The organism is Enterococcus sp. AZ063 (genome assembly GCF_051715045.1).
GTDB lineage: Bacteria > Bacillota > Bacilli > Lactobacillales > Enterococcaceae > Enterococcus_D > Enterococcus_D casseliflavus.
Map to the genome: position 1 here is coordinate 288,358 of NZ_JBIOTA010000001.1, position 115,343 is coordinate 403,700.

General features: G+C 44.7%; 102 protein-coding genes, 1 riboswitch and 1 other annotated feature (2 of these 104 only partly in view). Of the genes, 82 read left to right on the plus strand and 20 right to left on the minus strand.

Annotation, left to right across the window (positions count from 1 at the left end; genetic code table 11):
* The 4 genes from IGK61_RS01390 to truA all read left to right on the plus strand — a co-directional run.
* Positions 1-138 carry the end of an energy-coupling factor ABC transporter ATP-binding protein gene (locus IGK61_RS01390; protein WP_005227109.1) on the plus strand. Its footprint begins 699 nt before the window's first position, so the window shows 138 of its 837 coding nt (coding positions 700-837); its start codon lies off the left edge, out of view; its stop codon occupies positions 136-138.
* Positions 114-980 carry an energy-coupling factor ABC transporter ATP-binding protein gene (locus IGK61_RS01395; protein WP_005232516.1) on the plus strand — a complete coding sequence of 289 codons (867 nt, stop codon included), beginning with the start codon at positions 114-116 and terminating at the stop codon, positions 978-980. Before IGK61_RS01390 ends, IGK61_RS01395 begins: the two co-directional genes overlap by 25 nt.
* Complete coding sequence (locus IGK61_RS01400) at positions 970-1,767, plus strand: energy-coupling factor transporter transmembrane component T family protein (protein ID WP_005227113.1); 798 nt, start codon at positions 970-972, stop codon at positions 1,765-1,767. The genes IGK61_RS01395 and IGK61_RS01400 overlap by 11 nt, the downstream gene beginning before the upstream one ends.
* Positions 1,768-1,922: 155 nt before the next feature.
* Entirely contained in the window at positions 1,923-2,669 is a 747-nt protein-coding gene (truA, locus tag IGK61_RS01405; protein ID WP_074535395.1) for a tRNA pseudouridine(38-40) synthase TruA, read from the plus strand.
* Between the two features lie 57 nt (positions 2,670-2,726).
* Here truA and IGK61_RS01410 read toward each other — a convergent pair whose 3' ends face one another.
* Positions 2,727-4,040 carry an MFS transporter gene (locus IGK61_RS01410; RefSeq protein WP_074535394.1) on the minus strand — a complete coding sequence of 438 codons (1,314 nt, stop codon included), beginning with the start codon at positions 4,038-4,040 and terminating at the stop codon, positions 2,727-2,729.
* Between the two features lie 302 nt (positions 4,041-4,342).
* Here IGK61_RS01410 and IGK61_RS01415 point away from each other — a divergent pair, with 302 nt between their 5' ends.
* Positions 4,343-5,329 (plus strand): Rgg/GadR/MutR family transcriptional regulator, encoded by a 987-nt coding sequence (locus IGK61_RS01415; protein WP_074535393.1) that lies wholly within the window; start codon positions 4,343-4,345, stop codon positions 5,327-5,329.
* A gap of 209 nt (positions 5,330-5,538) precedes the next feature.
* Here the strand turns inward: IGK61_RS01415 and IGK61_RS01420 are convergent, their stop codons facing one another.
* Together IGK61_RS01420 and rpmB are read right to left on the minus strand one after the other, a co-directional pair.
* Entirely contained in the window at positions 5,539-8,187 is a 2,649-nt protein-coding gene (locus IGK61_RS01420; RefSeq protein ID WP_074535392.1) for a YfhO family protein, read from the minus strand.
* A 162-nt stretch (positions 8,188-8,349) separates the two neighbouring features.
* On the minus strand, positions 8,350-8,538 hold the full coding sequence (rpmB, locus tag IGK61_RS01425) for a 50S ribosomal protein L28 (protein WP_005232504.1): 189 nt from the start codon (positions 8,536-8,538) through the stop codon (positions 8,350-8,352).
* Positions 8,539-8,804: 266 nt separating this feature from the next.
* Here rpmB and IGK61_RS01430 point away from each other — a divergent pair, with 266 nt between their 5' ends.
* From IGK61_RS01430 to ftsY, 14 genes are all read left to right on the plus strand, one after another.
* The gene (locus IGK61_RS01430; RefSeq protein ID WP_005227125.1) at positions 8,805-9,167 is read left to right on the plus strand and encodes an Asp23/Gls24 family envelope stress response protein; all 363 of its coding nucleotides are present in this window, start codon (positions 8,805-8,807) and stop codon (positions 9,165-9,167) included.
* Positions 9,168-9,213: 46 nt separating this feature from the next.
* The gene (locus IGK61_RS01435; RefSeq protein ID WP_167826626.1) at positions 9,214-10,896 is read left to right on the plus strand and encodes a DAK2 domain-containing protein; all 1,683 of its coding nucleotides are present in this window, start codon (positions 9,214-9,216) and stop codon (positions 10,894-10,896) included.
* A 111-nt stretch (positions 10,897-11,007) separates the two neighbouring features.
* The gene (recG, locus tag IGK61_RS01440; RefSeq protein WP_015508817.1) at positions 11,008-13,038 is read left to right on the plus strand and encodes an ATP-dependent DNA helicase RecG; all 2,031 of its coding nucleotides are present in this window, start codon (positions 11,008-11,010) and stop codon (positions 13,036-13,038) included.
* A 45-nt stretch (positions 13,039-13,083) separates the two neighbouring features.
* Positions 13,084-14,103, plus strand: a complete 1,020-nt coding sequence (gene plsX / locus IGK61_RS01445; RefSeq protein ID WP_016609182.1) for a phosphate acyltransferase PlsX — start codon at positions 13,084-13,086, stop codon at positions 14,101-14,103.
* 110 nt (positions 14,104-14,213) lie between these two features.
* Positions 14,214-14,456, plus strand: a complete 243-nt coding sequence (acpP, locus tag IGK61_RS01450; RefSeq protein WP_005227129.1) for an acyl carrier protein — start codon at positions 14,214-14,216, stop codon at positions 14,454-14,456.
* 324 nt (positions 14,457-14,780) lie between these two features.
* Entirely contained in the window at positions 14,781-15,788 is a 1,008-nt protein-coding gene (locus IGK61_RS01455) for an ABC transporter ATP-binding protein (RefSeq protein WP_005227130.1), read from the plus strand.
* Entirely contained in the window at positions 15,789-16,733 is a 945-nt protein-coding gene (locus IGK61_RS01460; RefSeq protein ID WP_074535389.1) for an ABC transporter ATP-binding protein, read from the plus strand. It abuts the gene before it with no gap.
* Positions 16,733-17,689: an oligopeptide ABC transporter permease gene (gene opp4B, locus IGK61_RS01465; RefSeq protein WP_005227132.1), complete on the plus strand. Its 957-nt coding sequence runs from the start codon at positions 16,733-16,735 to the stop codon at positions 17,687-17,689. The genes IGK61_RS01460 and opp4B overlap by 1 nt, the downstream gene beginning before the upstream one ends.
* 63 nt (positions 17,690-17,752) lie before the next feature.
* Positions 17,753-18,622: an ABC transporter permease gene (locus IGK61_RS01470; RefSeq protein WP_153883525.1), complete on the plus strand. Its 870-nt coding sequence runs from the start codon at positions 17,753-17,755 to the stop codon at positions 18,620-18,622.
* A 16-nt stretch (positions 18,623-18,638) separates the two neighbouring features.
* Positions 18,639-20,423, plus strand: coding sequence for an oligopeptide ABC transporter substrate-binding protein (locus tag IGK61_RS01475; RefSeq protein ID WP_074535388.1), 1,785 nt, complete (start codon positions 18,639-18,641; stop codon positions 20,421-20,423).
* Between the two features lie 213 nt (positions 20,424-20,636).
* Positions 20,637-21,329 carry a ribonuclease III gene (gene rnc / locus IGK61_RS01480; RefSeq protein WP_005227136.1) on the plus strand — a complete coding sequence of 231 codons (693 nt, stop codon included), beginning with the start codon at positions 20,637-20,639 and terminating at the stop codon, positions 21,327-21,329.
* 15 nt (positions 21,330-21,344) lie between these two features.
* Positions 21,345-24,923: a chromosome segregation protein SMC gene (gene smc, locus IGK61_RS01485; protein WP_015508819.1), complete on the plus strand. Its 3,579-nt coding sequence runs from the start codon at positions 21,345-21,347 to the stop codon at positions 24,921-24,923.
* Positions 24,924-24,935: 12 nt separating this feature from the next.
* Positions 24,936-25,754: a Cof-type HAD-IIB family hydrolase gene (locus IGK61_RS01490; protein ID WP_074535386.1), complete on the plus strand. Its 819-nt coding sequence runs from the start codon at positions 24,936-24,938 to the stop codon at positions 25,752-25,754.
* A 1-nt stretch (position 25,755) separates the two neighbouring features.
* Positions 25,756-27,048, plus strand: coding sequence for a signal recognition particle-docking protein FtsY (gene ftsY / locus IGK61_RS01495; RefSeq protein WP_074535385.1), 1,293 nt, complete (start codon positions 25,756-25,758; stop codon positions 27,046-27,048).
* Positions 27,049-27,330: 282 nt separating this feature from the next.
* Here the strand turns inward: ftsY and IGK61_RS01500 are convergent, their stop codons facing one another.
* The gene (locus tag IGK61_RS01500; protein WP_005227140.1) at positions 27,331-27,699 is read right to left on the minus strand and encodes a BlaI/MecI/CopY family transcriptional regulator; all 369 of its coding nucleotides are present in this window, start codon (positions 27,697-27,699) and stop codon (positions 27,331-27,333) included.
* Between the two features lie 246 nt (positions 27,700-27,945).
* Between IGK61_RS01500 and gshAB the strand changes: the two genes are divergently transcribed.
* A complete protein-coding gene (gene gshAB / locus IGK61_RS01505) occupies positions 27,946-30,210 on the plus strand; it encodes a bifunctional glutamate--cysteine ligase GshA/glutathione synthetase GshB (protein WP_074535384.1) in 2,265 nt (754 codons plus the stop codon).
* A 71-nt stretch (positions 30,211-30,281) separates the two neighbouring features.
* On the opposite strand, the gene IGK61_RS01510 is transcribed toward gshAB, so the two are convergent.
* Both IGK61_RS01510 and IGK61_RS01515 read right to left on the minus strand, forming a co-directional pair.
* Positions 30,282-30,701 carry a hypothetical protein gene (locus IGK61_RS01510; protein WP_005227142.1) on the minus strand — a complete coding sequence of 140 codons (420 nt, stop codon included), beginning with the start codon at positions 30,699-30,701 and terminating at the stop codon, positions 30,282-30,284.
* 14 nt (positions 30,702-30,715) lie between these two features.
* Entirely contained in the window at positions 30,716-31,168 is a 453-nt protein-coding gene (locus IGK61_RS01515; RefSeq protein ID WP_010748630.1) for a YueI family protein, read from the minus strand.
* A gap of 107 nt (positions 31,169-31,275) precedes the next feature.
* Here IGK61_RS01515 and IGK61_RS01520 point away from each other — a divergent pair, with 107 nt between their 5' ends.
* The 6 genes from IGK61_RS01520 (at position 31,276) to IGK61_RS01545 (ending at position 34,783) form a co-directional block, all read left to right on the plus strand.
* Positions 31,276-31,845 (plus strand): GNAT family N-acetyltransferase, encoded by a 570-nt coding sequence (locus IGK61_RS01520; RefSeq protein ID WP_005227144.1) that lies wholly within the window; start codon positions 31,276-31,278, stop codon positions 31,843-31,845.
* Positions 31,846-31,860: 15 nt separating this feature from the next.
* Entirely contained in the window at positions 31,861-32,238 is a 378-nt protein-coding gene (locus IGK61_RS01525; RefSeq protein WP_074535383.1) for an iron-sulfur cluster biosynthesis family protein, read from the plus strand.
* A 1-nt stretch (position 32,239) separates the two neighbouring features.
* Positions 32,240-33,133, plus strand: coding sequence for a metallophosphoesterase (locus tag IGK61_RS01530; RefSeq protein WP_074535382.1), 894 nt, complete (start codon positions 32,240-32,242; stop codon positions 33,131-33,133).
* Between the two features lie 85 nt (positions 33,134-33,218).
* Positions 33,219-33,440, plus strand: coding sequence for a DUF2829 domain-containing protein (locus IGK61_RS01535; protein ID WP_005227147.1), 222 nt, complete (start codon positions 33,219-33,221; stop codon positions 33,438-33,440).
* Positions 33,437-34,186 carry a 3-oxoacyl-ACP reductase gene (locus IGK61_RS01540; RefSeq protein WP_060792416.1) on the plus strand — a complete coding sequence of 250 codons (750 nt, stop codon included), beginning with the start codon at positions 33,437-33,439 and terminating at the stop codon, positions 34,184-34,186. The genes IGK61_RS01535 and IGK61_RS01540 overlap by 4 nt, the downstream gene beginning before the upstream one ends.
* Positions 34,187-34,216: 30 nt before the next feature.
* Positions 34,217-34,783 carry a nucleotidyltransferase family protein gene (locus tag IGK61_RS01545; protein ID WP_074535381.1) on the plus strand — a complete coding sequence of 189 codons (567 nt, stop codon included), beginning with the start codon at positions 34,217-34,219 and terminating at the stop codon, positions 34,781-34,783.
* 91 nt (positions 34,784-34,874) lie between these two features.
* Here the strand turns inward: IGK61_RS01545 and IGK61_RS01550 are convergent, their stop codons facing one another.
* The 4 genes from IGK61_RS01550 to acnA form a co-directional block, all read right to left on the minus strand.
* Complete coding sequence (locus IGK61_RS01550; RefSeq protein WP_005227150.1) at positions 34,875-35,414, minus strand: biotin transporter BioY; 540 nt, start codon at positions 35,412-35,414, stop codon at positions 34,875-34,877.
* A 105-nt stretch (positions 35,415-35,519) separates the two neighbouring features.
* Positions 35,520-36,374, minus strand: coding sequence for a helix-turn-helix domain-containing protein (locus tag IGK61_RS01555; RefSeq protein WP_074535380.1), 855 nt, complete (start codon positions 36,372-36,374; stop codon positions 35,520-35,522).
* A gap of 104 nt (positions 36,375-36,478) precedes the next feature.
* The gene (icd, locus tag IGK61_RS01560; protein WP_074535379.1) at positions 36,479-37,729 is read right to left on the minus strand and encodes an NADP-dependent isocitrate dehydrogenase; all 1,251 of its coding nucleotides are present in this window, start codon (positions 37,727-37,729) and stop codon (positions 36,479-36,481) included.
* The gene (gene acnA, locus IGK61_RS01565; protein ID WP_074535378.1) at positions 37,722-40,418 is read right to left on the minus strand and encodes an aconitate hydratase AcnA; all 2,697 of its coding nucleotides are present in this window, start codon (positions 40,416-40,418) and stop codon (positions 37,722-37,724) included. Before acnA ends, icd begins: the two co-directional genes overlap by 8 nt.
* 235 nt (positions 40,419-40,653) lie before the next feature.
* Between acnA and IGK61_RS01570 the strand changes: the two genes are divergently transcribed.
* The 4 genes from IGK61_RS01570 to spx all read left to right on the plus strand — a co-directional run bounded on the left by IGK61_RS01570 (position 40,654) and on the right by spx (position 44,882).
* Positions 40,654-42,015 (plus strand): citrate/2-methylcitrate synthase, encoded by a 1,362-nt coding sequence (locus tag IGK61_RS01570; protein WP_010748638.1) that lies wholly within the window; start codon positions 40,654-40,656, stop codon positions 42,013-42,015.
* 233 nt (positions 42,016-42,248) lie between these two features.
* Complete coding sequence (locus IGK61_RS01575) at positions 42,249-43,694, plus strand: peptidoglycan DD-metalloendopeptidase family protein (RefSeq protein WP_338108517.1); 1,446 nt, start codon at positions 42,249-42,251, stop codon at positions 43,692-43,694.
* A 286-nt stretch (positions 43,695-43,980) separates the two neighbouring features.
* Complete coding sequence (locus IGK61_RS01580) at positions 43,981-44,382, plus strand: Asp23/Gls24 family envelope stress response protein (RefSeq protein WP_005227156.1); 402 nt, start codon at positions 43,981-43,983, stop codon at positions 44,380-44,382.
* 50 nt (positions 44,383-44,432) lie between these two features.
* Positions 44,433-44,882 carry a transcriptional regulator Spx gene (gene spx / locus IGK61_RS01585; RefSeq protein ID WP_010748641.1) on the plus strand — a complete coding sequence of 150 codons (450 nt, stop codon included), beginning with the start codon at positions 44,433-44,435 and terminating at the stop codon, positions 44,880-44,882.
* Between the two features lie 147 nt (positions 44,883-45,029).
* Here spx and rpsD read toward each other — a convergent pair whose 3' ends face one another.
* Positions 45,030-45,641, minus strand: coding sequence for a 30S ribosomal protein S4 (rpsD, locus tag IGK61_RS01590; protein ID WP_005227158.1), 612 nt, complete (start codon positions 45,639-45,641; stop codon positions 45,030-45,032).
* 367 nt (positions 45,642-46,008) lie between these two features.
* Here rpsD and IGK61_RS01595 point away from each other — a divergent pair, with 367 nt between their 5' ends.
* The 34 genes from IGK61_RS01595 (at position 46,009) to IGK61_RS01760 (ending at position 85,502) form a co-directional block, all read left to right on the plus strand.
* Entirely contained in the window at positions 46,009-46,806 is a 798-nt protein-coding gene (locus IGK61_RS01595) for a formate/nitrite transporter family protein (RefSeq protein WP_005227159.1), read from the plus strand.
* Between the two features lie 217 nt (positions 46,807-47,023).
* Positions 47,024-47,800, plus strand: a complete 777-nt coding sequence (locus IGK61_RS01600) for a Cof-type HAD-IIB family hydrolase (RefSeq protein ID WP_005227160.1) — start codon at positions 47,024-47,026, stop codon at positions 47,798-47,800.
* A gap of 118 nt (positions 47,801-47,918) precedes the next feature.
* On the plus strand, positions 47,919-48,341 hold the full coding sequence (locus tag IGK61_RS01605; RefSeq protein ID WP_008376307.1) for a methylglyoxal synthase: 423 nt from the start codon (positions 47,919-47,921) through the stop codon (positions 48,339-48,341).
* Positions 48,342-48,378: 37 nt separating this feature from the next.
* The gene (pepT, locus tag IGK61_RS01610; protein WP_074535377.1) at positions 48,379-49,614 is read left to right on the plus strand and encodes a peptidase T; all 1,236 of its coding nucleotides are present in this window, start codon (positions 48,379-48,381) and stop codon (positions 49,612-49,614) included.
* 150 nt (positions 49,615-49,764) lie between these two features.
* Positions 49,765-50,562 (plus strand): TIGR00282 family metallophosphoesterase, encoded by a 798-nt coding sequence (locus tag IGK61_RS01615; RefSeq protein WP_074535376.1) that lies wholly within the window; start codon positions 49,765-49,767, stop codon positions 50,560-50,562.
* A gap of 7 nt (positions 50,563-50,569) precedes the next feature.
* Positions 50,570-50,959, plus strand: a complete 390-nt coding sequence (locus IGK61_RS01620; protein ID WP_074535375.1) for a YlbF family regulator — start codon at positions 50,570-50,572, stop codon at positions 50,957-50,959.
* Positions 50,943-53,495: a DNA mismatch repair protein MutS gene (gene mutS / locus IGK61_RS01625; protein WP_438844663.1), complete on the plus strand. Its 2,553-nt coding sequence runs from the start codon at positions 50,943-50,945 to the stop codon at positions 53,493-53,495. Before IGK61_RS01620 ends, mutS begins: the two co-directional genes overlap by 17 nt.
* 15 nt (positions 53,496-53,510) lie before the next feature.
* Entirely contained in the window at positions 53,511-55,619 is a 2,109-nt protein-coding gene (gene mutL, locus IGK61_RS01630; RefSeq protein WP_074535373.1) for a DNA mismatch repair endonuclease MutL, read from the plus strand.
* Positions 55,616-56,176, plus strand: a complete 561-nt coding sequence (locus IGK61_RS01635) for a Maf family protein (RefSeq protein ID WP_074535372.1) — start codon at positions 55,616-55,618, stop codon at positions 56,174-56,176. Before mutL ends, IGK61_RS01635 begins: the two co-directional genes overlap by 4 nt.
* A 2-nt stretch (positions 56,177-56,178) precedes the next feature.
* Positions 56,179-56,577 carry a GFA family protein gene (locus tag IGK61_RS01640; RefSeq protein ID WP_074535371.1) on the plus strand — a complete coding sequence of 133 codons (399 nt, stop codon included), beginning with the start codon at positions 56,179-56,181 and terminating at the stop codon, positions 56,575-56,577.
* Positions 56,578-56,665: 88 nt separating this feature from the next.
* The gene (gene msrB, locus IGK61_RS01645) at positions 56,666-57,097 is read left to right on the plus strand and encodes a peptide-methionine (R)-S-oxide reductase MsrB (protein ID WP_008376288.1); all 432 of its coding nucleotides are present in this window, start codon (positions 56,666-56,668) and stop codon (positions 57,095-57,097) included.
* Between the two features lie 181 nt (positions 57,098-57,278).
* Positions 57,279-57,869, plus strand: a complete 591-nt coding sequence (gene ruvA, locus IGK61_RS01650) for a Holliday junction branch migration protein RuvA (protein ID WP_005232405.1) — start codon at positions 57,279-57,281, stop codon at positions 57,867-57,869.
* Between the two features lie 14 nt (positions 57,870-57,883).
* Positions 57,884-58,885, plus strand: a complete 1,002-nt coding sequence (gene ruvB, locus IGK61_RS01655) for a Holliday junction branch migration DNA helicase RuvB (RefSeq protein WP_005227171.1) — start codon at positions 57,884-57,886, stop codon at positions 58,883-58,885.
* A gap of 352 nt (positions 58,886-59,237) precedes the next feature.
* Positions 59,238-60,149 carry an ABC transporter permease gene (locus IGK61_RS01660; protein ID WP_005232388.1) on the plus strand — a complete coding sequence of 304 codons (912 nt, stop codon included), beginning with the start codon at positions 59,238-59,240 and terminating at the stop codon, positions 60,147-60,149.
* Positions 60,150-60,160: 11 nt separating this feature from the next.
* Entirely contained in the window at positions 60,161-61,042 is an 882-nt protein-coding gene (locus IGK61_RS01665; protein ID WP_005227173.1) for a carbohydrate ABC transporter permease, read from the plus strand.
* Positions 61,043-61,056: 14 nt separating this feature from the next.
* Complete coding sequence (locus tag IGK61_RS01670) at positions 61,057-62,658, plus strand: sugar ABC transporter substrate-binding protein (protein WP_005227174.1); 1,602 nt, start codon at positions 61,057-61,059, stop codon at positions 62,656-62,658.
* 376 nt (positions 62,659-63,034) lie between these two features.
* Complete coding sequence (locus IGK61_RS01675; RefSeq protein WP_015508834.1) at positions 63,035-63,637, plus strand: DUF624 domain-containing protein; 603 nt, start codon at positions 63,035-63,037, stop codon at positions 63,635-63,637.
* Positions 63,630-64,550 carry an acetylxylan esterase gene (locus IGK61_RS01680; protein WP_016609538.1) on the plus strand — a complete coding sequence of 307 codons (921 nt, stop codon included), beginning with the start codon at positions 63,630-63,632 and terminating at the stop codon, positions 64,548-64,550. The genes IGK61_RS01675 and IGK61_RS01680 overlap by 8 nt, the downstream gene beginning before the upstream one ends.
* A complete protein-coding gene (locus tag IGK61_RS01685) occupies positions 64,541-65,320 on the plus strand; it encodes an endonuclease/exonuclease/phosphatase family protein (RefSeq protein WP_081343861.1) in 780 nt (259 codons plus the stop codon). Before IGK61_RS01680 ends, IGK61_RS01685 begins: the two co-directional genes overlap by 10 nt.
* 6 nt (positions 65,321-65,326) lie before the next feature.
* Positions 65,327-67,477, plus strand: coding sequence for a glycoside hydrolase family 3 N-terminal domain-containing protein (locus IGK61_RS01690; protein ID WP_074535369.1), 2,151 nt, complete (start codon positions 65,327-65,329; stop codon positions 67,475-67,477).
* Between the two features lie 15 nt (positions 67,478-67,492).
* Positions 67,493-70,783, plus strand: coding sequence for a GH36-type glycosyl hydrolase domain-containing protein (locus IGK61_RS01695; RefSeq protein WP_438844664.1), 3,291 nt, complete (start codon positions 67,493-67,495; stop codon positions 70,781-70,783).
* A 13-nt stretch (positions 70,784-70,796) separates the two neighbouring features.
* The gene (locus IGK61_RS01700) at positions 70,797-71,756 is read left to right on the plus strand and encodes a LacI family DNA-binding transcriptional regulator (RefSeq protein ID WP_074535367.1); all 960 of its coding nucleotides are present in this window, start codon (positions 70,797-70,799) and stop codon (positions 71,754-71,756) included.
* Between the two features lie 634 nt (positions 71,757-72,390).
* The gene (locus IGK61_RS01705; RefSeq protein WP_254777443.1) at positions 72,391-77,259 is read left to right on the plus strand and encodes a hypothetical protein; all 4,869 of its coding nucleotides are present in this window, start codon (positions 72,391-72,393) and stop codon (positions 77,257-77,259) included.
* Between the two features lie 14 nt (positions 77,260-77,273).
* The gene (locus tag IGK61_RS01710; RefSeq protein WP_015508840.1) at positions 77,274-77,642 is read left to right on the plus strand and encodes an LPXTG cell wall anchor domain-containing protein; all 369 of its coding nucleotides are present in this window, start codon (positions 77,274-77,276) and stop codon (positions 77,640-77,642) included.
* Positions 77,575-78,288, plus strand: a complete 714-nt coding sequence (locus IGK61_RS01715; RefSeq protein ID WP_016609549.1) for a WxL domain-containing protein — start codon at positions 77,575-77,577, stop codon at positions 78,286-78,288. The genes IGK61_RS01710 and IGK61_RS01715 overlap by 68 nt, the downstream gene beginning before the upstream one ends.
* Before the next feature lie 45 nt (positions 78,289-78,333).
* Entirely contained in the window at positions 78,334-79,134 is an 801-nt protein-coding gene (locus tag IGK61_RS01720) for a WxL domain-containing protein (RefSeq protein ID WP_015508841.1), read from the plus strand.
* Between the two features lie 11 nt (positions 79,135-79,145).
* On the plus strand, positions 79,146-79,886 hold the full coding sequence (locus IGK61_RS01725; protein ID WP_060792398.1) for a WxL domain-containing protein: 741 nt from the start codon (positions 79,146-79,148) through the stop codon (positions 79,884-79,886).
* 67 nt (positions 79,887-79,953) lie between these two features.
* A complete protein-coding gene (locus IGK61_RS01730; protein ID WP_016609552.1) occupies positions 79,954-81,036 on the plus strand; it encodes a DUF916 and DUF3324 domain-containing protein in 1,083 nt (360 codons plus the stop codon).
* Positions 81,026-81,826: a class A sortase gene (locus IGK61_RS01735; protein ID WP_074535400.1), complete on the plus strand. Its 801-nt coding sequence runs from the start codon at positions 81,026-81,028 to the stop codon at positions 81,824-81,826. The genes IGK61_RS01730 and IGK61_RS01735 overlap by 11 nt, the downstream gene beginning before the upstream one ends.
* Before the next feature lie 44 nt (positions 81,827-81,870).
* Complete coding sequence (locus tag IGK61_RS01740) at positions 81,871-82,362, plus strand: hypothetical protein (RefSeq protein WP_015508844.1); 492 nt, start codon at positions 81,871-81,873, stop codon at positions 82,360-82,362.
* Positions 82,340-83,800, plus strand: coding sequence for a helix-turn-helix domain-containing protein (locus IGK61_RS01745; protein WP_074535365.1), 1,461 nt, complete (start codon positions 82,340-82,342; stop codon positions 83,798-83,800). Before IGK61_RS01740 ends, IGK61_RS01745 begins: the two co-directional genes overlap by 23 nt.
* 208 nt (positions 83,801-84,008) lie before the next feature.
* Positions 84,009-84,578: a TetR/AcrR family transcriptional regulator gene (locus tag IGK61_RS01750; protein ID WP_005227190.1), complete on the plus strand. Its 570-nt coding sequence runs from the start codon at positions 84,009-84,011 to the stop codon at positions 84,576-84,578.
* 3 nt (positions 84,579-84,581) lie between these two features.
* Positions 84,582-85,040, plus strand: a complete 459-nt coding sequence (locus IGK61_RS01755) for a low molecular weight protein-tyrosine-phosphatase (RefSeq protein WP_074535364.1) — start codon at positions 84,582-84,584, stop codon at positions 85,038-85,040.
* 108 nt (positions 85,041-85,148) lie between these two features.
* Positions 85,149-85,502 carry a hypothetical protein gene (locus IGK61_RS01760; protein ID WP_005227192.1) on the plus strand — a complete coding sequence of 118 codons (354 nt, stop codon included), beginning with the start codon at positions 85,149-85,151 and terminating at the stop codon, positions 85,500-85,502.
* Between the two features lie 63 nt (positions 85,503-85,565).
* On the opposite strand, the gene IGK61_RS01765 is transcribed toward IGK61_RS01760, so the two are convergent.
* The 6 genes from IGK61_RS01765 to IGK61_RS01790 all read right to left on the minus strand — a co-directional run bounded on the left by IGK61_RS01765 (position 85,566) and on the right by IGK61_RS01790 (position 92,541).
* On the minus strand, positions 85,566-85,925 hold the full coding sequence (locus IGK61_RS01765; protein WP_074535363.1) for an iron chaperone: 360 nt from the start codon (positions 85,923-85,925) through the stop codon (positions 85,566-85,568).
* A gap of 360 nt (positions 85,926-86,285) precedes the next feature.
* Positions 86,286-87,791 (minus strand): helix-turn-helix domain-containing protein, encoded by a 1,506-nt coding sequence (locus tag IGK61_RS01770; RefSeq protein WP_005227194.1) that lies wholly within the window; start codon positions 87,789-87,791, stop codon positions 86,286-86,288.
* A gap of 118 nt (positions 87,792-87,909) precedes the next feature.
* Entirely contained in the window at positions 87,910-89,262 is a 1,353-nt protein-coding gene (gene brnQ / locus IGK61_RS01775) for a branched-chain amino acid transport system II carrier protein (protein ID WP_074535362.1), read from the minus strand.
* A gap of 204 nt (positions 89,263-89,466) precedes the next feature.
* Entirely contained in the window at positions 89,467-90,201 is a 735-nt protein-coding gene (locus IGK61_RS01780) for an amino acid ABC transporter ATP-binding protein (protein ID WP_005227196.1), read from the minus strand.
* A gap of 11 nt (positions 90,202-90,212) precedes the next feature.
* Positions 90,213-91,802, minus strand: a complete 1,590-nt coding sequence (locus IGK61_RS01785; protein WP_005232337.1) for an ABC transporter permease subunit — start codon at positions 91,800-91,802, stop codon at positions 90,213-90,215.
* A gap of 115 nt (positions 91,803-91,917) precedes the next feature.
* A riboswitch (Lysine riboswitch) is annotated at positions 91,918-92,091 on the minus strand.
* Between the two features lie 147 nt (positions 92,092-92,238).
* The gene (locus IGK61_RS01790) at positions 92,239-92,541 is read right to left on the minus strand and encodes a hypothetical protein (protein WP_074535360.1); all 303 of its coding nucleotides are present in this window, start codon (positions 92,539-92,541) and stop codon (positions 92,239-92,241) included.
* 306 nt (positions 92,542-92,847) lie between these two features.
* Here IGK61_RS01790 and IGK61_RS01795 point away from each other — a divergent pair, with 306 nt between their 5' ends.
* Complete coding sequence (locus tag IGK61_RS01795) at positions 92,848-93,765, plus strand: ABC transporter ATP-binding protein (protein ID WP_008376231.1); 918 nt, start codon at positions 92,848-92,850, stop codon at positions 93,763-93,765.
* A 1-nt stretch (position 93,766) separates the two neighbouring features.
* On the plus strand, positions 93,767-94,528 hold the full coding sequence (locus IGK61_RS01800) for an ABC transporter permease (RefSeq protein WP_081343860.1): 762 nt from the start codon (positions 93,767-93,769) through the stop codon (positions 94,526-94,528).
* A gap of 73 nt (positions 94,529-94,601) precedes the next feature.
* On the opposite strand, the gene IGK61_RS01805 is transcribed toward IGK61_RS01800, so the two are convergent.
* A complete protein-coding gene (locus IGK61_RS01805) occupies positions 94,602-95,507 on the minus strand; it encodes a sensor histidine kinase (RefSeq protein ID WP_074535358.1) in 906 nt (301 codons plus the stop codon).
* A gap of 14 nt (positions 95,508-95,521) precedes the next feature.
* A complete protein-coding gene (locus IGK61_RS01810; RefSeq protein WP_074535357.1) occupies positions 95,522-96,190 on the minus strand; it encodes a response regulator transcription factor in 669 nt (222 codons plus the stop codon).
* Between the two features lie 157 nt (positions 96,191-96,347).
* Between IGK61_RS01810 and IGK61_RS01815 the strand changes: the two genes are divergently transcribed.
* The 8 genes from IGK61_RS01815 to IGK61_RS01850 all read left to right on the plus strand — a co-directional run bounded on the left by IGK61_RS01815 (position 96,348) and on the right by IGK61_RS01850 (position 103,522).
* On the plus strand, positions 96,348-97,040 hold the full coding sequence (locus IGK61_RS01815) for an NAD-dependent protein deacylase (RefSeq protein ID WP_015508851.1): 693 nt from the start codon (positions 96,348-96,350) through the stop codon (positions 97,038-97,040).
* 13 nt (positions 97,041-97,053) lie between these two features.
* Positions 97,054-97,902, plus strand: coding sequence for a chorismate mutase (locus IGK61_RS01820; protein WP_005227205.1), 849 nt, complete (start codon positions 97,054-97,056; stop codon positions 97,900-97,902).
* Positions 97,899-98,423 (plus strand): transcription repressor NadR, encoded by a 525-nt coding sequence (locus IGK61_RS01825; protein ID WP_005227206.1) that lies wholly within the window; start codon positions 97,899-97,901, stop codon positions 98,421-98,423. The genes IGK61_RS01820 and IGK61_RS01825 overlap by 4 nt, the downstream gene beginning before the upstream one ends.
* Before the next feature lie 11 nt (positions 98,424-98,434).
* Positions 98,435-98,953, plus strand: a complete 519-nt coding sequence (locus tag IGK61_RS01830; RefSeq protein ID WP_074535356.1) for a cysteine hydrolase family protein — start codon at positions 98,435-98,437, stop codon at positions 98,951-98,953.
* A gap of 53 nt (positions 98,954-99,006) precedes the next feature.
* Positions 99,007-99,245, plus strand: a binding site (T-box leader).
* Positions 99,246-99,604: 359 nt separating this feature from the next.
* The gene (locus IGK61_RS01835) at positions 99,605-100,681 is read left to right on the plus strand and encodes a methionine ABC transporter ATP-binding protein (RefSeq protein ID WP_010748679.1); all 1,077 of its coding nucleotides are present in this window, start codon (positions 99,605-99,607) and stop codon (positions 100,679-100,681) included.
* The gene (locus IGK61_RS01840) at positions 100,682-101,362 is read left to right on the plus strand and encodes a methionine ABC transporter permease (RefSeq protein ID WP_010748680.1); all 681 of its coding nucleotides are present in this window, start codon (positions 100,682-100,684) and stop codon (positions 101,360-101,362) included. It begins immediately after the preceding gene.
* A gap of 52 nt (positions 101,363-101,414) precedes the next feature.
* The gene (locus IGK61_RS01845) at positions 101,415-102,254 is read left to right on the plus strand and encodes a MetQ/NlpA family ABC transporter substrate-binding protein (RefSeq protein ID WP_074535355.1); all 840 of its coding nucleotides are present in this window, start codon (positions 101,415-101,417) and stop codon (positions 102,252-102,254) included.
* 59 nt (positions 102,255-102,313) lie between these two features.
* On the plus strand, positions 102,314-103,522 hold the full coding sequence (locus tag IGK61_RS01850) for a M20 family metallopeptidase (RefSeq protein WP_074535354.1): 1,209 nt from the start codon (positions 102,314-102,316) through the stop codon (positions 103,520-103,522).
* Between the two features lie 78 nt (positions 103,523-103,600).
* Here the strand turns inward: IGK61_RS01850 and def are convergent, their stop codons facing one another.
* A complete protein-coding gene (def, locus tag IGK61_RS01855) occupies positions 103,601-104,164 on the minus strand; it encodes a peptide deformylase (protein ID WP_005227211.1) in 564 nt (187 codons plus the stop codon).
* A 246-nt stretch (positions 104,165-104,410) separates the two neighbouring features.
* Between def and IGK61_RS01860 the strand changes: the two genes are divergently transcribed.
* The 8 genes from IGK61_RS01860 to IGK61_RS01895 form a co-directional block, all read left to right on the plus strand.
* Positions 104,411-105,475 (plus strand): DUF871 domain-containing protein, encoded by a 1,065-nt coding sequence (locus IGK61_RS01860; protein ID WP_074535353.1) that lies wholly within the window; start codon positions 104,411-104,413, stop codon positions 105,473-105,475.
* Entirely contained in the window at positions 105,468-106,376 is a 909-nt protein-coding gene (gene murQ / locus IGK61_RS01865) for an N-acetylmuramic acid 6-phosphate etherase (protein WP_005227213.1), read from the plus strand. Before IGK61_RS01860 ends, murQ begins: the two co-directional genes overlap by 8 nt.
* Positions 106,376-108,388, plus strand: coding sequence for a glucose PTS transporter subunit IIA (locus IGK61_RS01870; protein WP_074535352.1), 2,013 nt, complete (start codon positions 106,376-106,378; stop codon positions 108,386-108,388). The genes murQ and IGK61_RS01870 overlap by 1 nt, the downstream gene beginning before the upstream one ends.
* 128 nt (positions 108,389-108,516) lie before the next feature.
* Entirely contained in the window at positions 108,517-109,548 is a 1,032-nt protein-coding gene (locus IGK61_RS01875; RefSeq protein WP_074535351.1) for an LPXTG cell wall anchor domain-containing protein, read from the plus strand.
* 266 nt (positions 109,549-109,814) lie between these two features.
* Positions 109,815-110,483, plus strand: coding sequence for a TetR/AcrR family transcriptional regulator (locus tag IGK61_RS01880; RefSeq protein WP_005227217.1), 669 nt, complete (start codon positions 109,815-109,817; stop codon positions 110,481-110,483).
* Entirely contained in the window at positions 110,476-112,203 is a 1,728-nt protein-coding gene (locus IGK61_RS01885; RefSeq protein WP_074535350.1) for an ABC transporter ATP-binding protein, read from the plus strand. The genes IGK61_RS01880 and IGK61_RS01885 overlap by 8 nt, the downstream gene beginning before the upstream one ends.
* Positions 112,200-114,080 carry an ABC transporter ATP-binding protein gene (locus tag IGK61_RS01890; RefSeq protein ID WP_005227219.1) on the plus strand — a complete coding sequence of 627 codons (1,881 nt, stop codon included), beginning with the start codon at positions 112,200-112,202 and terminating at the stop codon, positions 114,078-114,080. The genes IGK61_RS01885 and IGK61_RS01890 overlap by 4 nt, the downstream gene beginning before the upstream one ends.
* A 203-nt stretch (positions 114,081-114,283) precedes the next feature.
* A protein-coding gene (locus IGK61_RS01895; RefSeq protein ID WP_074535349.1) for an acetylornithine transaminase crosses the window boundary here: on the plus strand, positions 114,284-115,343 show its 5' portion. Its footprint extends 86 nt past the window's final position; only the first 1,060 of its 1,146 coding nucleotides appear in the window; the start codon lies at positions 114,284-114,286; its stop codon lies beyond the right edge, outside the window.

Genomic DNA, 115,343 nt, shown 5'->3' on the forward strand with positions numbered 1-115,343 from the left:
ATTGAGCTCGGCTTAGATCTGCCGTTTCCTGAAAAATTAAAGGCGGCACTAAAACAGCGGGGCGTCACGGTACCGCAAGCGTACTTAACTGAAGAAGGGATGGTGGATTGGCTATGGACATCCGTTTTGAACAAGTAGGATTCACCTACCAACCGCATTCTCCGTTTGAACAGCGGGTTTTGTTCGATATCGATTTAGAGATCAAAGAAGGCTCTTATACCGCCTTAGTCGGTCATACAGGGAGCGGAAAATCTACGTTGTTGCAGCACTTGAATGCATTATTAAAACCAACGACTGGCACGGTCACGATCGGTGAGCGAGTCATCAAACCCGAGACAGACAACAAAAATCTAAAACCGTTACGTAAAAAAGTCGGGATCGTTTTTCAATTTCCTGAATCCCAATTATTTGAGGAAACCGTTGCGAGAGATATCGCTTTTGGACCGAAAAACTTTGGGGTCTCCGAAGAAGCAGCCAAAGGTTTAGCCCAAGAATACATTCAATTGGTAGGTTTAGATGAAAGTTTTCTGGAACGTTCACCATTTGACCTTTCAGGGGGCCAAATGCGCCGTGTAGCGATTGCTGGGGTCTTGGCTATGGAACCAGAAGTTTTGGTCTTAGACGAGCCGACAGCTGGCTTAGATCCACAAGGACGCAAAGAGATGATGGAAATGTTTGATCGCCTGCATCGGGAAAAGAACATGACGATCATTTTAGTGACCCACTTGATGGATGATGTGGCAAACTATGCTGATTATGTCTATGTGTTAGAAAAGGGACGTCTCGTCAAAGCCGGCACGCCGTCCGTTGTGTTTCAAGACACTGCTTGGCTGCAAGAAAAGCAGTTGGGGGTACCGACAGCAACCGCATTTGCGGAACAACTACAAGCCAGAGGACTGGCATTTGAGCAGTTACCACTAACAGCTGATGAGCTGGCAGATGTTTTAGTAGCAAAGGGGGCGACTGCCCATGATGAATAAACTGATTTTCGGTCGTTTTATTCCCGGAGACTCCTTGATCCACCGTTTAGATCCACGAGTCAAATTGATTGCTAGTTTTTATTTTATTGCGATTATCTTTTTGGCGAATAATTGGCAAAGCTATTTATTAGCGGGTGCTTTTACGCTCTTTTGTATCTCCTTTTCAAAAATCGATTTTGGCTTCTTTATTCGAGGCGTTCGACCGTTGATTTGGCTGATTTTGTTTACCGTGGCGTTACAGATTTTGTTTACTACCGGCGGTGACGTCTATTGGTCTTGGTGGATCTTTAACATCACAGAATTTGGTGTCCAAAACGGGATCTTTATTTTTTGTCGTTTTGTTTTGATCATTTTCATGTCGACGCTCTTGACGTTAACGACGCCCCCATTAGAGCTTTCAGATGCGATCGAATACATTTTGCGTCCTTTAAAAGCGATCCGTTTCCCTGTCCATGAAATCTCACTGATGCTGTCGATTGCGTTGCGCTTTGTGCCAACCTTGATGGATGAAACAGAAAAAATTATGAATGCTCAGCGTGCCCGCGGGGTCGATTTCGGCGAAGGGGGACTGTTGCAGAAGATGAAGGCGATCGTTCCTTTATTGATTCCTTTATTTGTCAGCAGCTTTAACCGTGCGGAAGATCTAGCTACCGCTATGGAAGCCAGAGGCTATCAAGGCGGCGAAGGGCGTACCAAGTATCGTATTTTGCACTGGCACCAACGGGACACATTGGTTGTCATCGTTTTTGCGCTCTTTACAGTAGCATTAGTGTTCTTAAGAGGATAAACGAAGACCTATGATTGAAGTCAACCCACGAAAGGTTCTTAACGAAGCAACGAGACTGCTGGCAATCCCAGCGGCTGGTTCGAAAAGGCCTGTCGATCGATCAGACTTTTCTCATAGGCCTTTTTTTGAAAAAATAGAAAGAAACAGGTGATTCAATGGTCCGCTATAAAGCGACGATCGCTTATGATGGTACGAATTTTCAAGGATTTCAGCGTCAACCCAATGGACGAACGGTTCAAGAAGAGATTGAAAAGACATTAACGAAGATGAACAATGGGCAACCGATCCAGATTCATGGCTCTGGCCGCACCGATGCGGGGGTCCATGCGCAAGGGCAAGTGATCCACTTCGATTTCCCTCAAAAGCGTCCACTGGAAAAAATGCGCTTTGGATTAGATACCCAAACGCCAGAAGATGTTGCGGTAAAATCGGTGGAGATCGTTGACGATACCTTCCATGCCCGCTACTTAGTCATTGAAAAAACCTACCAGTTTCGGGTAGACATTGGGAAGCCCCGCAGTCCTTTCCGCCGTCATTATGCAAGTTATTATCCGTATCCGCTAGATTTGGAAAAAATCCAACGGGCGTTGCCAGATTTTTTAGGCACCCATGACTTTACCAGTTTTTGTGCGACGGGCAGTTCAGTCGATGACAAGACGCGGACGATCCATGAGGCGTCCATGGCGGTCAATGACGCTGGAGATGAGTTGATTTTTACCTTTCGCGGCGATGGATTTTTGTACAAGATGATCCGGATCATGGTGGGCACATTGCTGAAAATCGGCAATGGACGGATCGCACCTGACAGCATTCCTGCAATCATTGCGCAAAAAGACCGAAATGCGGCAGGTCCCACGGCTCATCCAGAAGGATTGTATTTGGTTCATGTTGCTTATGGATAAGGAAAAACACAAGCTTCGCTGCTCTTACACAACAAGAGATAGCGAAAGCTTGTGTTTTTATTTTTTCTCAGGTAAAACAGAGGTGGTTTCTTGCCAATCTTCAGTCCTTTCCGCAGCGATTTTAGGCGCAGCAGTGGTGGGTGTTTTTTCCAAGGTACCGGCAGCGACTAAGGCGGCGATGGCTACCAAAAATGCGAAAAGCAAGTAAAGCAGCCAGCTCCAAGCAACGTGATAGCGATTGCCGATGCCTAAAAAGACCATTTGTCCGACAGGTCCCCCTAGCATCACAATGGTGGAAAAGATCCCGCTGCTGATGGCGAGATGTTCTTCATCAATCTCACGAATCAGATGTGCCGAAAAACGAGGATTGATTTTTCCAATCAGATAGCCTTCAGCAAAGAGCAGCGCAATCATGAGCCAACGGTTATGCAGGAAGAGAAAATTCAAGGTCAACAGACATAAAACGAAAGAGGTATACGCAATCAAGCGAACCAGACCGGTATTCTTGAACCAGTCGGCAGCAAACAAGGCGCCAGCGACCATACCGATCGAAGTAGCGATGCCTGCCATCGCAACGGTGTTGCCATAAGTGGCAAACCAAAGCGCAAGGTCATCCAACAGCTGGAGATTTAGTAGACCGCTCGTACTAGCAGCTAAGGTATTGATCAGTAAGGCAAAGAGGATCATCTTTTTAAGAAAAGCCGTACCAGTCAATAATTTAAAAGTATCCGAGAAATTCTGAAAGAGTGGTGTTGCTGCTTGATTGATTTTCCCTGGCACCGCATAGAAGAGCGAGCGGTTCAGGAAGATCACGATCGCGGCTAAGAAAAACGTCACGGCATTGATCAAACCAAAAGCCGCAAAGTTATTATTCAGTAAAATGATCCCCCAAGCACCGATGCCTTGAAAGACGATTTGAACGGTGGTTTGACACGCCATTTGAAAGCCCATGGCACTGTCTAAGGCATCAGCAGGCACAAGACGGCGAACATAGGGCAGCTGTAACCCAGAACAATAAGCGCCCAAACAATCAGATACAATGTTGATGCCTAGCAAAAGGAAGAAAGACCATAAACTAGGCGGCAGTTGGATCAAAAAAGCGAGTGCCACGAAAAGGACTCCTTGTAATAGTCGACTGCTGATCATCCATTGCACTTTGTTTTTGGTACGATCGGCTAGATAGCCGGTCAGGATCCGTAAGAGATCAGGGATCAGCAGTGCCATGGAGGCTAAGGAAACAGCAAGGGCATTAAAGGGTAAAGTACTGGCATAAACTACAAAGACGATATTAAATAAACTCATGCCGATACCGCTGAGTAAGGCGGCGTTGACTAAGGCACGATAGCCGTTGTTTTGTTGATATTCTTTCATCGAAATCATCCTTTCACGTTCTACGTTGTAAAATCAGTATAGGATGCTTTATACTAAGAGAAGAAAATAATCCACTATAGTGGAATTTAAATGTACCAGGAGCATACCAGAGGTTACTGTCACGAGTGATTAGCAGTTAAAAGAGTGGCATGTAAATAAGGTGCCGCAGATTTTGCTCCTCAACATTTTATAGGTTTGAATCTAAACTTGAATCTAGAACAGGAAAATTTAATTGCGGAGCTTCATTCGTGAAGTGGGATTGGTTTGGCGTTTGTAGACCGATCGTTGTGAGGAGGATGGTTATGGAAGAAGGAAAACTGTACCGACAATTGCGCAAAGAGCGCGGCTATACGATCGCTCAAGTGGCGGATGAACAAAACAGTCGCTCGTTTATCAGTAAATTTGAGCAAGGTGCTTCAAGTATCAGTATTCATCGATTGGAACGCTTATTAGAAAATATCCATGTCACAGTGGAGGAGTTTTATTATTTGCGTGCGCAGCAAAAGGGCGTAAAAGGGCACGACAACCTGATGAGCTTTCCCAGCTATATGACGAGCGAATTTATGGATTTACTGGATCGAATTTTAGGGATCAACAAAGAAGCTTATTTGAGTAACGCCCACGCCCAGAGAAGCAAAGAAGGGCTGGAGGAAATGCGTAGCGAACTGATCGCCGCTTCCAAACAGCATTCTTTTGTTTTTCTGTACCTTGAGATCACAAAGGAGATACATGAAATCAATCTCTCAGGTCCTAAACTCAATCACTCTTCTGGTGACTATATGGAAAAGCTACGCACCAAAACTCGCCCCGTCATTTCCTACCTTACGAAAGTAGACAACTGGGGCGTTTATGAGATTTTGCTTTTTCGTTATTTTCAATTCTTATTTCCTGTCGAAACCTCCTATCACTTACTGCAGATCGCTATCTCTCGCACAAAAAAAGAACAAGGTTTGTCCTTGATGCGAGAAATTCAAATGGATTTGATTTTTAGTTGTTTTACGACGTTTGTCAATTTTCGCCGCCTGGAGTGGGCAAAAGAGGTGTTGACCATTGCAGAGGAATTATTGGCAGATCGCGGAGACATGCTAAACAGTACGCATCTTCTTTGCTATCAAGGATGGTACTGGTATATTTATGGCGATCAAGAAAAAGGACTGTTGAAAATCGATCAAGGGCTTTCGATCTTTCGCGTCTTGAAACAAACCAAAATGGTTAACTTATGGGAGCGATCGTTGCACTCCATCAAGAAAAATGCGGAAGAACCTAACAGTTATCTTATGTTTCGCTAAACGCTCTAAGGGCTAACGGGCTAGGCATTTGGCCCCGCATCGAAGGGGATCTAGTCGGTAGTGGTGGCTAAGGCCACTAGAGCGAACAACTGCGGAACGCCAGCACAAAAAAAGAACCAAACTCACCGATCATTGAGCGACACCCATAAGTCAGCGTTTGCTCTAACTTATGGGGAGCGCCTCAAAAAGACGAGTTGGTTCTTTTTCGATTAGGTTTCTGGTGGTTGATCCATGAGTTGACGTTGGTCGTCTAAAACTTGCTTTTTGGCTACTTGTTTCTGGTAAAACCAATCAAACAGGATAAACAATGCGATGCAGCCGAAGAACAAGCAAACACCGATAACAAAGCCTTGCGGCAAGAAGGACAGTTCCAAGTGATGGGTGCCACTTGGGATCGTCACACTGATAAAGCCGTCTTGAAAGGCGGTGATTGGAACTTCTTTGCCGTCAAGCGTAGCAGTCCAGCCCTTGTCATAAGGGATGGTCGTTACAAGCTGCTGCTCTTTTTCAGTCGTGATATCGGCTTTGGCACTGCGTTTGCCGACCGTCATAGCGACCCCTCGATCTTGGATCGCATCAATTGCTTGTTGGTAAGCGTTGGTATCCAAGGTCACGACTTGCGGGTTTTGGAAGGAGATTTCAGGCGTTCCGTAGAAGCTGACGGTGAATTGAACCGTCGTATCGGTCTCATAGTGCCCTAAGTCGTAGTATTGACCGTTGATACTGATTTGCGTTTCTCGCTGCTGACCGTTGACTGTCACGGTGGCAGATGAGCTTTCCAATTCCCCAAAGTTGGCAGGGAAAAGACTCAAGTATGCTTGCGAGTTCGCTGGAACCTCCACTTGCCAAGTCACTTCTTTTGCGACATTGCTTTCTTGCTCGGTAAATTTCATATACATGCCGTCATTGGTGATATCTGTATTTTTACTATGGATCACCGTGATCGGCTGAAAGGCAAAATACTCTAAATTTAAATCGGCCAAGCCATTGAAAAGATTTTTCTGGCTCGTCAAGTTGTCATTTTGCGGCTGTTCAATCGATTCAATGGTTGGTTCAGCCAAGAAACCTAGCGGTAACGCATTTTGATTCTCATAAAGCTTGTATTCACCAGATTCCCCGACACGTTGAAAGCCGTATTTGGTGAGATTTGGCTTGGAGATATTGTATTTGATCCCTGTAAAAGCATCCATCAGCAAGGTATTATTCGGATAGCGGATATTTAAATTGGTGCCGCGGGACCGAAAGCCCAGCTTATCCAGGTAGCTTGAGGAATTGCGGTTACGGATCGAAGAAAACATGCTGACACCGCTGTAGCCATAATTGATACTGTCGTTGGAAGAAACAGGATCAAGGTTTTCTAATCGGAAAAAGGTATCATTGTCTTCGTTGGCTTGAGTGACTAGTTTTTTGATGTCCGGATAAGGTTCTGTATACAAACTACGAGAAGCATAGTTCCAATCATTCAAAATTCCGCGAACCATACCGCTCGTATTGACGGCCATTTCTCCGCAGACGAAGATCAGCATCAAGATCGTCACTCGTTTTTGTGTTAAAAGACCTAATTGCCCGAACCCAATACATAACAAGTAAAGAACAAAGAATACGATCGTTAGCGCAAAAGAAGTAGCGGAAACATATTCATAGGTTCCAGGTCCTTTCAATGCGTAGGAGAGGGCAAACACCACGATCGTAGAAAGACCAATAATGAGAAACAAGCCGCGATCTTTTTGCTGCAGCTGCTCCCACCCGTATCCCGCCAGCATGATCACTAAGAAGGAGAACAAATAGGCATAACGGAAAAGGAACATATTTGGGGCATGCATCCCGTGCCAAAAAAGATTCATCGGCACGATATAAAAACTGGCGATCAAAACAGCAAACATGCCAGCGTATAAGAATTTATCCTTCAAGCGGATTTTCTTCGAAACAAAATATAAAATACACAACAGCAACGGCAATAAACCGATATAGATGAAGGGAATGGAGCCGTATTTTGTCGTATCGTAAACACCGATCATGTTTTTCATCACGAGGTCAAAGACATCGGTGGCTTCGGTTTTAAAGGAAGAAATCGTTGTTAATTCTTCCCCGTTTGAGCGCAAATCCAATAAGGCAGGTAAGATGATCACCATTGAGGCGCCGCCAGCTAACAAGGAGGTGATGCCGTAAGGAATGATCGCCCCCCGAGCTTGCTTCCAGTTGCGCCCCAACTGAACCAAGAAATACATTACGGAAAAGAGACCGATCATAAAGCCCATGTAAAAACTGGATAAAAATAACAGCAGATAACTGATAAATAACACGACTGGTTTTTTCTTTTTCACTAAACGGTCAATACCTAAAATCACTAGCGGTAGATAGATCATGGCATCAAGCCACATGATCAGTTCCGAATGGGCGGTGATGAAGGACATCAAGGCATAACAGACGGCTAAGGTCACATGCTGCCAACGTTGGATCTTAAAGGTTTGGCTGGCATAAAACCAAAACGCCAAGCCCGCACTGCCGATCTTGATCAAGGTCAAGAAGTACAACGCATCTGGCATCAGCTGATTTGGGAAAAACAAGACCAGAGGAGTGAAGATCCCGCCTAAGTAATAGGAGATCAGTGCCAGATAATTCAAGCCTAAAGAGGCATTCCATGTATAAAAGATACTTTGCTTGCCTAAGAGCATATTGCGAAAGCTGGCATGAAAGTTTGAGAATTGCGAAAAGGCATCACTGGCTAAGACACTGCGGCTGCTGCCAGGGTAGATGCCGATGGTCAAATAGATCACTGCCATGATAAGAAACGGCAAGAAGAAACTAGCAAGCATATAAGGCCAATGTTGTTTGGCAAATGTTTTTATTTTCGTCACAAGAAGTCACCTGTTCTTTATCAATTTTTTCTTAGTTTACCACAGGTGAATCGATTAAAAAAACAAAGACCTGTTTTCTTTAATGAAAACCTAAGTGAAAGCGCACCAAAGAAAAAAGGGTACAAAAAAAGCCGTTCAAAACGAACGGCCGAAAAGGTCTAATTATACGCGCTCAACTTTTCCAGATTTCAAAGCACGAGTTGACACCCAAACTTTTTTAGGTTTTCCGTCAATCATAACGCGAACTTTTTGCAAGTTAGGTTTCACAGTACGTTTTGTCGCATTCATTGCGTGAGAACGATTGTTTCCACTTGCAGTTTTACGTCCAGTAAAGTAACAAACTTTAGCCATGTGGTTATTTCCTCCTTTGCCTTGATGTTGGAGCGCTATTTCAGCTCATACCATCTGAATTTATCACAGAAAGGTGAAAAAAGCAAGAGTAATTTTCAAGAAACATTGACTTTTCCCAGTAAACATTGTAAATTAAACAAGGTCGAAATGCAAGACGTTTGGTCAGAAAGCCCCTTTTCATATGTCTCATCCTTTTATTTGCGGTACAGCTATGATAAAATATGTAAGAAGAAAGATGGGTCATGCCCATTGAAGGAGGCTATAAAATGGCTGTAAAAATTCAAACCTCATCAGGTATTATTGAAATCAGCAATGAAGTCATTGCAACAGTGGTCGGAGGCGCAGCAACAGATGTGTTCGGCATTGTTGGTATGGCTAGCAAGAAACAAATCAAAGATAACATCAATGAAATTTTACGAAAAGAAAATTATTCTCGCGGTGTCGTTGTCCGCCAAGAAGAAAACGGCATTGCAGTGGATGTATACACGATTGTTAGCTATGGAACAAAAATTTCCGAAGTTTCCCGCAACGTGCAGGAAAAAGTGAAATACAACTTAGAAACGATGCTAGGTGTATCTGCGAACTCGGTAAATGTATTTGTTCAAGGCGTACGTGTACTGCCAGATTAGGCAAGGGATCCGTTCATGGCGGATGATTTTAAGGAGGACTATCTAAGTGAAGGTAACGAATATCAGCGCAAGTCAGTTTCAAGAAATGGTGCAGGCAGGCGCGGCTCGTCTACAAGTTAATGCAGAGTTTGTCAACTCATTGAATGTGTTTCCTGTTCCAGATGGAGACACCGGGACAAACATGAATCTATCCATGACCAGTGGAGCAAAAGCTGTCGCAGATGCGACTTCAGAAAACGTCGGCGATCTTGCCGCTACACTTTCAAAAGGACTATTGATGGGCGCACGTGGGAATTCCGGCGTCATTTTGTCTCAATTATTCCGCGGTTTTTCTAAAGCTATCCCGACCGCAGAAACACTCACTGCACCAGAATTGGCTCAAGCCTTTACTCATGGAGTAGAAACCGCCTATAAAGCAGTCATGAAGCCTGTGGAAGGAACCATCTTGACTGTGGCACGCATCTCAGCTGAATATGGCGAGAAAAAAGCACAAACTACCGATGATTGTATCGAAGTGATGAAAGCCGTGGTTCACGGCGCAAAACGTTCATTGGCGAAAACCCCTGATCTATTGCCCGTCTTAAAAGAAGTCGGCGTGGTAGATAGCGGCGGTCAAGGATTGTTGTTTATCTATGAAGGCTTCTTAAATGCATTGACTGGGGAATACCCAGCCGATGAAATCTTCGAACCTTCCCCAGCGGCTATGGACGAAATGGTCAATGCCGAACATCATCGCAGCGTTCAAGGGCACTTAGCGACAGAAGACATCACCTTTGGTTACTGTACAGAAATCATGGTGAAGATCGGTGAAGGTCCGACTGTAGATAGTGAATTTGATTATGAAACATTCCGTAATTACTTAAACGAGTTAGGGGATTCCTTATTAGTGGTCAACGACGATGAGATCATCAAAGTCCATGTCCATACGGAACATCCTGGCGAAGTCATGAATTATGGTCAAAAATTCGGCTCATTGGTGAAAATCAAAGTTGACAACATGCGTCTTCAGCATGAAACGATTTTGGAACACGACCAGCAAGGTGCAAAACCTGCACCAGTGAAACGTCCACGGACACCATTTGCGATCATCGCGATCGCGGCTGGCGAAGGCTTGAAAGAATTGTTCACTAGCCTGGGTGCTTCATATGTCATCAGTGGCGGCCAAACGATGAATCCAAGTACGGAAGACATTTTGTTGGCGATCAATGAAGTTAATGCCGACCAAGTGATCGTTCTACCAAATAACAAAAACATCTTTATGGCTGCACAGCAAGCAGCGGAAGTTTCCGAGATTCCAGTAGCGGTTGTTGAAACACGAACGATCTCACAAGGGATGACAGCGATGCTGGCATTCCACGAGCAATCCACACTAGCTGAAAATCAGCAAGCTATGACCGATGTCTTAGCAAGTGTTGTCAGCGGATCAGTGACTCATGCGATCCGTAATACATCAATTGATGGCATCGAAATCACAGAAGGCGACTTCTTAGGAATGGTCGACGGCAAAATCGTTGTTTCTGTTCCTGATCGTTTCTCTGCTTCCATGACTACCTTAGAAAAAATGATCACAGAAGATACTGAGATCGTCACCATCATTATCGGTGAAGAAGGCAAAGCCAAAGAAGCAGCGAAAATTGAAGAAGCGATCGTTGAGCTGCATCCTGAGATCGAAGTAGAGATCCATCAAGGCGATCAGCCAGTTTATCCGTATCTTTTCTCAGCAGAATAAACAAATTAGGCGGCGGGGGCAAAAATCGTAGATGATTTTTGGCTCCGTCTTTTTCTATGAATGCAGGAATCTCTGCAATAAACAAAATTACTTTGGAAAAGGAGGGTACCTATGCTGAATCAGCCACTTACGGTATTAAAGGGTGTCGGAGAAAAACGCGCCCAAGACTTGGCGAGTTTAGGGATCGAAACCATTGAAGACCTGCTGAAGTATTATCCGTTTCGTTATGAAGACATTCAAGAACGGCAATTAGCGGAGATTCAAGACCAAGAAAAAGTAACGATCAAGGGGATCGTCGTTTCCCCGCCGGTCGTCAATCGCTTTGGCTATAAGAAAAGTCGGTTGCAATTTCGCATGATGCAAGACCACGATGTCTTTAATGTCTCCTTTTTCAATCAGCCTTATTTGAAGGATAAAGTAGAGGTCTCAGAAGAGATCGCCGTCTATGGCAAATGGGACGCCAAACGCAAAGGACTGACGGGGATGAAAATTCTCGGCAGCAAGAGCGCAGAAGACTTTGCCCCCATTTATCATGTCAATAAAGCCGTGCGTCAAAGTGTGTTGATCGAACTGATCAAACAGGCATTCCTTGATTTTGGTGATCAGATCACAGAGATCTTGCCTTTGTCATTGATCGAAAAATATCGCTTGTTGGATCGGAAATCCGCGATGTTTGCGATGCACTTTCCAAAAGATCCGCAAGAGAGTCATCAAGCGAAGCGTCGGGTGATTTTTGAAGAGTTCTTTTTGTTCCAAATGCAGATCCAAGGACTGAAGAAAAGCGAAAAAGCCGAGAAAAACGGCTTGGCGATCGATTATGATGTGCAACGCTTGAAAGAGTTTACTCGTAAACTGCCCTTTGAATTGACGAATGCGCAAAAGCGCGTGACCAATGAAATCTGCCATGACCTGAAAAGTCCGCAGCACATGCAGCGACTCTTGCAAGGAGACGTAGGAAGCGGGAAAACAGTCGTGGCGGCGATCGCCCTCTATGCCACGATGACGGCTGGCTTTCAGGGCGCACTGATGGTGCCGACTGAGATTTTGGCTCAGCAGCACCTAGAAAGCTTGAATCAGCTCTTTGACCCCTTAGAAGTGACCACCGCTCTTTTGACAGGCTCGACCAAACCAAAAGAACGGCGGGTCATCTTAGAACAATTAGCAGCTGGGGAGATCGACATCATCGTTGGGACCCATGCGCTGATTCAAGAAGGGGTGGATTTTGCACATCTAGGCTTAGTCATCACCGATGAACAACACCGTTTTGGGGTCAATCAGCGAAAAGTCTTACGAGAAAAAGGCTATCTGCCTGATGTGCTCTTTATGACCGCCACACCGATCCCTCGTACGTTAGCGATCACGGCTTATGGCGAAATGGATGTTTCGGTGATCGATGAAATGCCAGCAGGACGGATTCCTGTAGAGACTCGCTGGGTCCGTCCGCCGCAGTTTGAATCGATCTTAGAGTGGGCGCAAAAAGAATTGGCACAAGGGCATCAGATGTATGTCATCTGTCCTTTGATCGAAGAATCCGAAATGCTGGATGTCAAGAATGCCACGGAGATTTATGAGCAGCTGCAAAGTTACTTTTCTCCTACTTATCAAGTGGGGATGCTGCATGGGAAAATGAAGAATCAAGAAAAAGACAGCATCATGGAAGCTTTCAAAGAAAATCAACTGCAGATCTTGGTTTCCACGACGGTCATCGAAGTAGGGGTCAATGTCCCCAATGCGACAGTGATGCTGATCATTGACGCCGATCGCTTCGGGTTAGCCCAGCTTCATCAATTGCGTGGACGGGTAGGGCGCGGTGCCGATGCTTCTTACTGTATATTGATCGCAAACCCGAAGAATGAAACAGGGGTCGAGCGAATGAAGATCATGACAGAAACCACCAACGGCTTTGTAGTCAGCGAAAAAGATTTGCAGTTGCGAGGACCAGGAGAAGTCTTCGGCAATCGACAATCGGGCTTGCCAGAGTTTGCGGCTGCCGATTTGGTCGCAGATGCCCATATTCTAGAAGTGGCACAAGTCGAAGCTGCCCAGCTTTGGCAAAAAAATGGCTGGCAGCTGTTGCCAGAATTTTCGGCATTGGCAAACTATTTAGCAGCAAAAAAAGCAGACAAACAATTTTTTGATTAAAGAATATGCTATACTGATTGGGAAAATGAAGGGAGTGGCAGCGAGATGCGGATTGCTGTTGATGCAATGGGCGGAGACAACGCCCCAAAAGCGATCGTAGAAGGAGTCATGCTGGCAAAAAAAGACTTTCCAGAGATTGAATTCCTCCTTTACGGAAAAGAAAATGAAATCAAAAAATACATGACGGATGATAAAAATGTCACCATTATCCACACGGATGAAAAAATCAATAGTGATGATGAGCCTGTCAAAGCGATCAGACGAAAAAAAACCGCCTCAATGGTCTTGGCAGCACAAGCGGTCAAAAATGGTGAGGCAGATGCGATTTTTTCAGCTGGAAATACTGGGGCCTTATTAGCGGCTGGTTTGTTTATCGTCGGTCGGATCAAAGGGATCGACCGTCCCGGATTGATGTCCACGATGCCAGTGATCGGCAAAGATGCTGGCTTTGATATGCTGGATCTAGGTGCCAATGCCGACAATAAACCAGAACATTTGGCAAACTATGCCGTCTTAGGGTCCTTTTATGCCCAAAAAGTTCGCGGGATCAATCGACCACGGGTCGGCTTGTTAAATAACGGAACGGAAGAAACCAAAGGCAGTGAATTAACGAAAAAAGCCTTTGAACTGCTTTCGCAAGACCCGACGATCCACTTTATCGGCAATGTCGAGGCTCGGGAATTATTGGATGGTGCAGCTGACGTCGTCGTGACAGATGGCTTTACTGGAAATGCTGTTTTGAAATCGATCGAAGGAACCGCCTTGAATTTGATGGCGCTGTTGAAACAATCGATTCTCGATTCTGGTGCCAAAGGGAAATTAGGCGCATTATTATTAAAAGATGCGTTGCGGAAAGTGAAAAATGAAATGGATTATGCGAAACACGGCGGTGCCGTATTGTTTGGTTTGAAAGCACCAGTCATCAAAACCCATGGTGCGACAGGACCAGAAGCGGTGGCGTACACCATCAAGCAGATCCATACGATGTTAGCGACAGATGTCGTGGCACAATTGGTCGCCCATTTTGAAGAAATGCCGACTGACAAAGACGAAACGCAATCATAATGCAATGATTGTAATGAAATTGCAAAAATATCTAGACAAAAAGCATAGAAAGCAGTACAATGTTTGTTAGCCATTCTATGTTTTGTGCAAACGCGTGGAGGTGAAGCCAGTTGACACGAGATGAAGTATTCAAGAAAGTTGCGGTCGTGATCGCCAATCATTTTGAAATTGACGCAGAGAACGTAACGGATACGATGAGCATTAAAGACGACTTGAACGCTGATTCGATCAGTGTGATGGAATTCGTCCTTGAACTAGAAGATGAATTTGGTACCGAGATTTCTGATGAAGATGCCGAGCAGATCGAAACAGTCGGTGGAGCGGTTGATTATATTTCAAGCCATCTTGCTTAAGACAGACATAAGAGCTAAGTCCTAGATGACTTAGCTCTTTCTTTCTCATAATTGATCCGCAGTGATTTTGAGCGGCTTTTCTTTGGTAGTGAAATCTAAAAAACGGTCGTTAAACCTGACATGACGGCGTTGAAAGCATAATGTAAATTTTCTGAAAATTCAGTGTATTAACTTTTCTGGGACTTGCATTATTGGTGGCATTTCTATATAATTATTAAGAATATATTATACAATGTTAAGAAAGCTTTTGGAAATGAAATGCATGTTCCTTCTTTTTTTACATTAAATTGCAAGACATCTTAGAAAGTAGAGAGGGGTATTCGATTGTCCAGAGATAATCAATTACTAGATGTTCAAAACCTTCACACAGGTTTTCGTATTAAAGACGATTACTATGACGCAGTAGATGGTATTTCTTTTACACTGGATCGCAATGAGATCTTAGCGATCGTAGGAGAATCTGGTTGCGGCAAGAGTACGTTAGCTACAACGATCATGGGGCTGCATGACCCAAACAACACGAAAATCACTGGAGAAATCTTATATAAAGATTTAAACTTGTCAAACTTAAACGAAACGCTGTACAACAAAATTCGCGGAAATGATATTGGGATGATTTTCCAAGATCCATTGTCTGCACTGAATCCTTTGATGCGGATCGAAGATCAAATCAAAGAAGGGTTATCCTACCATACGGATATGACCGCCGAACAGCGTCAAGCACGAGCATTAGAATTATTAGAACAAGTGGGGATTCCCAATCCACCGCGAGTAGGACGTCAATACCCTCATGAATTGTCTGGTGGGATGCGTCAGCGGGTCATCATTGCGATCGCGATTGCTTGTAAACCACCAATCATTATTGCCGATGAACCAACGACCGCGTTGGATGTGACGATCCAAGCACAGATCCTTGATCTACTAAAAGATTTGCAAGAAGAAACACAGACGGGGATCATTTTGATCACCCACGATTTAGGTGTCGTAGCAGAGATGGCCGACCGAGTAGCCGTGATGTACGGGGGTCAGTTTGTGGAAGTCGCAACAGCCGAAGAGTTGTTTGCCAATCCGAAACATCCATACACCCGCTCATTGCTTAACTCGATCCCTCAAGAAAATTCACAAGACAGTGAACTGCACGTGATCGAAGGCGTAGTTCCTTCATTGAAAAATATGCCACGGACGGGTTGTCGGTTTGCCGCACGGATTCCTTGGATTCCTGAAAGCGACCACGAAGCAAACCCAGTCTTGCATGAAGTAGCACCTGATCATTTGGTCCGTTGCACATGCTACAAGCATTTTCATTTTAGAGACGAAGAAGGAGAAGTGTAGATGACAGAATTAATTACAATTAAAGATCTGAAAGTCCACTATCCTATTCGCAGCGGATTTTTCAACCGCGTCACAGACCATGTGTATGCCGTTGACGGTGTGGACTTCATCATAGAAAAAGGAAAAACCTACGGATTGGTTGGTGAGTCTGGTTCTGGTAAATCCACGACGGGGAAAGCCATCGTTGGATTAGAAAAAATCACCAGTGGCGAAATCATTTATGACGGGCAAGACGTGACCAAACGTTCCATCCGCAAAAAAATGAACTACAACAAAGATGTCCAAATGATTTTCCAAGATTCAATGTCCAGCTTGAATCCTAAAAAACGCGTGGTAGACATTATCGCCGAACCATTACGCAACTTTGAACGCTTAAGCGATCAAGAAGAGAAAAAACGAGTGAAAAGCCTTCTGGATATCGTTGGGATGCCAGAAGATGCCCTATACAAATATCCTCACGAGTTCTCTGGTGGACAACGTCAGCGGTTAGGGGTTGCCCGCGCGGTAGCATCCAATCCCAAACTGATCGTCGCCGATGAGCCGGTTTCAGCCCTTGACTTATCCGTTCAAGCGCAGGTACTGAACTTTATGAAACGGATCCAGCAAGAATTTGGCTTAAGTTTCTTATTCATCTCTCATGACTTAGGGGTCGTAAAACACATGTGTGACAATATCGCCATCATGTACAAAGGCCGCTTCGTTGAGATTGGGACACGGGAAGACATCTATCAAGACCCGCGTCACATCTATACAAAACGTTTATTATCAGCGATTCCTCAAATCGACGTAAAAAATCGCGATGCTCACAAAGAAAACCGCCGCAAGGTCGAGTTGGAATATGTGACCCATCAAAAAGATTACTACGACGAAACTGGCAGAGTGTATGACTTGCGTAAAATCACCGAGTCGCACCAAGTCGCATTGAAAAACGGGGGTGCTGAATAATGTGGAAAACAATTCTACGTCGTTTGTTGTTGATGATCCCGCAAGTCATTATTTTGAGTATCTTGATTTTCTTGATCGCACAAGCAATGCCTGGGGATCCATTTACCGGTTTGATCAATCCAAACCAAGATCCAGCTGTTATTGAGCGGATGCGTGAAGCCGCTGGTTTGAATGACCCATGGTATACCCAGTATTTCCGTTGGATCGGAAATGCCTTAAAAGGGGACTTTGGTCAAAGTTTCATCTTTAAATTACCTGTTTCAACGTTATTAGCAGGACGTATCAGCAATACATTGTGGTTATCTTTATTGACGGTCATTTTGACTTACGTGATTGCCATTCCTTTAGGGATGTGGGCAGGACGTTACCAAAATTCATTGCTTGATAAAGTCGTCGTTGTTTACAACTTCTTCAGTTTCGCCGTACCGTTGTTTATCTTTGCGTTGATCGCATTGTTCATCTTCGGTTACCGATTGGCTTGGTTCCCAACGGGTGGTTCCGTTGCACCGGGGGTCAGTGGCATGGCTGAGTTTTGGAGTCGCTTGTATCACCTACTATTACCGGCGATCACTTCTGCATTATTAGGAACAGCAGTGACGATCCAATACTTGCGAAGTGAAGTCATTGATTCGAAATCATTGGATTTCGTTCGTACCGCTCGTTCAAAAGGGGTACCAACGAATAAAGTCTTCTCACGTCACGTTTTCCGTAATGCATCGTTGCCGATCGCATCACAAATGGGCTACGAGATCACTTCATTGATCGCAGGTTCTGTGGTCATTGAGAAAATCTTCGCTTACCCAGGTGTCGGAAAACTGTTTATCGATAGTATCGTCCAACGGGACTATGCCGTGATCACTTCACTGACATTGATCTTAGGACTAGCGACCTTGATCGGTACGCTACTATCAGATATCATCATGAGTATTGTCGATCCAAGAATCAGAATCCAGTAATAGGAGGGGATAAATGTGTCTGAAAAGAAAGAAAAAGTACTAAAACAAGAGAGCATCCCGCCTATGGGATTAAAAATGATTTTTCGCGAATTCTTAAAAGATAAAATGGCGATCTTTTCATTAGTTTTGTTAGTCGCAGTTTTATTGTTCGTGTTTATCGGCTCAGCAGTTATCGACCAATCACAAGTGATGCGTGTCAGCATCCTTGATAAATACGCTGTACCCGGCGCGATTTCGCCAAACGGCGGCACCTACCTTTTAGGGGCGGATGAAGGTGGCCGTGATGTTTGGGGACAATTGATCATCGGTGCGCGTAACTCAATCTTGATTGGTTTTTCAATCACGATCATTACGTCGATCGTTGGGGTCGGACTAGGGATCATCTCAGGTTACTATGGTGGCATCATTGATAACATTTTGATGCGTATCGTTGACTTCGTTATGATTTTGCCGATCATGTTGATCATTATCGTTATCGTATCGATCGTACCTCGTTACAACGTTTGGACCTTTATATGGGTCATGAGTGCCTTTTACTGGGTCGGAAAAGCAAGGCTCTTCCGAAGTAAGACCCTTTCAGAAGGCCGTCGCGACTATGTTAGTGCATCGAAAACCCTCGGAACCAATGACTTCGTCATCATGTTCCGCGAAATTATGCCGAACCTTAGCTCATTGATCATCACCAACTTAACAATGAACTTTGCAGCGAATATCGGTATTGAAACGACACTAACATTCTTAGGTTTTGGTCTGCCGACCAATGTTCCAAGTTTGGGAACACTGATCGGATATGCCAGCAGCGGTGATGTGCTGGTCAACAGACAGTGGATCTGGTTACCCGCATCAATTCTAATTTTAGTCTTGATGTTGAGTATCAATTACGTTGGTCAAGCATTTAAGCGTTCAGCGGATGCGCGTCAACGACTAGGATAAACAAGGAGGATACAGGATGAAGAAAAATATTTTTGGTATGGTCACTCTTTTGTCAGTGTTAGCATTGGCAGCTTGTGGCAGCAACGGCGGCGGAACCGATTCTTCTGGTGGCGGTAATGCAGCGACAGAAACAGAAGATATCAGCACAATGCCAGTCGAAGTCAGCAATGATGAAGAAGCAATCGAAGGCGGTACATTGGATGTTGCAGTAGTGATGGATACGCAGTTCCAAGGGTTATTCGTACCTGAGTTTTATCAAGACAGTTATGACAGTTATTTCATGGAACCAAGTAATGAAACATTGTTCTTATACGATTCTGACTTCAAAATCGTTGACGGCGGTGCAGCAAATCTTGAGTTAGATGAAGACAACAACACAGCAACGATCACATTACGTGATAACTTGAAATGGTCAGATGGCGAAGATGTTACCGCTGATGACGTGATCTTCTCTTATGAAGTAATCGGTCATAAAGATTACACAGGTATCCGTTATGATAACAACTTTACCAATATCGTTGGTATGGAAGATTACCATGATGGCAAAGCTGATACTATTTCTGGTATCACCAAAGAAAGTGACAAAGTCGTTAAAATCCAATACAAAGAAGTTCACCCAGGTATGTTGCAAGCTGGTGGCGGAGTGTATGAATCTGCTTTACCGAAACATGCATTTGAAGGTATCGAAGTCAAAGATATGGAATCAAGCGATCCAGTTCGTAAAAATCCAGTTGTCTTTGGTCCTTATGTAATGTCAAATATCGTTGCGGGAGAGTCTGTTGAATACGTACCGAATGAGTACTACTACGGCGGCGCACCTAAAATGGATAAATTGTCATTTAAAGCTGTTCCTTCAGCATCAATCGTAGAAGGATTGAATGCAAAACAATATGACGTTGTTTATTCAATGCCAACAGATACGTATCCAACCTACAAAGATGTAGATGGCTACCAAATCTTAGGTCGTCCTGAACAAGCATACACTTACCTAGGCTTTAAATTAGGTACTTGGAATGAAGAAGAAAACAAAGTAAACTACAACCCTGAGTCTAAAATGGCGGATAAAGCATTGCGTCAAGCAATGGGTTACGCAATCGATAACGATGCTGTCGGAAGCCGTTTCTACAATGGCTTGCGTTCAAATGCAACGACATTGATCCCACCAGTATTCGGCACACTGCACAACACCGAAGTAGAAGGCTACACATTGAACATCGACAAAGCAAATCAATTGCTTGATGATGCTGGCTACAAAGATGTCGATGGCGACGGCATGCGTGAAGACAAAAATGGTGAGAAATTAACCATCAACTTTGCTTCAATGTCAGGTGGCGAAACGGCTCAACCATTGTCTGATTACTACATCCAACAATGGAATGAAATCGGACTTGATGTACAATACACAACTGGTCGCTTGATCGACTTCCAAGCTTTCTATGACAAGCTGAAAAACGATGATCCTGAGATCGATGTCTTCCAAGCAGCATGGGGAACTGGTTCAGATCCTTCTCCAAGCGGACTTTACGGCCCGAACGCAGCATTCAACTACACTCGTTTTGAATCTGAAGAAAATACAAAACTTCTAGATGCAATCGACTCAAAAGATTCATTTGATGATGCAAAACGTAAAGAAGCATTTGATGCTTGGCAAGAGTATGCAGCAAACGAAGCGTTTGTTATCCCTACTCTTTACAGAAACCAAGTAATGCCTGTTTCAAACCGTGTCAAAGACTTCTCATGGGCTTATGACATTGACCACAACAGATGGGCAACAGTTTCAGTTACAGCTGAATCTCGTTAATCAATGATCGATGAAAAGACGTCCTTTCCAGGACGTCTTTTTTTCCTGTTTTTTTGCGGGTATCTGAGGAAAACAGGCTTTTTTATCCAGGAGAAGATTAAGTAAATAAAATTTTATTACAGTCTTTCCAAGAATTTGGAGGAAACATTTCATAATTCGGCAAAAACCAGTATAATAGGGAAGTGTCGATAAACTAATGAAGGAATGTGACAAATGAATACACAATTAACGAAAGAACTAAAAGAAAAGTTTGATATTGTGTTCCATGATGTAGATCTGCTTGAACAAGCGTTTACGCATTCATCTTATGTGAATGAGCACCGCAACTTGCACTTGTCAGATAACGAACGTTTAGAGTTTTTGGGCGATGCTGTCTTAGAGTTGATCGTTTCACGGTATTTGTATCGTGAATTGCCAGATCTGCCCGAAGGTAAGCTGACGAAGCTACGGGCGGCAATCGTTCGCGAAGACAGTTTATCCATGTTTGCCAAAGATTGCCGATTCGATGAATACATTCGTCTAGGCAAAGGGGAAGAAAACTCTGGCGGTCGTAAACGACCTTCTTTGCTTTGTGATCTATTTGAAGCCTTTTTAGGTGCGTTATACTTGGACCAAGGACTGGAAAGTGTCAGCGGCTTTTTGACGAAAGTTGTCTTTCCAAAAGTAAAAGCAGGTGCTTTTTCCCATGAGATGGATCACAAGACCCGCTTGCAAGAAGTCTTGCAGCGTGGCGGCGATGTTTCCATCAATTATCGTTTGATCAAAGAAGCAGGCCCCGCCCATGAACGGATTTTTTGGACGGAAGTCTATTGCGATGATACCTTGATCGGAAAAGGACAAGGAAAATCGAAGAAATTATCAGAACAGGACGCCGCTGCGAATGCCTTGGCGGATCTTGAACAGTAAGAGAGGACTGGCGGAGTGTATTTAAAACGAATAGAGATTGCCGGCTTTAAATCCTTTGCCGACCGCACAGTCATTGATTTCGAACATCGAGTGACTGCAGTCGTCGGACCAAATGGCAGCGGCAAGAGCAATATTACCGAAGCGATTCGTTGGGTTTTAGGAGAACAATCTGCCAAAAATCTACGTGGTGGCAAAATGCCTGATGTTATTTTTGCAGGTTCTGACACCCGCAGAGCGCTAAATATAGCGGAAGTGACGATCGTTTTAGACAATAGCGATCATTACTTGCCGATGGATTACAGTGAGATCAGCGTGACTCGCCGCTTGAGAAGAACCGGCGAAAGCGACTTTTTCTTAAATAAACAAGCTTGCCGCTTAAAGGATATCCAAGAGCTGTTTATGGACTCTGGGTTGGGGAAAGAATCATTTTCGATCATTTCCCAAGGCAAGGTAGAAGCAATTTTCAGCAGCAAACCAGAAGACCGTCGTGGGATTTTTGAAGAAGCGGCGGGGGTATTGAAATACAAACAGCGGAAAAAGAAAGCCGAGCAAAAATTGTTTGAAACTGAAGACAATTTAAGCCGTCTACAAGATATCATTTATGAACTAGAAGATCAGTTGGTGCCTCTGGCAGCCCAAAGTGAAGCAGCCAACCGCTTTTTAGCGTTAAAAGAAAAATTGACGACGGTCGATGTGGCCTATGCGGTCTTAGAGATCACGAAAGCAAAAGAAGCGTGGGAGACAGCCAAAGCTCAACTGAGTACCTTTAACCAAGAACTGGCGCAGATTTCCGAAAAGATCAACCAAGGGGAACTGTCGCTACATTCTTTGCGGCAACAACGTACTGCTTTTGATGAAACGTTGGAGCGTTTGAATCAGCAGCTTTTAGAGGTCACCGAAGGACTGAAGCAAGCCGAAGGGCAAAAAGAAGTCTTGGATGAACGTTCAAAGCATACGCAAAAAAGCTCTGCCGAATACCAAGAAACTTTAGAGGAAGTCACAGAGCGGGTCACACTTTTAAATGAAGAAAAAACGGAACTGATCGGCTTGCTTTCACAAAAGAATCGTAGTGTGCAGGAAGTTGAAGCAGCGATGCTGGCGTGTCAGCAAGAGCAGGAAAAGTACCAACGTTCAGCAAAAGAAATCATTGAAGAGTTGCGTAGCCAATATGTTGAAGCCATGCAGGAGCAGGCAACGATTGGAAACGAATTGAAATACTTGGAGCGTCAATACCAACAAGAAGCCGCGAAAAATCAAACGGCGCTAAGCAAGCAGACGCAAATGAATACGTCGTTGAAAGAAAAGACGACGGAAGCGCAAATCGTGGAAGAGCAGCTGACGCAGGCTAAAGCGATTTTAGAAGAACAACGCAAGCAATACATCCATCTTCAAGAAAAAGCTCAGACCAACAAAAAACGCTTTGATGAAGAACAAAAGAAAATGTATCAGTTAATGAGTCAAGTGCAGCAGGTACGAGCGAAACAGCGCAGTCTGCAAGACATTCAAGAAAATTATAGCGGCTTTTATCAAGGCGTTCGCTTGATTTTGAAAAACAAACAGCAGATCAGCGGCATCGTTGGCGCAGTAGCGGAGTTGATCGATGTGCCGCAAGACTATACCGTGGCGATCGAGACCGCATTAGGCGCCGCTGCACAGCATGTCGTCGTTGAAAATGAGCGGGATGCGCGAGCAGCCATCACGTATTTGAAAGAAAATCGAGGGGGGCGTGCAACCTTCCTACCGCTGACGACCATCAAAGCCCGTCATTTGCCAGATTATGCCCGCAATCAAGCCAAGCAAGTGTCTGGATTTATCGGCGTTGCCAGCGAATTGGTCCAGTCGCCCGAACACGTCCAAACGATTACGGATAACTTGTTAGGCAGTATCTTGATTGCCGAAGACTTGCAAAGTGCCAATGCGTTAGCACGGGCATTGAACTATAGCTATCGGGTCGTTTCCTTAGAAGGGGATGTCATGAATGCTGGCGGTTCCATGACGGGTGGCGCAACGAAGAAAAATGCCGGTAGTTTGTTTAGCCAAAGCAACGAGCTGCAACAATTGACGGCACAAGCGGCGCAACTGGATGAGCGGCTTTTAAAAACGGAAAAGCAAGTCCAGCATTTTGAAGCAGCGACCAAAGAAGCACAAGCAGCATTAGAAGAATTGCGGACGCAAGGAGAACAGGCTCGCATGACGGAGCATGAGCTGCAAAGCCGCTTACAAAATCTTGAGAATGACCTGAGCCGCTTGAAGCAAGAGCAGCAAGTGTTTGATTTTGAACATCGCGAAGTGCAAGCCTTCTTTGAGGAATATGATGAGAAGAAGACGAGCTTGGAAGAACAGCAAAAGAATATTGCAGCGCAATTGGCGAAAATCGACCAAGATATTCATCAAATGAATGCCGAAGAAGACTTGATCGAGGAAAAACGCCAAACCTTAGCACAAGAAAGTGCGCGCTTGCAGGCAGCTTTCGCAGTTCAAAAAGAACAAGTGGCGCATTTGCAGCAAAAAATTGCCGCTACGAATCAAGCATTAGAAGAAAACGAAGCGCGTCAACTCTCCTTAGAACGGCAGTTAGCTGCCTTGACAAGCAACGTCAGCGATCATGAGTTTTCAGAAGAAAGCATTCTTCAGCGAATTGAAACCTTCACAAAAACCAAGCAGCAGGTAACAGCGGAATTGACGGTGATTCGTGAACAACGTCAAGTCGTTCAACAAGAAATCGGCGCATTAGACGAAGCCCTGAGTGCTGAAAACTTAACGCAAAAAGAAAAGCTGTCAGAAAAAACCGAAGTTGAGATCGAAAAAAATCGCGCAGAATTGGTGATGGATAATCGTTTGTTGTATTTACAAGAAGAATACAATCTCACCTTTGAAAAGGCAGCGCAAGATTTCCCTGAAATCGAGGATGCAGAACAAGCCAAAGTCGACATTCAGGAACTAAAACAAGCGATCGAGCAAATTGGTCCAGTCAATTTAAATGCGATCGAACAATATGAGCAAGTCAATCAACGGCATTTGTTCTTGACGAGTCAGCGAGACGATCTGCTGTCGGCTAAAGCACAGCTGTTTGATACGATGTCTGAAATGGATGAAGAAGTCAAAACCCGTTTCGGCGAAGTCTTCGATGCGATCCGTTTGCAATTCAAACAAGTATTTCCTAATATGTTTGGCGGCGGTCATGCGGAATTAGTCTTAACAGATCCGAAAGATTTATTGAACACTGGGATCGAGATCGAAGCCCAACCACCGGGCAAGAAATTGCAAAACCTCAGCTTGCTATCAGGGGGCGAACGGGCACTGACTGCGATTGCGTTATTGTTTTCCATTATTCAAGTTCGTCCAGTACCGTTTTGTGTGCTTGACGAAGTGGAAGCAGCATTGGATGAAGCCAATGTCTCTCGTTTCGGGCATTACTTGAGTGCTTTCCAAAATGATACGCAGTTTATCGTCGTAACTCACCGCAAAGGAACAATGGAGGCAGCAGATGTGTTGTATGGTGTGACCATGCAAGAATCTGGAGTGTCGAAGACCGTGTCCGTGCGCTTAGAAGAAGTGCGTGAAGGCGGTAGTTTTGCAGCAGATCAAGCATAGAGGAGGAATGGTATGATTAAACTGATTGCGATCGATTTAGACGGAACGTTATTGAATGATAATAAAGAAGTGACTCCTCGCAACAAAGAGGTACTTGCTCGTGCTAAAGCACAAGGCGTGAAAATCGTTATTTGTACGGGACGTCCATTGCGGGCGATCCGTCCCTATTTAGAAGAATTATCGCTGAAAGAACCCGGCGACTACAGCATCACCTTTAACGGCGGTTTGGTTCAAAAAAATGAGACTGGCGAGATCATTGAAAAAGCAGCGATGCAGCTGGCAGATATCCATGAATTGGTTTCAGTGGCGGAAGACTTGAATTTGCCTCTAGACGTGGTATCAGAAGAGATCGTCTTGAGTTTACCCACTTCAGCAGCGCATCCATCGATTTATGGCTCGTTGAATCCTTTATTGGATTGTCGTCCTTTTGCCGTAGCTGATCTGGATGAATCGATGCTCTATAATAAAGCTGTGATCGCCTACCATCAGGAAGTCTTGGATCCTAAGATCCCTGAGATTTCCTCAGAGATCCGCGAGAAATATGAAATCATCAAAAGCCGGAATAACCTGTTGGAATTTATGCCTAAAGGAATCACCAAAGCTTATGGTATCAGCCTATTGGCGCAAGATTTAGGGATCAAGCAAGAAGAAGTGATGGCGATCGGTGATGAAGAAAATGACTTGCCGATGATTCGCTATGCAGGGATTGGCGTAGCGATGGCCAATGCCGTGCCAATCATTAAAGAGGCGGCTGACGTTGTCACCGTTTCAAACCAAGAAGACGGTGTGGCAGCAGTGATTGAAGAATATGTCTTAAAAGGAGGTGCGTAAGATGGGATTTTTTGACAAAATCAAAAAAGCGTTGATTGGAGAAACCAAAGAAGTAGAGCAAGAAGCCGACAAACCAGTCGTTGATGCTGATTCACCAGAGGATCAGCCTTCAGAAGAAAGACAGCCAGCACAAACTCCTGCTGAACATGAAGCTTCAGAACCAGTGGCACCTGCAGAAGCCGCCGACTCCAGTGATTTGGATGTAGAGCAAGAAACTGCGGAAACTTTTCCACAGCAAGAAGCAACGACAGCGAATAAAGGAGAAGAAGCACCAAGTATTCCAGAAGAAGTGGCTAAGGATACACCATCAGAGGAAGTACCAGCTTCTGAACCAATCCTTCAACCAGCGCCAGAAACGGAAAGTGTGCAGGATAAATACACCAAAGGATTGACGAAATCACGGAAAACCTTTGGGCAACGGATGAACGAATTGTTTGCCAACTTCCGTACGGTGGACGAAGACTTCTTCGAAGAAGTGGAAGAAACGCTGATCGGCGCAGACGTCGGCTTTGATGCGGCGATGAAGATCGCGGATTCATTGAGGCAAGAAGTCAAACTACGTAATGTGAAGAAAACGGCAGATGTCCAAAATGTCATCATCGAAAAATTGGTTGACCTATATGGGGAAGCGGGTGTCGGTGAAGTCAACGAGTTGAATATGCAGTCGGGGTTGACCGTCATTTTATTTGTTGGTGTGAACGGTGTTGGAAAAACCACCAGTATCGGGAAATTAGCCCATCAATTCAAAGCTGAAGGCAAGAAAGTCTTATTGGCAGCAGCGGATACTTTCCGTGCCGGTGCCATCGATCAATTAGTGGTCTGGGGTGAACGGGCTGGGGTTGAAGTCGTTCGTGGCAATGCAGGAGGCGATCCAGCAGCAGTCGTGTTTGATGCGATGGAGCGCGCAAAACGAGAAAATGCTGACGTTTTATTAGTAGATACAGCGGGGCGTTTGCAAAACAAAGTCAATTTGATGAACGAACTAGAAAAAATCAAACGGATCATTCAACGAGTGGACCCAACGGCCCCTCATGAAGTCCTGCTCGTGTTGGATGCAACAACGGGTCAAAACGCGATGAATCAAGCAAAACAATTTAAAGAAACGACGGATGTTTCTGGTCTCGTCTTAACCAAACTTGATGGAACAGCCAAAGGAGGGATCGTCTTGGCGATCCGTAACGAGCTGCGGCTGCCTGTCAAATTAGTGGGACTCGGAGAAGGCATCAATGATTTAGAACCATTTGATCCAAATGAATTTGTCGTTGGCTTATTCAAAGGCTTGATCAAAGAATAAAAAAACAGAGCCCTGTGTTAGGTGATACACCTACACATGGCTCTCCTTTATTGTTGCTTTTGTGAGATCAAAGGGAAGAGAAAACGGGTCGTTGTCTCTTTCCACGAGCTTGACTTGTGACGTAAAGCTGAGAACACTTGGCGTGGCAAATGTGGGTACAGCGATGCACGACTTTGCCAAAAAATCAGGAAAAGCAGTTTGAAGGCTTCGTTTTCTTCTGCACTGTCTAAAAACTTTGGGAAGTATCAGGCAGAATACAACGAGTTCAACGGTAGGGAAAGTTTATTTCTTAAGTTCCCCTTGGCGCTCAGTGATCATTTTTTCCAAGTTGTTCAATGTATCGATATCTTTATTGGTTTCGATAAAGTTCGTAATCAAGTTCAATAAAGATTGATCAGACAATTCTGCTGCTAAGAAGTCTTCTTGGGTCACATTCGGAGAATACAACCGAGTCAAAACAGTACCGCTGTAGCCGATATCCGCTACTTTCAATAAGTCGTGGTTTTTTAGTTTACGTACGACTGCTTGAATGGTATTCTTGCTTAGATCTTGCTGTTGGACAGCAATGTCATTTGCAGAAAGAGGTTTGTCTGAATTCCAAAAGATATTCATGATTTGACGTTCGCGTTTGGTAAGATTAAGTGGCTTCATTCACTATTCTTCCTTTCAAAAAAGAGTAATATGGACATAATAATTTACTGTTCTATAAGCAGTATACTTTATTTTGAAGGTAAATATCAAATTTATTCAAGTATTTTATAAATTCTTGGTAATTTTAGTAAGAGATATTACAAGTGAGGAGCAAATTTCTGCATTTTTCACCAGTTTTCACTATAATAGATGGAAAGAAATAGCATTTGAGAAAAAATTTAGTAGAAGAACATAGAGGGCAGTCGAATGAAAATAAAAACATTGTTATCACATAAAGAGCTTTTTCCCTATTTATTGAAAGGACGCTACGGGATTGAGCGTGAAGCGCAGCGGGTGCGGCTCGATGGGACGTTTGCAGGTACCGATCATCCTAAAACATTAGGCAATCGGCGCTTCCATCCGTATATCCAAACGGATTTTTCCGAAAACCAACTGGAACTGATTACGCCCGTCGCTGATTCCGTGGATGAATTGTTCCGTTTTTTAGGGGCTATTCATGATGTAGCGTATCGTTCGATGTCAGCAGAAGAAATGCTCTGGCCATTGAGTATGCCACCGGCTTTACCAGAAAAAGAAGAAGACATCGTCATTGCTAAATTAGACCAATTTGAAGATGTGCTCTACCGCCGCTATTTAGCCAAAACATATGGTCGCCGCAAGCAAATGGTCAGTGGGATTCATTTCAATTTCGAATTTGCGGAAGACTTTTTGCAGCAGCTGTATGCTTTGTCTGAAACGAAGGAAAGCTTCCAGACGTTTAAAACGGCACTTTATTTGAAAGTAACTCGCAATTATTTGCACTATCGCTGGTTTTTGACGTATTTCTTTGGGGCGACTCCTGCTTCAGAAGCCAATTATTTTACGACAGAAAACGGACCGCAAGAACCAGTCCGCAGTATTCGCAATAGCCGCTATGGGTACACGAATCACGAAGACGTCAAGGTATCTTACGCTTCGTTAGAGACCTATCTTGCAGATATTGCCAAATTAGTGGAGACGGGAAAGCTTTCAGAAGAAAAAGAATTTTATGCGCCAGTGCGTCTACGTGGGGGAAAACGGGTCGCAGATTTAGCCTCAGCGGGTATCCGTTATATTGAGTTAAGAAATATTGACATCGATCCCTTTGCCCGCTATGGGATTTCCAAAGAGCAAGTCGCATTCTTGCATTTCTTCTTATTGTTTTTAAGTACAAAAGAAGAAGGCAGCGATGCGGATGCGTGGATCGAAGAGGGCAATCAGAGAAATGATCAGGTCGCATTAGAACATCCGCTTGCACCTTTGACTTATCAGCAAGAAGCGCAAGCGCTGATTACTGAAATGATGGACTTTGCCCAAGCCCTTGAGCTGCCGCATCCACCATTTTTGGATCAGCTCTCAGAAATGCTGGCTGAACCAGAAAGAACCTTCGCGGGACGTCTTTTCTCAGCAAGTCAAGCAACCAGTCAAGCCCAGACAGCAACAGTGCTGGGACAAAAGTATCATCAAGCTGCTTGGGAAAAACCGTATCAATTAGCTGGCTTTCGAGCAATGGAATTGTCGACCCAGATTCTCTTGTTCGATGCGATCCAAAAAGGAATCGAAGTGACGGTACTGGATGAAACGGATCAATTCTTGAAATTAGCCGTGAAAGACCACATCGAATATGTTAAAAATGCCAATATGACCAGTAAGGATCAGTACATCGTCCCATTGATCATGGCGAATAAAACGGTCACTAAAAAAATCTTAGCCGAAAATGGCTTTCATGTACCAAGTGGCGCTGAGTTCGCTTCGGCAGAAGAAGCGATCGCGTTTTATCCTCAGATTGCCCACAGCGGGTTTGTGGTAAAACCGAAAACCACCAACTATGGGATCGGTATCTCGATTTTCAAAGAAGGTGCCTCTTTAGCGGATTATCAAGCGGCGGTCGCCATTGCCTTTGCGGAAGATGATTCGATCCTCGTTGAGACTTTTTTGTCAGGGACGGAATATCGGTTCTTCGTGATCGATGGGCGAGTCGATGCGATTTTACTACGTATCCCTGCCAATGTCGTGGGTGACGGCAAGCGCACGATCACGGAACTCGTCGCAGAGAAAAATCTTGATCCATTGCGCGGCACCCATCATCGGACCCCATTAGAGCTGATCCAATTAGGGGAACTGGAACAACTGATGTTAAAAGAGCAAGGGTATCAAGTGGATTCAGTACCCGAAGAGGGGCAGATCGTTTATTTGCGAGAAAACTCGAATATCAGTACTGGCGGTGATTCTATCGATGTGACGGATGACTTCAACGATGATTACAAACAAGTAGCAGTCGATGCGGTAGCCGCATTACAAGCATCTATCAGCGGAATCGATCTGATTATTCCAGATAAAACCAAGCCAGCCAATGAACCGGGGGCTTATGGAATCATTGAAGCCAATTTCAACCCAGCGATGCATATGCACGTTTATCCATACAGCGGGAAAGGCCGACGCTTAACTATGTCTGTTTTACGCCTGTTGTTCCCTGAAGTCTTCGAGAGCTGATGGAAGTACAAAAAGCAAAGAACTGCACACTTTGGAAGGAGAGTTCCTTTCAAAGTGTGCAGTTTTTTTTATTAGGATTCAAAAGCAGCGATCTCAATCGTTTGTTTTGTTTCTTCCACCTTGAGACCCGTTCGGGCTTCCCACCATTGTTTCATTTCTTTTTCATACGTGGTAGGAAAACGTTGGATCAAGGTTAATAACGGTACGCCTTGAATCGAGGCGTAGGGAAAGTTTAAAACCAGATTGTACTTCAGTTCCGACAGGAGGCTATAATATTGAAACATCATAAAGTTCATTTCATTCTTATCCTCCAGCAGGAGTACTTTCGGAGCGCGATCCAGCATAAAACCCAAGCTGCGCATCATGAACAATACGCCATCTAGATGGCTGGATTCGATTGTGGGTGCCGTTTTTAACAAATCGATATGCAGATCCAAAGCATCAAGCAGTTCTTTCTTTAATGAAAGGTAGGGCGGTGTTGATTGTTCCATGATAGTTCCTCCTTTTAATGGAAAAGACGTTTCCAAAATGACGTTTTCTCTGGTTGTTCCTGCTCTTTATCCGATGGAGCGGCAGCTGCAGGGAATTTTTTTTCGATATCGATGACGTCTTCATTGACGGCTTCTTTCCCAGCAATCAGCAAGCCGATACTGTCTGGACCGGCATCTTGGGCATCGGAGACGATCCGAAATTCCATCTGTTGTTTGGTCAGTAAAGTGATGTAATCGGTCTGGATCGATTCTGGCAATTTTCCATTAAGCAACACGAGCGCTCCTTGATAATCTGGTAAGGCGTTCAAGAGCGTTTTCTGGTTGTCCTTCTTCTTCATTTCTGTTACTGTCATACTAAGATAACACCGTTCACGAAACGTGCCTAAATACTTGCGCTGTTCATCTGGGTTGACGCGAGGCGTCCCATACATTCCTGTATCAAGGCGTTTTTCTAATTCGTCTGACATTGAAGTATCCTCCTCAAAGCGTTTACTTATGCTTATTATAGCATATCCAGCAAATAGCAAAAGAGGGGTGCGATCGTGAGAGAGTATTGACAGAAAGTAGGGATCCTATGACAACAAAAGAACGACATTTGCTATTGTTAGCAGAAAATCAACGGTTGGAGACACCGAGGCTGCTCTTGCGTCCTGTTTCCTTGGCAGATGCAGCGGACATGTTTGCCTATGCAAATGATGAAGAAACGACGACCTTCGTCTTTGCTAGACATGGGTCGGTTGAAGAAACAAAACTACGCATCGCCGAGTATTTTGTTGCTGCACCCTTAGGAAAATTTGCGATCGAAGAAAAAGACTCAGGAAAAATGATCGGGACCATCGATTTGCGGGTAGAATCAGAAAAAGAGATCGCTGAGCTCGGTTATACATTGAGTCGCGATTATTGGGGGCAAGGGATTATGCCAGAAGCGGCAATGGCACTGCTGCATTTCGGTTTTGAAACACTCGAATTGATTCGAATTTTTGCTCGACATGATGCCCGAAATCCCAAGTCTGGACGGGTCATGGAGAAAATTGGGATGAAATTGGAAGCAACGATCCCAGCTGCCCGCAAATCGGGTGAAGAAATCATCGATGAAGTCACGCGTGGCATCACCCTGGAGGAATGGAAAAAACGTATCATGTAAAGGAGGGCTCTCGTCATGGAACTGAACATTGAGCCAGCAGCAATTGAAAAAATAACCCCTTATGTGCAGCCAGGTGATCGTCTCTACTTGGATTTTGAAGACGGCGTTGGTCCGTTTCCTGCAACGGAGATCACCTGCCGTTTGGACATCCATTTTCGCCTGATCATCGTGCCGCAAAGCTATCCAGAAGAAGGATTGGCGATCTACGACACCCCTTTAACGACACCCTTAGGCACGATTTGGTTGAAGCAAGGGGCTCAGGTGTATTTAGAAGAACAGACTCGGATGCAGGTGGAACCGACCTATCAACGGTTGCAATTGGTGGGAAATAGCGGGATCTTAGCTAACGATGTCCAATTGTTACGGATCGAAAAGCAGACGGCGGGCCGCTGAGATGGGCACGCTGGCGGTTATTAGCGACTTGCACGTCGATATCAACCAATTATTTGATCCCCATCTGCAGCTGATCGCTGATTATTTGCAGCAAAATCAGGTGACCCATCTGCATCTGGCAGGAGATGTGGCGAATAAAAAACAACGGCTATTAGACGTGGTCGCATTTTTTCAAAGTCGACAGGTGCCAACGACCTTTCACTGGGGCAATCATGAAATGGTGGACTTGACGGAACAAGAGATCGAGGCTTTCGATGATCCCGCCTTTCTTAATTTTCAGACGTATCGCTTATCAGAAAAAACACTGCTGTTGGGAATCAATGGGTGGTATGACTACCAATATTCTGATCTGACCAGTGAAGCTGAGATCTTGCGGCTGAAAAATTTGTTTTGGTATGACCGCATGATTCAACGAAAGGGATCGGATAAGGAGATCAGCCAAGCCATCAATGAGCGTTTAGCGGAAACATTGGCCCATTTGCCGCAAGACCAAGAAATTCTTCTTTCTACGCATTTTGTGCCCCAAGAAGCGTTTATTGTGCGGCAGACCGGCAAGTACGCCCGCTGGAACCACCTAAATGCGTTTTTGGGGACGCCTGATTTTGGCGCAGTGATCGATCAGTACGCCAATGTGCGGGCAGTCGTCTTTGGGCATACCCATCGACGCTTTGAGAAAAAAGAACTTGCGGGAACCAGCTACTATTGCCGTCCCTTCGGCTACTATTATGAATGGCAGTTGACCCGACGCTTCGTTTTGGAAAATCACTTAGCAGAAGCATATTCTCCAACGAAAGTTCGGACGCTGCTGCGAAACCATCATGAGGCATTTGAGGACTATAAAACGGCGCATCTTGTAGAGGAATTGGCGCAAGCGATCACGCTGCTGCCGTATTAGCGCAGCAAACGAGTCCTGCTTGTTTTCGTGATTGAATTTCCAAGCAATTTAAACCATTAGAAGAAACACGCAAAGGAGAAAAATCATGACATTTGAAGAAATCTTACCAGAATTAAAAGCCGGCAAAAAAATCATTCGTGAAGGTTGGGGCGGCTTTGAACTTTATGTGACATTCGTTGAAGGCGAAGTGTACGACAATGCCCCAGTCACCCCTTACTTTTTGATCAAAACAGCAGATGAGGGATTCTCGAGTTTCGCACCGACTGTTTGCGACATTCTTGCGGAAGATTGGAAAATCGTGGAATGACGGCAGCGTGGATCGATGACAAAACGATTGTGTTTGTCACAGGGGCTGCTTCAGGCATCGGTAAAGCGCAAGCAGAGGCGTTTCTTGCAGAAGGCGCTCAAGTATTTGGTGTTGACTGCCAATCGTTTCCTGATTCGCTTTTAGCCCAGCCCCGCTTTTTCGGCACATGTTGTGACTTAGCGGTGAAAGAAAATTGTCTTGCAGCGGTCCAAGCTTGTGTGACGCACTTTGGCGGTATCACAGTCTTATTAAATACAGCAGGAAAGCTTGACGGCTATCATACGATCGCTGAGACGACGTCAATGGAGTGGGAGGAGATATTTCAAACCAATGTCTCCAGCATGTTTTATTTAACGAAAGAAATTTTGCCGCTGATGCAAGCCAACGGCGGCGGAACGATCATCAATATGGCGTCGATCGCTGGAATGGTCGCAGGTGGGGGCGGGATCGCCTATACAACCGCAAAACACGCAATCGTCGGGTTTACCAAACAGTTGGCATTGGATGTTGCAGATCAAGGGATCTCGGTGAAGGGCATCGCGCCAGGTGCGATTCAAACGCCGATGAATGCGGCTGATTTTGCCGGTGACGGAAAAATGGCGCAATGGGTAGCAGAAGAGACGCCAGTCAAGCGTTGGGCGCAACCAGAAGAAGTTGCAGCACTGACCCTTTTTCTAGCCAGTCCGCAAGCTAGTTACTTGCAGGGGGCGATCGTGCCCATCGACGGTGGTTGGACCTTGAAATAACTAGCCTGAACCCATTAGAGGAGGACGCCAATGAAGGAACAAGCGATCCAGAACTTGTTTGCAAAAAATCGTGAATGTCGACAACTGCTTACGATCATTGAAGCGCTGCAGCTGTCGGATTGCTGGCTGTGTGCTGGGTACCTGCGGAATTATTTATGGGGTTTTCTCAGTGGAAAAATAGCGGAGGTGCCAATAACCGATATTGATGTCGTGTTTTATGATCCGACTGTAAGCATAGAAGAAACAGCAGCGATCGAAGCGCAACTGCACCGCTCGTTTCTCGAATTTCCTTGGGAGGTTCGAAACCAAGCGTTGATGCACCAACATAATTTTGCCGAGGAGCCGCCTTATACAAGTACCTTCGATGCTTTAACGAAGTTTCCAGAGCGTTGTACAGCGGTAGCGGCACGAATGAATCAAGGCAAGCTTGAATTGATGGCGCCTTTTGGCTGGCAGGATATTTGCAGTTTTCGGGTGCGTCCAACACCGCATTTTGCCCAAAATGAACAGTATCTTGCGGTTTATCGACAACGCCAAGCGATGAAGCAGTGGCAGAAAATTTGGCCGCAGCTCTCGATTGAAGAGGGGAAGAAATAAAAAAGAACACTCGCGTGATGCGGCGATTTTCAAAAGTTAGACGAAAAAGCTAACTGATGGGAATCGCTGCATATGACGCGAGTGTTTTTTATTAACGTAAAGCCAATGGTTGCGCCAAGCGGTTTCTTAAAAAGATACCTAGATAAGCTGCGGCAACGGCTTTGATGATCCCAGGGATAATAAACAGAACAAAGCCACCGTTAAAGGCAGCCGGCCATGCCATGCCCGTGCTCCATTTCAGCCACAATGTACCAAACAACAAAGTTGCCAGCGCACCGACAATATTGCCGATCACTGCTCCTGTGTAGCGAAACGCTGTTTTTTCTACGATCAATCCAGTAAGCAATCCATTAAAGAGGAAGCCGACTAAATAGCCACCAGTTGGTCCTAACAAAACACCGACACCGCTGGAAAAACCAGCGAAAACGGGCAAACCAATCAATCCTAACAGCAAGTAGATGATGATCGCCATCGTTCCAGTTCGCGTGCCGAGGAAAGTCACCGCCAGCCCGATCGCAAAGGTTTGTCCTGTCAATGGGATCAAACCTAATGGAATCGTCAGTTGGGAAAGACCAGCAATAATGATCGCAAATAAAGCGGCATGGATTTGTTCACGTAATGATAATTTCATCGAATCCTTCTCTCTAATAATAATTTCGTTAACCTAAAATTAATTTATTTGGTTAACGAAATTATAAACGGTGGTTTACCAAAAGTAAAGAAGAATCTTGTTTTTTTAGTGTCCTTTTTTTAAAAGGACAATCAAGTTCTTTGAGGAGAGGAAAGGGGCGATTTCTTCCAGCTCATCTGTTGAGAAGGGCAGTGCTTGAACGAGACGGCAGATCGTTGCTTCTGTTAGAAACGGCAGCAGTTCTTCGATTTCATCATAAGCCAAGCGTTCTGCTGCGGCAACGTTTGGCTGTTCCAGGGCGGTCAGCAGGAGTTCATCCAGATACGGCGCAGGTAAAAAGGGTAGCAGTTCTTCAATCTCAGAAAAGCGGAAGTCAGGATTTTCAAGCCAGCCTTTGATTTCTCCCGCCAAAAAGTTGGGGGGTAAAAAGGGCGCCGCCTCTTCCCAAAAAGCCATGGAATAGTGCTTACCTTTAAGGAGCTCTTCTACTTGGGGCTTTTTCAAAAACGGCAGGAGTTCTTCCAGTACCTCTTCTGGGATATTCTCGGCACCATTTAGCAGGTGCTGCAAGTCTGCGCTGGTCAAATGAGGTGCTAGCCTAGGCAATAAGTCTAGGTCTAAAGAAGTTTCTTGAAACGGTTCTTCTTGAATCAACGCTGACAATTCTTGCGGTTTGATCAGCGGAGCTAGTTCGGCGATTTCTTCTGGCTGTGCGGTTCCCGCTTGATAATGTTGCACCGCAGCTGCTGGCTTCCCTAACAGCTCATCGATGGATAGGTCTAAAATCGCTGCTAGCTGCGGCAATTTTTCAATGTCCGGCAGTGAGTTGCCCCGCTCCCAATTACTGACCGCCTGATAGCTGACAAGTAATTGGTCGGCCAAGTTGCTTTGGGTCAGGTTTTTTTCTTTGCGTTTGGCAGCGATCTGCTGACCGATTTTTCTCATGTTGAATTCACTCATAAATGAATTCCCCCTTTCATGCTCTAAGTATAGTTTCTCAAAAGGTGAAAACGCAATCAAGCTGTGATTGAGCAGGCAAATGCCGACTCAATCACAGCTTGAGTTTACGAATGGATCAACTGAAGGAGGTGTTCGCCAAACGCTTGTGTCGTTAAACAGACCGCTTCTGGCATCAACTGCGCGAAGTCGGCAGTGACGTGTTGACTTTGCAAGGCTTGTTCAATGGCTTGTGTTAGGATTTGAGCTGCTTCTGGCCAGTTCAAATGTTCTAAAAGCATGCACGCTGACAGCAGCAGCGAACAGGGATTGGCTTTGCCAAGTCCTGCGATATCCGGTGCTGTTCCGTGGGTAGCTTCAAAGATGGCTGCCCCAGTAGCGTAGTTGATATTGGCACCGGGGGCGATCCCGATGCCGCCGACTTGTGCAGCAAGTGCATCAGAAATGTAGTCGCCGTTCAAATTACAAGTGGCAATGACGTCGAATTTTTCTGGATACAAAAGGATCTGTTGTAAAAAGTTGTCTGCGATCACGTCGTTAACAACGATTTTCCCAGCCGCTTTTGCCGAGGCAAGGGCGGCTTCGGCTGCCTTTGAGCCGTTTTCTGCTTTGATTTTGTTGTATTGATTCATTGTAAAACACTGGTCGGCGTATGTGGTCTCTGCAAGCTGATAGCCCCAGTTTTTAAAGCCGCCTTCTGTAAATTTCATGATATTGCCTTTATGCACCAGTGTCACCGTGGGCCGCTTTTGAGCGATCGCATACTCAATGGCAGCAGCGATCAAGCGCTGACTGCCTTCTAAAGAGATCGGCTTGATGCCGATAGCGGCAGTTTTAGGAAAACGAATCGCCTTGACAGCAAAGTCTGCTTGCAATGTCTGGATCAGACGCTGCGTTGCGTCGTCGTCTTTGGCAAATTCGATGCCAGCATAAACATCTTCAGTATTTTCTCGAAAGATCACCATATCGGTTTTTTCTGGCTGCTTTAAAGGCGAAGGGACCCCTGTAAAATAGCGAACAGGTCTGACACAGGCATAAAGATCCAGCGTTTGCCGCAAGGTGACATTCAAGGAGCGAAAGCCCTCGCCAATTGGGGTAGTCAACGGTCCTTTTAAGGCGTATTGTTGAGCCTTGATCGTATCGATGGTTGCTTGCGGCAGCCATTCCCCCGTCTGTTCAAAGGCGGCTTCTCCAGCTAAAACTTCCAGCCATTCGATGTGGCGTTGATTGTCATAGGCTTTATTTACAGCGGCATCAATCACAGGTTGCGCAGCCTGCCAAATCTCGGCACCGATGCCGTCTCCTGCAATGTAAGGAATGGTGATCGTCGTTGCTTCATGGGTTGTTTGGTTAGGCATGGGCAGTTCCTCCTAATTCAGCTTTTTTTCGAATGACCATCGGTAAAATTCCTTGATGCTTCCAATAGCGAATATCTGCAGGGGCATCAAAGCGCAGGCGGGTCATAAAGGAGACAGTCCCTCCGTCGATCCGTTGCGCAGTGACTTCGATCAGCTGCTTGACCACTGGCTCTTCTGGCAAAGCGATCGAGAATGTTTCGCTGCCGTCCAAATCAAACGATGCGGCACTTTCACCAGCAAGATATTCAAGCGGAATGATCCCCATCATGACCAAGTTGCTGCGATGGATTCGTTCGAAGCTTTCTGCTAAGACGACTTTAACGCCTAACAATTGTGTTCCTTTGGCGGCCCAGTCGCGAGAAGAACCCATGCCATAATCTTTACCAGCTAAAATGATACAGCTTTGACCGGCTTTTTGGTAATTCATAGCTGCATCAAATATCGACAGGGTTTCCCCTGTTGGAAAATAATGCGTGACACTGCCAGTACTGCCAGGCACTAGCTGGTTTTGCAGACGGATGTTGCCGAAAGTCCCCCGCATCATAATCTGATGATTGCCGCGTCGCGAACCAAAGGAGTTGAATTCACGATACGGAACTTCTTTTTCTTGTAAAAATTTTCCAGCTGCAGAATCCATACTGATGCTGCCAGCAGGAGAAATATGGTCAGTGGTGACGGAATCACCCAATTTTGCCAAGACTTTCAGATCAGCTAAGACATCTGATTTAGGCAACTCTTTGGTCAATGTTTCAAAGTAGGGCGGATGAGCGATGTAAGTGGATTGCTCCTCCCATTCATAACATGCGCTCGTGGTGGTTTCGATCGCATTCCAGCGTTCATTGGCATCAAAAAGATGCTCATAGGCAGCGCGAAATGCTTCTGGTCCGACGTACTCTTGAACGTAAGCATTGACTTCTTCATTGCTAGGCCAAATATCAGACAAATACACCGGCTCGTCATTGACGATAGCTAACGGTTCTTTTGTGAGATCTTTGCGAATGCTGCCAGCGATGGCATAGGCAACAACTAACGGCGGCGAAGCCAAATAATTGGCTTTGATCTGTGGATGGATTCTTCCTTCAAAATTCCGATTACCTGATAGAACCGATGCTACCAATAGATTTTCTGCCTCAATTGCTTCAGCGACCGGCGCTTCTAAAGGACCGGAATTTCCGATACAGGTAGTACAACCGTAGCCCACTAAATAAAAGCCGAGTTGCTCTAAGTACGGCAATAAACCACTGTTTTGCAAATAGGTGGTCACGATCTGGGAGCCAGGTGCAAGGGAGGTTTTGACCGTACGCGGGACAGTCAGACCTTTTTCAACGGCCTTTTTGGCCAATAAGCCTGCCGAGAGCATGACGAAAGGATTGCTAGTATTCGTACAGCTAGTGATTGCCGCCAAAACGATATCGCCGGTCGCTAATTTGTCAGGTGCAGCATCTGGCCAAGTAACGCTGGCTTCTTTTTGCCATTCATCCTCTGAAAGACCAAAGCCCTTGGGACCGACGGCTGCCGTGACAGATTGCTCAAAATCATGATGGACCGCCGGAAGCAAAATCCGATCTTGCGGGCGCTTAGGGCCCGCTAATGCTGGCTGAACTTCTGCTAGATCGATGGTGATCGTCTTAGTATAGGTCGGCACGATCGTTTCATCATAAAAGAAATGGTTGGCTTTGGCGTAAGCGGCAACGAGTTCGATCAGCTCGCTGGAGCGACCGGTCGTTGCTAAGTAGTTCAAGGTCTCTTGATCAATCGGACAAAAACCGCAAGTCGCACCATATTCGGGAGCCATGTTTGCTAACGTTGCTCGATCAGCTAAACTTAAATGACGATAGCCAGGACCGAAGTATTCGACAAATTTTCCGACCACTTTTTCGATCCGCAGCACTTCAGTTACTTTTAGTGCTAAATCGGTGGCGGTGGTACCTGCAGGCATCTCGTTGATAAATTTCACCCCGATGACTTCAGGCGTAGGGAAGAAAGAAGGTTCGCCAAGAATCGCAGCTTCCGCTTCAATACCGCCAACCCCCCAACCGAGAACCCCCAAGCCGTTGATCATCGTGGTGTGAGAATCGGTTCCTTGCAATGTATCAGGAAATAGCAGTCGTTGATCTTCGTGTGTTTTTTGCAAGATCACATCAGACAACGATTCGATGTTGACTTGATGAATGATCCCTGTTTCAGGTGGAACGACTTCGAAATTGTCGAAAGAACCTTGCGCCCATTTCAAGAATTGATAGCGTTCTGCATTGCGTTCAAATTCCCGCTCCGTATTAAAAGCGATCGCCCCAGGAGTACCGGCTTGATCGACTTGCACAGAGTGGTCGACGACGAGTGTGACGGGAATCTCAGGATTGATGTCTTCTGCGGCACCGCCTAAAGCGACCATCGCATCCCGCATGGCAGCCAGGTCAACGACTGCGGGTACCCCAGTAAAGTCTTGCAAAACGACCCGCTCTGGTTTGAATGGCACGACACCAGTAGGGGTTTCTGCCTGCCAGTTCGCTAAAAATGGTAAATAATCCTCTGTAATTTCCTCGTCTTGATGACGAGCAACACTTTCCAATAAAACTCGAATGGAGTAGGGCAAGCGAGATAAATCAGCCCCTAAGTCTTGGGTGATTTTCGCTAAGTCAATATACGTGTATTGCGTATCATTGACGGTGAGTTGAGATTGCCACTTCATAAGAATCCTCCTTTTTACGAAGATAAACGTACTTATTAGGAATAATTATACGTTGATAATTTAAAAAATCAATTAAATTTATGAAAAATATTTCATTTTCTAAACATCGTGCTATAATGTGTGAAAGTTTGTTAAAAAGCAACGATTTTATAGGATGACTATTTTAACGATGTTTGTATACGGTTAAATAACATTGTAGTCGATAGTTTGTAGAAAGATTGGAGGTAACATCACCGTGGAAAGATTAGAAAAGAAAGAGAAGATGTCCTATCTTGCATCGCAATGTCAGAAATACAATTTGATAGATGTGAATCTTTATTCAGAATATGATGTGAAACGTGGACTGAGGGATTTAAATGGCACGGGGGTCTTAGCAGGACTTACGACGATCTCCACCATTTATCCAGAAAAAATCATTGCTGGCAAGCCAATTGAAGCTTGTGGCGAGCTGCGTTATCGCGGAATTGACATCAACGAGTTAGTTGCAGGGTTCGTCAATGAAAAACGCTTTGGCTTTGAAGAGGTTGCATATTTATTACTTTTCGGCGAACTGCCAAACAAAACAGAACTTGCGGCCTTTCATTGCCTATTAGCAGAAAAACGTACATTGCCGACCAATTTTGTTCGTGACGTCATTATGAAAGCACCTTCTTCTGATATCATGAATAGCTTATCTCGCAGTATCTTGACACTGGCAAGTTACGATCCACAAGCAGATGACATCAGCATTGAAAATGTATTGGAACAAAGTCTGATGCTGATCAGTGTCTTTCCGCTCTTGGCAATCTACGGCTATCATGCCTACAATCATTACAATCAAGGGGAGAGTATGTATATCCACCGCCCGACCGAAGAGTTGAGTACAGCTGAAACGATTTTGACTATGCTGCGTCCAACGAAAGAATATAGTTTCCAAGAAGCCCAAACATTGGATATGGCACTGGTTTTGCATATGGAACATGGCGGCGGGAATAATTCGACCTTTACGACACGAGTCGTTACCTCCAGTGGGACGGATACCTATTCAACGATTGCTGCAGCGCTAGGTTCTTTGAAAGGGCCTAAACACGGTGGTGCTAATATCAAAGTGACAGAAATGATGGGAGATTTGAAGCGCAACGTTGCTGATCTTACCGATGAACAGGCGATCCGCAGCTATTTGGAAGCAGTCTTAGATAAAGAAGCGTTTGACCGTAAAGGATTGATTTATGGCATGGGCCACGCGGTATACAGCGACAACGATCCCCGTGCGGCGATTTTTAAAAATTATGTGGCAAAACTGGCCCAAGAAAAAGGATCAGAAGCTTGGCAAGAATATCAATTGTATACGATGGTCGAACGTATTGCTCCTCAAGTCATCAATGAAAAGCGCAAAATCTACAAAGGAGTCAGTGCCAATATCGACTTTTTCAGCGGGTTTGTTTATAACATGTTGGATCTGCCAGAAGAACTGTATACACCAATGTTTGCTATCGCGCGGATCGTCGGCTGGTCCGCCCATCGGATCGAAGAGCTGGTCAACGCACAAAAAATCATGCGTCCCGCCTACAAAGAAGTGTCAAACGATCGGGAATATATCGATATAGAGTCAAGATAGATCAAAACAGCAGGGAGGAAGCTCGCTGCTGTTTTTGTTTTGGACACTCGAAAAGAGGGGGATTGAGCTGTTTTTGCGTATTTTTACTAGAGAGCAAATGAATGGCTTGGATCATTCGTTCATTAGAAAAATCAAGTTTTTCTCCTTTTTCATATAGGAATGCAAAAATTGATTACAAAGTTTCTTGCATTTTTTGTATGATAGAGGGAGGAATAAAGGAGGAAAGTTCACGAATGAAAATAAAAAAATGGATGGCGATTGCCATTATTACCAGTCAATTTTCAACAATGCTGCCAGTATCGGCTGCGGCATCTGTTTTGACGAACGAGTCTACTGCAGGTCAAAATACAGCTGAGTCAACGGTTCCGGGAGTGAACGGGCCAACCATGGGCTTGGTCCCTGAAGATGCCGCAACGGTACCAGGAGAAAACGGCGAAGTAGTTCCAGGAGAGTCAACACCTGCTCCTGAACAGCCAACACCAGAACCTTTGCCAGAACCAGAACCAACCCCGACACCAGAACCAACACCGGAACCAGAAGAGCCGACACCAAATCCTGATCCTGAGCCGAATCCAGAACCAGAACCAACACCTGAGCCGGCGCCAGAACCAGAAGAACCAGAACCAAATCCAGCACCAAATCCAGAACCAGAACCAGAGACAACACCAAATCCAGAGCCAGAATCAACACCAAGCCAGCCTTCGCCTGACATCAAAGAAGTACCGAATGTACCAGAGTTGACGGTAACGCCGCCGCAAGAAGATGAGCCAGCAAAATTTGAAGTCACGCCAGTCAAAGAAACGTGGGACTTTATTATGGAGATTGGAGAAGATGCTCGTAAAGTTGGACAAGAAGAAGATCTTTACGCATCGGTCATGATTGCCCAAGCGATTTTAGAGTCTGGCAGCGGAAGAAGCCGTCTGAGCCAGGAGCCTTTTTATAACCTATTTGGTATTAAGGGACTTTATGAAGGGAATGGGATTTCCTTCCAAACGCAAGAAGACGATGGTTCTGGTAATTTATACACAGTTCATGCCACTTTTCGCCAATATGACAGCATCGAATCTTCTTTGAAAGATTATGCGAAATTGTTGAAAGAAGGATTAGACCACAATCCGAATTTTTATAAAGGTGTTTGGAAATCAGAAACGGAATCTTATGAAGACGCCACGGAATATCTGACCGGACGTTATGCATCAGATACACAATACAATGAGAAGCTGAATGCGCTGATCGAAGCGTATGCCCTGACGAGTTATGACAAAGAGAAACCAGAATTACCGACAGGCAGCGAAAAGATAATCTATCCTGTCAGCAATCCAGTTGTCTCCTCTGTCTTTGGTCCACGAGGCAATGGGTTTCATCGTGGAGTGGACTTCGCCGCACCGCAAGGAACGCCGATCATGGCTAGTCTTTCAGGAACGGTGATCCGCTCAGAATATCATTCTTCATGGGGAAATTATGTTGCCATCGAGCACAAAGATGGGTTGACGACATTGTATGCCCACAATCATCGCAATTTAGTGGAAGTAGGTCAAACGGTCGAACAAGGCGAGGTGATTGCTTCTATGGGAAGTACGGGGAACAGTACAGGCCCGCACTTGCATTTTGAAGTCAGTCTTTCACCAAGTTTAGCGCGACACCAACTGATTGATCCGTTGGAAGTTTTGTCAAAATAACACGAAAAAAAGAGAGCGTTGTAGATGCGTTCTTTTTTTTTGTCAAGAAAAACGAATCATTCCAGGAAAATTATGCTTTGAGATTTTTTTAGCGCATTCATTTTATCTTACAGGATAAATTTATTCCGAAAACAAGTGTTTTTCTTTGTAAAAAAAACAAAAAGAATTTATGCTAGAAAGGTAGGGAAAAAAATTCCCAAGAGGAATGTCCACTTTAGACAAGGTCGTGTATGCGACTTTGCGATGTCTCTAGTATCCTTTCTTATTTAACCAAGGAGTGTGAAAAATGACTGACGATCAGCAAACAACGAATGTGTCTAATGAAGCAGCGCAAGCAAGTCCACTGTCCTTTGAAGAGAAAGTCATTGAAACAATTGTTGGTGTCGCTTTGCAGTCAATTGATGGCTTGATTAGTGTAAATGGCAGATTTCTTTCAGATATGACCGAAAACCTTGAAGAACAGCCGCAAGTCGCTTCTGGCATTGATGTGGAAGTTGGCAAAGAAGAGGTTGCAGTTGATTTGGAAGTAATCGTGGCTTACGGCAAAGATATCCCCAAACTCTTTGCGCAAGTCCAAGAAGTGGTCTTAGAAGAAATTAGCCGCTTGACTTCTTTGAAAGTCAAAGAGATCAATATTCGAATCGCCGATATCGTCAAACAGGAAACGATCGATCAAATCGAAGGTTGAGCACCAAACAAAAATTCGAAGTACATCAAAGAGAAAGGAAGAATGAACAAATGATATCACTATATACAACACCCAGCTGTACGTCATGTCGTAAAGCCCGTGCATGGTTGACCGAAAATGAACTGCCATTTAAAGAGAGAAACATTTTTAGCGATCCATTAAATAGTGATGAACTAATGGAGATTCTTTCTTTAACGAAAAATGGAACGGAAGACATTATATCTACTCGTTCGAAAGTGTACCAAAAGCTAGACATTGATTTAGAAGAGTTGAAGCTAGAAGAGCTGCTTTCATTGATCGAAAAATACCCGAACTTATTGAAACGACCAATTATCTTAGATGAGAACAAGCTCCAAGTGGGGTACAATGAAGAAGACATTCGTAAATTCGTACCACGAAACTTACGAAAGATCATTTTCAAACGACGCCAAACAGAGCTGCTCATGTTTAATTATCGCCAAAAGCAAGAAGAAGGCGAATCTGTTGCGAACTTTATCTAAAATAGGAACAAAACCGGCAAATGAATACAGCGATGTATCATTGTCGGTTTTTTTGGTATTTTTCAAAGGTCTTCTTAAAGGGATCCGTAAATCCGCTGAGTCCACAAAAAAACACGATTCCCAAAAGGAATCGTGTCGGTTGAAATCTTAAAGTTTTTGGTTGTAGAATTCAACGACTAGTGCTTCGTCAACTTCTGCAGACAATTCATCACGCTCAGGTAAACGAGTTAATGAACCTTCTAATTTTTCGCTGTCAAAGCTTACAAATGACGCGCGGCCAGCTGTTGCTTCAACTGCTTCTTTGATTGTTGAGATGTTTTGTGATTTTTCACGAACGCTGATGACTTGTCCAACTTCAACGTGGTATGAAGGGATATCAACGCGTTTGCCATCAACTAAAACGTGACCGTGGTTTACTAATTGACGTGCTTGACGACGAGTAGTTGCTAAACCTAGACGGTAAACAACGTTATCTAAGCGTTGTTCTAGCAAGATCATGAAGTTAACACCGTGTTTACCTTCTTTGATTTTGCTTGCTTTGATAAACAATGTACGGAATTGACGTTCGTTCATGCCATACATATGACGCAATTTTTGTTTTTCAGTTAATTGCATGCCGTATTCTGATTTTTTGCCACGGCTGTTTGGTCCGTGTTGACCTGGAGCGTAAGGGCGACGTGCCAATTCTTTTCCAGTTTCTGATAAAGAAATTCCTAAACGACGAGAAATTTTCCATGATGGTCCTGTATAACGAGACATAATTTAGTTCCTCCAATAAAATAGTTTGGAGTAAAATAATCCGTTGAAAAACTCACATTCGTGCAGTTCGTTCTTCAATCTTCACCTTTGCAGCCGCGGTTACGCAATTGCACCCGAGGGGCAACGAACTGGTGACGAGCTGTTATTTTCCTGCTGCATTATTTTACACAAGGAATAGTATACGACAAACTAGGGGCAAAAGTCAAGATGGAGCTGGCTTTGGATTTGATGAAAACAAAGCTTGAAATTTTTCATTAATTACTTATATTTTCAAATATCTCTTTACAAATCAGCATTTCGTCATTAGAATATGGAAGTATTGTGCAAATTATAACGAAGTAAAATTTTTCATAAAAGGAGTAGAAAAATGAATCCAGTATCCCCATTATTTGAGAAGATCGATTCATCCATAGAAAAGAAAATCGATTTGATCAAGAGTAGTTATTTGCGTTACGCTGTACGTGCGATGATGGCTTGTTTATTCTTGACCCTCGGAACAGCTATTGCTTTTGCGATCGCTATGAAAGGTGAATCAATGGTTCACGGGTTAGGAAAAATTTTGTATGCATTTATGTTTAGCTGGTCTTTAGTCATGATTCTTTATATGAACGCAGAATTAGGAACATCGAATATGTTGTATATGACTGTTGGGGTTTACCGTAAACGTCTAAGTATTCCTTTGGCATTGAAAATTTTGCTTACGTGTGTCTTGTTCAACTTGATCGGCGGGGTGATCTTCGGCTCGATCGTTGCGCTAACGGGACCTTTTCAAGGGCTGACCGCAGACAACTTTATGCTGACCTCGATCACTGCAAAATTAGAAAAATCCACTATCCAAATTTTAGTGGAAGCGATGTTCGCTAATATCGTGGTAAACACAGCCGTGTTGGTAAGCATGCGGATGAAAGACGATGCTGGAAAAGTCGCAGCAATCATTTTCATCATCTTCATCTTTGCTTTCTTAGGCTTCGAACACGTCATCGCTAACTTCCCAGCGTTTACCTTAGCTTTTTGGGCTTCAGGGGGACACTTGGCAGGCATGACTGTCGGCAGTGTGATCCATAATTTAGTTTTTGCCTTTATCGGTAACTATATCGGCGGTGGCTTGGTCATGGGACTGGGTTACGCATGGTTGAACAACTCAAAATCGACCTATGTCGACTAATCAGAACCTACAAAAAGAAGCAGCGATGCTTCTTTTTTTCTTTTCTCTAACATTTCTCCAAGAAGAAGCCGTCAACCCTTAACGGAGCGTTGAAATCAGCGCCTATTTATGTTAAGAATAAGTATGTACGGTTTTTCTTGCTGTTTTTTGTAAAAATGACCGCAACCAAGACCAAAATCTTAGTTACTTCTTAATAGAAAGCGAGCCTTAACCTTTTATGAATCGGAAATTCTTTGCCTTTGATATTGATGGAACCTTGCTTGACTCGAACAAACAGCCACTAGATAGTACGCTAAAAGCCCTTGACCTTCTGCGAGATGCTGGCCATTTCGTGACCGTTGCCACTGGGCGCAGTCGTTTTCACGCCCAAGACATTATTCGTTCATTGTCCTTTGATAATTACATTTTATGTAATGGGGCAGCCGCCTTTCTTTCGCATCAGCAGGTGTATAAAAACTTGCTCGATGAAACGCAATTGGCTGCTTTCGTGGCAGAAGCCCAAGAGCTTGGGATCGATACGGCCTTTGTCGGGATGGATACAGCGAAACGAGCGTCTTCGTTAGATATTGCTAAAATGGAAGCAGCGATGCATTCCTTTGGTGCCCAACTTCCTGAGTTGGACATGGACTTTCCTGAAGAAAAAGAAGTCTATCAAGCATTGGCTTTTTACGGAAAAGAGTATGAGCATTTCTTTGACGAGAAATACAGCAAACTGCGTTTTGTACGTTGGCATGAAAACAGTGTGGATGTCGTTCCAAAAGAAGGCTCCAAAGCAGCAACGATCCTGTGCGTCGCGGAACAATTAGGGATAGCACAAGAAGATGTGATCTGTTTTGGTGATGGCCAAAACGATCGTGAAATGCTGACTGCCGCAGGTGTCGGTGTGGCAATGGGCAATGCGGTCCCTGAGATCCAACAAGTCGCAGATATGGTGACCGCTAGCAATGATGAAGATGGTATCTGGTTAGCCTTGAAAGAATTACAACTGATTTAAAAAGGAATCCTTTAGACATAGCACAGTCGATTTGCGGCATCTGTGCTATGTTTTTTTGTTTTTTCTCAGTCGCAAAGAAAATAAATTGGTACAATAGAAAAAAGGGGGAATGCAGCAAATGAAAATCGCATTGATTGCTCATGATCGAAAAAAGGATGTAATGGTAAAATTAGTGACTGCCTATCGAGAAATTTTAGCGCAGCATGAACTTTTCGCAACAGGAACTACGGGGAAGAGGATCGAAGAAGCAACCCAGTTGCCTGTCCACCGCTACAAATCAGGGCCGCTGGGAGGAGACCAGCAAATTGGCGCCATGATTTCGCAAGATGACTTGGACATGGTGATCTTTTTGCGCGATCCTTTAGCCGCACAACCCCATGAACCAGATGTAACGGCACTGATTCGCTTGTCGGATGTATACGAGATTCCTTTAGCCACCAATATGGGAACGGCAGAGATTTTGCTGCGCGGGTTAGCAGCTGGCTTTGCTGATTTTCGACAAGTGATCCACGAAACGGACAATCGTCCCCTGTCGTTATAAAGATAGTAGAAGAATTGAAGAAAAAGGACGTGCAGAATTGAAAGCAATCTTAAAGGATTTTTTGACCTATGCAAAAATGAATACTCGCTCGGATGCCACGAGTCAGACCATCCCAACGACGCAGGGACAAGTTGAGTTGGCTCTTTTATTGAAAGATCAGTTGATCGAGATGGGGTTAGCGGATGTTGCTTACTATGAAAAGAATAGTTTTGTGATCGGACGTCTACCTGGTAATCCTGAAAAAACGGCGATTGGCTTTATTGCCCATGTAGATACGGCAGATTTCGAAGCTGAAAATATTCAACCGCAGATCCATGAAAATTACGATGGCAAGGATGTTTGTTTAAATAAAGAAAAAGCCATTTATATGACAACTGCTGAATTTCCTAATCTCAAAGACTATGTCGGCGAAACGTTGATCACAACAGATGGAACGACCCTGCTGGGTGCAGATGATAAAGCTGGTATCGCAGAGATCATTGATGCGCTGCGGATCTTACAAACGATGGATGCGCATAAGCGTGGCGATGTCTGGGTCGCTTTTGGTCCTGACGAAGAGATCGGGACTGGCGCTGATCGCTTTGATGCGGCGGATTTTCCAGTGGCATTTGCTTACACGATGGACAGTGGTCGCGTGGGCCATATGGAATATGAAACCTTTAATGCGGCTCGTATCGATATAACGATCGACGGTACGAGTGTGCATCCTGGGACTGCCTATGGTCGTTTGGTCAACGCCTTGAAAATCGCGCATCAAATCGATGATGCCTTACCAGCAGAGGAAGTTCCTGAACGCACCCGCGGGTATGAAGGCTTCTACCTGCTTCACAATTTGACGGGACATATTGGTCGAGCAGAAGTTTCTTATATCATTCGTGATCACGATCATACGCTTTTTGAACAGCGAAAAGCCAACATCGTGGGGATCATTGATGAACTCAACACAGCCTATGGGCAAGAACGTATCACCTATACGCTGTATGACCAATATTACAATATGGGGGATTTGATCAAGAAAGATCCCCGCAGTATCGAAGCTGCCCGAGCAGGGATGCAAGCGATTGGCGTGACGCCGATCGAAGCACCGTTTCGTGGCGGGACCGATGGCTCGAAAATCACCTATAAAGGGATCCCAACACCGAACTTATTTGTCGGCGGTGAAAACTTCCATGGCCAGTATGAATTTATTACCGTGGAAGCGATGGAAAAAGCCCGTGATTTGATCGTGGCGATCGTAGAACACCTAGGACAAGAGGACACCACTGTTTCCTAAGAGAATTGAGCGACACGCTAGACTGATGCGAAAGAGTCTAGCGTGTTTTTTTGTCCTGCTGCAGGGAAGAACCGCAAGTGAAAGAACCTTTTTTTTCTGGACCAAAACCCTTATAATAGAAAAGAAGCTAAAAGAGAAGAGGAAAAATGTGTGCGGGTATTATTCATTGGAGATGTAGTTGGTTCATTAGGAAGAGAAACGATCACGGAGTACCTTCCAAAATTAAAAAAGGCGTATCGGCCACAGGTGACGATCGCAAACGGAGAGAATGCGGCGGCGGGTCGTGGGATCACTGGTAAAATCTATAAGAAATTTTTGCAAGATGGTGTCGATGTCGTGACATTAGGCAATCATACATGGGACAACCGTGATATTTTTGAATTTATTGGCGATGCGAAGAAAATGATTCGTCCAGCCAATTTTCCAGAGGGAACACCGGGCGTCGGCATGGTATTTGTGAAAGTCAACACCATTGAATTAGCGGTAATCAACATGCAAGCTCGCTCATTCATGGTAGACCTTGATGATCCGTTTCGCAAAATGGATGAACTGGTTGCGATTGCCCGCAAACGTACACCGTTTATCTTTGTGGATTTTCATGGGGAGACTACCAGCGAAAAACAAGCGATGGGCTGGTATTTGGATGGCCGTGTTTCGGCAGTCGTCGGCACGCATACCCATGTCCAGACCAATGATGCGCGGATTTTGCCCCAAGGAACAGCTTATTTGTCAGATGTCGGCATGACTGGTCCTTATGATGGGATCTTGGGGATGAAACGCGAACCAATCATTGAAAAATTTTTGACGGCGTTGCCGCAACGGTTTGAAGTGATTGAAAAAGGCCGCAGTATTTTGTCGGCTTGCTTGCTTGAGATTGATGAAGCCACTGGTAAAGCAAAATCGATCCGTCCGATCCAAATCAGTGAAGATCGCCCGTTTACAGAATAGGAGAAGCATGGAAGAGCAATTAGCCAAGGAACCACACGTTGCCCAAGAGCTGGCTGATTTGCAAAGGCTCTTGTCTGATCATCCAATCGTTCAAGAATTTCAAGAAATTCAAGCACGAGCCTTGCAAAACCAAGGGCTATTGGAGCTGGAAGAAGCGCTGAAGCAAGCGCAAAAAGAGATCGTTCAATTTGAACATTATGAGAAACCCGAAGCAAAAAAAGCTGCCGAGCAGCGTTATGCGTCATTGACAAACGAATACGAGCAGCATCCTTTAGTGGTTGCTTATCGCCAAGCGTTACTGCAAGCAGATGAATTGCTGCAATATGTCACGACGGAGATCCAAAAGAAAATGAATAAAGCCATCGAGGAGGATGAAACCAATGCCTCAAAAAACTAAAAATACCCCGATGATGGAACAGTATTTAAGCATCAAGGCTCAGTACCAAGATGCTTTTTTATTCTATCGTTTAGGGGATTTCTATGAATTATTTAATGAGGATGCTGTCAAGGCAGCACAAATTTTAGAACTGACGTTAACCAGCCGCAACAAAAATGCGGAGGAACCGATCCCTATGTGTGGGGTGCCTTACCACGCTGCCAGCAATTACATCGACACCTTGATCGAGCAAGGCTACAAAGTAGCGATTTGTGAGCAAGTGGAAGATCCAAAAACCACTAAAGGAATGGTCAAACGCGAAGTCGTTCAACTGATCACGCCGGGAACGGTGATGGACAGCAAAGGCCTATCCGCCAAAGAAAACAACTTTTTGACAGCTGTTTTGCAGCAAGGGGAGCGTTTTGGCTTTGCCTATGTCGATCTAAGTACCGGTGAATTAAAAGCAGCGCAATTGGAAGATGAAGAAGCTGTCATCAATGAGGCCGCCGCTCTGCAAACGAAAGAAGTCGTTTTGTGCAGCGAGATCCCTGAGTCATTGCAAACAACACTGACCAATCGCTTGAATGTCGTGTTTTCTAAGCAAGAAACGTTGGAAGAAAATGCCGAATTTCAATTTTTAACAGAACCTCTCTCCCAAGAGTTAGAAAAAGTAGTCACAGGGAAGTTGCTAAGTTATTTGGCGATCACCCAAAAACGCAGTTTAGCGCATATTCAACAAGCCGTGGAATATCAGCCCGATCATGCCTTGAAAATGGATCATTATTCCAAATTCAACTTAGAATTGACGCAGTCGATTCGAACTGGCAAAAAACAAGGGACTCTTTTGTGGTTGTTGGACGAGACAAAAACCGCAATGGGTGGCCGTTTGTTAAAGCAATGGTTAGACCGTCCCTTGATCCAGCCAAAGAAAATCACTGCCCGCCAAGAAATGGTCCAATCGTTACTGGACAGTTTCTTTGAGCGAGCAGATCTGCAAGAAGCGTTGACGAAAGTCTATGACATGGAACGCTTAGTCGGACGGGTCGCCTTCGGAAATGTCAATGGCCGCGATTTGCTGCAGTTGAAATCTTCTTTGGAGCAAGTGCCTTTGATCGCGCAATTGCTGCAAGGCATCAACCGTGGCGAGTGGAATGACTTGCTGCTGGAATTAACGCCCCTAGATGATTTGGTTGCACTGATCGAAGCGGCGATCGATGAAGATGCCCCGTTGCAGATCACGGAAGGCAACATCATCAAAGACGGGTTCCATCAACAATTAGATGAATACCGTACAGCGATGCGTAACGGCAAACAATGGCTGGCGGAATTAGAAGCCAACGAACGCCAAGCGACGGGGGTCAAAAACCTGAAAGTTGGGTTCAACCGCGTCTTTGGCTATTACATTGAGATCACGAAAGCCAATCTAGTGAATTTAGATACCTCTCGCTACGAGCGCAAGCAAACGTTAGCCAATGCGGAACGGTTTATTTCACCCGAGTTGAAAAAACTGGAGACTTTGATTTTAGAAGCCGAAGAGAAATCGGTGGATTTGGAATACCGCCTGTTTCTTGACGTCCGTGAAGAAGTGAAAAAGAGTATCACACGTCTACAAAAGTTAGCCAAAGCCGTCAGCGCGGTCGATGTCTTACAAAGTTTCGCCACGGTTTCGGAACGCTACCAATACGTGCGGCCGACAGTAGCGAAAAAACGAGCGGTATCGATCATCGACGGCCGTCATCCTGTAGTGGAAAAAGTCCTTGGTCACCAAGAGTACATTCCAAATAGTATCGTGATGGATGAAGAAACAGAGATCTTGTTGATCACAGGCCCAAATATGTCTGGGAAAAGTACGTACATGCGGCAGTTTGCCTTGCTAGTCATTATGGCGCAGATTGGCTGTTTCGTACCGGCACAATCTGCAGAGATGCCGATTTTCGATCGGATCTTTACTCGCATCGGTGCCAGTGATGATCTGATCGCCGGTCAAAGTACGTTTATGGTGGAGATGATGGAAGCCAACCAAGCGCTGCGTCATGCAACGCCTAACAGCTTGATTTTGTTTGATGAGTTAGGGCGTGGGACTGCGACCTATGATGGGATGGCATTGGCACAAGCCATTATTGAATATATCCACAAAGAAGTTCATGCCAAAACACTTTTCTCCACCCATTATCATGAGCTGACGGTTTTAGATGAGGAATTGGCGCACTTGCGCAATGTCCATGTTGGTGCCGTTGAAAAAGAAGGCGAAGTCGTCTTCTTGCATAAGATGATGGAAGGTCCCGCAGATAAAAGCTATGGGATCCATGTAGCCAAAATCGCTGGACTGCCAAGTGCACTCTTACAGCGCGCAGCCACGATCTTAAAAGCGCTGGAAGAACATGAACCGACGGTACAACCAAAACCCGTCGTCGAAGAAAGTCAGCAGTTGTCGTTGTTTAGTGAAGTATCTACGGAAGAAATCGGCGTCATCGATCAATTGAAGAAATTGAATCTGTTGGAAATGACCCCGATGGATGCTCTGAATACATTGTACGAGCTGCAAAAACGAATTTAGAAAGAAGGTCAGCAGATGGGAAAGATCCAAGAGTTATCCGAACGTCTGGCGAACCAAATCGCGGCAGGAGAAGTCGTTGAGCGACCGGCTTCTGTCGTCAAAGAATTAGTTGAAAACGCCGTGGATGCCGGCAGTACCCAAATCGATATTTTTATTGAAGAAGCGGGCTTGCGTAAAATCCAAGTCATCGATAATGGCGAAGGAATTGCAGAAGAAGATGTCTTGACTGCCTTTAAACGCCACGCTACCAGTAAAATCCACAATCGGGATGACTTGTTTCGAATACGTACCCTCGGGTTTCGCGGGGAAGCTTTGCCTAGTATCGCTTCGGTTTCGATCCTCTCGATTGAAACGGCAGTCAAAGGCGCCCAACAAGGCTCCTTTGTGCGCTTAAAAGGCGGCGCTGTTGAAGAGCATCTGCCTGCCAACTTGCGGCAAGGAACCAAGATCACTGTGGAAAACCTCTTTTACAATACACCGGCACGTTTGAAATATGTCAAGACGCTGCAAACGGAACTAGCGAACATCGGCGATATCGTCAATCGGATCGCCCTGAGCCATCCAGAAGTGGCTTTTCGTCTCGTTCATGAAGGCAATAAGATGTTGAGCACCACTGGAAGTGGGCAGTTAAAACAAACCATCGCAGGGATCTACGGGGTGGAAACCGCCAAAAAAATGATCGCGATCGATACTGAGGACCTCGACTTTAAAGTCACTGGCTTTGTGTCACTGCCAGAAGTCACCCGAGCCAGCCGCAACTATTTATCCACGATCATCAATGGTCGTTATATTCGCAATTTCGCTTTGAATAAAGCAATTGTTGCTGGTTACGGATCAAAATTGATGGTCGGTCGTTTTCCATTAGCTGTCCTTGAAATCAAAATGGACCCCTTATTAGTCGATGTCAACGTTCATCCGACTAAGCAAGAAGTTCGTTTGTCAAAAGAAGAAGAATTGACCAAGCTAATCAGTAAAGCCATCAATGAGGCGCTGCGGGAAATCAATTTGATTCCTAACGCGGCTGACAATCTGCGTTTTAAGAAAAAAGTGGCCGATCAGCCAAAAGCCCAGCAGCTTGGCTTGGAACTGGAGTCAGCAGGAAATTCGACTTCTGGGTTGTCTTATAATCGCGAAACAGGGAAATTTGAGGTGCAGGGCAATACTTATCAACAGACTGTGGATAACTCTGTGGAAAAACCTGTGGAGGAAGGTGGAAAACTTCCGGAAATGCCACAGGAATCTAGCGAAAACCTGTTGGAAGAAACCGAGGAAACCTTTCGCAGTTTGGAAGAGACGTTGCCAAATAAGCCTGTCCGAAAACCATTTGTGGAAGACCAGATGGGAACAAAAGCACCGCTGCCAGAAGCGCCAGTCTTTCTCCCAGATGAGACGCCAGAGCTTACGGCGCAAGATCTGCAAAGTCAAGCGACTCTGCATCCTGAAATGCATGGGGATGACCGCAACTACCTAAAAACGGTCGAACGGTTACTGGAAGAAGAACCAGCGAAGGAGCGTTTTCCCCAATTGGATTATTTTGGGCAGATGCATGGGACCTATTTGTTTGCCCAAAGCGAGGCGGGTCTATATATCGTCGACCAGCATGCGGCGCAAGAACGAATCAAATATGAGTATTACCGCGAAAAAATCGGCGAAGTGACCAATGACCTGCAAGAATTGTTGGTGCCGATCGTTTTGGATTATCCCAACAGCGATGCACTGCAATTACAAGAACAAAGTGAAAAGCTGGCGGAAGTCGGGATCCATCTGGAATCTTTTGGGACCAATAGTTTCATCGTCCGAGCGCACCCGACGTGGTACCCTAGCGGTGAAGAAGAAGCCATCATCCGCGAAATGATCGATATGTTATTGACCACAGGAAGTGTCAGTGTCAAAAAGTTTCGTGAAGCAACAGCGATCATGATGAGCTGCAAACGATCCATCAAAGCCAATCACTATTTGAATGAAGCACAAGCTAGGATCTTGTTGCAAGATTTAGCGAAATGCGAGAATCCCTTCAACTGTCCCCATGGTCGTCCGGTGCTGATCCATTTTACCAACAGCGACATGGAACGGATGTTCAAACGAATTCAAGATCCTCATCGAGCAAGGAGTGGCATGGAATGATTATTTTAGCTTCACAGTCGCCGCGGCGCAAAGAATTATTAGCGGAGTTAGTCTCGGAATTTGCGGTCATACCAGCGGATATCGACGAGTCGGTCCGACCAAACGAAACGGCGATCCCTTATGTCCAACGGATGGCAGCCGAAAAAGCGGCGGCTATTGCGCAAACCTATCCTGAAGATCTGGTGATCGCGAGCGATACGACGGTCGTGGTGGGTGAAGAGATCTTAGGAAAGCCAGTCGACCGTAAAGATGCTCGGTCGATGTTGCGAAAAATGAGCGGACGTACCCATTGGGTGCATACCGCCGTCGTTTTGCAAAAAGGCAAACAGCAACGCGAAGCAGTGGTTTCGACGGAAGTTGTGTTTCGTCCTTTGACGGATCAAGAGATCGACAAGTATCTTGTCTTAGATGAGTACCAAGACAAAGCGGGCGCCTATGGGATCCAAGGGGCGGCCAAAATATTTGTCTCATCGATAAACGGCGATTTTTATACGATCGTAGGGTTTCCTGTCGCTACGGTCTATCAGTTGTTGCAAGAGTTTACGGAGGAGGAATAAGGATGGATGTTTCTGGTAGTTGTCTTTGCGGCAAAGTCACGATCAACTTGACGGGAGTTGCGAAAGAAATCACGGTTTGTCATTGTAGTCTCTGCCAGAAATTTCACGGCGGACCGATGTTTGCTCTTGCGCCATGCGCTGAGGACCAGATGACTCTTCAAGGAGCGAAGTGGCTGCGACGTTACGATTCTTCTGAGTGGGCACAGCGAGGATTTTGCAGTCAATGCGGCTCGAGCCTGTTCTTTTACCTCAAAGAAGCACACACCTATTTTTTTGCGGCTGGGTTGTTTGGCAACTTGCCAGAAGCTGTCTTAACCGAAGAAATCTATACAAAAGACCAACCGCATTTTTACCATTTTGTGGAACCAACGACTCGTTGGCAAAAGCTGCAAAACCCTTAAGCAATTTGAGCAAGTCATTTTACATTCGCTAAGAAAAAAGGCATGATAGAGCATACAGGATGAGTCTAGAGGAAAAGCAGGTGAAAAAATGACAGATAAAAAAGAATTAAAAGAAAAATTGTCACCGATCGAATATGCGGTGACCCAAGAAAATGCAACCGAACGCCCCTTTACTGGCGAGTATGATGATTTTTATGAAAAAGGGATCTATGTTGATATCGTCAACGGAGAACCATTGTTTGCTTCTACTGATAAATATGACGCAGGTTGTGGCTGGCCGTCCTTTTCGAAACCGATCAGTCGCCAAGATATTCAAGAAAAAGCCGATTTTTCTCACGGCATGCATCGGGTAGAAGTCCGCAGCAAAGAAGCTGACTCTCATTTAGGACATGTTTTTTCAGACGGTCCTCAGGACAAAGGCGGTTTGCGCTATTGTATCAACTCGGCAGCATTGAAGTTCATCCCTTTAGCAGAAATGGATGAAAAAGGCTATGGCGAATTCAAATCACTCGTTGAGTAAGTATTAGGAACTGTGTGCGAAAAAAAGACGCAGCAGCATGTCTCGTTTGAAAAAATGCGACTGAAACAACGGTTTTTCCTCCGTTTGTTTCCTGCTAAGCCTTTTCCTTCGTTCACAGTCCTTTTTTTGCCCTCTCGTCTGTGCTACAATAAAGGGAACGTATGTACAGAAAGGAAAGCACATGTACGAATATATCATAGGAAAAGTAACGGATATCTTTCCGGCGTATATCGTCGTTGAGACCCATGGCATCGGCTATCAGATCGCTTTTGGAAATCCGTATTCATTTAGCGGCAAGTTGAACCAAGAAGTAAAAATCTATCTGCACCAAGTGATTCGTGAAGATGCTCATAGTCTCTACGGCTTTGCCACGATCGAAGGCAAGCAGTTGTTTTTAAAATTAATCAGTGTCTCAGGTATTGGACCAAAGAGTGCGTTAGCAATCATGGCCAATGAAGACCATACAGGGTTGATCACGGCAGTCGAAAATGGGGACGTCAATTATTTGACTAAGTTCCCAGGTGTCGGTAAAAAGACGGCGCAGCAAATGATCCTAGACTTGAAAGGCAAAGTGGCTGAACTGGTTGGAGAAGAAGCGATCGTTCCTCTAAGCGTAGCAACGACTGCTTTAGATGAAGCGATGGAAGCCTTGAAAGCATTGGGTTATAGCGAAAAAGAAGTCAAGAAAGCCGAAAAACAATTAGCGGCGAATACCACAAAATCGACGGATGAGTACTTGCGGGAAGCTCTCCGATTGATGATGAAAAAGTAAGGAGCAAGTAGACGATGGATGAACGAATTGTTTCGCCAGAAAGCACAGAACAAGAAGAGATCATCGAAAAATCCTTGCGTCCGCAAACCCTTGCCCAATATATCGGACAAGACAAAGTCAAGCAGGAGCTTTCGATTTATATCCAAGCGGCGAAAAATCGAGAAGAAGCGTTGGATCATGTCCTCTTATATGGTCCGCCAGGCTTAGGGAAAACAACGATGGCAATGGTGATCGCCAACGAGATGCAGGTCCAAATCAAGACGACCAGCGGTCCTGCGATCGAAAAACCAGGGGATTTGATTGCGATCTTGAATGAGCTGCAGCCGGGGGATGTTCTGTTTATCGATGAGATCCATCGCTTGCCTCGTGTCGCCGAAGAAATGCTTTATTCGGCAATGGAAGATTTTTATGTGGATATCATGGTGGGGCAAGGGACAACGGCTCACCCAGTTCATTTTCCGCTCCCGCCATTTACCTTAGTCGGCGCAACGACGCGGGCGGGGATGCTCTCGGCGCCACTACGGGATCGCTTCGGGATCATTTCTCATATGCAATATTATGAAGACCATGATTTAAAAGAGATCGTGCAGCGGACTGCGTCGATCTTTGAAACGGATATCGTGGAAGAAGGGGCGATCGAAATCGCCCGCAGATCCCGAGGCACTCCACGGATCGCCAACCGTTTGCTTAAACGAGTTCGCGATTATGCGCAAGTGCAAGCGGATGGGTTGATCGATCGCACCGTTGCTGACCAGGCATTGGCGCTTTTGGCAGTCGATCATGCTGGCTTGGATTATATCGATCAGAAATTGATCCGCACGATGATCGAATTGTATCAAGGCGGCCCGGTGGGATTAAGTACGATCGCTGTCAATATCGGGGAAGAAACCGAAACAGTGGAAGATATGTACGAACCGTTTTTGATCCAAAAAGGATTTTTGAAACGCACCTCGCGTGGGCGGATCGCAACGCCGTTAGCCTATGACCATTTTGGCTATCCCCAAAGAAGTGAATAGAACGAAGCAGCAATCAACGATGATTGCTGCTTTTTTGTGCTTTTGGTGAAACGTTTCTTTTTATTTTTTAATAATTTCTGAGGATCAATCGATGTTGAAAAAATACAATATTTGTGAAATTTGATTAAACGGAAATGTTTTAGAAGATGATTTTATCTGAAAAGGCTGATATAAAAGCTTTTGCGTTTGTGATAAACCCAACGAAATTTGTGAAAAAAGAAAAGCTGAAAAAAATAATTGGAAAGGCTTGCATTTTCGATTGGCAGCGGATATAATCTTTTTGTAGAAACGTTTCACCAAAATGTGGAGATATAGGTAGTGTTGCGAGGATAGAAAGAAGGAGATTTTGTGTATGAGTAAACTGCAAAAGTTTTATAGTCAACGGCAGCTTCACTGGATGGTTTTTCCCGGCGTGGCATTTATGATCGTATTTAATTATATTCCGATCTACGGAATTATAATCGCTTTCAAAAACTATACGGTGATTGACACGATTTCATCAGCACCATGGGTCGGGTTAGAGAATTTCCGTATCATTATGAATGACAGTTTTTTCTGGGAAGCGGTTAGAAATACGTTAGCCATCAGCTTATTGAAATTAGGTTTAGGTTTTGCGATCCCGATTGTGTTAGCCATTATGATTTTTGAAATGCAAGATGGCCGCTTGAAGAAATTTATTCAAACGGTTTCATACATTCCCCATTTTTTCTCATGGATCGTGCTAGGTGGGATGATGATTTCTTGGCTGTCAACGAACGGCTTTATCAACCAAGTGCTGATGTCTGTAGGATTGATGGACAAAGGGGTCAATCATCTATTGGATCCAAGCAAATATTGGTGGATCGCGGTCCTTTCTGATCTATGGAAAGAAGTCGGCTGGGGAACGATCCTTTACTTGGCAGGTATGTCGCGGATCGATCCAACGTTTTATGAAGCCGCACGAATCGATGGTGCCAGCAAGCTAAGACAGATTCGTTCAATCACATTGCCATTACTGACACCGATCATCTCCTTAAACTTGATTCTGAATGTGAGCGGTATCTTAGGGTCAAACCTAGATCAAACATTAGTTTTAATGAATTCACAGAACCAAAACCGTTCAGAAGTCATCAACTCCTTCGTTTATAAAATGGGGTTGACGCAAGGTGATTTCTCTTATGCAACTGCTGTCGGCTTGGGGATCGCGGTCATTTCCGTCATCTTATTGGTGATCACGGATCGAGTGACCCGCAAGTTGAACAACGGCAATTCAGTTATCTTATAGGAGGAAAAAACATGATCAAAAGAAAAGCAAAAGAAAACACGTGGTTTTACTTCTTCAATACCGTGATCTTGATTTTATTCTCATTGATGATCATCGTACCGATTTGGAATATCTTGGTTTCCTCCGTGTCTTCTAGTTCTGGATTAGCGGGCAACGGCCTCGTGTTATGGCCCAAAGGCTTTACCTGGGAAAACTATCGGAAAGTTTTTTCTGACGCAAGTATCCCCCGTGCCTTCTTGATCTCAGTGTTAAAAACGGTTCTTGGGGCTGCGACCCATACCTTGTTTTGTGCGATCGTGGCTTACGGATTGAGTAAATCACGCTTGGTCGGCCGCAACATCTATACAACGATGGGGGTCATCACCATGTACTTCAGTGGTGGGATGATTCCAACGTACTTGCTGATTCGCTCGCTAGGATTACTGGATTCTTTCTGGGTCTACATTATTCCAGCCTTGTTCAGCTACTATGATGTCGTGATTTTAATGAACTTTTTCCGTGAGATTCCGCCTTCTCTCGAAGAATCTGCGAAGATCGACGGTGCAAGTGAATTCCAAATCTTCTATAAAATCTTCTTGCCATTAACGAAACCGGCCTTGGCAACCATCATCTTGTTCAACGGGGTTGGCCAATGGAACGATTTTATGACAACAAAACTGTATATCACAAAAGAGTATCTTTATCCGCTGCAAATGAAGATTTATGAAATCATCGTCCAATCCAACTTGAGTACGATGACTGAAAGCGGTAGTACCGACTTTATCGTTCAAGCAACGACCCGTGGGGTTCAGTTGGCTACGATCGTCATCACGACAGTGCCAATTTTAATTATATATCCATTGCTTCAAAAACACTTTATCGGCGGTATGATGGCCGGTGCAGTAAAAGAATAGAAAGAGGGATAGACATGAAAAAAGTAGTAGGCGGTTTATTGGCAGCATCAGCATTACTCAGCTTAGCAGCATGTGGCGGCAGCTCAGACAATGCCAGCAGTTCGGATTTTTCTATCAAAGATCGGTATGAGTTAGATGAAAAGACACCAGCATGGAAACTCGATACCAAAGAAGAACCAACCAAGATCACATGGTACATCAATTCAGACTGGACAGCTTTGCCATTTGGTGAAGATGTGACGACAGCCCAAATCAAAAAAGATTTGAACATTGATATTGAATTTATTTCAGGGGATGATTCGAAATTAAACGCTTTGATTTCAAGTGGTGATATGCCTGATATCGTGACGTTGATGGATAAAACCAGCCAAGCAGCCACAAAAGCTGATAGCTGGGCATATTCATTGAACGATTTAGCGGAACAATACGATCCGTATTTGATGAATGTCGTGACCGAAGATACCTTCAAATGGTTTGCTTTAGATGATGGCAAAACTTATGGCTATCCAAACTATTCCAACACAGCAGCAGACTACGAAAGCGGCAATATTCCCGTCAACGACAACTTTGTGATCCGTGAAGATGTCTATGAAGCATTAGGCAAACCAGATGTTTCGACGCCAGAAAACTATGTGAAAGTCATGAAAGAAATCAGCGAGAAATTCCCTGATTTGACACCAATGGGCTTCACAACGATCGGCGAAACAGCAGGACCATTCTTAGATAAATTGCAAGATTTCTTAGGTGTTCCATTAGAAGATGAAGATGGTGCGTTCTACGACCGTAATTTAGATGAAGAATATATCTCATGGTTGAAAACCTTCAATCAAGTGTATCGTGACGGCAACATCAGTGATGACAGCTTTACCGATGACGGTCCAACCTATGATGAAAAAGTAAAACAAGGGGATTATGCAACGATCTTAGTCGCAGGAACAAGCGGACAAGGTGGGAACTTCACTGAATTCATGAAAAACTCTGACACGCGGTACATCGCAATCGACGGACCTGCCAGCACTTCTGGTCGTGAAGCAACCTTGAACCAAACAGGAATCTCTGGCTGGTTGATCAACTACATCACAAAAGATGCGGCGGATCCAGCAAAAGTAACCCAACTCTTCACGTACTTGATCGATGAACCTGGACAAATTTTGACAAAATTCGGTGTTGAAGGCGTGACGTATGAATACAACGATGAAGGCAAGATCGATTACTTGCCAGAAATCAAAGAAATGGAACAAACCGACAACGAAGGCTACAACAAAAAATATGGTATCAGCCGTTTCAACTACTTTAACAATGACCGTGTCAATGCACTGAAAGTCAAAACCGAAAATGCGTTGACTCAAATGCAAGAGTGGGGCGAAGGCAAATTGTATCCACACTTTGTGATCGAAAATACGGATCCAGATGCTGGAACTGCTGAAGCACGTTCAAACACAGCCATCAAAACCAAAATCAACAGCACGATCATCTCATTGATCCGTTCAAAAGATGAAGGAACATTTGACAGCACACTAACCGACTTTGAAAGCTTCTTAGATTCAAACAACTGGGATGCAATCAAAGACATTAAAACTGAAAAAATGGCCGAAAACCGCGAACGACTAAAATAACCCCCATAGGAGAGGAAAGGAAGCCAAAAAAAAGACCTTTCCTCTCCTTTGCTTTGAAACACAGGTTTTGCGCGTACTTTGCGCAAAATCTGATGTTTCAAAGTACTAGGCGACTGTAAGGAGCGTAGTGACCAACCAAAGAAACACAGGATTTGCGCGCACTTTGCGCAAAATCTGATGTTTCAAAGTACTAGGCGACCGCAGGGAGCGTAGTGACCGTACAAAGAATCACTGCGATTGGCTCACGTAGTGAGACGTGCAACCTGCAAACCAGAAAACTGTACGTTGAGAAACGACCCAAATTCACAAGAAGGCAAGAAACAAGTTTACGTAGCACCCGCAGCACAAATCAGCAAGTTTTGATTGGAGGATCATAATGAATCGACTATTTTCTTATGAAGGATGGTACTATCGGGTCTTTGCTTTTTTAGCAGATATGATCATTGTTAGTTTTCTCTTTATGATTCCAGCAATGACGCTGATTCTCGCAGGACCAGCATTGATCGCGCTGTATCAGACGATCGATCAATTGTACAAGGAACGGGATGTCCCGATTTGGCAGCGATACAAGCAAGCATTCTTAAGCAACCTCAAACGTGGGCTCTTCTTAGAAGGTCTTATTATTGCGTATGTCGCAGTCTTTGCTGGGTTGATCTATTCCTTGATGATGATCACACCTTACTTTGGCGTTTTAGCCGTGATCCTCGTCAGCTTGGCTGCGCTGTATCTCGTCGTGTTCGTTCTCTTGTACAGCTTGTTTGCCCAATCATTGCAAGAAACAGCAAAAGAAACGGCCTATGCGGTTCTTAGCAGTACGGCGAATGCGATCATTTTATTGGTGATCCCCATTCTTGTCTTTGTATTGTGCAGCAAAGTGAACCTATTCTTATTTGTTTGTTTAGGGATCTCAGGCTCAGCCTTTGTCCAAGTGTTGTTTTTCAATAAAGTATTAGCGAAGGGGGAAGAGACAAATGACTGAATCCACAGCGACGGATCGATCCTATTTTTGGGCTTCGGTCCAACAAGAACTTGACACCCTTCCGCTAGCCTTTGAAAGAACCAAACAAGCGCCTTTGCTGAAAGGGATCGATTGTTTTACGATTTCTTTTCAAAGTCTTGGTAATGAAACGATCTATGGGCATCTGCTGCTGCCAGAACAAGCGGCAGATTGTCCAATCGTGATTGATTTTTTAGGCTATATGAATCATGTGCAAGAACCGTTCCAATTTGCTCATTGGTTATTGATCGGCTGCGGCTGTCTTGTCATCGACAATCGCGGGCAAGGGGGACGCACGCAAGATCAGGTTCCCTATGAAACCACGCAGCATGAAGCACCTTTTGGACGCGGCATCTTGAAAAAAGAAGATTTTTATATGAAGCGATTGGTCGCAGATAGTTTGCGCACACTAGAAGTCCTTCAACAGATACCGGAAATCGATCCGCAGCGCATTATTTTAAGAGGCGGCTCACAAGGAGGCGGCATCGCCTTATTGGTCAACGCATTAACGAACGTCCCGATTTTTGCGACGTTTGCCGATGTGCCAAGCCACTCCAATCTTGTCCATCGGATCGAACAAAAAACAGGAAGTTACCAGGTGATTCAAGAGTATATCGAACAATTTCCAGAAACGCGGGAAACGATCTATCAAGTCATGAGTTATTTTGATTTGAAGTATTTTGCTCATCAGATAACTGGTCCTGTTTATACATCGGTCGGCAGTGCTGATCCCATCTGTCCCATGGAAGATTTCTTCGTTTCCTATAAAAAGATTCCTGGACCGAAAGAATTGCGTATTTACTTAAATAAAGGGCATGGCGGCGGCGAAGCGAAACAAATCCGACGTGAGATGCAGCAAATCACAAAATTACTCAAAGGAAATGAATGCAGATGAAAGCAGCAACCTACAATCTACGAGTCGATACCGACTATGACCAAGAATGGCAATGGCACTATCGATCGGAGGCGGTCTGCTCCTTGATCGATTACTACGACTGGGATGTTCTGGCGATCCAAGAAGCTCGTCCCAGCCAATTTGCAGATTTAGCAAAGTTAGCGCAGTATGCTTCCGTCACGGCTGAACGTGACGGTGATGGCTTAGGCGAAGGCATCGGACTGTATTATCAAAAAGAGGCTTTCGAGTTATTAGATTCAGGTTCGTTTTGGTTGTCATTGACACCGACTGAACCAAGTACTCATCCAGAAGCTGCGTATTCACGCTTATGTGTTTGGGCAGTCTTGCAGGAAAAAAAGAATCCGCCGTTTCTTGCTATCACGACTCATTTAGATAATATTTCAGAAATGGCTCGTTTTGAAGGGATGAAAGTGATCCTTGAGCAGCTGGCAGATCAGATCGAACGCTATCCTGTATTGCTGATGGGCGACTTGAATGCGGAGCCAACGGAGCGGGTGCATCGGTACTTAGAGCAGCATTTTCAAAATGCCAAAGAACATGGACAAAAGCCCCATCATGGGCCAAAAGGCTCCTATCAAAATTTTATTTATACGTTACCATGGCAAGAACTAGAAGAAATTGATTATATCTATACGAAAGGCTTCACGGTGGTCAAAACCGCCTGTCTAACGGATTCTTGTGATCGTCGTTTTCCCTCCGATCATTTTCCTTTAGCAGCAGAAGTCCAATTTGAAGAAAGCAAAGGATGAATAAAAATGGAACAGCAGAAATTAACCGAACTACTTTCAGAAATGACCTTAGATGAAAAAATCGATCAGTTGCTGCAACTGGCAGCGGCTTTTTATTCAGATAAAGCAGAAGAGAAAACAGGTCCGATGGGCGACTTAGGACTGACACAAGAAAACATCAACAATGCGGGAACAACGCTAGGTGTTTCTGGTGCAAAAGAAGCGATCCGCGTCCAAAAAGAGTATATCGCCAATAACCGCTTGAATATCCCGACGATATTGATGGCGGACATCATTCACGGCTTTCGGACGATTTTCCCGATTCCATTAGGATTAGGTAGTTCATGGGATTTGGCAGCAGCGGAGAAGATGGCGGAAGTATCTGCCAAAGAAGCAGCTGTTTCTGGCTTGCATGTGACCTTTTCACCGATGGTGGACTTAGTAAGAGACCCACGCTGGGGCCGTGTCATGGAATCGACGGGGGAAGATCCTTACTTGAACAGTCGCTTCGCTGAAGCCTTTGTCAAAGGCTATCAAGGGGATGATCTGCGTACGGATTTCAACCGCGTGGCTGCTTGCGTCAAACATTTTGCGGCTTACGGTGCGGCTATCGGTGGTCGGGATTACAACACGGTCAATATGTCAGAACGCCAACTGCGAGAAAGTTATTTGCCAGGCTATAAAGCAGCCCTTGATGCTGGTGCCAAGCTGGTGATGACCTCCTTTAATACGGTAGACGGCATTCCAGCAACGGCCAATCGCTGGCTTTTCCGCGATGTTTTGCGAGAAGAATTCGGGTTTGAAGGCGTTGTGATCTCTGACTGGGCAGCAATCAAAGAAGTGATCGCTCATGGCGCAGCGGAGGATGAAAAACATGCCGCTGAACTAGCCATCAAAGCTGGGGTCGATATCGAGATGATGACGACTTGCTACACCGATAACTTGAAAGAGTTGATTGCAGAAGGCACCGTTGAGGAAGCCTTAGTCGATGAAGCGGTGCTAAGAATCTTGACCTTAAAAAATGAGCTGGGGCTATTTGAAAATCCATACCGCGGCGCTGATGAAGCCGCTGAAGCAGCCACTGTTTTGTCTCAAGAACACCGAGAGATCGCCAGCGATATCGCAAAGAAATCAATGGTGTTGTTGAAAAATGAAGGTGTTCTGCCGTTGCAGAAAACCGAAAAAGTCGCGATCGTGGGCCCAGGTGCTCACTCCCGTGATCTATTAGGGGCTTGGTCTTGGCAAGGAAAACAAGAAGAAGTAGTGACATTAGTGGAGGGTGCTCAAGCCTTGGGTGCGGATCTGTTGATCGGTCAAGAGCCCTTTGATTATTTTGCACCGTCTGAAGCGGCGATCCAAGAAGCGATCGAATTAGTGAAGGCAGCGGATAAAGTGGTCCTAGCACTAGGAGAGCAGGAATGGATGAGCGGCGAAGCTGCCAGCCGCAGCGACATTCGCTTGCCGCAAGCCCAATTGTCCTTGGTTGAAACCTTGAAAGAATACAACGAGCAATTGATCGTAACTCTTTATAACGGTCGTCCTCTTGATTTGCAAGGTGTGGATGCAGCCAAAGCGATCGTCGAGGCTTGGTTCCCTGGAACCGAAGGCGGAAACGCACTTGCTCAGATCCTGTGGGGAGAATACAATCCAAGCGGTCGCTTGAGCATGTCATTCCCAGAAACCGTTGGACAAGTTCCTGTGTATTACAACGTTGACAATACCGGTCGTCCTTATGAAAGTGCACCGGATGAAAAATATGTCTCAAAATATTTGGATGTCTCCAATTATGCCAAATATCCATTTGGCTTTGGCTTGAGTTATAGCCCAGTTGCGTATTCTGCGGTGACGTTGGATCAGCCGACTATGACCAAAGATCAAACGGTCACGGCTTCCATCACTGTTACGAACCAAGGAACAGCAGCGGTCTGGGAAACGGTCCAATGCTACATTCGCGATTTAGTCGGTGAAGTGGTTCGCCCAGTGAAAGAACTGAAAGGCTTTAAGAAAATTTGGCTAGAGGCTGGCGAATCAGCAACCGTTCAATTTGAGATCACGGAAGAACTGCTGCGCTATGTCCACAGCAACCAACAATTAAGCAGTGATCCAGGGAAATTCCACATCATGATTGGTGGGAACAGCCGAGACACCCAACAAACAACCCTGCAATTAGTTAGGTAAGATAGGAAGGTTTCTATGACGAAAAAAATAGTGATGAATAACGCAAATACGACCGTGACGTTTTTACCAAACGGTGATTTATATGAGATCCAAAGTCACGGTGTGATGATCAATCAGTTGAACGGAAATGCGCTAGATGGTAGTTTGAATCAAATCTATCTACGTCTGCGTGAGGCGGGGGAGTTGTCCTTTATTCCCTTGATCGGTTCAAATGCTAACAGTGCCTTTGCCTACTCAGACAAACAGCTGACTTGGACTGGGACGTACCTGTCCATCGATTACCAAGTTGATTTCCAATTGGCACAAGATTGCTGGTTCTGGCGGGTTCAATTGAGTGGTTCTGGGGAAGCGGAACTGGTTTACGGACAAGATCTTGGCAATGCCGCCAAAGGTGCTGTTCAATCCAATGAAGCCTATGTTTCGCAATATATCGACCATCATGTTAGCCATGATAAGGATCACATCGTGCTTTCTTCGCGCCAAAATCAACCACAAAATGGTCAATTTCCATTGGTGGAACAGGGCAGCTTCCAAGCCTTAAAAGGCTTCTCGACGGATGGCTATCAATTTTTCGGTCGCAGCTACAAAGAAACGAATCAACCAGCTGCACTTAGCCAAGAAACGTTAGCCAATGAAGTGTATCAATACGAATTTGCCTATACGGCACTGCAAACGCAATGGTTGGCGGTAAGTGAGACGCCTACGGAAATCGTTTTTTACGCAGCGGTCAAAGCCAATCAAGCGACGGCAGTCAATGAACCGCAGTTTGCACTTGAAACGTTGAAAGAAACGTATCAAGCCTTGTCCTTTGACTCGTTGCAAGCAACGGCGCAGCCACGAAAAAACTTCGGTCGACCGCTCACAGGGCTGACATTTTCCACAGAAGAAATCAACGAGCGGTTCCCGCAGCAAGAAGCAGTGGAAATCGTTGACGAACAGCTTTATTCCTTTTTTACCCCTGACTATCACCATGTCGTGTTGAAGGAAAAAGAAGCACAGATGGAACGCTCCCATGGGCATATTTTGATGAGCGGACAAGAGTTGATCGTCGATCAACCCATTTTGAGTACGACCGTTTACATGACGGGGATGTTTAACTCCCAAATCGTATTAGGTAATACGAACATGAATAAATTGTTGAGTAATAGCCGCAACTCATTGAATCTGTTCAAACGTTCTGGTCAGCGGATCTATCTGAAAGACGGCGATCAATGGCGGATTTTAACGATGCCATCTGCTTTTGAAATGGGCTTGAATTCGGCGACGTGGTACTACAAAACAGCGGATGATGTCATTCAAGTAACGACCTTCACGAAAGCAAACGGACGCACGATCGCAACCACCATCACCAGTGAAGCAGGACGTGCCTACACCTGGGCCATCACTAATCAATTTGTGATGGGGATCGATGAAGCCGCACCGACTGCTACTGTTACGCAAGACCAGCAATTGCTCACCATCAAAGGAACAGCGGATTCACCGATTGCGGAAACTTATCCAGAATTGACGTATTATCTCCATGCGGCTCAACCTTTTGAACTGACCGATGAAACGATTTTCAATGTGGCCGCTGCTGATAGCACGACCGTATTGACCTTTGCAGAACAGGCGACGATTTCCTTCGTGATCCAAGGCACACTGACTGGTGAACCCTTTGTTTCCGAAACGTTAGATCGCCAGCAAGAAGACACTGCCTATACGGCCTTTGTCGATGATTTGTTGAATCAGTTTGAATTGAAACATTCGCAGGCGGACGTTACATCCTTCAATCACTTGGCACGTTGGTACACCCACAATATGCTTGTTCATTACCTGTCTCCTCATGGTCTTGAACAGTACGGTGGTGCTGCTTGGGGGACTCGAGACGTTTCCCAAGGACCGACTGAGTATTTCTTAGCACTTAATCGTCCTGAAATGGTGGCGTCCATCATCGAGCATTTGTTTGAAAATCAATTTGCAGATGACGGCAATTGGCCACAATGGTTTATGTTTGATCGCTATGAGAAACAAAAAGCCGATGAGAGCCACGGAGATGTGATCGTCTGGCCAATGAAAGTCGTTAGTGACTATCTCGAAAAAACCAAAGATTTCGCGATTTTGGAAAAAGAACTGCCTTATACGGATCGCACGACCTTCTTGAAAACCAAGACCAAAGCTTCGTTGTTTGATCATTTGAAAAAAGAAGTAGCGTATATCGAAGCGAACTTCTTGGAAGGAACGTACCTGTCTTGTTATGGTGATGGCGATTGGGATGATACCTTGCAGCCAAATAACAGTAAATTAAAGAAACAAATGGCCAGCAGCTGGACCGTTGCCTTGACCTATGAAGTATTGAAAAAATTAGCCAGCCAGTTGCAGTCAGTTGACCCAGAGTATGCCAAACATTTAACAGAACTGTCTAAGGGCATCAAACACGACTTTGAAAAATACATGTTAGCTGATGGCACGTTGCCAGGATTTGTCTATATGGAAGATAGCGAGCACGTGGAACTGATGGTCCATCCGACTGACAAGAAAACTGGTATCCAATACCGCTTGCTGCCGATGCAACAAAGCATGATCGGTGAGCTGTTATCTCCCGAACAAGCCGATCATCATGTGGCGATCATTAAGGAGCATTTGCAATTTCCAGATGGGGTGCGCTTGATGAATCGTCCAGCGACTTATGTGGGTGGTGTCAGCACCAATTTCAAGCGAGCAGAACAAGCAGCCAACTTTGGACGAGAAATCGGTTTGCAGTACGTTCACGCCCACATCCGCTTTACCGAAGCGATGGCGAAATTAGGTCGAGAAGAAGAGACTTGGCAAGCGCTTGGGGTCATCAATCCGATCCAGATCGCTCAACGGGTCGAAAACGCGGAGATCCGTCAAGCAAATGCGTATTTCAGCAGTTCTGATGGCGATTTCAAAACAAGGGTTGAAGCCCAAGGAAATTTTGGTAAACTTAAGGAGGCAGCAGTCGGCGTCAAAGGCGGCTGGCGCATCTATTCTAGTGGTCCAGGGATCTATATGAATCAGTTGATCAGCAATGTGTTAGGCATTCGTACCTTTGTTGATCACGTTGAACTTGATCCCGTCTTGCCAGCGGAGCTAGCAGGGTTGACACTGACGTATCGACTCTTTGATCGGCCGGTCGAAATCGTCTATCATTCGGCAAGTACGCCGAAAATATTGATCAACGGCGAAGAAATGTCCACTGAGTTTGCGGAAAATCGCTACCGTCAAGGTGCGCTTGTCCTGAAGAAAGCAGCGCTTTGCGCCAAATTAAACGAAAACCAAACCAATACGATCGATATTTATCGTTAAGAAAGGAGAAGCCATGGTAGGAATCAAAGATATTGCCCAAAAAGCGGGTGTCTCCATATCCACCGTTTCGTATGCATTGAATGGCAGTCCAAAAGTGACCGAGGAAACCCGCGCGCGGATTCAAGCGATCGCAAACGAATTGAACTATGTTCCGAACATGGCTGCTCGCACACTGAAACGCAGACAAACCAACATCATCGGTGTTTATCTCGCCGATTATGCCGGAAGTTTTTATGGGGAATTGCTAGATGGCATCAAGAAAGGGTTGGAACTTTTCGGCTATGAAATGATCGTCTGCAGCGGCAAGAAATCACACTTGTTTATTCCTGAGCGGATGGTGGACGGTGCCATCATTTTGGATTGGACGTTTCCAGCAAAGGAAATCGAGCAATACGCCCAACGAGGGCATCAAATCGTCGTGTTAGACCGTGTCTTGTCTCATGAAAACATCCATCAAGTCTTGTTAGACAATAAAGGAGGGGCGGCGCTGGCGATCGATCGCTTGATCGCTGGACAAAGCCAAAAAGTCTTCCTCTTAGCTGGGCCAGAAAAAGGCTACGACAGTCGGGAGCGCTTGGAAGCCAGTACGAAAGAATTGATGCGCTTTGGTATTCCTTATGAAGTCATTCCTGGTGACTTCACGGAACCTTCTGGTTATCGAGCGGCAAAACAGCTCTTAGCAAATGATCCCCAGTTTCCCATTGATATCTTTGCCTTCAATGATGAAATGGCGATCGGGGTCTACAAATATGTCCGCGAGACCGACTATCGCATCGGAAAAGAGATCCGCATCATCGGGTTTGATAACACGGAATTAGGCGCTTTTGTGCAGCCGCGCTTGGCGACGATCTCCTATTCGAAACATCGATGGGGCATGGTGGCAGCTGAGAAAATCGTACAATCGATCCAAGGGGAACCAGTGGCCGACGAGCATATTTATACCACTTTTGTGGATGGTGGATCATTTATTTAATTGATCTATTAAAGGAAAAAGAGTTGAAAAAGCCTCAAACAGAGAACGCTGTTTGAGGCTTTTTTTGCGTTATTTCAAAAATAACCTTACTTATTTTATCAAAAACAGTGATTTATAAAAAAAATAATAATTTTTATTTTGTTATTTTATATGCAATGGGATTTTTAAATAACGTTTTTTATTCATTTTTGATTATAACATTATCATTATCTACAGTCAGAAGATAGGAAGCGTTCTTTTAACTTATTATTTTAGGTCGTTAGAAAAGAGTTTTGTGCCGCTGAATTTTGTCAAATATTCTAACTTTTTATTTATTTTTCTCATCTTAATTTAATTATGAGTGTTGATTTATCCCTCGTTTTTTGTATGATTTATGAAAGAGAAAAGCAGTTTTTTGAAAAGAATCGATGATTCATCCTGGTAATTTGCACTTTTTTTCAATCGATGAGTAACAGATAGCTATAAGATGTGGAAGTTACAAAAATCGGAATTATGAAAAATCAATTATAATCATAATTTTGAATGGAAGAAAAAAAGAATTATAATTCTCTTTCGCCAACTCGCTAAACTAAGAGTTGTAACACAGGGCGTGCACTGCGCGATACGTTTATTTTTTTAAGATAGGAGGGATAAAGTGAAACGGTTTTTAACAACTTTACTTGTTTTTCTACTAACATCAGGTCCGTGTTTTTCATATGCAATGGTAGTGGCACAAGCCGAAAGTGTTACAAAAACAAGTGAAGAACAAAGTATGTCTTCTTCTGACCCTGTCGTTTCATCGATCGACAGTCTGGAAGAGACGAACGAAACTGAAGTGCAAGCATCTAGTGAACCTGCTTCGACAAATTCGTCTACAGGAGCCACTGACACAGCTTCATCTGAAACAGAAGCTTCATCGGAAGCTACAGAAGAAGTACAGGTGACCTTTCTGACAGACACGGAGCATCTATTTGCTACCGGGGAAACCCGCACTCAGATCAGCAAAAACAAAGGGGAAGCACTAAAAGAAAGTGAGTTGCCAGTTTTTGAAGATGATACTGCTTTTGAAGGCTGGTCGTTAGATGGCACGGTCTATACAAGTCAAGCGTTGACCGAATTGATTCTCAAGGAGAACCAAACCTTAACTGCTGTTTTTAAACCGACGGTTAAGGCAAGAGCGGCGGACATCTCGTTGGCAGAGCAATCGATCAAAGAGATCATTGCAGAAGCCGATAAAACGAAAGTGATCGCTGTACCAAGCCCAGCTGGAGATGGATCAGCATATGCGGAATACACCAATAGTGCTGAAGGCATTCGTCAAGCGTTGTTTGATATGTATCAAAACGGCAATGGTCAAGAATTTGCTTTGTATGTTGGCTCGGGTGGATCGTTATCACTGCCAACGAATCTGACTTCAAAGACGATTCCAGCCACAGTCGATAATACGAACATGACTTTTTATGCGCTACAAGGAAAAGTCAGCCGCTTGATCATCACAGGGCATAGTGATGATCCCATCACAGATGCAACAACGTTGACCACTGGGAGTCGCACGGTTGCACTTGGCACGGACATTTACTTCGGTTCTGATGTAGTGATTCGAAACCTCAACTATAGTGGTACGAGGATGTACATGAATGGGTATAGCCTTTCATTGAACGGTGGGTCCACCGGGAACGGTCTTGCGATTTATGGGGGAAGCAACAATGGCGACCTTTCGGGAAACCCAACGATCACATTGAATGCGACAGGTTCAGGAACTTGGAATATTTATGGGGGGAATCAAAACGGTGGTACATTGACCGGGAATACAGCGATTGTCGTAAATAATACAGTAGGTAATATCAGTACGATCGCTGGAGGTGCCAATATCGGTACGATTGATGGGAATACCAGTGTCACGATCAATCGTTTGAATGGGACCTTAAGTAATTATTATGGCGGTGGTTTTGGAACAAACGCTTCCAATACAGCCAATGTGACAGGCAATGTTGAAACGACGATTCAAACCACCAATGCAAGCTTCCGTTTAAGTACTTTTGCTGGTGGCGTTCAATATGGCAACATCAATGGAACGATCCGCAGTACGATCTCGGGTGCAGGCGGTTGGTCAGGTATATCCAATCGGTTTGTAGGCGGTTCATTTTATGGCAACATCGGCTCTGACCGTTCTAAGGATGCCATCGTGACCAACCTTGATGCCAGCAGCTATTCCACTGGACGGAGTGAATTTGAAGGTGGCAATCGGAATACTGGTACTATCACAGGAAACATCGTCAATACCGTGAAAGCGGGACCGAGTGCCAGCGTCGGCGGAATTGGTGATTTTAACGGCGGCGGAGGAAACAACGTTAGTACCTTGACTCAAAGTTCAATGGGGGCTTCGAATACGACGACGTATGACAATTATACTCCTGAGCAACGAGCAGCACTGGCAGAAGCAGCGGCAAGTTTTAAAGTTTATGGCGATATCACTTCTCATCTAGTCAGCGGTTCCTTTTCAAACGGTGCGATTTATTCGACGGCAGCTGGTCGAGGCGGCTATGTTGAGGGAAATACGACGATTGAAGTTGGTACGATCACTTCGGATGGTAGTCCTGGGGGAGATGGGATTGCTTACACAGGAACCAGACCGACAAATCTAGATTACTCAACGAGCAATAAAACGAGAGGCTATTCATCTGGATGGGATATCGTTGGTGGCGGCGGTTATCCAGGAACAGCTTGGGATATCTATATTAAAGGGAACACCAAAACGATCTTGAATAACACGGTTGCTCGCTGGACCTACGGTGGTTCCTTCTCAGGTGTCATTGAGGGAAATTCTTCCAATACTTTGAACTCTGGGATCGTCGATACGCTAGAAGGAACAGGCTATACTGGACGCCGTGTTTACGGAGATGGACGAACGACAGTAAATAATGGGCAAGTAGACTGGTTTTTATCTGGTGGCGGCTGGGATGACTTATTAGTGACCGGCAATGTCGCAGTAACGGTTTATGATGGGGTGATCAATGCCTCACTCGGTGCCTCTTATGGTGTCGCTTCTTCCCACACCATTAACGGAAACTCAGATAATCGAGTGTTTGGCGGAAACTTCTCAGGTACTCCGCGTACAGGGTCTAATGGTTTTTCAGGCGGTGTTACGAACAATGGACGGTTATTAGGAAATGCCAGTTTGACATTGGATTTGAGAAATTACGATGGTGAGTTTGCCCTTCCTTCTGGAACGAACATCTCAGGCGGTAATCCGTTTAACAGTACAAATATCGTTGGGACCGACAGCTCCAATACGATTACATTGAACATTTACACAAAGCCGGGGTCAGATGCGCTGAATGGGGCAACGATCTATGGTGATGGCGGACGGACTGCTAGCAATACGAGAAGCGGCAAAATTTATATGAATATCCAGGCGGAAGGATCAAGTATCGGGAATTTATACACCACGTATTATTCCAATATTTCTTCCAATCAAATTTTAAGAGATGTCGAGATGCGACTTCAAGGAGCCAAAAGTATCAATGGGATCTCAGGCGGAAACGCGTCAGATAACTTTACGAACACGATCGTAGCCAACAGCAGTAATCAAGTGAAGATGAACTTTGGTGAAAATGTCGATGGGACAGCTTCTTATCAAACTGATCCAATCGCTGTGACGGGTCTGGGGATCGTCAACTTTACCGAATTGAATGTGACAAACGGTATCAAGCTGATGGCCAATGGGGGAGACATCAAAAATGGCCGTTCAGCGACTGCTGCCAATCACGCAACGACCTATCATCAGTTCGGTGACATCCATCTTTCCAAGGATGCCGGTATCGGGATTTCTTCCGCAACGAATTTGATTTCAGGAGCGAAGTTAACGGTAGAAGACAAAGGGACGATCGAGTCGCCGCCGGGAACGGGGCGAATCAATCTCTCAGATTTCGCCACACCAGATACGGACAAAGATCATTTAACGTGGCTGAAAACGACGACCAATGATGCAGGTTCTCGAGTCAACAGTCAAGGAACGTGGTTTGGTGCGGTTAGTGCCTATCAAGTACTGACCATAAATCCAACTGCTGCTAATGCTGCAGCAATCACGCCAATCAATTTCAGCGGGATCGAAAAAGCGACTGGGAAAACCTTCATCGGGGACAACGATGTGACCAATACAGCCAACGGGTACGGTATTGCGATACCAGGTTCGATCATTAACTACGAAGTCGAAACACCCGGAGTCGCGAATGGGATCGGTGCCATTAGTCACAATGTAACGGCAGTCAAAGAGAACAATACGCCGCTGACCTTGCAAGCATGGGGAACTGAGCAGGCGGGGACACAGGTGCAAAAAGGTCGTTTATTGATTCCCTACACGGTAACGGAATTGCCAACATTGACGTTCACACCAGAAACTCAAACGTCCGGTTCATGGGTCTACGCGGGTCAAATCAAATCCAGCAAGCTGGATAGCACGGATCAGCAGTTGACGGAACAACCAGATTCAGAGCCAGTTGATTGGACGAGTCCTGATGGGGAGTATAGTTACGATATCAGTGTCCGCTACTCAAATAAGGCGGAAGTCCAAGCCCGCAATGTGATCCTTACAGAGCAAGAGGCACAATCGCTGACAAAAGAACAAGCCGTTACTTATCTCGAAGCCAGCGGGCGTCCTTTCTTTAAGGATACGCTGACAGATGAGGTCTTAGCTGCGATTCAAGAACCGTTAGAAACAGCGGTCTACCGCAAACAAGCGGTCACTTTTTCCGTAGGGGAAAACGATCAGAATCAGGCAGAAACTACCGTGAATCTGGTGGTGGTCAAAAATGAAAGTGTCATTTCTGCTGATCGGCAATTTGCCGTCTATGCAAAAGATGTCCGTTTGACCTTACCAGAAGCAACGGCGCTGACAGATGAAGCCGCTTTGGCAGAGTATACCCAAGCAACCACGATTTTTGCAGATAATCGGGCAAATGTACCACCGACTGTCGATCCGCAAGCTTTTGCCGCGATCCAGCAAGCAACGGAAGATGAGCTGTTGAAAAATGTGTCAACGGCTTACCATTATGAAGCAGGCAGTCAACGGGCAGAAAAAGTCGTCAATGTCGCAGTTGCCGGCGAGCTTATTTTAAGCAGTGTGCCAACAGACTTTGATTTTGGGCAGCAGAAAGTTGCCACAGAAACACAAGATTATTGGCCAACGATCACAGGCGAGCTAGCAGTGAAAGATACGAGAGGGTCCGAACGGAGTCCATGGCGCTTGACGGTCAAAGAGCAACAGCCATTAACGGATGGGACAGATCAATTAACCGATGTCTTCCGCTTTGTGACAAACGGTCAAGAACAGATGATAACCAGTGGGGAAATGATCATCGAGGAAACGGAATTGACAGAAAATGGCACATACGTCGTGAATCAGCACTGGGGCGAAAGTCAGAATGAAGGAATCAAGCTTACCGTTCCAGTCGAACAGCAAAAAGTCGGGGACTATCAAGGAACCTTGAGCTGGCAGCTAGTTTCGGCACCTGGCAACCCATAAAGGCAGGAAAATAAATGAAAAAAATCATGATCGGTATTATTGCTGGCTGTCTATTAATGTTTCCTCAGCTCGTTTCAGCAGCCGAAGCAGGTGCCTATGACAGCAATGGCATTACTTCCTTTTTCGGTGTCTATGAAGAACCAGTTGAGGAGCCAGAAGAGCCCGTAAAAGAACAGCCAGGGAATAAACAAGTAAATCAAAAAGGCAACAACATTCTGCCGGCAACAGGGTCGGATCACTTTAATCGCTATCAAAGCAGTGGTCTTGTCGTTTTGTTGGCAGCAGGAATCATTTTAATCAAAAGGAGAACAAAAAATGAAAAAACTTTTCTTGACGGCAGGCATTCTATTGATGAGCACTGCTCTGTTACCAACAACCGTTAATGCCGCTGAATACACCTCAAATGGAGCAATCACTTTTGAAGCGGACCCGAATCCAACCAATCCAGTTGATCCGACCGATCCAGAAAAACCAGTGGATCCCGTCGATCCAACCGATCCAGATGGACCAAACCCTGGAACAGCTGGACCATTATCGATCGATTTTGCTTCAAGCTTTCAATTTGGCAACCAATTGATCACTTCCGAAACAAAAGATTATTACGCACAGCTGCAAGAGTTCACAGCTGGCGCTGCTGGACCAAACTATGTGCAAGTAACAGATAAACGAGGAACGCAAGAAGGCTGGTCATTGAGTGTTGTGCAAAACGGACAATTCAAAACGGCTGATGACGAAGAGCTAGTCGGGGCTTCATTATCGATCGCCTCAGGTGCAGCAACTTCGGTCACCGATATGCAGTATGCACCAACGGTTACGGCAAGTCATACCTTTGTACCCGATAGTGAAATCACATTGGTCAACGCACCTGTCGGAAAAGGAATGGGCACTTGGATCTACAAGTTTGGGAACGATGCAACGGAAGGGTCAACGGCAGTAAAATTAAATGTACCAGGCAGTTCCGTAAAATTAGCCAAAGAGTATCGGACGACATTGACTTGGAATTTAAAGAATGTCCCTGAAAGCAATTAAAATCACTGATTTTCAGTAAAACAGATAAAGGAGTGTCAAATAGAAATGAAAAAAACAGCATGGGTCTTTTTAAGTCTTGCCGTATTGGCAGCAGCGAGTGCAGCAACTGAGGTTTCAGCAGCTGAAGCGGCTTCTTACACCTCAAATGGGGCGGTTGATTTTATTCCAAATACCGATCCGACGAACCCAGTCAATCCAGAAAATCCAGATCCAGAAAACCCAGTCAATCCTGTGGATCCAACCGATCCAGATGGACCAAACCCTGGAACGAATGGACCATTATCGATCGATTATGCCTCTAGCTTAGATTTTGGCGTCAATAAAATCTCCAATAAAAACGAAGTCTATTATGCACGAGCACAAGGGTATTTGAATGACGATGACACAGCTTCTACATTAAAAACTGCCAATTATGTTCAAGTAACGGATAATCGCGGTAGTAATGCTGGTTGGCGGTTGTCTGTGAAGCAAAATGGTCAATTCAAAAACGAATCGACGTTGAATCAAGAATTGACTGGTTCTGTCATTACCCTAACAAGTCCTGCCGTTAAATCAAATGCGATCGGCGTTACTGCTCCAGTGGCAGAAGCGACGATCACATTGGATGCAGCAGGTGCTGAATCAGTGGTGATGACCGCAGCAAATCAAACGGGTGCTGGAACATGGGTCAACGCTTGGGGAAGCGTTGAGACGGTCACTGAAATAGATAAGGATGGCCAAGAAGTACAAGCAGATGTTACCAAAGCAGTCGCACTTTCTGTACCCGGCAGCACACCAAAAGATGCCGTTAGCTACACGACTACACTAACTTGGGTATTATCAGATACACCAGGAACGGAAGGATAAGGAGTATAGACATGAAAAAAACACTAGCATTTCTCTCAGTATTAGGGCTAAGCTTCGCTGCTCCTGTGCTGGCACAAGCAGCGGACAGCGCAGAATACAATTCAAACGGACAGATCACTTTTGAACCAAATACAGACCCAACCAATCCAATCAGTCCAACAGACCCAGATCCAGAAAATCCGATCAAACCAGTTGACCCAACGGACCCAGATGGACCAAATCCAGGAACCAACGGACCGTTATCGATTGATTTTGCTTCAAGCCTTTACTTTGGTACGCAAAAAATCACCTCAAAAACAGAGATCTACCATGCGGAAACCCAAAAATACGTAGATTCAGCAAATGTGAATCAAGAAGGACCAAATTTTGTCCAAGTGACAGACAATCGGGGAACAGAGAGCGGTTGGACATTGAATGTTCGCCAAAATGGTCAGTTCAAAACAGCAGAAGATCAAGAATTGACCGCCGCGCAAATTCGCTTGACGAAGGGAACTGTAGTAACACCTTCCTTGTCACCAAAACCATCAAATGTGAGTTCAACGATCACATTGAATCCAAATGGTGCCCAATCCTTAGTGATGAGTGCCCAAGATGGCGAAGGGGCAGGGACCTATCTAATGAGCTGGGGCGATAGTTTAGCTGCAGCTATGGATAGCATTGAGTTGGAAGTTCCAGGCTCAACGACAAAATATGCCAGCCAATACAACACCACGTTTACTTGGTTACTGACAGACACACCAACAAACCCATAAGTACCAGCTTTCTCCTTGAACCCTTTCGTGGTTTAAGGAGAATACATAGAAAGAAGGGACATCCATCATGAAAAAAATCAACCAGCTTTTGGCGCTCCTATTCGCAAGTATTTTCTTTTTTGTACCAACGATAGGAACCGCTTCTGAATTTAACTTTGCCGTCAATCCCGTAATTCCAGAAAATCAAATCGATAAAGAAAAAACTTATTTTGACTTGAAAATGGCGCCGGGTACGGTACAAACCGTTGAAGTTCAATTGCGTAATGACACCGATCAAGAGGTCGTCATCGCGCCAGTGATCGCTTCAGCTACCACAAACTTAAACGGAGTCGTGGAATATGGCGAAAATGACATCGAAGCGGACGAAACCTTGCCTTATGATATGGCTGATTTGATTGAAGTGGATGAAGAGATCACGATCCCCAAACAATCCCAAATCACCTTGCCCTTAAAGATCACCATGCCTTCAGAATCCTTTGAAGGGGTTATCGCAGGCGGATTGACCTTAAAAGAGACGACAGAGGAAGCCGATACTGCTGACAGTGAAGAAGAGCAAGGGTTAGCTATCAAGAATGAGTATGCCTATGTCGTTGCGATTTTACTGCGACAAAACACAACAGAAGTTTCACCGGATCTAAAACTGCTGGATGTTGGACCAGGTCAAGTCAACGCCCGAAATACTATCAATGTCACCCTTCAAAATCCTGAAGCAGCTTACTTGAATTCATTACGCCTGATCAATGAAGTGAAGAAAAAAGGTGATAGCGACGTCTTGTATTCTTCGGATACCTCACGAATGCAAATGGCACCTAATTCCAACTTCTCGTACCCAATCTCTTTAGAAGGACAACGTTTAGAAGCAGGGACCTACGTGTTGACTTCCGTTGCTTATGGTGGAAAAAGCGATGAAGGGCAATACAAAATTGAAAATGAAGAAGGCGAAGAAGAAAGCTATCTCTATAAATGGACCTTCGAAAAAGAATTTACAGTGACTGGAGAGGTCGCACGTGATCTTAATAAGAAGGATGTGACGATCGAAACAGATTACACATGGCTTTATTTCTTGATCGGCGGACTGTTGCTACTACTCGCCTTGCTGCTGCTTTTATGGTACCGACGAAAGAAAAAAAATGAAACGGATGAAGCGTGAGCACTTTGAGAAATGCTTGATCGATGGGTTGATCATCGTAGGTATTCTTTTGCTGGCACTGCCTTTTCTAAAAGAAAGCATCGTCAGTTGGCAATTACGCACCACGCAATTGACGATAGCCACGCAGCTGTCGGCAACGATCCCAGAAGAAGAAACGATCCAAATGCCAGCTCTGTCAGATGTATTGGCGCCTCAGCCGACAACGATCACTGGGTACGGCTTTGTCGCAATCGAGGCGATCGATTTCCAGCAGCCGCTGTTGGTGGGACTAACGAATCAACAGCTGCTGAGAGGCGGCGTCGTGATGTTTCCCGAACGTTCGTTGAAAAATAGCAATTTTGTCGTTTTAGGGCATCATCTTGGCAGACAAAGTTTGTTATTTGGTCAATTGCTAGAAGCACAGGTGGGGATGGAAGTATCAGTGACCTATCTCGAGGAGAGTCAACAGTATATCATCACGGATAAAAAAATCGTAGACGAATCGGACTTGTCGGTGCTAGAGGAAGAACAGACACCAAAATTGACCTTGATCACTTGTCCTACGCCTACTCGAACAGAAGAACGGTACGTGCTGACAGCAATTCCTGTTGAGCAGGCAACTGCCGATCACCCACAAAAACCAGCGGCGATAATCAGCACACCGAAAGCAGCAAAAGTGATGGTTGAAAAACAACAAACGGTATGGAAACAACAATCAATGAAAAATTGGTTTCTTTTATTTGTTATTTTATTTATAATTAGTGGATGTCTGCTGGGCGCCCATAAGTTGTTGGACCGTTCAGCGTCGTAGAAACATCATCAGAAGATGCGCTGATGATAAGGAGGGTGAATAAAATGAAACGCAGATTTGGCTTTGTCATTGGTGCGTGCATGATTATCGGAATGATCGATCTTGTTACAGAACAAGTCGTTTTTGCGACCATTTATAATCCGCTGGACCCCTCAGAAGAAATCGTCCCCACGGACCCACCAGAAGAAATACCAGAAAAAGTGGAGGAACCGCCAACTGAAATGGAAGAATCCAAAGAACAACCCGCGCCTGAACCAGAAACCGTTCCGAAAAAAGAGCCGGAGCGATCCTCACTGTCAGAAAGCAGTTTTTTGGAAAAGCAAAAACATTTTGCCCAACGAGTCATGCTGGAGGATGTCTTTGCGCCGGATCGTTTGAACGTCGATCTAGCACTGCCAGGAAATAATACAGATGGTGATGGCGATGATAAGCCTTCTTATCTTGCCAGCTTGTGCTACTTATTTTCAGGAAACGTCCTTTATGGCCAAAAAAACAATGGAGGCTTGAAAACGCATGTTTGTGACATTTTTGAATAAGGCGGACAAACGAAAATTGGTGATGCTGCAATATTTGGAAAACGCAGTCGCTCTTTCGGAAACGAAGGAAACATTGATGGATCAATTGACCATGTCGGAATTTTTGATCAACAAAACCGTTCAAGAATTGAATCTTGATTTTTATGAACTCGGATTGAACGAGGAATTTGAGATCGTGACCGATGGGACGGTCATTAAACTGAATGCCTCGGGGCTGGCAACTTCCGATACACTGCTGACCTATTATTTGGATCAAGCGTTGAAATTTTCCATGTTGAAAGAATGTTTTTTTGAGCAATTGTCTTCTTTATACGAATTTGCCACCAATCACTATTTAAGCCATAATCCCGTCTATAAAGAATTTAAACAGTTCAAACTGATCTTGAAAGAATATGATATTGAAGTGACGAAAGAATTTCAGCTGGTTGGGGAGGAAAGTGAGATCAGGGAATTTATTTTCCTCTTTTTTATGAAGGAATACTATCTGAATCATTCCCCTTTTCCAAAAGAAATCCTGGAAAAAGAAAAGACCTTTGATCATTTTAATGAAAGCACCTGGCTTAAACCAGAACAGTCTGCTCGCATGCGGATTCGCAAGAAACATTATCTAGGAATCGTTTTGGCACGGATGACGAATGGTCATTACCTGCAAAACAGCGTGGAAAATGATTTAGTCTTGCCCAAACATCTCGTGATCATTGAGGAATTGAAACGCTGGCTGCAGGAGATTTTGACGATCACCGATCAAGAAGTGCTAGAGCGAGAAGCTCGAGATATTTTGCGCTTTTTGATCGTTGAGGGCTGGCTGATCGACAACAATAGCTACATCGATCAAGAACAAACCTATATCCAACAATTAAACGAGCATTTTATTCAAGCCGTCCAACAGCAGTTTTCCTTAACCGCAGATACGTTGGCACTTCTTCATGCTGAAACGACAACGATCCATTATCAGCTCTTGTCGTTTTCCTTTAGTTCTCGCTATGAATACCAATATATGGATGTGACGTATTTTCTTGAAACCTATCCAGAATATGCTGCCTTTTGCCGTAACTATCTGGAAGAAAGCCGCAACCGGCCGATCTTATGGAACAATAAAGAGTTTTTGTTTTTCAGGTACCTGATTCTGTTGATTTCCACGATTCCGCTAAAAGAGATTTTGGTTCCCTTGTATGTCTGCGTGGACTTTTCATTTGGCGATTCCTACAATCAGATGATCCAAAAGAATATCGAAAAAATCCTCGATTTAAATGTCCAATTCCAAAGTTACCCAGATGATCATACGCATCTGATTCTTTCAAACTTACCCTTTTATGGTGCATTGGGGATCGACCATATCTTATGGCTGGCACCACCTAGACCCATCGACTGGGCCAATTTCACTGAAAAAGTCAGTGTGATTCGAAGAGAACAGTTTCAAACCAAAATGGCACAATGAGCAACCTGCCGTTTAACTATCGAAAGCAACGTCTGCCTCAAATGGAGGCAGGCGTTTTTTGTAGAAACCTGTCCTATTTAAAAAGCGCCCAGGAATCTATTGCTCTGATGAAGGTTTCGGGGAAGGTCTGTGAAAAAGGACCATTTGATAGGATTTTTTTTTGCAGGAAAATTTGGTATGATAGAAAGAGAAGAAAAAGAGGTGCCCTATGATGGATGGGAAACAAACGAAGGCTGTGATTGGCCAGACATTGATCACCCTTTGTGAGACCAAAGAAGTGAATAAAATCAGCGTACAGGAGATCGCCGAAAAGGCGCAAGTCAATCGGCAGACGTTTTACTACCATTTTCCTGATAAAAAAGCTTTGATCCAATGGATCTATCGGCAAGATGCCCTGATTTTTTTGACGACAGAAGATGTCTCCCTTGATAACTGGGAAGAAGCCGCCTTGCGCATGCTGAAAGCAATGAAACAAGCGCCGGCCTTTTACCGCAAATCACTGGCTTATGACCGCGAAATCTTAATGAACGGATTTCTACAGATCACAGAACCGCTTTTTCAGCGCTTGTTCTTGGAGGTCGATCAAGAGCAACAATTGACGAAACAAGACATTCTATTTTATAGTCGGTTCTTTTCCTACGGCTGCGGAGGCATTTTGGAAAATTGGATTCACAACGACTTTCCAGAGACCCCTTTAGAGATTGCAACGCAATTGTTTCGTTTGGCGAAGGATGTGGAATTTTTTGGCCACCAAATCTATGAAAAAGAGGAGCAGTGAGCGATGACGAAAGTTTTATTTGTTTGTTTAGGTAATATTTGCCGTTCCCCCATGGCAGAAGCTATTTATAAAGCAGAAATAGCAAAACGCAAATTGGATTGGCAGATCGATTCGGCAGCGACCAGCTCATGGGAAGTCGGACATTCTGCTCATCCCGGAACCAAAAAAAGATTGCGTCAAGCAGGCTTATCCAGCGAGGGACTCATTTCACGGCAGATCACAGAAGCAGACTTTGCCAAATTTGACTGGATCATCGGTATGGATCAAAGCAATGTTGAAACACTTCAAGCGCTGGCACCTGCCGATACCACCGCAAAGATTCGTTCGTATTTGAGTGTTGTTCCTGGCAAAGAAACCGCGGAAGTACCAGATCCTTATTATACAGGAGATTTCGAAGAGACCTATCAACTGCTACAAGAAGGAATTCCTTTTTGGCTAGAGGTTATTTCTTCTGAAAAATAAGGCGTGTTCGCTTGTATTTTACCAAAAATTTGCTAAAATAGAACCATGGAAATGCGAACGTATGTGTGGTTTTTATAAACTGCTGCAACGCGCAGAAAGGAATGTCCAATGGAAAAGAAACCATCGCCCATCAAACAATTGGGCAAACTCATTGTGATGACATCCACAACGTTGCTGGATACCTTTTTCAGTGATGATGCTGACAAGAAGAATCAGTCTGAAAAAGTCAAAGAAATCCAGCGAACGCTGCAAGAGGCAGCCGCTGCCAAGCACCTGGTCGTGCTGCAAGTAAAAACAGAGAAATTGGGTGGTTTTGAAACCGTTACCGGCTGGATCGTCGGCAAAACGGTAGCAAAAGAACAAGTTGTCTTGAAATTACAAAGCGACCGTCAGCAGCTGCGGATTATTCCCCTGCATCATGTGCTGAAAGTTAGCACCTTGAATACAAAACCTGGCTTGTAGACAAGCCTGTGCATAGCAAAAAAACCGCTGCGTCATTAGACACAGCGGTTTTTTTATTGCTGGTTAAGCGTGCTTGTTTTTGACTTCTGCGAGTCGCCAAGCGGTCATCACAGCGATCAGTTCGTAAGGGATCGGCTGTGCAAAAGGAAACTGAACCGCCCCTTTACTGGTTTTGTAGGGTTGTAGGTCTTCTTGGAAGGCCGTGATCGCAGAAGGTGTGGGATAAAAGCCAAGATGCTGTTTGGCGCAGGCAAAATGCACGATAGTTTCTCCCTGATGATAGGTAGGCATTTGATAACTGATTTTTTCAACCGCTTCAGGTAAAACGGCTTTGATGGTTTGACGGACCTTTCTTAAAATCGCTTGTCGTTCTGCTGGAGCTGCTGCAATGTATTGGTCAACTGTCGTAATGGCTTTTGTCATAGGACACCTCCTGCCTTTAGTATACGGCAAACCCCATAAGAAAAAAAGGAGCCTGTCAGTGGGTAGCTGACAGGCAAGGAGTAAAAATGAAAAGTGTTAGTTAGGGTTGTTTGTTGGGTTATGTATACTATACTGTCCAAATATGAATTTTTTGTGGAGAAAAGATTGGAAAGTGTTTAAGTTTGCTGGCTGCGAAAAGAAGTAAAAAAAGACCCGTCGGTGGGTGGCCGACGGGAAGGAGTTAAAAATGAAAAAGTGTTAGTTAGGGTTGTTTGTTGGTATACATAGAGTATACGAGATAAATATGAATATTTTGTGACAAATCTTTTCGGAAGTTCTTAAGAAACCGTAACGGTTTGATTACAGAGAAAGGTTCTTTTCATCAAAACGGTTTTTCAAGGTACGATACAAATCAATGTATTGCCGATCATCTGCCGCATAATCCCAAATATAACTCATTTTTTCTGGTTTGAGTTTTTTCATCAACTGATTGGAACTAACGATGACATCATAGTTTTCTTGCTGGTTTAGATCATAAGGTTCTGCTGCTACGAAGGTCAAGTCATGTAAGAATTGATTCAATCCTTGAACGACTAAGAAATTGTCTTCTAACGCAACCCCTACCCGTAAACGATTCGAATAACGGATTTGATCATAAAACGGCAGCAGGGCGTGGGTATACATCGTTGCCATCTGCTCTTGGTTTTCATCGTTGATATAGTCCACCGCGGATTCTTCGCGATAACTCGTTAAGAATTCATCGATTTTTTGCTGCAGCTGCTCTTCAGCAGACCCGCGATTGATCGATGGCGTCAGCAAGCGATAGATATTTGGAAACGGCTGACGGAAAACGTAGTTGCCGAAAGTCACATTGATTAAATTGCCCACGACCAATGGCTCGTCTAACAGGCCAGGTTGTGAAGCAAAGAAGGTTGCTTTCATCTCTGCTAACAAGTCTGCGACTAATGGATAAACTGGGTTTTGTTTGCTTGAAAAGAATTGCAAGGTTTGTTGCAACGCTTCTTCTTCAGGACTCAAATAGAATGGGAAGATTTGCGCCATCAAATAAATAAACCCTGATTCGCCTTTTAATTGTTTGTCTGTCATTGAAACTTCAGGATCAACGACTTGTGTCAAACGCTCAAAATCGAAATATGGATTATTTTTCATTAGGAAATTGTACCGCTTGTCGTATTTGGCAAAATTTCCTTTTTTGATTCGTAAAAGAATCAAGGCGGCGAAATATTTCAACTCTAATCGGCCAAGATAAGAATGAGTCATTGGGAAGTACTCCGTGAATCGATCCACCATTTTTTCTGTCTCACTCTCAGCGATCGCAAATGGCCATTCTATTCCACGAGTACCTAACCAAATGATATTGAATAGGGAGAGCCGCACAAGACGCTCATCGCCCACCAAGTTTGATTCAGTGTACGTAAAGCGAAGCTGAAATTGCTTCAAATGTTTTTTTAGATGTTCAAATTTGCGAGACACCGTTGAACGACTGACATCGTATTTTGCACAAAAATCCGTGATCGTAGGATGGTCTTCATTCAGCATGTAAAGAACATATAAGAACGGAACGCTTTTATTCAATAAATAGAAGCGGTATTCATCGATCGTTACCGCGATATTCTGAGGCTGTAATTTACCGCCACGACCGAGTATCGACATATGATCCGGAGTTAACTCAGTTAGATCTTGGTCGATCTCAGTCAACTCTATAAAAGCTTGTTGGTAGCTTAACTCCATTTCCTTTGCCAATTGTGCGATTGGGTGGCTAGGGTTTTGCAGAGTCAGCATACGCCGGAATATTTTAAATTTAATTAATGTTTGCGGGTCCATCATAAGTTCTTCATAAAACATAGGTATCCTCCTTTGTGGCTCTATTGTATCTTTTTTTTACGAAACTGTCAGTCTTTTTAATCAAAAAAATAGCCTACCCTTTAAAAAAAGGTAGGTTATTTTCATCTTTTTAACTAATTTAGGCTGAAACAGGGTCTTTTTTGAACCACGACCATAGCAAACCGATCAAAAATCCGATCGCAGCCGGTACGACCCACCCCATCCCGATTTGGAAGAAAGGCAGATAATCTGATGCAAAAGACAAGATTCCTTGCACGAAAGCATTGTTGGTAATCACTGCAGGACTTGCATTTAAGCCGTCGATGATTGCAGCGATCAATGTGAAGTATGTCGTCATTCGATAGACACTGGCACGATGATGAAACAAGGGACTGATGATCGCCAACAAAATCAACGTGATCGCCAGTGGATAGATAAACATCAAGACTGGAATAGAAAACTCGATGATATTGGTCAAGCCGACATTGGCGAAGATCGCTGGCAAGATACTTGTCAAAGCGATAAAGAACCCGTAGCTTTGCTTGGGAAACAATCCAGCAAAGGTTTCGGAAAAAGCCGTGATCAAACCAATGGCAGTTTTTAAACAAGCGGAGATAACGATCAAAGCCAACAGCAGACTGCCAACAGTGCCAAGGTAGTGGTTGGCGATTTGTGCCAAAGCGATCCCACCGTTTTCGCTGATAGGAAATTGCCCTAGACTTTTGGTTCCCATATAAGAAAGTAAGGTATAGATGATCCCCATCAACACGATGCTGACAGAACCAGAAAGGATCGTGTCTTTTGCGACTGTCGTGGGTTTTTCAACCCCCATATTACGAATCGTCGAGACGATGATGATCCCGAAGGCTAAAGATGCCAGCGCATCAAGGGTATTGTAACCGTTGGTGAAACCAGTAAAGAAAGCATCGCTTTGATAGCTAGGATAGATCGGCGCATCGCTGATGGTTCCTAGAGGTTGCCAAAAAGCAAAAAACAGCAAAACGCCTAGTAAGACCAGAAATAATGGATTCAAAAATTTCCCTACATAATCTAAGATTTTGCTTGGTTTACGAGAAAACCACCAGGCAGCGCCAAAGAAGAGGGCAGAAAACAACGCCAATAACCAAGTTTGCATGTCAGACGAAACATGGGGAGCGATCCCGATCTCATAAGAAGTGGTAGCCAAACGGGGCAAAGCAAAGAATGGCCCAATCACTAAATAAAGCAAAATCGTAAATATCATTGCATAGCGGCGATTGATCCGAGAAGCTAATTCAAAAACACCGCTGCTTTGGGAAACGCCAATTGCAATGACCCCTAAAAATGGCAAGCCGATCCCTGTAACTAAAAAGCCAAGGTTGGCTAAGCCGACATTCGCGCCAGCTTCTTGTCCCATGTGAACGGGGAAAATCAGATTTCCGGCACCAAAGAAAAGACCGAAAAGCATTGATCCAACATACATATAATCCTTAAACTGTAACTTTTTTTCCATAAATGAAAGCTCCTATAATTCCTTAGTTTTAAAAAAAATAACAAAGTTTCTAACAAATAGCAATGGTTTTTTGTGATTTTTTGATAAATTCTGACAATTCCTCCTCCTGCAATAAAAAAACACTTAGCATTGAATTCTTCCAAGCGTACTGAAAAAGGACGAAAAAGCTCGGAAGAAGATCGCTAAGTGTTTCAAGACAGAAAATTAATTCAACACACGGGAAAGGAATTCTTTGGTGCGTTGCTCTTTTGGATGAATAAAGATATCTTCAGGCGTCCCTTGTTCGGCAATGACACCTTGATCCATAAAGATGACCCGATCAGACACTTCTTTGGCAAAGCCCATTTCGTGGGTAACGATCACCATCGTCAAGCCAGTATGAGCTAACGTATTCATGGTCTTCAACACTTCACCGACCATTTCTGGATCTAGCGCAGAAGTCGGCTCATCAAACAACATGACATCTGGATTCATCGATAAGGCACGGGCAATGGCTACCCGTTGTTTTTGTCCACCTGAAAGCTGGGAAGGCTTGGCATTGGCATATTGAGCCATACCGACTTGCTCCAGATTTTCTTTGGCAGTCGCTTCTGCTTCTTTGCGATCACGTTTCAAAACAGTGACTTGGCCCGTCACGCAGTTTTCTAATACATTCATATTGTTGAATAGGTTAAAGGATTGGAAAACCATTCCTAGATGCGTACGGTATTTCGGCAAGTCATAGCCTTTTTCCAGCACATTTTCACCTAAGTAGATGATTTGCCCACTGGTTGGTTTTTCTAATAAGTTGATGCAGCGAAGAAGTGTAGATTTTCCTGAACCAGAAGAACCGATGATCGTGACAACTTCTCCTTTATTAACAGACAAACTGATGTCTTTTAAGACTTCGTTGTCACCAAAACTCTTTTTTAAATGGTCAATTTCAATGATTGCTGACATGTTCTTCCTCCTTATTCGTTCGGGTTGATGTCTTCTAATTTGACATACGCACTGGGACCGTCCATTTTGCGTTCAACAAAGCGCAAGATCTGGGTGGCACTGATGGTCAAGACTAAGTAGATCACACCGATGATCGCAAATGTTTGGAAGTATTGGAAGTTCGTTCCAGCGGCTGATGTACCTTGGAAGAAGAGGTCCGCAACACTGATGACACTTAAGACAGCAGTATCTTTGATATTGATAATGATCTCATTTCCGGTAGCTGGTAAAATATTGCGCATTACTTGCGGCAACACGACTTTGATCATGGTTTGCCAATGGGTCATTCCGATGGCTTGAGCTGCTTCAAATTGGCCGTCATCTACAGCAAAAATCCCCCCACGAACGATTTCAGACATGTAGGCACCCGTATTGATAGAAACGATCAGCACAGCTGCCAGCGTGCGATTCATGGAGACACCAAAGGCTAGAGCCGTTCCGTAGAAAATAACCATTGCCTGAACCATCATTGGGGTACCGCGGAAAACTTCGATATAGATGGTCAGCAGGCCGTTGACGATTCGTTGGAAGAAACGTCCTACTGGATTTTCTGAAAGCGGCAATGTCCGAAAGATACCGACTAAAAGACCGATGATCAATCCGATGATCGTTGAAAGGATCGCGATGAATAAGGTCAAGCCAGCGCCTCGTAAAAAGAGCATGCCGTAATCATCAATGATTTTTTTGAAATCAGCGATCAGGCCTTGATCCGCCGTTTCTCCGCTGGCATCTGCAGGCTGATCTAAGACTGCTTGATCCATCAGGGAAACCCGTTCTTCTTCAGAGATTCCTGCAAGGATCTCATTGACTTTTTCAACATCGGGATCGCCTTTGCGCATCCCGACTGCTACTTGGACGTCTTCTGGATTGGTTTCAAAACCAGCCCCTTCATCGAACTCGACCATCTTCAAATCAGGATTTGCACCGACGGCAGTGACGCCTTCTGGACGTTCGCTGACGTAGCCGTCAATGATGCCCGAAGCTAAAGCAACGCGCATGGAGGAGAAGTCCCGCATGGCTTGTTCTTTTTGGACCTCAGGGATTTGATCAATGACCGTATAATGGAAAGTATTCAGCTGGGCAGTGATTTTTGCCCCCGAAAGATCAGCGAGGCTTTTGGCATCGGCGAACTCGCCATCTTTACGTACTACGACCACCAAGTCGGATTCATAGTAAGGATCGGTAAAATCAATTTGCTCGCGGCGTTCGGCCGTTGGTGACATACCAGCGATGACGGCATCGATAGTCCCCGCTTGCAAAGCTGGCGGCAAACCGTCCCATTGAGTTTTGACGATCACTAATTCTTTGCCTAAGCCTTCAGCGATTCGTTTGGCGATCTGGACATCGTAACCGCCGGCAAACGCCGAGCCTTCTTCCCCAGAAATCGGCACGGCACCATTGGCGTCCGTCGTTTGCGTCCAGTTAAATGGGGCATAGCCTGCCTCCATACCGACACGGAATTGTTCCGCAGGTGTTTGGTCATCCGCTTGCACGGTTAGGGGCAGCTGAATGAGGGTTAGACAGAGGGCGAAGACTGCCCAGATCCAATTATTTTTTTTCATTTTTTCTCTTTCCTTTCACGAGTTGGACAAGCAGGTAAGGATGAAAAAGCAAAAAAACAGCCGTACTCCATGATTGGAAAACGGCTGTTGACAGGTCATCGTCGACAAACCTTTCACAAAACATAGCGCAACTTAGACAAGCTAAGACAGTCCGCAAATTGTTCATTTGCGGCCCAACAAAATCGATGCAAGCAAAACCGACCTTGTTTCGGCGATGTTCCCTAGCTCTGCTGTAAACGTGTTGCTTCACTCAGCAGGATTAATGAACCTCGCGACCTCTACCTAAATGTTAAAGGGTACTCGTATTTAATTTGATTCTTCTCAGAGTTTAGAAGAAAAGCACCCAAATGTCAATTCTTTTTAACAAAAAAACGACCATTTCCCTATTTTTATCAAAGAGAAAGCGGATCGTTTTTACGAGTGTCTATTGGAACCCTTAAGCGACTTTCGCTTTTGGTTCACGGCCTAAAACAGCTTGGATGACTGTCAAAGCAAGCAATAAGCCAAGTGCTAGATAGATGAGGCTTGAGTATTGTGTAACGCCCCAATCTTGTCCGAAGGTACGGTAAACCACAAGGACGATGGCTTGAATGATTGCTGTGATGACATTTAAAAAGCCGAATGCCCATAAATTGCCATTTTCTTTACGTGCTAAATAGAAGATAGAGAAATATAAGCTGACTGTCAACCAACCGAAACTGATAATGATCATTGCCCAATAAATAATAGCTGCTACCAATGTATTTCACCTCACTTTGATTCGTGACTAGTTTACCACGTTTTTTGTTCCTTGTCATGAAGGAATCTCTTTCTTTGTGAGGCAAAAAACAAAGAGCAAAAGCAGTAATGAAAAGATCATCTGCTATTGGTTGGTTTGCTGAAAAGGGACGGTTTTTCTAGATCGGTTCATTTTCAGCTGTGTATAATAGAAATAAACTGTTTTTTGCAGAAAACTACGAGTTAAGAATCAATTAATAATTAGTTAATAGCTGATTTAGATCTGCTTGCTAGAATGAGCACAGAAGCAAGCAAGGAGGAAGTAAAAATGGAAAATGTTCTTAAAATCAAAGGATTAAACAAACGTTACGGCAAACAGCAGGCGTTACATGATGTCGATCTAACGATCGCTAAGGGAGATATTTATGGATTGGTGGGGAGAAATGGTGCTGGGAAGACGACCCTATTAAAAGCGATCGTTCAGTTGATCCAACCAACTAGTGGCAGTCTGCAGTTGTTTGATGTTGAAGGCGGCAAAGTGTACACTCAGATGCTGAAACGGGTCGGTAATGTGATTGAGACCCCAGTTGCTTACGACCAATTGACCGCAGAGCAAAATTTGAACTATTATTGCAAAATCAGCGGGGTGGTGGAACCTGAGGCGGTCAGTAAAGCATTGGCGTTTGTCGGATTGACCAATGTTGGCCACAAGAAATACCGTGATTTTTCTTTGGGTATGAAACAAAAGCTAGGCTTAGCCATCGCTTTATTGAACCAACCGGATTTTCTAATACTAGATGAGCCGATCAATGGCCTGGATCCTGTAGCGATCGTTGAGTTTCGGGAGCTGCTTTTACGATTGAATCAAGAACGCGGCATGACGATTTTGATTTCCAGTCATATTTTAGAAGAGTTGTACTTAGTGGCTACACGTTTTGGGGTCATTAGTGAGGGGCGTCTGATCAAAGAGATGACCAAACACGAATTCGATCTGATGGCGAAACGGTTTATTCAATTAGAAGTGGATGATGTAGCCACAGCTAGCCGCTTGCTAGAGAGTCAGCTGATTTCCGAATATAAAGTCGTCAGTGACCACAAAATTCATATTTATCAAGAGAATGTGTTGATTCGTGACCTGGTCCGTCAGCTGGTTTATGAAGGGATCGCTATCGACCGGATTTCTTTTGAAGGGGAAAATCTAGAGTCGTATTTCAAAGAGTTAGTAACAAGTGAAGGGGGAAATTAAGATGTTGAATTTTATTCGAGCCGATTTGTATCGTTTATCAAGAAGTAAAAGTTTTTGGATCACAGAAGGAATTATTTTATTGTTGGTGATTTTATCCGTTGTTTCCAATGGTAGTGTAGGGGTCACTCTTGGGGATAGTACGCAAACAGCAGGCAGCCTTACGGAAATGACTGGCTTTCTGGCGATCCAGACCAGTCTGTCTTCCATGTTGCTGTATTACTCCTTGCCATTGGTGATGCAGGTCTTAGGCAGTGAGTACACGAAAGGGACCATGAAGAATATCATTACCGTTGGTGTCTCCAAACCCGCTTATCTTTTTGGGAAATTCTTGGTTTATACATTGGTGCTGGTCTTACAGATCGTCGCGATTTGTTTGGTGAGCTTTGTAGCGGGAACGGTTATTGGGGGGATTGGTTATAATGACCTTTCACAGATAGAAAACTTGTTGTATTATTTCGTTAGTTTTGTACTGATTTTATTAGCGACTTCCTCTTTTGCAGTGCTAGTTTTGTATTTGACCAAAAATACAGCGGTCAGCGTGTTGGCGACGATTTTTATTCCGATGGCCTTTGCGATTGCCCGAATCTCTTTACCCAACTGGAAGTTTTTAGAATACTTGGACTTTCAAGGCGGGTTAGAGATGGTGACCATGACTACTTTCCAAACATGGAAAACAGTCCAACCCATTTTTCTTGGGAGCCTGATCAGTTTATTGCTTTGCCTCTTGGCTGCGCATCTGGTGTTTAAGAGACAAGAATTGTAAGAGCAGAAAAACGCCCAACCGTATCGACTAGTGAAGGTCGAGCGATTGGGTGTTTTTTGTGTATAGCCATGAGTTAGTGGGGTTCAACGGACTGCTGCCAAAAAAGGGTCAAACGAAACGTCTCTTCGGTTGTATCCAATTGGATCTTGCCGTCTAATGTATTAGTCAATGCCGCGATGATATACAGACCAAGTCCGGCTTGCTGTTTATGCCGTGAAAGGTCTTCCGTATAAAAGCGGTGAGTCAATTTTTCTGGGTGCTGGATCGGTGTCCTCAGCTGATTTTCTTGTTGGAAAACGATACGATCTCCTTGCTGATTCAAGCGGATCGTCCCCGTTTCACTGCCATGTTCCAGCAGGTTACCAAGGACATTTTGGAAAATTCGTTGCCAGCTTTTTTTATCTGAAATGATCATGATGTTGGGTTGGATCGCAACCGTCAGTGATAAATGGTTTTCCTCAAAAGAAGGATAAAGCTGGAGCAGTTCTTCTTCCAATAAACGAGAAAGATTGAATTCTTCCAAAGTCAAAGCGAGCTGATTGTCTTTGAGACGCTGATAGGTCAACAACTGTTCCAGATGATTTTCGACTTTTTCTAGGTTGCTGCTGACTTTATCCAGCAGCTGTAGTTGTTGCGGGGTGAGGGTCGCATCGGCTTGCAGCAGTTGTGTGTAACCGCTGGCGACCGTCAAAGGTGTGCGTAAGTCGTGAGAGATATTTTGAATGGCTTGTTCCAACTGCTGGTTTTCTTGCAGCATTTGATAGTGCTGCTGCTTATTTTTTCTAAGTATCTGATTGTTTAACAAAGCGATCGCCTTTAAAGCGGGGACGCGGGTCTGCAAATGGATCTCTTGATTTGTTTCGATTTCGCTGATTCTTGCTAATTGCTGGTGGTACTTTTTTAGATCATAAAGTAAGAAAAACCAATAGCCCAACAATAACACAACGATCAGAGCGGCGAAAAACTGAAGTATATGCATGAGGTTCCTCCTTTTTAAGCTAGCTTGACGCCGATGCCCCAGACAGTATCGATATACGCTTCCTCTGGATCGAGTGTTTTGATTTTGCTGCGTAAATGGCTGATATGGACATTGATCGTGTTTTCTTCACCGTAGTAAGGTTCTTGCCAAACAGCTTCATAGAGCATTTCTTTGGTATAAACTTTTTTGGGGTTGGCTAAGAGCAGGGAAAAAATCTCAAACTCCTTTTTCTTTAACTGAACCGTTGCCTCTCCTCGTTGCAGCTGAAACGAGTCAGGCAACAGTTGAATGTTTTTATACGAGTGGCTGCTGGCAACTGGAGGGGTTTGTTTATTTGTTCGCAACTGAACAATGATACGGGCTTTTAATTCTTCGACATTGAAGGGTTTGGTCAAGTAATCATTGGCACCTGCCAGCAAAAGGGTGGAAACATCGGCTGGTTCATCTAAGGCAGTCAAGATAATGACGGGGACCGTGGAGGTTTGGCGAATCTCTTGCAAGACTTGTGTCCCATCTTTACCAGGGAGCATTCGATCTAGCAAAATCAAGTCGAAAGCATCTTGCTGAAAAAGTAGCAGACCTTCCGTGCCTGAATAGGCTTGCTGGACGGTATAGTCAGCTGCTAAAATAGTAGCCAACATTTCGCTGATCTCATTGTTGTCTTCGATAATCAAAATTTTCATTTGGTTTTCCCATACTCCTTGCATTTGTTGCATCTATTATAAGCAATTCCGCACGAAAAAGCATTAGTTGCTTTTAAAAAAGAAAATGGCTGATTTTTCGCAAAAACGGTTCTTTTTCGGTTAGAATAAGAGAAAAGCCATAAAGGAAGTTAGAACGATGAAGGTATCTATTGAGCAAGCAATCGCAGCGGTCACCGCCGCATCATCCGTGACCTTTTTGACGGGGGCTGGTGTTTCGACCCCATCGGGCATTCCTGATTACCGTTCCTTAAAAGGGGTCTATCAAGGAGTGGCACAGCCAGAGTATTTGTTAAGCCATGACTGTTTAGAAAACGAACCGGAAACATTTTATCAATTCGTCAAGCACCTCTACCATCCTCAAGCACAGCCTAATATCATTCATCAAAAAATGGCTGAGCTGCAAGCGAAGAAAACTGTCTGGGTCGTTTCGCAAAACATCGATGGCTTGCATGAAAAAGCAGGCAGTCACCAAAGAATCGATTTTCACGGCTCCTTGTACAACTGTTATTGCCGAAAATGCGGCAATCAGGTACCTTGGCAAGCGTATTTACAAGATTGGCACCATGCAGGGTGCGGTGGTCAGATTCGGCCAGCGATCGTGCTTTACGGGGAAGGATTTACTGATGAAACCATTGAAGGAGCCATTCAAGCCGTTGCTCAAGCCGACCTGACGGTGGTCGTGGGGACTTCGCTGCAAGTCTATCCTTTTGCAGGGTTAGTCGATTACAGCCAGCAGGTGTTGGTCATCAATAAGGAACCATTGGCGATCCCGAATGAATATGGCATGTTGACCGCAGCAGCCGAAACGTTTTTCCAGAAAATTGAATGAAGGAGTTTATGATATGACACAACGTACCGAAAAAGAGAAAATGATTGCTGGCGAATTGTACTTTTCCCCAGATCCAGAATTGGTGGCAGATCGAAAATATGCCCGTGAACAAATGAACCTGATCAACCAAGAAACTGATACAAAAATCAAAGAGCAGTTACTAAAAGAAACTTTCGGCTCTGTGACTGGTCGAATCTATATCGAACCGAATGTCCGTTTTGATTATGGCTACAATATTTCTGTCGGCAAAAACTTCTATGCTAACTACGACTGTGTGTTACTAGATGTTTGCCCGATTACCTTTGGCGACAATTGTATGCTGGCACCCAATGTTCGGTTGTTTACGGCGACTCATCCATTACATCCGGTCAAACGAAACAGCGGCTTAGAATTAGGGGCACCGATCGTGATTGGCGACAACGCATGGATCGGTGGTGCGGCCACGATTTTGCCAGGGGTCCGCTTAGGCAACAATGTCGTGGTAGGCGCTGGCAGTGTCGTTACCAAATCATTCCCAGACAATGTTGTGTTGGCGGGAAATCCAGCACGGGTCATCAAGACGATCGATTTAGAAGAAGAAAACAACCAGCAAGATCCCTTGGCTGTTCAGCGGGCAGCGATCGATGACATTGATTGGCAACTCACGCATCTTTTGGAAAAACGTATGAGCACGGTCAACGAAATCGTACAATTGAAGAAAAGCAGTCAATTGCCTGTATTAGATGAAAATCGTGAAGAGAAAGTGCTGGAAAACATTCGGCAGGCGATTTCTAATCAAGCCTATGAAGAAACGATTTTGGCTATGTTTCAATCAATTATGAACCACTCAAAAACCTATCAAGAGAATCAATTGGAGGAATGAGTATGGATGGAGGAACACGTCGAGAAAACATTTTAGCGGCATTGAAGCAAGCGGACAAAGCGATCAGTGCCAGCAAACTGGCAGAATCCCTCGGAGTCAGCCGTCAAATCATCGTTGGGGACATTGCCTTATTGCGAGCAGCTGGTGAAGCGATTGTGGCTACGGCTCGCGGCTATCGTCTGCAAGCGCTGTTGGATGAGGCAGGACATGTAAGTAAGCTAGCAGTGCAGCATCGACCTGAACAAACGGAAGAAGAATTGCGCATCTTTGTCGCTTGTGGTGTGGAAGTGGTCGATGTCATCGTTGAGCATGAGATCTATGGAGAAATCACTGGCAATTTGCAGATTCAAACAGACCAAGACGTGACTGATTTCATCAACAAAACCAAACATGCAGAAGCCCGCTTGCTCTCAGATTTAACCAATGGGGTACACTTGCATACGTTGCGCTACACCGATCCTGCGGCTCTGGAAAAAGCCAAACAACAGTTAGCAGAAAAAGGCATGCTCTACCAAAATTGAGGAGTGAAGTGATGCAAGATGTCTTATTGATCATTGACTTGCAAAATGGGGTCTGTCAAACAAATGACCAAACAATTGACCATTTGTCGGAATTATTGCTGTTCGTCAACCAACGAATCCAACGATATCGTAAAGAAGAAAAACCAGTTATTTTTGTTCAGCATGAAGAGGAGACGTTGCCCTACGGTAGCAAAGCATGGCAACTGCACCCAGCATTGGCCTATGAACCAACGGATCGTTTGATTCGAAAAAAACACGCCAATAGTTTTTTTCAAACAGATCTACAAGCGGCCTTACAGACAAACCAAGTGCGTAGTATCGAATTTGCTGGTGCTCAGACGGAATATTGCCTTGATGGCACGATCAAATTTGCGCATGGTCTGGGTTATCAAAACGTCGTGTATGCCCAAGCCACAACGACGTATCCAAGCCGAGGACGATCAGCAGCTGAAATCATTGATTGGTACGAAATGATCTGGCAAGGACGCTTTGCGGAAGTCTTGGCAAATCCTCAGATGAAAAAATTGTGATTTTTTGTTGACAAGGCGTTCATTTTCCAGTAAAGTACTCTTCAACAAGAATAATGAATCTGTTGAGAAGGAAAGTAACCGCGGATACTTCAAAGAGAGACTCTGGTTGGTGGAAAGAGTCAAGTCAGAAGCGATGAAAAATGGCCTTGGAGGATTGATTGTCGATAAGTAGGCAATCACGGATGCGCACTACCGTTACAAAGTGCACCAATCTCTAGCACGACTAGACGTTGGGTTGAGGGAAGGGAAACCTTCTAAACAAAAGGTGGTAACACGAGTATTCGTCCTTTTACTAGCAAACGCTGGTAAAAGGACTTTTTTTATACCTAAAATCAAATAGCACCACACACGAAGAATTGGTAAGTACAAAAGCACGTTTTTTCAACAGAGAGCTTCGGTAGCTGAAAAGAAGCATCAAACGACTTTTAGAAAATGGCCAAGGAGTGATTCGTTCCGAGCAGTAGTTTGCAAGGCGACGACGGTAGCGACCGTTATCTGGCTAGAGTATGATCGTACTCGAAAAGGAGCTGTATGTGAGTGCAGCTTAAACTGAGGTGGTAACACGCAAAAAGGCGTCCTCAAACAAGTCACAGGTGACTTGTTTGAGGATGCCTTTTTTTATTGAAAAAGACAAGAACTAGGGGGAAGACGATGATTTCATTAAAAGACATATCAGTAACATTCAATCAACCAAAGAAACCCGCGATCCAAGCGGTCAAAAACGTATCGATCGAGATCGACAAAGGGGACGTTTACGGCATCGTGGGCTACTCAGGCGCCGGGAAAAGTACACTCGTCCGTGTGATCAACTTATTGCAGCGCCCAAGTAGCGGCAGCGTCGTCGTCAATGGTACCGAGCTGACCACGCTTTCTGCGAAAGCCCTGCGAGAAAAACGGAAAACGATCGGAATGATCTTTCAGCACTTCAACTTGATGGACAGCCGCAATGTTTTTGATAACGTGGATTTCTCCTTAAAATATGGGGGACGGTCCAAACAGGAACGTCATCAGAAAGTAACCGAGCTGTTAGCATTGGTGGGATTGGAAGAAAAAGCCCAAGCGTTTCCTAGCCAACTATCTGGAGGACAAAAACAGCGGGTCGCGATTGCCAGAGCGTTAGCGAATGATCCAGAGATCTTGCTTTGTGATGAAGCAACCAGCGCCCTTGATCCGAAAACGACCTTACAGATATTGGCTTTGTTGAAAAAATTAAATCGAACCCTCGGCTTGACTATCGTGATCATTACTCATGAGATGCAAGTCGTCAAAGAAATCTGCAACAAAGTGGCAGTGATGGAAGACGGCGAAGTCATCGAGCAAGGTTCAAGCGTTCAGATTTTCAGTCAACCAGAAAAACCATTGACCAAAGATTTCATCCGAACGGCGACGCACATCGACCAAGCCTTAGAAACGATCCTTGGCAGTTCGAAGTTTTCTTCCTTGGCACCAAATGAATGGCTGGTGGAGCTGTCCTATGTTGGCGATCAAACCAATGAACCACTGATCGCCCAATTGTACAGCCGCTACAAAGTGACCACCAATATTCTTTACGGCAACGTGGAGATCTTGCAAGAAGTGCCGATCGGCAGCTTAGTCGTTAGCTTATCTGGCGAATACCATCAGCGTAAACATGCCTTAGAATACTTGAAGGCTCAAGGAGTTTACACCAATATTTTAAAAGAAAATCATGCAGAACCATTAAACAATGTGATTAAAGGAGGATTTTAGATGGCTGCCTTATTAGAAAGATATTTTCCCAATGTTGTTGCGATCCAAGATGAATTTGTGACAGCAACGATCCAAACCTTGTATATGGTTTTTTGGACCTCTTTGATTGCGGGCATCTTAGGTATCTTGTTAGGGATCGTCTTGGTAGTAACTCGACCGAATGGGATTTTAGAAAATCGACCGCTCTTTGAATTTCTCGATAAAGTCATCAATGTGGTCCGCTCGATCCCCTTTATTATCTTATTAACGTTACTAGGAACCTTTACCCGATTCCTTGTTGGAACGACTATCGGCGAAACAGCAGCATTGGTTCCTCTGATTGCTGGGATCATCCCCTTCTTTGCTCGGCAGATCGAGATCGCCTTGCTAGAAGTTGACCCCGGTGTCGTAGAAGCAGCTGAAGCGATGGGCACCAGTCCTTTCGGTATCATTTTTCGGGTCTATTTACCAGAAGGCGTGGCGGGAATCATTCGGGTCTCTGCATTGACCGTGATCAATGTGATCGGATTGACCGCCATGGCAGGAGCTGTTGGCGCTGGTGGTTTAGGCAACTTAGCCATCACCCGCGGGTACAACCGATTCCAGACCGATGTCACGATCATGGCGACCTTGATCATCTTGGTATTCGTTTTTATCAGTCAATTTGTCAGCAACCTACTCATTAAACGAGTATCACACTGACCACCACTTACGTACAAATAAAAAATCAAGCAAGTCTATGGAGGAAGCAAAAATGAAAAAAATCGTACAATCAATCGTCTTAGGGGCAGCATTATTATTTATTACAGGATGCGGAAACAATGGCAGTGCCGCAGCCAATGACCAAGAAGAAGTGACGGTGAAATTAGGGGTGATCGGGGCGGACACCGACGTTTGGGATGATGTCAAGGATCGTTTGAAAGACGAAGGCATCAATTTAGAATATGTCCAATTCTCTGATTACAATCAACCCAATGCAGCTTTAGCTGATGGTTCCATCGACCTTAATTCATTCCAACACCAATTTTTCTTGGACAACTATAATGAAGAATTTGGTACTGATCTCGTATCGATCGGCAATACAGTCAATGCGCCATTAGGCGTTTATTCCGACAAAGTGACGGATGTCAACGATTTGGCGGAAGGAGCTAAAGTTGCGATCCCTAATGATGTGACCAATGGTGGTCGGGCATTGCTTTTATTACAATCAGCTGGATTGATCAAAGTGGATGAAGCAGCCGGACAAACACCAACGGTCGCGGATATTACAGAAAACCGTTTGAACTTAGAAATTTCAGAACTTGATGCAGCGCAAACCGCCCGGGCACTTTCGGATGTCGATGTTTCGGTCATCAATAGCGGCATGGCGGTGGATGCAGGATTTGTACCAACCGAGGATGCGATCTTTTTAGAGCCTGTTGATGAAACGGCCCGTCCTTACGTCAACATCATTGCCGCCCGTAAAGAAGAGGAAGACAATGAAGTTTACCAAAAAGTGGTCGCTGCTTACCAAACAGAGGATACGAAAAAAGTCATCGAGGAAACGTCAAAAGGATCAAGCGTTCCTGCTTGGGAAACCTTTGGGGCAAAATAAGCACCATGTAATTTGATAAAAAAACTGAAAAAGCATGTATAAAAAGGAGAGATTTGATTATGACAACAGCAACTATTACGAAAGCAGCCATCAAACCATTTATCCAAGAGCGTTTAGCCGCTTATCAAGACTTGGCATTAGATATCCACAATCACCCAGAAGTCAGCAACTATGAGTTTTATTCAGCCGATGCCCTGATCGCCCAATTAGAAAAAGAAGGCTTTGCTGTTAAAAAGGATGTGGCAGGCCATCGCACCGGCTTTGATGCCCGCTATGTCAGTGGGAAACCGGGTCCGACGATTGCCTTTTTAGCCGAGTATGATGCGTTACCTGGCATCGGTCATGCCTGCGGACACAATCTCTTCGGGACTTATTCCGTCTTAGCTGCCAGTGCTCTGCAACCTTTCATCGATGAGCTAGGCGGGGAGATTCGAGTCTATGGGACGCCAGGAGAAGAAGGTGGAGAAAATGGTTCCGCTAAAGGCAGTTTTGTCCGTGAAGGGTTCTTCGATGATGTCGATGCCGCTCTTTGTGTCCATCCAGCCCATCGCTATGGCAAAACGACGGCTTCATTAGCCAATGATCCAGTGGACATCAAGTTCTATGGTCGGGCTTCCCATGCGGCAGCTGCACCAGAAAAAGGCATCAACGCGTTAGAAGCATTGCTGCAAGTCTTTAACGGAATCAATGGGTTGCGCCTGCATTTACCAAAAGACGTCAATATTCATGGTGTAATCACCGATGGCGGCGTGGCAGCCAATGTCGTGCCAGAATATGCAGCCGGTCGTTTTTATTTACGAGCTGCCAATCGAGCAACCTTGAATGATGTCTACGAGAAAGTCGAAAACATCGTAAAAGGAGCCGCTTTAGCTACGGGAGCGACCTATGAATTTGGTTTGTTCCAAAACTCCGTCGACGATGTGATCGTGACACCAAGTTTTGATGAGATCTTCTTCGCCCATGCCCAAGAAGCGGGCGTACCTGCCGATGAGATCGATACGGAAGCCAAAACAAGCCTTGGTTCGTCTGATGTCGGCAATGTCAGTCAAGTGATCCCGACGATCCAACCCACCGTTTCGATTTCAGATGACTACATTGCGGGTCATTCGGAAGAATTCAAAGCCGCTGCCAAGAGTGAAAAAGGCTTGCAATCGATCGCCATCGCGGCGGAACTTTTAGCGCTGACGGCATTAGACCTTTTTGAGCAGCCAGCGTTATTAGAAAAAATCAAAGCCGATCATCAAGAAAGCCTAGCGAAAGGCAATTAATGCCAAAACCGTGAAGGAAGATAGTCAATAGTATAGAAAAAAAGTCTCTGCCGCAAAATGTCGGTAGAGACTTTTTAGTTAGTCGATGACTAAAATGCCTTCTTTCAATGAAAAAGGATTTTGTTGATTGATATGATCGTAGAACATGACCCCGTTCAAATGATCGATCTCATGCTGAACGACGATCGCAGGATAGTTCTTCAAACGAACTTTTTTCTTTTTGCCGTTGATGTCGTAATAGCTGATCGTGATCCGGGCATGGCGTACCACGTAGCCAGGGACTTCACGGTCCACGGACAGACAGCCTTCGCCTTCACCCAAACAAGCTTCTTGCACGGAATGACTTAAAATTTTGGGGTTGTATAGAACATCTTTAAAATCAGGTTCTGTTTTTTCTGGGTCGCTACTAGGGACGAGGACCGCTGTGATTCGTTTTGAAATATCTAATTGAGGAGCTGCTAGACCAACGCCGCCTCTTAATTCAAGTTCTTCTGCCTTGACTGGATCTTGGCTATTTTCTAAAAAGGTCATCATTTCTTTTCCTAGTGCGATATCTTCTTCGCTCAAAGGAAAAGGTACTTCTTTTGCTACTTCACGCAAGGTTGGATTGCCTTCGCGAATAATATCATCCATTGTAATCATTGATGATGTGATTCCTCCTACTATGTAAAAATGACGAAAGCAAGTTTCGTTCCTAATAAAGTGTACCATAAGTGTAGAAAGAAGGGCATAAGAAAGTTTAAACGGTAAAGCTTTCTTATTAAATGAAACGATATTTCTATATTAATTATTTAATTATGAAATATAGTTGCGAACGGGAAAAGAATCAGTTATAATGCTTTTATAGAAAACGGTATCACGAAAGTGACCCATCAAGGAGGCAAAGAGATGTTCGGCTTTTCTGTATTTATGAACGAAGACTTGACGGCAGCAGAACTTGAGCAGATGACTGCGATGGCATCAGGCTTTAAAGGGATTTTCACCTCCATGCACATACCAGAAGATGATCGCAGTACTTATCGGCAGCGTTTGACGGACTTGGGAGGTTTCGCAAAAGACCATCAGCTGTCTTTAATGGTAGATATTTCTGGAAACGCATTAGCAGAAGCGGGCTTTTCCATCGACAATCTGGCGGAACTAAAGGAGATCGGTGTCACTGGTTTACGAATGGATTATGCGATCGACAATCAGCAAATCGCAGCTTTTTCAAAAGAAATGACCATCAGTTTGAATGCCAGTACATTGACGGAAAAAGACATTCGAGAGCTGCAGGCGTATGGAGCCGATTTTACTCGTTTGGAAGCTTGGCACAATTATTACCCCCGACCAGAAACGGGACTGGATGTTGGCTGGTTTCAGGAGAAGAACCGCTGGTTGAAAGCACAAGGCTTTTTCGTCCAAGCCTTTGTTCCAGGGGATGCCAAGAAACGCGGACCGTTATTTCAAGGATTACCCACACTGGAAAAACACCGCAACTGGTCGCCTTTTGCCGCAGCGATCGACTTATTGGCAACTGGCTCAGTCGATGCTGTTTACATTGGCGATGGCATGGTTTCTGAAAAAAGTGCCCAGCATTTTGCGACGTATCTGCAAGAAGCGCGGATCGTTTTGCGGGTCAAAGATCTTGGTTCCACTTACTTTGAACACGTCTTAGGGAATCACCAAAATCGTTACGATGAAGCTCGGGATGTCTTGCGCAGCGCCGATGCCCGTTTCAATGCCATTCCAGAAGTCAAACCTGAACTTAGTCAAGAGCGGCCAGTGGGGGCTGTGACGATCGATAACCAAGAGTACTTGCGCTATATGGGAGAGATCCAGGTGTGCAAACGACCTTTGCCGGCAGACCCAAAAGTCAACCTCGCCGCTCAGGTGATACCAGCCGATCTGCCGTTGATCCAACAAATCAAAGCAGGGATGCGATTTAAATTAGAAAGAGATGATTCCGATGAATAAAATCAATTTAGACAAATTAACGACCGAACGACGCAATAGCGAAACGAGCAATTTAGATGAAATGACGATTTTAGAAGCGTGTCAAAAAATGAACCAAGAAGATCAAAAAGTTGCCTATGCGGTGGAAAAAGAAATTCCTAGTATTGAAAAAGTGATTGAACAAACCATCGTCGCTTTTAAAAAGGGCGGACGCTTGATTTATCTTGGCGCTGGGACGAGTGGTCGATTAGGCGTCTTGGATGCGGCCGAATGTGTCCCAACCTTTGGGGTATCACCTGAGATGGTGGTCGGTTTGATCGCCGGTGGCGAAGAAGCGATGACGGTCGCTGTCGAAGGAGCAGAAGACTCCTTAACGCTAGGGAAACAAGACCTTATCGATTTGAAGTTGAACCAAAATGATATGGTGATCGGGATCGCTGCCAGTGGCAGAACCCCTTACGTGATCGGGGCGCTTGACTATGCCAATGAGCTCGGTGCCACAACGGCTACGATCGCTTGTAATAAAGATGCGGAGATCTCTCAGCATGCCAGCTTTCCAATCGAGGTCGATTGTGGACCAGAATTTCTTACAGGTTCGACTCGTTTGAAATCAGGGACTGCCCAAAAATTGATTTTGAATATGATTTCGACGTTATCGATGGTAGGGATCGGCAAAGTCTACAATAATTTGATGGTCGACGTGAAAGCGACCAACGAAAAATTGGTGGAACGCTCAAAACGGATCATCATGCAGGCGACTGAAGCTGATTATGAAACAGCCGCCGCGGCATTTGAAGAAGCAGATCAGAATGTCAAATTGGCGATCGTGATGCTGTTGACGGATAGCACGAAAGACGAAGCACAAGCAAAACTTGCCACGGCACAAGGGTTTGTCAAAACGGCGTTAGGAGGAGAAAAGTAATGGCAAAAGAAACACTGACGGTAGAAGAGTTAGCGGAGAAGATTTTTCAAGAAGCCGGCGGAATGGACAACGTAGAAACAGTCAATCACTGTATGACTCGCGTACGAATGACCGTCCGCGACCACGACAAGGTCGATCAACAAGGGTTAAAAGAGATTCCCGGTGTGATGGGTGTGGTCAATGATGAGCAGCTGCAAGTCATTATCGGACCAGGGAAAGTCAACAAAGTAGCCAATGCAATGGTGGCAAAAGCTGGTGTTGATTTAGGGCAAGAGATCCCACCGCAAAAATCAGGCAAAGAGGCGTTATCAGAAAAAACGGCAGAGATGAAAGCAGCCCAAAAAGCCAAACAAAAATCATCGCCATTAAAGTCGCTGCTGAAAGATATTTCTAATATCTTTGTTCCAATGATTCCAGCCTTCGTTGGTGCAGGACTCGTCGCAGGGATCGCTTCTGTCCTGACCAACATGATCACGGCTGGCCGATTAGATGGAGATACTTGGAATTATTATGTCATGATTTTAAACGTCCTCAGAAATGGGATGTTCACCTATTTAGCGATCTTTACTGGGGTCAATGCAGCGCAGGTCTTTAAAGCCAATCCAACCCTTGGTGGCGTGATCGGTTCGATCATCTTGCTGACAGGTATGAACCCAGAAGCCCCGATCCAAAACTTGTTCACTGGCGAAGCTTTAGCTGCCAACCAAGGAGGAATCATCGGTGTGATCTTCGCTGTATGGCTTTTGGCGAAATTAGAGGCAGTGCTGCATCGAGTGATTCCTGAAGCGATCGATATTATCGTGACCCCGACGTTGTGTTTGCTGATCATCGGTTTGACGGAGATTTTCTTGATCATGCCATTGGCAGGTCTGATCTCTGACAGCTTAGTCGGTTCGATCACTTGGGTCTTGAACGTGGGCGGTGCTTTCTCTGGGTTTGTCTTAGGGGCGGCCTTCCTACCAATGGTCATGTTTGGTTTGCATCAAATTTTGACCCCGATCCACATTCAAATGATCGAAGCAACAGGCAGCACGCAATTATTACCGATCTTAGCCATGGCTGGTGCTGGTCAAGTCGGTGCAGCTTTAGCCTTATGGGTACGACTACGTAAAGACAAAGAGCTTTCTGAAATGATCAAAGGTGCATTGCCAGTTGGGATCTTAGGCATCGGCGAACCATTGATCTACGGAGTGACGTTGCCATTAGGTCGACCATTTATCACTGCTTGTATTGGTGGTGGGATCGGTGGTGCGGTCATTGGCGCTTTGACAAATATCGGCGCAACGGCGATTGGACCATCAGGGCTAGCTTTGATCCCCTTGATTGCCAACGGCCGTTGGATGGGCTATATTTTCGGCTTGTTAGCAGGCTATGCTGGCGGCTTCGTTGCCACCTACTTCTTTGGGATTCCGAAGGATCGCTTAGAAGCAGTCAAAGAAAGCGAGGCAGAAGAAGCAAAACCAGCTGCAACCGTTACTGTGCAACCACAACCAAAACAAACGAGTGAAACGGCTGCAAAGGAAACGACAGCAACTCCATCAAAAGAAACGATCGATACCCCTTTATACGCAGTAGCCACAGGCACGACAAAAGTGATCAGTGCATCAAGTGATCCGGTATTTTCGCAAAAAATGATGGGCGACGGGTATTTCGTCTTGCCAGACAATGGTGCGATCTTTGCACCAGCAGCAGGAACCGTCACGACGATTTTTCCCACGAAACATGCATTGGGGATCAAGACTGCCAGCGGGCTAGAGATTCTGCTGCACATGGGTGTTGACACCGTCGAATTGCAAGGAGCGCCTTTTGAGATCCTGGTGGAGGAAGGCCAAGCCGTGACACCAGCTACCCAAGTTGCCCAAGTCGATTTGGCACAGTTGACGGCTAAAGGCAAAGCTTCTGAGATGCTCGTGATCATCACCAATATGGAGCAAGTAGCCAATATCGAAGGATTACCAGGAACAGAAACAAAAGCGGGTCAAGCCGTCATGCATGTGGCAACGATAAAATAATGTTAAAACCTCTATCGGATAAAGATAGAGGTTTTTTTTAAGAAGTTACTAAATAGATTGCGAAAAATTTTCCTTTATGTTACAGTTTCGTTACAAAGGGAGTGATCCCATTCGAGGAGGCAATGAGGATGAAAAAAATAATTTGGTTCGGACTAATGACGCTGGCTTTTTCACCACTGATGGTTCATGCAGATGAAACAGCTACGAGTGAAAATGGCAATCAGGCTGCCGTTAGCGAGACGCTTTCATCAGAGGAGCAATCAGGAACGGATCAGACACAAGCTGCTGTCCAAGAAAGTACAGTAGAAAATCAAGAGACGGATCAATCCGCTGCTTCAGAAACTACGACTACCGAGAATCAAGAACCAGTCGATTCCGAAGCTGTTATTGCCTCGATCCAAGCAGAGACGGGGACGCAAGATGTCAGTGAGATCAACACGTTAGCCGATGAACCTAGTTCGCTGCGTAGCGCCTTAACCCAAGGGATCACTGAAGGAAGTGTGACCGCATTTACCCAAGAACAGTTGGACCAGTTGACAGATGAAGAATTGACCAATGGCAATCGTCTGGCGCTACGTTATTCCAGTGATGCGATGGGCTTTGATATTGCTTACTTAGCAAAAATCATCGGTGCCTTGTTTGTCGATCAGACGTTATCCTGGGAAGCCATTGAGCCGCAATTGGCTTTTGATGCGAATAGCTACGCCAGTTTTGCTGACTTGATTCCTGTTGTGGATCAGCTGCAGGAATATTTGCGGGTCGTCTATCCAGCAGACGGAGTCTTTTTACATTTGAATCAAGCCGTTTCCAACGAATGGATGATCTCAATTTTGACCAATTTAAATCAGATGGAACAAGAGATGCAAGTCGATCCAGGTGCCTTTGTCCCAGGACGGATCTCGTATATCATTCAAGCGGCAAATGATTCCATGTATCTGCCTACAGGCACGCAAACGAGTACGACTGAAGAAGCGACCGCAACATCGACGAGTGCTCAAGAAACAGCGACAACGACTTCTTCGAAAGAGGCCAACGCTACTGCCGATGGTGAAAAAACATTACCTAAAACCAATGAAGCGCCAAGCTATACCTTACTGATCGCAGGTGTTATCCTGCTGCTGATCGTTTTCTTGATTCTATGGCGCCGCAAGAAAAAATGATTGTTATTTATAATCGTCAGAATGAAAAAATAGCAACCTTCGTTTTCCATCAGGGAAACGAAGGTTTTTTGTTTTCAGAAATTTCATTGGTTATTTCTTTTCAAATAACGCCCTTTATAAAAAGACCAGAATCGATTCCTTCATAAAAAAGTCAAATTTAAATTCTTGCATTCTCTGGTGAGGGGTGTATAATGACACAGTGTCATATGACAACGTGTCATATCGAGAGCTGTGATTTATTTTAAATTAGAAAGGAGTTGCTTGTGATGCCGACCGATACATTTTTTCACTTGCCGCCAGAAAAACAAAAGCGCATCTTAAATGCGGCGAAAAAAGAATTCTCAAGACTGCCGCTGAAAGACGCCTCGATCGCCAACATCATCAAAGATGCCGAGATTCCTCGCGGGAGTTTTTACCAATACTTCGAAAACAAAGAAGATCTTTATTACTATTATTTCCATACGTTGAAAAAAAATAGTCAGCGAGATCTGCTGAAATCGATCCAACATGAAAACGGGGATCTGTTTGCGGGGTTCGAATGGTACTTTTCACGGATGATCGCCGAGGTTTTCAAAGGCAAAAACGCAAACTTTTACCGCAATTTATTTATGAGTATGGATTATCGTTCCTTCCATAAAGTCGTGCCAGAGATGCAGCACAAGATGCATCAAGAAAACAAAGCCGATCGGCAGAAGCAGCAAGCCATCTTTTTGTCAGAGGTCGACAAAGATTTATTGAAAGTCAAAGACGACCATGAGTTGAAAATGCTGATCCAGCTGCTGATGCATACCGTCTTTTCGACGATTGCCGAAGCCTATCGCCAATCAGCGTTTGATCCAGACTATGATCCTGCCGAAGCGATCGCTGATTTCAACAGTAAAGTCCGCTGGTTAAGAGAGGGCGCAAAAAAAGAAAGAGGGGAAACTTATGATTAAGCTGATAAAACGCGTATCCGTCATTTCCATAATCATGGCAGTGGTGTTTATGGTGATCCAAGTCGTTTCTGATTTGTATCTACCGACATTGACTTCCAATATTATCAACAATGGGGTGGCGACAGGCGACATTGATTACATTTGGAAAACCGGCTTTTACATGATCGGCTTTTCATTGATCAGTATCATCGCCGCTTTAGGTAATACGTATTTCGCAACAAGAGAATCACAAAAATTAGGACAAAAACTACGTTCGGACATTTACCAAAAAGTTGAGAATTTTTCTTCTCGATCTTTTGATAAATTTGGGACCGCATCATTGATTACAAGAACCACCAACGACGTCAACCAAATTCAAATGGTGACGCAAATGTTTTTACGTATGATGATCAATGCACCGATCACACTGATTGGGGCGAGTTTCTTGGCCTATCAAAAAGATGCCCAATTAACCCGAATTTTTTTAGTCGTTATTCCTATCATGCTAGTATTGGTCGGAGGTATTATGTATTTTGCCGTTCCTTTATTCAAAAGTATGCAAAAGAAAACCGACCGTTTGAACTTAGTCTTTCGTGAAGGCTTGACGGGGGTCCGCGTTATTCGGGCATTTGACAAGACGGATTATGAAGCGAATCGCTTTGATGAAGCCAACAAAGATTACACCCACACCGCGATTAAAGTAAACACCATCGTGGCATTGATGATGCCATTGATGACGTTGATCATGAGTGGGACGAACATTGCCATCACATGGTTTGGGGGACATTATATTGCCGAAATGACCTTAGAAGTCGGAAACTTGATTGCGTTTATGACCTATGCAATGCAAATTTTGATCAGCTTTATGATGCTGTCCATGATCTTCGTGATGGTGCCAAGAGCCCAAGCATCAGCTGATCGGATCAACGAAGTCTTAAATGAAGAAGATGAAATTCTCGATCCAAAAACACCAGCGACATTGAGCTTACAAGGGGACCAAGCAACCTTGGCCTTTGACCATGTGGCGTATCGCTACCAAGGCGCTGAGAAATTGGCGTTGGAAGATATCGATTTTCAAGCAAAATCTGGTGATTTTGTTGCCATCATCGGTGGGACGGGCTCAGGGAAAACGACCTTAGTCAATCTCTTGCCTCGTTTGTACGATATGGAGTCTGGTGCAATCAAAATCAATGGGGTCAATATTGCAGAAGTCACCCAGCACAATCTACGAGAAGTCGTGGGCTTTGTTCCGCAAAAAGCGGTACTGTTTTCTGGTACCATTCGTGAAAATATGAAATACGGAAAACCCGATGCATCAGATGAAGAAATCTGGCAAGCACTAGAGATTGCCCAAGCCAAAGATTTTGTCTCCGAACTGGCAGATGGCTTAGATAGCCGTGTAGAACAAGGCGGCGGCAACTTCTCTGGTGGACAACGTCAACGTTTAGCGATCGCTCGTGCGTTAGTGAAACAAGCAGATGTCTATGTCTTTGATGATTCCTTCTCCGCACTGGACTTCAAAACCGATGCCAACTTACGAGCAGCGCTGAAACGCGACATGCAAGACAGCATTATGGTCGTGGTTGCCCAACGGGTCAGCACCGTCATGGATGCCGATACGATCTTAGTATTGGATGAAGGAAAACTCGTAGGAAAAGGAACCCATGAATCATTAATGGCAGACAATGAAACCTACCAAGAAATCGTTTCTTCACAATTGAGAGAGGAGGATCTTGCATGAGTGAAAAGAAAACAACAACACAACACCGTGGCGGACCAATGGGCGGCGGTCCAGGCCGTAACATCGGTGCCAAAGGACCAAAACCAAAAAACTTTTGGGGGACGGTCAAACGGCTTTTCGGGTACATGTCGAAACGCTCCATCGCTATCATCGCCGTCTTCGTTTTAGCGATCGCAGCCGTGATCTTCCAAATCCAAACACCGAAAATTTTAGGGGAAGCGACCACTGAAATTTTTAAAGGTGTCATGATCGGTGCGCAGCAGATGCAAGCCGGCCAACAGGTAACAGAATTTCCTATCGATTTTGAGAAAGTTGGTCAAATCATTTTGATCGCGATCGGCATGTATGTGATTTCAGCCGTCTTCAACTTTCTACAACAGTTTATTATGACCCGTGTCTCGCAACGGACGGTTTATGAGCTGCGTCGTGACTTAGATGAAAAAATGAACCGCTTGCCGATCTCTTACTATGATACTCACTCAAATGGAGATATCATGTCACGGGCGATCAATGATATGGATAATATCGCAAGTACCCTGCAACAAAACTTGACCCAATTTATTACGAGTGTCGTGACCTTTATCGGGGTTTTGTGGATGATGCTGACGATCAGTTGGCAACTGACTTTGGTTGCTTTAGCAACGGTTCCTTTAAGCTTGATCGTCGTGATGATCGTCGCACCAAAATCGCAAAAATTCTTTGCGGCACAACAAAAAAGTTTAGGATTGCTCAATGACCAAGTCGAAGAAACTTACGGCGGTCATACCGTTGTCAAAACCTTCAACCATGAAGCTGCCGATCAAGTCGTTTTTGAAGAAGAAAATGACCGTCTGTATTCCGCTGGTTGGAAAGCCCAATTTATTTCAGCGATCATTATGCCCTTGATGAACTTCATTAAAAACTTAGGCTATGTCTTCGTGGCTGTCCTTGGTGGGATCAAAGTGGCGAATGGGAACATGACGTTAGGGGATGTGCAAGCATTCTTGCAATACACCAATCAATTTTCTCAACCAATCACTCAAATCGCTAGCTTACTAAATACCATCCAATCAACCGTTGCATCTGCCGAACGGGTCTTTGAAGTCTTGGATGAAGAAGAAATGACTGATGAGCCTTCTGGATTGCCAGTGGAAGACAGTGAATACAAAGTTCGTTTCGATCATGTTCAATTTGGTTATGCGCCAGACAAATTATTGATGACCGATTTTAATCTGGATGTTAAAGCTGGTGAGATGGTGGCTATCGTAGGACCTACCGGCGCTGGGAAAACCACGCTGATCAATCTCTTGGAACGTTTTTATGATGTTTCTGGCGGTAGCATTCGTTACGATGGCAAAGATACCCGAGACTTGACTCGTGATGAGTTGCGTAGTAATATCTCGATGGTGCTGCAAGATACGTGGTTGTTTACTGGTTCCATCTATGACAACATTCATTATGGAAATGAAAAAGCAACCAAAGAGCAAGTGATCGCTGCGGCGAAAGCTGCCCATGTGGATGATTTTGTTCGCAAATTGCCAGAAGGCTATGATACGGTCTTGAATGAAGAAGCCAGCAACATCTCCCAAGGTCAACGTCAGCTGATCACGATCGCCCGCGCCTTCTTAGCGGATCCCGACGTTTTGATTTTGGATGAAGCAACTTCTAGTGTCGATACGCGGACGGAGATCTTGATCCAAAAAGCAATGGGTCGTTTGTTAGAAAATCGGACCAGCTTTGTGGTTGCTCACCGTCTCTCTACGATTCGTGATGCTGACAATATCATCGTGATGAATCATGGGTCCATTGTTGAGACTGGAAATCATGAGGAATTGATGGCACAAAACGGTTTCTATGCAGACCTGTATAACAGTCAATTTTCAGAAGAAGTGGCGTGATCCACTGTTTGTAATGAAAGAAATTCTTCCCCAAATGATGATAAACAGACCGCCAAAGGTTGACTGAAAGAAAGCAGTGATTGTCACTGCTTTCTTTTTTTTATGAATTTTATCGCTTTATTTTAAATGTTTATTGCAATTAACTGGATTAAAATGTATATTAATACATAATTTCGAATAATCCAAGACAAGGAGTGAACCCAATGAGTCATCTTTTTCCTAATTACAGCCGTTTACCCATCGATATCCAGCAAGGCAATGGCAGCTATGTGGTAGATTCGCAAGGCAAACAATATTTAGATTTAACAAGCGGCATCGGGGTCGTTAATCTCGGTTATGGGCATCCCAAAGTGCAAGCCGCATTGATGACACAAGCAGAGCAGATTTGGCATGTGCCGAATTTGTATGACAGCCAGTTGCAAGAAGAAGTTGCCCAAAAGCTGACCCAAAATCAAAAGAGCGCCTCAGACGAGCCGTATCTAGCTTATTTTTGCAATAGTGGCGCTGAGGCGAACGAAGCTGCTTTAAAGCTGGCTCGCAAAGCGACGGGACGTAGTAAGGTTATTAGTTTTGAACAATCTTTCCATGGTCGGACCTTTGGCGCGATGTCTTTGACTGGGCAGAGTAGTATCCATGATGGGTTTGGACCGTTAGTACCAGAGATGGTGTATGTACCGTTTAATGACCTTGAGGCACTGCAAGCCGTTTTAGATGAGCAGACGGCAGCCGTGTTTTTAGAATTGATCCAAGGCGAAGGCGGCGTGATCCCTGCTGAGGTGGCGTGGGTCCAAGCGGTGGCAGCCCTTTGTCAGGAGCAGGGAGCCCTGCTGGTGGTGGATGAGATCCAAACCGGGATGGGGCGGACAGGAACACTGTTTGCTTTTGAAGGATATGGCATTGAACCTGATCTTTTTACCGTAGCAAAAGGGCTTGGTAACGGGATCCCTGTCGGAGCAATGCTAGGCAAAAGCCACTTGCAAACGGCTTTTGGACCCGGTAGTCACGGTTCGACCTTTGGTGGCAATAAATTAGCGATGGCCGCTGCTAGTGCTGTTTGCAGTGTGTTGCAAGAAGAGGACATTCAAGTCAATGTTCACTTGCGCCAGCAGCAGTTTCTCGACGGATTGCAAGGACTGTCTAAGGTGCAGGCGATTCGTGGGAAAGGATTGATGATCGGTATCGAATTAGCCGATTCGGAAAGCTTGCAATCCGTGTTGCACCAACTGCGGAACCAAGGCCTCCTCGCATTAAAGGCGGGAACCA

Coding starts and splice junctions, on each gene's coding strand:
- IGK61_RS01395 (WP_005232516.1), top strand. CDS start 114: ATGGACATCCGTTTTGAACAAGTAGGATTCACCTACCAACCGCATTCT.
- IGK61_RS01400 (WP_005227113.1), top strand. CDS start 970: ATGATGAATAAACTGATTTTCGGTCGTTTTATTCCCGGAGACTCCTTG.
- truA (WP_074535395.1), top strand. CDS start 1,923: ATGGTCCGCTATAAAGCGACGATCGCTTATGATGGTACGAATTTTCAA.
- IGK61_RS01410 (WP_074535394.1), bottom strand. CDS start 4,040: ATGAAAGAATATCAACAAAACAACGGCTATCGTGCCTTAGTCAACGCC.
- IGK61_RS01415 (WP_074535393.1), top strand. CDS start 4,343: ATGGAAGAAGGAAAACTGTACCGACAATTGCGCAAAGAGCGCGGCTAT.
- rpmB (WP_005232504.1), bottom strand. CDS start 8,538: ATGGCTAAAGTTTGTTACTTTACTGGACGTAAAACTGCAAGTGGAAAC.
- IGK61_RS01430 (WP_005227125.1), top strand. CDS start 8,805: ATGGCTGTAAAAATTCAAACCTCATCAGGTATTATTGAAATCAGCAAT.
- recG (WP_015508817.1), top strand. CDS start 11,008: ATGCTGAATCAGCCACTTACGGTATTAAAGGGTGTCGGAGAAAAACGC.
- plsX (WP_016609182.1), top strand. CDS start 13,084: ATGCGGATTGCTGTTGATGCAATGGGCGGAGACAACGCCCCAAAAGCG.
- IGK61_RS01460 (WP_074535389.1), top strand. CDS start 15,789: ATGACAGAATTAATTACAATTAAAGATCTGAAAGTCCACTATCCTATT.
- opp4B (WP_005227132.1), top strand. CDS start 16,733: ATGTGGAAAACAATTCTACGTCGTTTGTTGTTGATGATCCCGCAAGTC.
- IGK61_RS01470 (WP_153883525.1), top strand. CDS start 17,753: ATGGGATTAAAAATGATTTTTCGCGAATTCTTAAAAGATAAAATGGCG.
- IGK61_RS01475 (WP_074535388.1), top strand. CDS start 18,639: ATGAAGAAAAATATTTTTGGTATGGTCACTCTTTTGTCAGTGTTAGCA.
- rnc (WP_005227136.1), top strand. CDS start 20,637: ATGAATACACAATTAACGAAAGAACTAAAAGAAAAGTTTGATATTGTG.
- IGK61_RS01490 (WP_074535386.1), top strand. CDS start 24,936: ATGATTAAACTGATTGCGATCGATTTAGACGGAACGTTATTGAATGAT.
- ftsY (WP_074535385.1), top strand. CDS start 25,756: ATGGGATTTTTTGACAAAATCAAAAAAGCGTTGATTGGAGAAACCAAA.
- IGK61_RS01500 (WP_005227140.1), bottom strand. CDS start 27,699: ATGAAGCCACTTAATCTTACCAAACGCGAACGTCAAATCATGAATATC.
- gshAB (WP_074535384.1), top strand. CDS start 27,946: ATGAAAATAAAAACATTGTTATCACATAAAGAGCTTTTTCCCTATTTA.
- IGK61_RS01510 (WP_005227142.1), bottom strand. CDS start 30,701: ATGGAACAATCAACACCGCCCTACCTTTCATTAAAGAAAGAACTGCTT.
- IGK61_RS01515 (WP_010748630.1), bottom strand. CDS start 31,168: ATGTCAGACGAATTAGAAAAACGCCTTGATACAGGAATGTATGGGACG.
- IGK61_RS01520 (WP_005227144.1), top strand. CDS start 31,276: ATGACAACAAAAGAACGACATTTGCTATTGTTAGCAGAAAATCAACGG.
- IGK61_RS01525 (WP_074535383.1), top strand. CDS start 31,861: ATGGAACTGAACATTGAGCCAGCAGCAATTGAAAAAATAACCCCTTAT.
- IGK61_RS01530 (WP_074535382.1), top strand. CDS start 32,240: ATGGGCACGCTGGCGGTTATTAGCGACTTGCACGTCGATATCAACCAA.
- IGK61_RS01535 (WP_005227147.1), top strand. CDS start 33,219: ATGACATTTGAAGAAATCTTACCAGAATTAAAAGCCGGCAAAAAAATC.
- IGK61_RS01540 (WP_060792416.1), top strand. CDS start 33,437: ATGACGGCAGCGTGGATCGATGACAAAACGATTGTGTTTGTCACAGGG.
- IGK61_RS01545 (WP_074535381.1), top strand. CDS start 34,217: ATGAAGGAACAAGCGATCCAGAACTTGTTTGCAAAAAATCGTGAATGT.
- IGK61_RS01550 (WP_005227150.1), bottom strand. CDS start 35,414: ATGAAATTATCATTACGTGAACAAATCCATGCCGCTTTATTTGCGATC.
- IGK61_RS01555 (WP_074535380.1), bottom strand. CDS start 36,374: ATGAGTGAATTCAACATGAGAAAAATCGGTCAGCAGATCGCTGCCAAA.
- icd (WP_074535379.1), bottom strand. CDS start 37,729: ATGCCTAACCAAACAACCCATGAAGCAACGACGATCACCATTCCTTAC.
- acnA (WP_074535378.1), bottom strand. CDS start 40,418: ATGAAGTGGCAATCTCAACTCACCGTCAATGATACGCAATACACGTAT.
- IGK61_RS01575 (WP_338108517.1), top strand. CDS start 42,249: ATGAAAATAAAAAAATGGATGGCGATTGCCATTATTACCAGTCAATTT.
- IGK61_RS01580 (WP_005227156.1), top strand. CDS start 43,981: ATGACTGACGATCAGCAAACAACGAATGTGTCTAATGAAGCAGCGCAA.
- spx (WP_010748641.1), top strand. CDS start 44,433: ATGATATCACTATATACAACACCCAGCTGTACGTCATGTCGTAAAGCC.
- rpsD (WP_005227158.1), bottom strand. CDS start 45,641: ATGTCTCGTTATACAGGACCATCATGGAAAATTTCTCGTCGTTTAGGA.
- IGK61_RS01595 (WP_005227159.1), top strand. CDS start 46,009: ATGAATCCAGTATCCCCATTATTTGAGAAGATCGATTCATCCATAGAA.
- IGK61_RS01600 (WP_005227160.1), top strand. CDS start 47,024: ATGAATCGGAAATTCTTTGCCTTTGATATTGATGGAACCTTGCTTGAC.
- IGK61_RS01605 (WP_008376307.1), top strand. CDS start 47,919: ATGAAAATCGCATTGATTGCTCATGATCGAAAAAAGGATGTAATGGTA.
- IGK61_RS01620 (WP_074535375.1), top strand. CDS start 50,570: ATGGAAGAGCAATTAGCCAAGGAACCACACGTTGCCCAAGAGCTGGCT.
- mutS (WP_438844663.1), top strand. CDS start 50,943: ATGCCTCAAAAAACTAAAAATACCCCGATGATGGAACAGTATTTAAGC.
- mutL (WP_074535373.1), top strand. CDS start 53,511: ATGGGAAAGATCCAAGAGTTATCCGAACGTCTGGCGAACCAAATCGCG.
- IGK61_RS01635 (WP_074535372.1), top strand. CDS start 55,616: ATGATTATTTTAGCTTCACAGTCGCCGCGGCGCAAAGAATTATTAGCG.
- IGK61_RS01640 (WP_074535371.1), top strand. CDS start 56,179: ATGGATGTTTCTGGTAGTTGTCTTTGCGGCAAAGTCACGATCAACTTG.
- msrB (WP_008376288.1), top strand. CDS start 56,666: ATGACAGATAAAAAAGAATTAAAAGAAAAATTGTCACCGATCGAATAT.
- ruvA (WP_005232405.1), top strand. CDS start 57,279: ATGTACGAATATATCATAGGAAAAGTAACGGATATCTTTCCGGCGTAT.
- ruvB (WP_005227171.1), top strand. CDS start 57,884: ATGGATGAACGAATTGTTTCGCCAGAAAGCACAGAACAAGAAGAGATC.
- IGK61_RS01660 (WP_005232388.1), top strand. CDS start 59,238: ATGAGTAAACTGCAAAAGTTTTATAGTCAACGGCAGCTTCACTGGATG.
- IGK61_RS01665 (WP_005227173.1), top strand. CDS start 60,161: ATGATCAAAAGAAAAGCAAAAGAAAACACGTGGTTTTACTTCTTCAAT.
- IGK61_RS01670 (WP_005227174.1), top strand. CDS start 61,057: ATGAAAAAAGTAGTAGGCGGTTTATTGGCAGCATCAGCATTACTCAGC.
- IGK61_RS01675 (WP_015508834.1), top strand. CDS start 63,035: ATGAATCGACTATTTTCTTATGAAGGATGGTACTATCGGGTCTTTGCT.
- IGK61_RS01680 (WP_016609538.1), top strand. CDS start 63,630: ATGACTGAATCCACAGCGACGGATCGATCCTATTTTTGGGCTTCGGTC.
- IGK61_RS01685 (WP_081343861.1), top strand. CDS start 64,541: ATGCAGATGAAAGCAGCAACCTACAATCTACGAGTCGATACCGACTAT.
- IGK61_RS01690 (WP_074535369.1), top strand. CDS start 65,327: ATGGAACAGCAGAAATTAACCGAACTACTTTCAGAAATGACCTTAGAT.
- IGK61_RS01695 (WP_438844664.1), top strand. CDS start 67,493: ATGACGAAAAAAATAGTGATGAATAACGCAAATACGACCGTGACGTTT.
- IGK61_RS01700 (WP_074535367.1), top strand. CDS start 70,797: ATGGTAGGAATCAAAGATATTGCCCAAAAAGCGGGTGTCTCCATATCC.
- IGK61_RS01710 (WP_015508840.1), top strand. CDS start 77,274: ATGAAAAAAATCATGATCGGTATTATTGCTGGCTGTCTATTAATGTTT.
- IGK61_RS01715 (WP_016609549.1), top strand. CDS start 77,575: ATGAAAAAACTTTTCTTGACGGCAGGCATTCTATTGATGAGCACTGCT.
- IGK61_RS01720 (WP_015508841.1), top strand. CDS start 78,334: ATGAAAAAAACAGCATGGGTCTTTTTAAGTCTTGCCGTATTGGCAGCA.
- IGK61_RS01725 (WP_060792398.1), top strand. CDS start 79,146: ATGAAAAAAACACTAGCATTTCTCTCAGTATTAGGGCTAAGCTTCGCT.
- IGK61_RS01730 (WP_016609552.1), top strand. CDS start 79,954: ATGAAAAAAATCAACCAGCTTTTGGCGCTCCTATTCGCAAGTATTTTC.
- IGK61_RS01735 (WP_074535400.1), top strand. CDS start 81,026: ATGAAGCGTGAGCACTTTGAGAAATGCTTGATCGATGGGTTGATCATC.
- IGK61_RS01740 (WP_015508844.1), top strand. CDS start 81,871: ATGAAACGCAGATTTGGCTTTGTCATTGGTGCGTGCATGATTATCGGA.
- IGK61_RS01745 (WP_074535365.1), top strand. CDS start 82,340: ATGTTTGTGACATTTTTGAATAAGGCGGACAAACGAAAATTGGTGATG.
- IGK61_RS01750 (WP_005227190.1), top strand. CDS start 84,009: ATGATGGATGGGAAACAAACGAAGGCTGTGATTGGCCAGACATTGATC.
- IGK61_RS01755 (WP_074535364.1), top strand. CDS start 84,582: ATGACGAAAGTTTTATTTGTTTGTTTAGGTAATATTTGCCGTTCCCCC.
- IGK61_RS01760 (WP_005227192.1), top strand. CDS start 85,149: ATGGAAAAGAAACCATCGCCCATCAAACAATTGGGCAAACTCATTGTG.
- IGK61_RS01765 (WP_074535363.1), bottom strand. CDS start 85,925: ATGACAAAAGCCATTACGACAGTTGACCAATACATTGCAGCAGCTCCA.
- IGK61_RS01770 (WP_005227194.1), bottom strand. CDS start 87,791: ATGTTTTATGAAGAACTTATGATGGACCCGCAAACATTAATTAAATTT.
- brnQ (WP_074535362.1), bottom strand. CDS start 89,262: ATGGAAAAAAAGTTACAGTTTAAGGATTATATGTATGTTGGATCAATG.
- IGK61_RS01780 (WP_005227196.1), bottom strand. CDS start 90,201: ATGTCAGCAATCATTGAAATTGACCATTTAAAAAAGAGTTTTGGTGAC.
- IGK61_RS01785 (WP_005232337.1), bottom strand. CDS start 91,802: ATGAAAAAAAATAATTGGATCTGGGCAGTCTTCGCCCTCTGTCTAACC.
- IGK61_RS01795 (WP_008376231.1), top strand. CDS start 92,848: ATGGAAAATGTTCTTAAAATCAAAGGATTAAACAAACGTTACGGCAAA.
- IGK61_RS01800 (WP_081343860.1), top strand. CDS start 93,767: ATGTTGAATTTTATTCGAGCCGATTTGTATCGTTTATCAAGAAGTAAA.
- IGK61_RS01805 (WP_074535358.1), bottom strand. CDS start 95,507: ATGCATATACTTCAGTTTTTCGCCGCTCTGATCGTTGTGTTATTGTTG.
- IGK61_RS01810 (WP_074535357.1), bottom strand. CDS start 96,190: ATGAAAATTTTGATTATCGAAGACAACAATGAGATCAGCGAAATGTTG.
- IGK61_RS01815 (WP_015508851.1), top strand. CDS start 96,348: ATGAAGGTATCTATTGAGCAAGCAATCGCAGCGGTCACCGCCGCATCA.
- IGK61_RS01820 (WP_005227205.1), top strand. CDS start 97,054: ATGACACAACGTACCGAAAAAGAGAAAATGATTGCTGGCGAATTGTAC.
- IGK61_RS01825 (WP_005227206.1), top strand. CDS start 97,899: ATGAGTATGGATGGAGGAACACGTCGAGAAAACATTTTAGCGGCATTG.
- IGK61_RS01830 (WP_074535356.1), top strand. CDS start 98,435: ATGCAAGATGTCTTATTGATCATTGACTTGCAAAATGGGGTCTGTCAA.
- IGK61_RS01835 (WP_010748679.1), top strand. CDS start 99,605: ATGATTTCATTAAAAGACATATCAGTAACATTCAATCAACCAAAGAAA.
- IGK61_RS01840 (WP_010748680.1), top strand. CDS start 100,682: ATGGCTGCCTTATTAGAAAGATATTTTCCCAATGTTGTTGCGATCCAA.
- IGK61_RS01845 (WP_074535355.1), top strand. CDS start 101,415: ATGAAAAAAATCGTACAATCAATCGTCTTAGGGGCAGCATTATTATTT.
- IGK61_RS01850 (WP_074535354.1), top strand. CDS start 102,314: ATGACAACAGCAACTATTACGAAAGCAGCCATCAAACCATTTATCCAA.
- def (WP_005227211.1), bottom strand. CDS start 104,164: ATGATTACAATGGATGATATTATTCGCGAAGGCAATCCAACCTTGCGT.
- IGK61_RS01860 (WP_074535353.1), top strand. CDS start 104,411: ATGTTCGGCTTTTCTGTATTTATGAACGAAGACTTGACGGCAGCAGAA.
- murQ (WP_005227213.1), top strand. CDS start 105,468: ATGAATAAAATCAATTTAGACAAATTAACGACCGAACGACGCAATAGC.
- IGK61_RS01870 (WP_074535352.1), top strand. CDS start 106,376: ATGGCAAAAGAAACACTGACGGTAGAAGAGTTAGCGGAGAAGATTTTT.
- IGK61_RS01875 (WP_074535351.1), top strand. CDS start 108,517: ATGAAAAAAATAATTTGGTTCGGACTAATGACGCTGGCTTTTTCACCA.
- IGK61_RS01880 (WP_005227217.1), top strand. CDS start 109,815: ATGCCGACCGATACATTTTTTCACTTGCCGCCAGAAAAACAAAAGCGC.
- IGK61_RS01885 (WP_074535350.1), top strand. CDS start 110,476: ATGATTAAGCTGATAAAACGCGTATCCGTCATTTCCATAATCATGGCA.
- IGK61_RS01890 (WP_005227219.1), top strand. CDS start 112,200: ATGAGTGAAAAGAAAACAACAACACAACACCGTGGCGGACCAATGGGC.